A 114,124-nucleotide genomic window follows, 5' to 3' on the forward strand; every position below is an offset into this window, starting at 1 on the left:
GCGCGTCGTGGCGCGGGCGCCGCGATGGCAAGCGCGCCGCCCCCGCGTATCCTTGCGCGCGTGACCGCGCCCGTCTTCCCCATCGATTCCCTGCTGCCGCAGATCCGCGACAGCCTGGCCGCGCATCCGCGCCTGGTGCTGGAGGCGCCGCCGGGCGCCGGCAAGACCACCCAGGTGCCGCCGGCGTTGCTGGACGCGCCTTGGCTGCAGGGCCGCAAGATCGTGATGCTGGAGCCGCGCCGGGTCGCGGCGCGCGCGGCCGCGCAGTTCATGGCGCGCCAGCGCGGCGAGGCCGCCGGCGAGACCGTCGGCTACCGCATCCGCTTCGAGAACCAGATTTCCGCGCGCACCCGCATCGAGGTCGTCACCGAGGGCATCCTCACCCGCATGATCCAGGACGATCCGACCCTGGACGGCGTGGGCGCGCTGCTGTTCGACGAATTCCACGAACGTCATCTGGCCGCCGACCTCGGCCTGGCCCTGGCCCTGGACGTGCAGGCCGCGCTGCGCGAGGACCTGCGCATCGTGGTGATGTCGGCGACCCTGGACGGCGAACGCCTGGCCCAGTTCCTGGACGCGCCGCGCCTGAGCAGCGCCGGCCGCAGCTATCCGGTGAACATCGCCCACCATCCCGCGCGCCGCGACGAGAAACTCGAACACCAGACCCGGCGCGCGGTCGAGCAGGCCCTGGGCCAGCACCCCGGCGACGTGCTGGTGTTCCTGCCCGGCCAGCGCGAGATCGCGCGCGTCGACGCCGCGCTGCAGACCAGCGAGACGCTGCGCGGCGTCGATGTGCTGGCCCTGCACGGCGAACTGCCGGTCGAACAACAGTCGCGCGTGTTGCAGCCCGATCCCGCCGGCCGCCGCCGGGTGGTGCTGGCCACCAACGTCGCCGAATCCAGCGTGACCCTGCCCGGCGTGCGCGTGGTGATCGACGCCGGCCTGGCGCGTGAGCCGCGCTACGACCCCAACAGCGGTTTCGCGCGCCTGGACGTGGTCGCGATCGCGCAGGCCTCGGCCGACCAGCGCGCCGGTCGCGCCGGTCGCGTCGCCGAAGGCTGGGCCTATCGTCTGTGGCCGGAATCGCAGCGCCTGGAACCGCAGCGTCGGCCCGAGATCGCCCAGGTCGAACTGGCCGGACTGGCCTTGGAGCTGGCCGCGTGGGGCGATGCCTCGTTGCGTTTCCTCGACGCGCCGCCCAACGGCGCCCTGGCCGCCGCGCGCGAACTGCTGCAGCGCCTGGGCGCGCTCGACGGCGGCGCGATCACCGCGTTCGGACGGCGCGTGCTGGCGCTGGGCACGCATCCGCGTCTGGCCGCGATGTTGCTGGCGCCCAGCGATGCGAACGAACGCGCCCTGGCTTGCGACTTGGCCGCGCTGATCGAAGCGCGCGATCCGCTGCGCAGCGGCGGCGATGCGCTGGCCGCGCGCTGGCAGGCGCTGGCCGCGTTTCGCGCCGGGCGCGCGCCGCCCGAGGCCTCGCGTTCGGCCCTGGCCGCGCTGGATCAGGCCAGCAAGCAATGGCGCCGGCGCCTGCGTCTGGACCGCGCGCCGCCGTCGCAGGTGCCGTCGCACGCGCTCGGCGACCTGCTGCTGCACGCCTTCCCCGACCGTATCGCGCGTCAACACCCCAGCGATCCCTACCGCTATCAGCTCGCCAACGGCCGCAGCGCGCGCTTGTTCGACGACAGCGCGGTGTACGGCGAACGTTGGCTGGTGATCAGCGAACTGCGCGACGACCCGCGCGACGCGCGCGTCTTGCGCGCCGCGCCGCTGGATGAAGCGCGCCTGGAGCGCGAGTTCCCGCAGCGCTTCGTCAGCGAGGACCGGGTGGTCTGGGACGCCAACGCGCGCGCGATCGCGGCGGTGCGCGAGCGCCGCTACGACCGCATCGTGATCGATAGCCGCCCGCTCGCGCGGCCGGATCCGTCGCGCTACGCCGATGCGTTGGTCGATGCGGTGCGTCAGCTCGGCCTGGATGCCTTGCCCTGGACCGAATCGCTCAGCCAATGGCGCGCGCGCGTGCGCAGCTTGCGCGCCTGGCTGCCGGAACTGGCCGGCGAGCAGGGCCTGCCGGACCTGTCCGATGCCGCGCTCATGGACGATCTGGACGACTGGCTGAAGCCGGCCTTGTCCGGCAAGACCCGCTTGGACGCGCTCAGCGAAAGCGAACTCGGCGACGCCCTGCGCTCGCGCCTGGACTGGTCGTTGCGCCAGCGCATCGACGCGCTCGCGCCGACCCGCATCGTCGTGCCCTCGGGCATGGAACGCCGCATCGACTATGCCTACGAAGAGGAAGGCGGCGCCGCCGCGCCGGTGCTGGCGGTCAAGCTGCAGGAGCTGTTCGGCCTGGCCGACACGCCGCGCGTCGCCGACGGTCGGGTGCCGCTGACGCTGCATCTGCTGTCGCCCGCGGGCCGGCCTTTGCAGGTCACTCAGGACTTGAAGGGCTTCTGGGAGCGCACCTATCCGGAAGTGAAGAAGGAAATGAAGGGCCGCTATCCCAAGCACCCCTGGCCCGACGATCCCTGGACCGCGACGGCGACCCATCGCGCCAAGCCGCGCGGGACCTAGGGCGGTATGCGCACGCCGCCGCGCCGCGGCGGCTGCTAGGCCTCGGACGCATCGCCTACACTGCTCTGGTTCCCGCTACCGTCCTTCGCCGCGCATGAGCGCCAGCCCCGCCGACCTCCCCGAGTTCCTGCCGTTCAAGCTCGACCTGGTCGGTCGTCGCGTGCTGTGGCTGCGCTTGAACGCGCAACAACGCGCGCAGGCCGCCTTCCTCGACGATCGCGCCTTGCCGGCGAATGCCGAGGGCGGTTGGATGCCGCTGGACTCGTTGCCGCCCGCGCTCGCGCAGGGCGGTCCCCAGGCCGATGCGATCTTCCACATCGGCCATTGCGGCTCGACCCTGCTCAGTCGCGTACTCAGCGCCTGGCCGCAGGTGCAGGGCCTGCGCGAACCGCTGCCGTTGCGCACGCTGGCCGAAGCCTGGCCGCAACTCGGCCAACCCGATTCGCGCCTGTCCGACACTGAAGCGCCGCGGTTGCTGCGCGCGCTGTGGGGCAACTGGAGCCGCGCTCTGCCGCCGCAGACACGCAGCGTGATCAAGGCCACCAGCGGCTGCAACGGCCTGATCGCGCCGCTGTTGAACGCTTGCGGCGACGCGCGCGCGGTGCTCCTGGACATGCCCTTGCGCCCGTACCTGGCGACCTTGCTGAAATCGCCGGCCTCGGTGCTCGACGCCGCCAGCGCCGCCGGCGAACGCCTGCGCGATCTGCAGGCGCGCGGGCACGCCGCCGATGCGGCGCTGCATGCCTTGTCGTTGCCGCAGCAATGCGCGATGGGCTGGCTGGCCGAGCGCGTTCGCTTCGCCGCACATGCGGGCAGCGAACACGCTACGCGCGTGCTGCGTCTGGATTTCGAAACCTTGCTCACCCAGCCCGAAGCCAGCTTGCAGCGTCTGGCGACGCATCTGAGTCTGGACCCGCAAGGCGTGGCGCAAGCGCTGGCCTCACCGGCCTGGGGCCGTTACTCCAAAGCGCAGACCCACGATTACAGCGCGGACGACCGCGCCCACGACCTGACGTTGGCGATGCAACGCCACGCCGACGAAATCGCCGAAGGCGTGGCCTGGGTCGACACGCTCGTGCGCCGCGAACCGGCATTGGCGGCCGTCGCCGACTGATTCGCCGCGGCTGCATCGTCGCGAGCAAAGCAAATCCCCCTCAATCCCCCTTTTCCAAAGGGGGAGGAAAAGCACGGGAGGGGCGGGAAAAGCACGGGTCGTAGGATGCGGTGAGCCTTAGGCGAACCGCATCGTCGCGCTACTTTCGGTCTGCGTCGGCGTCCGCCTTGTCGCGCTTGGCGAGGACCACCACCAAGCATGCGGTCGCCGCGGCGAACAAGCCGTAGAAGAGCACGCCCAGGTCGGTATAGCGCGGGAATAGCGTGAGCGAATCGCGCAGCAGGATCAGGGCGACGATCGCCGCGAGCGCGAACACCACCGCGGCCACGCCGCGCCCGGCGCGTCCCAGCGGCCGCCACAAGGCCATGACGCCCAGCACCAGCAGCGCCGCCGCCATCACCGGCAGGCCGATCATGATCGTCATCAGACCCGACATGTCCGACGCGCAGGCGCTGGTAGGCGACAGCGCGCATGCCGTCGCCCAGGCCGCGCGCCGCCGCGCGCTCACGTATCGGCCCACATCCGGAACAGATTGGTGCGCAGCGATTCCAGCAGCACCTGCAGACGCGGGTCCGGTCCGCCGGGGAGGGCGGCGGCGATCGCGCGCGCTTCGTCCAGTTGCACCAGCAACTCGCGCTTGGACACGTCGGCGACCCAGCTCTGCAGCCAGGTGATCGCGGCCAGGCGCACGCCGCGCGTGACCGGGGTGACGCGGTGGATGGTGGTGGACGGGTAGAGGATGGCGCTGCCGGCGTCGAGCTTGTAGGTCAGGTGCTGGGCGCCGAGTTCGATCATGAGCTCGCCGCCGTCGTACTCGCCCGGCGGGTTGAGAAAGATGGTGCACGACAGGTCGCTGCGCAGCGGCGGCGTGGACGGGAACAAGGCCTCGTCCACGTGCCAGCCGTAGTTCATGCCCGGCTCGTAGCGCACCACCGTGGTCCGCGCCATTTGCTTGGGGTGGGCGTAGGTGCGCACATCGGGGTGGCGCATGAAGGCGTCGCGCGCGATCTGGGCGATGCGCGCGTTGGCCGGGTCCTCCTGCGGCGCCTGCAGGTTCTGCTTAACCGTGGAGTCGGGATTGGTGACGCGGCCGTCGCCGAAGCGCACCTGCGGCAGCAGCTCGCGCACCGCCTGCAGTTCGGCGGCGTTGAGCACGTTGGGCAGCACTCGGATCATGGCGGCTCGCGTCGGGTCGGTCCCGGATCGGGCGATCGGGTGCGGCCATGATCGGCATTCAGCCCCGAGCGGGCAATACGCGACCCCGATCACGCGATTTCAACGATCCGCGATGGAGACTGGCGCTCGCATTCCAGCCCCAGGATCGGATCCGATGAGCAAGCTCAATACGCTGCCCGAACGCGCCATGGAACTCGTCGCCACGGTCGGCGAGAGTCTCAAACAGGTCCCCGGCAGTGCCGGCAAGCTGCTCGAAGCGGGCGTCGTGCTGGGCGCGGTCAAGACCGGCGCGCGCGTGGCGGGCGGTTTCGTGCGCCGCAACCCGGCGATCGCGGTGGCCGCGGTGGCCGGCGCCGGCCTGCTGTGGCTGGCCGCCCGCCATCGCGCCAAGCAGAACCGCGCCGACGCGCCGATCGAAGGCAGCGCCAAGCGCATCGACGCGCGCCGCGCCGACGGCAGCACCCGCCGCCGCCGCGCTCGGACGACCGACGAAGGCACCGCCAGCGAGTAAGGCCCGGTCCGGATCGCCCGAGGCCGCCGCTACGGCGCCTCGGGCAGCTCCACCACGAAACGCGCGCCGCCTTGGCGGCGGTCCTCGTACCAGAGCTGGCCGCCGAAGTTGGCCACGATCTGGCGCGCCAGCGACAAACCCAGCCCGCTGGACAGGCCGTCGTCGACGCTGTCCTCGTGCAGGCGCACGAACGGCTTGAACAGTTCGCGCTGACGCCCGGGCGCGATGCCGGGGCCGCGGTCGGCCACGATCAACTGCCAGAACCCCGGCGCGCCCGGACGCGCGGCCAGCAGCAACTCGCTGCCGGGCGCGTACTTCATGGCGTTGGTGACCAGGTTTTCGCTAACCTGACGCAGCACGCGCGGGTCGATCGCGACCTCGGCCGTGCCCGGCGGCGGCGCCACCTCGATGCGGATGCCGCGCGCGTCCAACTGCATCTCGTAGCGGTGCACCAGCCATTCCAGGGTCTGGCCCAGGTCGGCGCGCTCGTCGCCGCTGGCCGCGCGCTTGCCGGCGCTGCTGCTTTCCAGGTAGTGACGGATGTAGCCCAGGGCATCGTCCGCGCTCTCGTGGATCATCTGCAGGTAGCGCGGCACGCGCTCGGGCTTGCAGCCGCCGCTGCGCAGCAGGTCGCTGGCGAACAACACGCTGGTGAGCGGATTCTTGAGGTCGTGCGCGACCAGGTTGACCAGCTCCTCGCGCTCGCGCGCGACCCGTTCCAGGCGGTCGCGGGTGAGCTTGAGGCCGACGTGGGCGTTGACCCGCGCCAGCAGTTCCTCGGGCAGGAAAGGCTTGGTGACGTAGTCGACCACGCCGGCGTCGAAGGCGCGCAGCAGCAGGTCGCGGTCGTGGGCCGCGGTCACGAACACCACCGGCACCTTCAACGGCGCCTGCGCGCGCAGCGCCTGCATGACCTCGAACCCGTCCATGCCCGGCATCATCACGTCGAGCAGGATCAGATCGGGTTCGGATTCGGCGTAACGCGCGAGCGCTTCGTCGCCGCTGGAGGCCGGGATCACTTCGTAGCCCTGGCGCTGCAGCAGGGTGCCGACCACGCGCAGATTGGCGGCCTGGTCGTCGACCACCAGAATCCGGCCCATGGACGTCGTGGCGATGGTCATTCGTCCGGTGTCGCTCCCCAAAGCCTGTGTGGCTGGCGCCAGGTCCGGCAAGAGGTGGGCATCGCGGTCCGGAACCGGCGAGCTTTGCGGCGAGTCCTGCCGCGCCTCTGACACGTCGTCTATGCGCATTTATGGTGGCAACTTAACAGAATATTTCGCGGCGTAGCGGCGCGTTTCCGGGGACAGTCTGAACCATTCACCGGCGTTCGCAACGTCGCCGTGGGGGGCGCTGCGGGCGGGTCCGGCGGGCGCCGTCGGCGCATCGATTTCCAGCCGCCGCCGTCCGGGTTCGCCGGCTCCGCGGCGGCGGCCGCCCCGGCCGGCCCCGGCGCGGCGGCTATCATGGCCGGGCTCCGTCTTCGCGAACCCGCCGTGACCCCCACCCACGACCCCGCCGCGCGGCGCCTCGGCCTGAGCCTGGCCGCGGCCGGCGCGATCCTGTTTTCGGCCAAGGCAATCCTGGCCAAGCTGCAGTACCGCTACGGCATCGACGCCTTGGACGTGATGGCGCTGCGGATGTCGCTGTCGCTGCCCTTGTTCGTCCTGCTGGGCCTGCGCGAGACCCGCCGCGCCCGCACCCGCGGCGACGGCTTGAGCCGGCGCGACCTGGGGATGATCGTGGTGCTGGGCGTGCTCGGCTACTACCTGTCCAGCCTGCTCGACTTCTGGGGCCTGGAGTACGTGCCGGTCTCGCTGGAACGCCTGATCCTGTTCCTCAATCCGACCTTCGTGCTGCTGATGGGCGTGTTCGCGTTCGGCCGCAAGGTCGCGCGCAAGGAATGGATCGCGATGGCGGTCAGCTATGCCGGCGTGGCCCTGGTGATGGTCGAGAACCTGCGCGTGGAAGGCGATCACGTGCTGCTGGGCAGCGCGCTCGTGCTGATGGCGGCGTTCTGCTACGCGCTGTACCTGGCGATGTCGGGGCAGCTGATCCAGCGCGTGGGCTCGCTGCGCCTGGTCGCCTACGCGATGGTGGTGTCGACCGCGGCCACCCTGATCCACTACATGATCGCGCGCGATCCCGCGCATCTGCTGCAGCTGCCCTGGCAGGTCTACGGCCTGGCCGCGGCGAACGCGCTGTTTTGCACCTTCCTGCCGGTGACCTTCACCATGGCCGCGGTCGCGCGCCTGGGCGCGGGCACGGCGGCGCAGCTGTCGGTGCTGGGTCCGGTGTCGCTGGTGTTCCTGGGCGGCTGGGTGCTGGGCGAGGCGATCACGCCGGTGCAGATCGTCGGCACCGCGGTGGTCTTGGGCGGGGTGTTGATCCTGACCCGGCCGGGCGCGAACTCGGTACCGGTGGCGCCGCCGATGGCGGAGCGGGAGTGAGGGGCACGCGGTAGCGACGCGCGCTTCGGTGGCGACGTCGCCGCATCGTCAGCGCGAATCGCGGCTTACGCCGCTCCCACAGAAAGCGCGTCGCCGCTTTGGGGTAGGAGCGGCGTAAGCCGCGACCGCGCCACCACAGACACCGCGCAAGCCCCATACCCCCTGTAGGAGCGGCGCAAGCCGCGACCGCGCCACCACAGACACCGCGCAAGCCCCACGCTTTCTGTGGGAGCGGCGTAAGCCGCGATCGCGACACCCCGAACGGCGGCGAGCTTCGATCGCGCTAGAGCTCCCGCCACGCGCCCGGCGCCAACCCGTCCAGGCGATGCTCGGCGATCGCCACCCGCACCAAGCGCAAGGTCGGCAGCCCCACCGCCGCGGTCATGCGCCGCACCTGGCGATTGCGGCCTTCGCCGATGGTCAACGCCAGCCACGCATCCGGCACGGTCTTGCGAAAGCGCACCGGAGGATCGCGCGGCCACAGCGTCGGCGTCTCGATGCGTGTCGCTTGAGCGGGGCGGGTGCGGCCGTCGTTGAGGTCCACGCCCTCGCGCAGCGCGCGCAGCTGCGCCTCGGAAGGATCGCCCTCGACCTGCACCCAATAAGTCTTGCTCTGCTTATGACGCGGATCGGTGAGCCGATGCGCGAGGCCGCCGTCGTCGGTGAGCAGCAGCAGGCCTTCGCTGTCGTGATCGAGCCGCCCGGCCGCGTATACCTCCGGCGGCAAACCGAAGCCGGCCAGGGTCGGCCGCGGTGGCTGGCTGCGGTCGGTGAACTGGCAGAGCACCCCGTAAGGCTTGTTGAACGCGATCAGCATGCGCGCATGATCGCCGAGGCGCGCCCGCGTCGCCAAACCGCATGCCTGCGGCGCCCCTCACTCCAGTCACGCCCCGGCCCCAGCGCACAGCGGTCGGACGTTCGGTGCGGCGCGAGCCCATCGCTCGCTGCACCTCACCCCGCAAGCGGGAGAGGGGCTAATGCGTCGGTTGTAGGATGCGGTGAGCCGCAGGCGAACCGCATCGTCGCGACCTCCCGCCGCCGGCGCTGCCGCGCATCGGCAAGCGCCAGCACGCGACTCGCGCGATCGCAGCACGCGCCCGCGATCCAGCCGCAAGCGCGCGCTGACCCGCAGTCCTCAGCCCGGCTTCTTGAAGCGCAGGGTCATGCGGTCGCTTTCGCCGATCGCTTTGTACTTGGCGTCGTCGGCGGCGTCGTGCTGGTTGCTGGGCGGCAGGGTCCACACGCCGTTGGGATGGTCGGCGGTGTCCTTGGGATTGGCGTTGACCTCGCTCTTCTCGTCGAGCACGAAGCCGGCGCCCTGGGCCAGTTCGATCACCAGCGCTTCGGTGAGGTAGCCGGACTTCTTCATCGCTTCCAGATCGGTGCCGGGCTTGGCGCGGTGATCGACCACGCCGAGCACGCCGCCGGGCTTGAGCGCATCGAAGAAGGCCTTGAAGTAGGCCGGCGCGTTGCCGTCGGAGACCCAGTTATGGGCGTTGCGGAAGGTCAGCACCACGTCGGCGCCGCCGGCCGGGCCGAAATTCGGCGCCTTGGGATCGAACACGCGCACGTCGGGCTTGCCGTAGATCGCGGGGCTGTCGGCGAACTTGGCGCGCAGCGCGGTGTTGAGGCTGTAGCGGTACTTGGGCTGGTCCGGAATCGCGTCGTCCCACACCGCGGCCACGTACTGGCCGTCGTCCTTGAGGTAGGGCGCCAGCACTTCGCTGTACCAGCCGCCGCCGGGGGTGATTTCGATGACGGTCTGGCCCGGCTTCACGCCGAAGAAGCTCAGAGTCTGGGCCGGGTGGCGGTAGACGTCGCGGGCGCGGTTCTTTTCGTTGCGCCAGTCGCCGGCGAGCACGCGCTCGAAGCTGGCGGCTTTCGTGGCCGCGGCGGCTTTCGCGGCGGGTGGCTTGGCTTCGACCGACGCGGCGCCCAGGCCGAGCGCGGCGGCGATCACGGCGACCAGCAAGGGACGGTGCAGGGAGAGTGCGGTCATGCGTCGGCCTCGGAGCGGAAAGGGCGATCAGCCTAACCGCTGCCGCGTTAGCGGCCAGTGCCGGTCGTCCCGGACCCGCTCAGGTCTGCGAGTGCTTGCGCACCGGTCGCGTCAGCGCTTCGTCGCTGGGCAGGGTCTCGTGCATGCGCTGCACATAGGCCTGGGCCTGTTCGTGCACCCAGCCGCGGAACGCGAGCAGGCCGGCGTGATCGGCCGAGCGCTGCGGGTAGACCAGGTAATGGGCGTAGTCGGTGCGCAGGCGTTCCGGGCGCAGCGACACCAGCTGGCCGTTCTCGATCAGCAGGCGCGTGCGCGCCATGCGTGCCAGCGCCACGCCCATGCCTTCGACGGCGGCGCGGTGCATGGTCTCGGAATCGTCGAAATGGGCGACGTAGCGGTTGGGTTCGCGGCCGCCGTAGTGCTCGAACCAGTCGCGCCAGTGATCGGCCGGATCGCCCAGCAGCGGCCAGCGCTGCAGATCCTCCAGTGCCGGCAGCCCGCCCATGCGTTCGACCAGCTTGGGGCTGGCCACCGGGGTCAGGGTTTCGTCGAACAGGTGCTCGATCACCACGCCCGGCCAGCCGCCGTAGCCGCCGCGCAGGGCGGCGTCGACATTGGTCTCGCGCTCGAAATCGACCAGGCGCGTGCTGGACTGCAGGTTGAGCTCCAGCTGCGGATGCAGGGCCAGGAAATCGCCCAGCCGCGGTACCAGCCAGGCCGAGGCCATCGAGGCCATCAGGCTCAGGGTGAGCACGTCGTCGCGGCAGGGCGCGTAGGGGCGCAGGGCGTGGTCCAGCGCCTCCAGGTGCGGCGCGATCCGGTTCATCAGGCGCTCGCCGTCGGCGGTCAGCTTGACCCCGCGCGGACCGCGATCGAACAGGCGCCGCCCGAGGCGCTCCTCAAGTGCACGGATCTGGTGGCTCAAGGCACTCACGGTGAGGTGCATCGAGCCCGCGGCGCGGGTCAGGTTGCCGCTGCGGGCGGCCGCGGCGAAGCCCAGCAGGGCGTGCAGAGGAGGGCGGCTCATCTTGAATTCTGCTCAAGGCTGACTTGCAGAATAGTCGCTTTTTCAAGGCCAAGCCTAAGCGTAACTTGCACCTTACTCAACTAGCCAGTCCATTCCGGACCGGCGCCCGTCCCGCCAGGAGCACGTCATGAGCGTCTTGAGCATCTACAAGGACCTGCTGTTCATGCAGGGATACCTGACCGATCACCGCTTCTTCGACCCGCCCGAGGCCGTGCCGGCCGCCGACACCAAGGCGGTGGTTCCCAAGCCGATCCTGGCCGGCGTCCCCCAGGCCGCCGCCAGCTGCGGCGTCCCAGGCGCGATCGGCGCGTGCTGCTGATAGCGACGGGCCGCCTGCGCGCCCTCCCCTAGAAGGCCCGGCCCGTCCGGGCCTTCGCTTTATGGGAGTCGCGCGGGCCTTGCTTGTGCAATATATAGGCGTACTATGGGCTCAAACCGAGCAGGAGCCCGCCGTGTCCGCCGCCGCCTTCGACACCTTCCTCGAAACCCTACGCGAGCCCTCGCGCCCGACCCTGTCGCCGGTGCGCATGGCCCAGGCCCTGCACATGGGCGTGAGCGACCTGGCCGGGCTGGCGCGCGTGCACCGCAATACCGTCACCGGCAATCCGGAGTCGGCGCAGCTGCAAGGCGCCTTGCGCGACATCGTCAAAGTGCTGGCCGCGGCCTACCGCGTGAACGACGACCGCGAGCGCACCCTGTTCTGGTTCATCAACCACCCGATCGCCGAGTTCGGTTACCAGACCGCGGCCGATCTGGTGCGCGACGGCAAGTCCGAAGCCGTGATCCGCTACCTGGCGACGCTGGAAGGCGGCGCCACCGGATGATCCTCGCGGGGCTGGGGCCGGAGCTCCCGGCGTATCGCATGCACACCCCGCGCTGGTCGTTCCAGCCGCTCAGCGGCGCCGGCGCGGCCGTGGCCGGCGGCCGCCTCAACCGCCCCGGCATCGACGCGCTGTATCTGGCGCTGGAGCCGGACACCGCGATCGAGGAATTCCGCCAGGACGATCCGCTGGTGCGCCCCGGCACCCTGGTCGCCTACCGCGTCAGCATCGCGCGCGTGGCCGATTTCCGCGCCGGCTACGACCCCGCGCAGTGGGCGCCGCTGTGGCAGGAGCTGTCCTGCAACTGGAAGCGCCTGGCCTTCCTGGACGGGATCGAACCGCCGAGTTGGGTAATCGCCGACGACGTGCGCGCCGCCGGCCTGGCCGCGATCGTGTTCCCGTCCACCCGCCGCATCGGCGGCCTGAACCTGGTGGTGTATCCCGACCTGCTCGGCGCCGACGACCGCCTGCTGGTGCACGACCCGCGCATGGACCTGCCGATCGATCCGTCCAGCTGGCGCTGAGCGCTAGGGCAGGCGCCGGTCCAACGGATACGGCGCGACATCGGTGTAGCGGCCGGCGACCAGCGCGGCCTGCACCTGTTGCCACCAGGCGACCTGGAAGATCTCCGGGTGCGCGTGCAGCAGCGCGCCCAGCAAGGGCGGCGCCAGGCCGAGGAAGCGCGGGAACTGCTCGGGGAACACGTCGTTGCCGGCCGCGTAGAACCAGGCCCCCGATTCCATCTCGTCTTCGTGATTGCGCGCCTCGGGCACCGCGCGGAAGCGGCAATCGGTGACCAGGCACAGCTCGTCGTAGTCGTAGAACACCGCGCGGCCGTGGCGCGAGACGCCGAAGTTCTTCAGCAGCAAGTCGCCGGGGAAGATGTTGGCCAGGGCCAGGTCCTTGATCGCCTGGCCGTAGTCGATCGCGGCGGCGCGCGCGGCCTCCAGCGGCTGCTCGCGCAGGTACAGGTTCAAGGGCCGCAGCCGGCGTTCGACGTAGCACAGGTGCAAGACCAGATCGTCGCCGTCCTGGGTGATGCTGCCGGCGCAGGTGCTCAGCAGTTCCTCCAGCAGGTCCGGCGCGAAGCGCGCGCGCGGAAAGCGCAGGAAGCGGAACGGCTGCGCATCGACCAGGCGGCCGACGCGGTCGTGGTGGAACACCAGCGCGTACTTGGCCTCGACTTCGGTGCGCGCGATGTCCTTGGGATAGGCGAAGCGGTCGCGGATCAGTTTGAACACCAGCGCATAGCTGGGCAGGGTGAACACCGCCATCACCATGCCGCGCTCGCCGTCGGCGCGCACCAGGCGTTCGCCGGCCTGAGCCGCGAACTGACGGAAGAAGGTGCGGTAGCGTTCGGTCTTGCCCTGCTTGGCGCGGCCGAGCACGGTGTAGAGCTCGTCGATCGGTTTGCCCGGCAGCAAGGTGCGCAGGAACACCACCGCGTCGCCGACCGTGGCGAGGTCGGCGTGGAAATAGCTGCGCGAGTAGCTGAACAACTGGACCACGTCGGCGCGCAAGGTCAGCACCGCATCCACGCGCAGGGCGCCGCCATCGTTGACCAGGGCGATCACGCAGGGCGAGAACGCGCGTTCGCCGAACACCCGCCCGATCAGGTAGGCGCGGCGCTCGCGATAGAACACCGCGTCCAGCAGCTCGATCGCGCGCACGGGACTCGGGCCCCAATGGTGCAGATCGTCCTGCAGGCGCACCGCGATCCCGGCCGCGCAGCGCGTGCGGTGCGCGTAGGGCACCGCGAACGGATAGTCGTCCAGCACCCGCATCAGGGTTTCGGTGAGCCGGTCCTCCGACACCGCGTAGCTGTGGCGCGCGACCGGGTGGGTGATGGCGTCGGTGGGCTCGATGTCCAGGGCCACGAACTCGATCGCCGCGTCCACGCCGCGGGTCTTGAAGAAGCGCCGGGTCAGGGTGTTGAAGAAGGTCTTGTAGAGCTCGCGATCCAGCAGCGGCTCGATCTGTTCGGCGTAGCGCGCGTGCACCGCCGACCACAGCGCGCGGTCGTGGGCCTGCGCGCCCAGGCGCGCGTCCAGCGCATCGCTGGCCTCGGCCACGCAGCGGTCGTACAGGGCGATGCGTTCGACCGCGTCGTCACGCGCGCCGTTCCAGTCGCAGGTTTCGAAACGGCCCTTGGCGCGTCGGGTGATCGCGGCGAAGCGCGCGTGGTAATCGGCGAAGGCCTCGCGGATCTGCGCGGCGACGGCGTCGGCTTCGACCAGGGCGACGGGATCGATGGGCATGCGGCCAGTGTACGGCCCACCCGGGCGGCGGCGCGCGCATCCGCGCGTGCGATTCGGAAATCTTGCAGGCGCAAACCTTACCGTCTTGAATCGCGCCGGCGTCAGCCGCCGAAGCGGGCCAGATCGAAGGCCGCCAGTTCGGGCGGTGCCTCGGCCTCGCTCATCGCTCGGGCTACGAGTTCGCCGCTGATCGCGGCCAGGGTCAGCCCCAGGTGCTGGTGGCCGAACGCGTAATGCAGGCGCGGATGACGCGCGCTGCGCCCCATCGCCGGCAGATAGTCGGGCAGGGTGGGGCGCGCGCCGAACCATTCGCTGGGCTCGCCGCGTACCGGCAGGCCGAGTTCGGCGACGTGACGGCGCAGGCGCCGCCACTTGCCAGGGTCGGGCGGCGAGTCCACGCATGCGTATTCGACGAAACCGGCGGCGCGCAGGCCGCCATCGAAACGGGTCACGATCATCGAGCGGTCCTCGAACACCACCGGCGGCCGATCCGGCCAGTCGTGGTCCGCCCACTGCAGGTGATAGCCGCGCTCGGCCACCAGCGGCGCATCGATGCCGACCGAGGCCATCAGGGCGCGCGAACGCGCGCCGGCGCAGACCAGCACGCGCTCGGCGCGCAGTTCCGCGCCGTCGCCGGTGCGCGCGAGCACGCCGTCGTCGTCGAAGCTCAAGGCCTCGATGCGGTCGTAGCGGCGCTCGCCGCCCATGGCCTGGTAGCGGTCGTGCAACGCCGCGGCCAAGCGGCGCGGGTCGGCGATCTGGGCGGTGCCGGAGAACGCGATGCCGGCTTCGATCGGCGCGCGCAACGAAGTACGCAGAGCGTCGAGGTCGCGCGCGATCAAGGCATCGAAACGGGTGTCGCCGATATCGCTGTGCTCCCAGCTCGCGCGGCCCTGCTGCGCGCTGCGCGCGGACTCCCAGCAGACCCAATGCCCGGTTTCGCGCAGCAAGTCCGGCTGCTCCAGGGTCTGCGCGAGTCTTTGCCAGGCCGGCAGCGCTTGCGCGAGCAGGCCGCGCAAGGCCAGCCGGCCGCGTTCGTAGGCGGCGGGCGAGCAGGCGCGCAGATAGCGCCAGACCCAGGGCGCGATGCTGAGCGGATCGCGCAGCGCCAGCGGCCCGCCGAAGGCGTACAGCCGCCGCGGCGCCGAGCGCAGGGTCGCGGGCGAGGCCAGCGGCTGCGCCTGTTCGGTGGCGATATGCCCGGCGTTGCCCCAGGACGCGGCCGCGCCTTCGCGATCGGGATCGGTCAGGAGCGTGCGCCAGCCGCGTTGCTGCAGGGCCAATGCGCAGGCATGGCCGATCACGCCGGCGCCGATCACGAGCACGGAAGACGAAGTTCGGCTCAAGCGCGCGGCCCGGGCGGACGAGGAGCCTCGATGCTAGGCGCGGCCGCGGCGGGCGACTACGCAAATATCCGCACGCCGGGCGCGGAAGCCAGACAAGCCGCGCGCGCCGGCGCGCACCGAACATGCCTCGGCACGCGTCCGCGTGCGCTGCGCAGGAGTCGGTCGATGGATCCCATCCGGGACGGCACCATCCTTTTGCTGTCGGCACTGACGCTGCTGGCCCTGGGCTATGTCGGGCGCTGGTGGATGATCGAACGCGCGCGCCGCGTGCCGACGGACGCGCCGCGTCGGCCGGATGCGCGCGATCTGGCGACCGGCTTCGTCGCCAACTTCTTCGACACCCTCGGCATCGGTTCCTTCGCCACCACCACCGCGATCTTCAAACTGCGCGGCCGCGTCGACGACGACCGCATTCCCGGCACCTTGAACGTCGGCAACGCGCTGCCGACCGTGGTCCAGGCGCTGATCTTCATCGCGGTGGTGGAAGTCGACCTGACCACCCTGCTGGGCATGATCGGCGCGGCCGTGGTCGGCGCCTGGCTGGGTGTGCGCGTGGTCGCCCGCCTGCCGCGGCGCGCGATCCAGATCGGCATGGGCGTGGCCCTGCTGATCGCGGCCGGGCTGTTCCTGGCCGCAAATCTGGATTGGCTGCCCGGCGGCGGCGTCGCGCTGGGATTGGAAGGCGGCAAGCTCGTGTTCGCGATCGCGGTGAGCCTGTTGCTGGGCGCGCTGATGATGCTGGGCATCGGCCTGTACGCGCCCTGCCTGATCCTGGTCGCGCTGCTGGGCATGAATCCGATCGCCGCGTTCCCGATCATGATGGGCGCCTGCGCCTTCCTGATGCCGGTCGGCGGCGGCGCCTTCGTGCGCTCGGGCCGCTACGACCTGCGCGCGGCGCTGGGCCTGGCGGTGGGCGGCATTCCGGGCGTGCTGATCGCCGCGTTCGCGGTCAAGTCGTTGCCGCTGGAATGGCTGCGCTGGCTGGTGCTGGTGGTGGTGCTGTACGCGGCTGCGCAGATGCTCATGTCCGCGCGCAAGGCGGCGCCGGCTTGAGCCGGCGATAGTCGCGCGGGGTCAGGCCGACGCTGGCCTTGAACTGGCGGCTGAAGGCGCTTTGATCGGTGAAGCCGCACTGGTGGCCGATCGCCGCGATGGTGTCCTCGCCGTGCAGGCGCTGCATCGCCGCTTCGATGCGCAGGCGCGTGAGCCATTGCTGCGGCGCGAGCTGGAACACGCGCCGGAACTGGCGTTCCAGTTGCGATAACGACAGGCCAGCCAATTCCGCCAGGGCCTGCATGCGCACGGGTTCGCCGTAATGCGCTTCCATGTGGTCGAGCACGCGGCGCAGGCGCGCGTAGCCGGGATGACGGCCGTCGGGCTGGGCGAGGTCGCGCGAGATGCCGATCAGGCCCAACACCTGGCCTTCGTGCCACAGCGGCTGCTTGCTGGTCAGGCACCAGCCCGCGGCGCGGTTCTGGAACATGTGCATTTCCAGCTGGTCGTCGATGCGCCCGCCGGCCAGCACGCGCCGGTCCTGCGCGGAGTAGCTGTCGCCCAGGCGCGCCGGAAACAACTCGCTCGCGCCGCGGCCGATCACCGCCTCGCGCCCGCCCAGGCCCAGGCGCTGGACCAGGGTCTGATTGGCGTGGGTGTAGCGGCCCTGGCGGTCCTTGATGAAGAACACCACGTCGGGCAGACGATCGAACAACTCCTGCAGGAGGTCCGGGTCCACCAGCGGCAGCGGCGCGGAAGGCATCGTCCGATTATGCGACGCGCGCGAAACTTTGTGCCGATTTCCGCATCCGCCGTGGCGCAAGCCCGCTAGACCCGCACGCGCCCTCGGCCGGACCATGGCGATCATGCGCAGCATCGACTACATCGACAGCCACACCGGCGGCGAGCCCACGCGGGTGGTGCTGTCCGGCCTGCCCGATCTGGGCACCGGCGATCTGGCCGAGCAGCGCGCGGCCTTCGCCGCCCGCCACGACCGCTGGCGCAGCGCGATCGCCTGCGAGCCGCGCGGCTCCGACGCCATGGTCGGCGCCTTGCTGCTGCCGCCGCAGCACGTGTTCTCGGTGGCCTCGACGATCTTCTTCAACAACGTCGGCACCCTGGGCATGTGCGGCCACGGCACCATCGGCCTGGTACGCACGCTCGCGCACCTGGGCCGGATCGGCCCGGGTCGGCATGCGATCGACACGCCGGTGGGCACGGTGGTGGCGCAGCTGCACACCGACGGTCTGGTCTCCATCGACAACGTCGAAAGCTATCGCCACGCCCAGGACGTGGTGCTGGACGTGCCCGGCTACGGCCGCGTGCGCGGCGACGTGGCCTGGGGCGGCAACTGGTTCTACATCACCCGCGACGGCACGATCCCGCTGGCGGTCGCGCATTGGCGCGCGCTGACCGCCTACACCGAGGCGATCCGGCACGCGCTGGAAGCCGCCGGCGTGCGTGGCGCGGGCGGCGCCGAAATCGACCACATCGAACTCAACGGCGCGGCCACCACGCCCGGCGTGGATGCGCGCAACTTCGTGCTGTGCCCGGGCCTGGCCTACGACCGCTCGCCCTGCGGCACCGGCTTCTCGGCCAAGCTGGCCTGCCTGGCCGCCGACGGCGCGCTCGCGCCCGGTGCGGTCACGCGCATGGAGAGCGTGCTGGGCAGCGTGTTCGAGGGCAGCTACGAACATGCCGCCGATGGCCGCATCCGTCCGCGCATCAGCGGCCGCGCGCATCTGATGGCGCAGGGCCGGCTGCTGGTCGAGGACGACGATCCCTTCGCCTGGGGCGTGCGTCCCGAGTAGACGCCGCGCGCCGCGAACCCTTTCAACACCGTATCGAACAGGATCCCTACATGAGCAACGCAAGCTTCTGGCGCGGCGTCGTGCCCGCCATCACCACGCCGTTCGCCGCCGACGGCTCGGTCGACCACGCCTTCCTCGCCCGCCACGCCAACCAGCTCATCGACGCCGGCTGCACGGGCATCGTGCCGCTGGGTTCGCTGGGCGAGGGCGCGACGCTGTCGTTCGAGGAGAAGCTGGCGATCATCGAAACCCTGGTCGCGGCGCTGGGCGATCGCGCGCCGGTGATCCCCGGCATCGCCGCCCTGTCCACCGCCGAGGCCGTGCGCCTGGCCCAGGCCGCCGAGCGTCTGGGCGCGCGCGGCCTGATGGCGCTGCCGCCCTACGTCTACTCCACCGACTGGCGCGAGATGGGCGCGCACATGCGCGCCATCCTCGAGGCCACCGACCTGCCGGTGCTGCTGTACAACAACCCGGTCGCCTACAAGACCGACTTCGTGCCCGAGCGCATCGCCGAGCTCGCCGCCGCCTATCCGAACCTGCAGGCGGTCAAGGAATCCTCCTGCGACATCCGCCGTTTCGCCGCGATCAAGGCCCTGCTGGGCGACCGCCTGGAACTCATGGTCGGCATGGACGATGCGATCGTGGAAGGCGTGTCGATGGGCGCGGTGGGCTGGATCGCCGGCGTGGTCAACGCCTTCCCGGCCGAATCGGTGCGCGTGTTCGAACAGGCCCGCGCCGGCGGCGCGCCGGCGGCGATGGCGCTCTACGCCTGGTTGCTGCCGCTGCTGCGCATGGACACCGTGCCCAAGTTCGTGCAGCTGATCAAACTGCAGCAGCAGCGCGTGGGCATGGGCGACGAGCGCGTGCGCGCGCCGCGTATGGTGGTGGAGGGCGCCGAACGCGCCGAGGCGCTGGCGGTGATCGAGCACGCCCTGGCTACGCGCCCCAAGCTTTGATCCAGGCCACCCCGCGAGGAATCAGCGCATGCAACCGATCCTGATCGCAGGCCAATGGCAGCAGAGCCGCGACGACGCCGGCGGCTTTCGCGCGTTGGATCCGGCCAGCGGCGAGCCCATCGGCGAGCTCTTTCCGCGCTCGGGCCCGCGCGATATCGAGGCGGCCGTGGCCGCGGCCAGCGCGGTCGCCGACGAACTGGCGGCGACCGCGCCCGCGCGCATCGCCGATTTTCTCGAACGCTACGCGGCCGGCATCGAGGCGGCCGCGGACGAGCTGGTCGCGATCGCGCATGCCGAAACCGCGCTGCCGCTGGCGCCGCGCCTGTCCGCGGTCGAACTGCCGCGCACCACCGGCCAACTGCGCCAGGCCGCGGCGGCGGTGCGCGCCTACGCCTGGACCCATCCGGTCATCGATACCCAGGCCGGCCTGCGCGCGCACTACGCGCCCCTGCACAAGCCGGTGCTGGTGTTCGGCCCCAACAATTTCCCGTTCGCCTTCAACGCGGTGGCCGGCAGCGACTTCGCCTCGGCCATCGCCGCGCGCAATCCGGTGATCGCCAAGGCCCATCCTTCGCATCCGGGCACCAGCCGCGTGCTCGCGCGCATCGCCCATGAGGCCGTGCACGCCAGTGGCCTGCCGGAAGCGACGGTGCAGCTGCTGTACGACCTCGACCCCGAACGTGGCCTGCAGCTGGCCGGCGACCGCCGCCTGGGCGCGATCGGTTTCACCGGTAGTCGCGGCGGCGGTCTGGGGCTGAAGGCCGCGGCGGACCGCGCCGGTATCCCGATCTACGCCGAGATGTCCAGCGTCAACCCGGTGTTCCTGCTGTCCGGCGCGCTGCGCGAACGCGGCGAGGCGCTGGCGCAGGAGTTCTACGCCTCCTGCACCCTGGGCAGCGGCCAGTTCTGCACCAACCCCGGCGTGGTGGCGCTGCCGCAGGGCGAGGACGGCGACGCCTTCGTCGCCGCCGCCGCCGCGCGCTTCGCCGCCGCGGCGCCCGCAGTGCTGTTCTCTTCCGGCGTGCAGCGCCAGCTGGAGCTGGCGGTGACGCGGCTGCGCGCGGCCGGCGCGCAGGTGGTGGCCGGCGCGGCGCAGGCGTCGGGTCCCGGCGCGCGCTATGCGCCGACCCTGCTGAGCGTGGACGGCGCGGACTTCCTAGCCGCCGCCGAAGCCCTGCAGCAGGAAGCCTTCGGACCGGTCTCGCTGCTGCTGCGTTATCGCGACGCCGACCAGGCCGTGGCGATCGCGCGCGCCTTCGACGGCAATCTCACCGGCAGCCTGCACAGCGCCGCCGACGGCAGCGACGAGGAAACGCGCACGCGCATCGCCGCGGCCTTGCGTCCGCGCGTGGGCCGTCTGATCGACGACAAGTGGCCGACCGGCGTGGCCGTGAGCGCGGCCATGCAGCACGGCGGGCCCTATCCCAGCACCAGCCACGCCGGCTTCACCTCGGTCGGCATGCCCGCGTCCATCCATCGCTATGCCGCATTGCACAGCTACGACAACGTGCGCCAGGACCGCCTGCCGCCCGAGCTGCGTGACGCCAACCCCGGCGGCGTGCAACGCTGTATCGACGGAGTCTGGACCACCGCCGACCTCGATTCGGGCGTTTGACGCGACCGGGTCGGATCGATGCGCGTCGGCGTGCTCGGCCCGCATCGAACCACTGGCCGAGTGACAGAACATGAGTCGTGAAAACAATCCGGACTACGATATTCGGCTGCCGCCATGGAATGCGCCCGATCCGCAGTTCGGATTGGCCGGGAAAAATCGCAAGAAGACCCTATTGGCGGGGAAAGCGCCTTGGCGCATCGCCCCGCGCGAAAAGCACGAGCCCGTGCATGGCAAGGCGAGCTCGTGCGATTCCCTGTTGAGCGTTCATCCCAACGCCATCGTGGTCGGCGCGCCGGCGGGCACGACCGAAATCGCATTCATGATGGGCTTGTATACGATACTCATTGGATTCGCCGCCTGCATGTTCGGATGGGGTGCCGTCGAATCCATCATGGATCTGGATCCGAGCAAGTCGGATCATGTCTTGAATGCATCGATTTCCATCATCTCGACGCTCGCGGCGCTGTTCTTTCTGGTTGCGGCGATCTTTTTCTTCCGGGTTGGATTTCTTACCCCCCGCGATCTGCCGGTCCTGTTCAACCGCCAGACCCGAGAGGTTTCATTCTTCGCCGTCATCCCGATGAAGTTCTGGAAATTCTGGCAACGTGCCGGCGTTGGCGAGGTAAAAACCTATCGCTGGGACGACGCCCATGCGCGCAGCTATCGACTCAACGAGATGACGGGCGAAGCGGCGCGCACTACGTATCTGCTGGCGTTGCTGTGGGACGACCCCAAGCAACCCGGGCAATGCCCGCAGATCGCGACCATCGGCTACAAGGGTTGGTGGGAGGATGAGTTGCTGTGGCGCCTGTACGAGCACATTCGACGCTACATGGAAGAGGGCGGCCCGCCGATTCAGCCGGGCGAGAGCCTGCGGCGTTCGGGAACGGGCGCGTTGCCGCAATTCCCAGCGCAGGTCATCGCCGCCGCCGGCGGGCCGGCCTTGAGCGAGGACGCCGTGCATCGGCTGGCGAGCGTTCGCGAATGACGCACCCTTGTCGTCTACCAGCGCCCACGACGCCGGCCTCGCCGCGGCCGGCATGCCCGCATCCGTCCATCGCCATGCCGCGCCGCGCCGCCGCGACAACGCGCGCCAGGACCGCTTGCCGCCCGCATCGCGTGACGCCAGCCGCGGCAGCATGCAAGGCTGTATCGACGCAATCTGGACCACACCCGCTCCGACTCGAGCGCCTGACGCCACCGGGTCGGATCGATGCGCGTCTCCCGTTCCGCCCGCATCCATCTTCGCCGAGAGCCCGCGCATGATCGTTCGCCTGCTGTGTCCGCCCTTGTTGCTCGCCGTGCTGTCTTTGACGGGCCCGACGCCGGCCAGCGCCGCCGAAGCCGGCGCCAGCGCCGCCACCGCTGCGCCCAACGAGACCACGCGCCAGTTGCGCGACCTTTACGACGCCGAGTGGCGCTGGCGCCAGCAGGAATTCGTGCGTGTGCGCGAGCCCGACGGCCGCTGGGAAGACGGCGACCGCATGCCCAGCGTCACCCCGCAGGCCTGGCAGCGCCGCGTCGCCTATTGGGAAAAGGCCCTGGCCCAGCTCGACGCGCTGCCGCAGGCGCAGCTGTCGGACGAGGAACGCATCAACGCCGCGGTGTTCCGTACCTCGGTGACGATCGAGCTCAACAACGCGCGCTACCGCACCTATGAGGCGCCGTTCAACAGCGATACCTTCTTCTGGGGTGGCCTCAACCCGCGTCGCCCCTACCAGAAGGCCGAGGAATACCGCCGCCTGCTCGGCCGCCTGCACGACCTGCCGCGCTACTTCGACGAGAACATCGCCAACATGCGCGCGGGCCTGGCGCGCGGCTACAGCGTGCCGCGCGTCGCCATCGAAGGCCGCGACCGCACCATCGAGGCCTATGCCAAGGGCGGCGCCGACAATCCGTTCACCGCCACCTTCGCCGCGATTCCCGCGCACCTGGGCGAACAGACGCGGCGCGCCCTGCAGGCCGAGGGCGAGCGCGCGATCCGCGACGAAGTGGCGCCGGCCTACGCCAAGCTGCTGCGCTTCATGCGCGAGGAATACCTGCCGCGCACGCGCACCAGTACCGCCGCGCGCGAGCTGCCCGACGGCGAGGCCTTCTATCGCAGCCAGATCCTCGAATACACCACCACCGACCTGACCCCGGCGCAGATCCACGAGATCGGCAAGCAGGAGGTCGCGCGCATCTCGGCCGAGATGCACGAGGTGATGCGCAAGGCCGGCTTCAAGGGCAGCTTCGCGGAGTTCCTGGCGTTCCTGCGCAGCGATCCGCAGTTCTACGCCAAGACCCCGCGCGAACTGCTGTCGTATTCGGCCTACGTGACCAAGAAGGTCGACGGCCGCCTCGAGGACCTGTTCACTCAGCTGCCGCGCAAGCGCTTCGCGATCCTGCCGGTGCCGGACGACATCGCGCCGATCTACACCTCCGGGCGCGGCGGCCTGGACTCGTGCCTGATGAACACTTACGACCTGCCGTCGCGGCCGCTGTACACCCTGGCCGCGCTGACCCTGCACGAATGCGTACCCGGCCACAGCCATCAGGCGGCGATGGCGCTGGAAGCGCCGGACCGTCCGGACTTCCGCCGCCAGACCTATTTCTCCGGCTACGGCGAAGGCTGGGGCCTGTACACCGAATGGCTGGGCATCGAGCTGGGCGTGTACGAAACGCCGTACGAGGACTTCGGCCGCCTGACCTTCGAAATGTGGCGCGCCGCGCGGCTGGTCATCGACACCGGCCTGCACGAGTACGGCTGGAGCCGCCAGCAGGCGATCGACTATCTGTCGCAGCACACCGCACTGGCGCCGCACGATATCCGCACCGAGGTCGATCGCTACATCAGCTGGCCCGGCCAGGCGCTGGCCTATTACCTGGGCTATCGCAGCATCCGGCAGCTGCGCAGCGAGGCGGAGACGACGCTGGGCACGCGTTTTAACGAGGCCAAGTTCCACGACACCCTGCTGAACCTGGGTTCGGTGCCGCTGCCGGTGCTGGAACGCGAGATGCGTCGCTTCGTCGCTACGAGCCAAGCCGAGGCGAGCACCGCGCCGGCCGCCGCCGCGCGCTGAGCGAGCGCCTAGGCCGCGCCGTCCCGGGAGCGGGGCGGCGTCTATGGCACCCTGCGCGCCATCGCGGCTTACGCCGCTCCCACAGAGAGCGTGAAGCTCGCATCGTCGGTGAAGCGACGCGGTGGCGACTTGCGCCGCTCCTGCATCGAAGAGGCGTGGCTTTCTGTGGGAGCGGCGTAAGCCGCGATCGCATCACCCACATCCGACGCAAGCCCGCCCACCCCTGTAGGAGCGGCGTAAGCCGCGACCGCGCCACTCGCATGCGACGCCAGCTTCGCGCTCTCTGTGGGAGCGGCGTAAGCCGCGATCGCATCACCCACATCCGACGCAAGCCCGCCCGCCCCTGTAGGAGCGGCGCAAGCCGCGACCGCGTCATCCACTTACGACGTAAGCCTCGCCCCACCAGCACAAGCGGCGCCCCACAGAGACTTCCCTCGGGCATAAGACGCGATCGATCAGCAGCGAACGCACCGCCATTCCCATCCGCCGGAACGACCGCGGCAACAAAACAAACCGCATCCAACAAACGCGCGTCGAGCACACAACGAATGTGCGCAACTCTGCTCTCAAGGCAGCCTGAAATCGCACGCGACCAAGGTCACATAGACGCGCGCGCGCTCACCCGCCAAGACTGATCGCGCATCCTGCAACACCTCAAGCCTGGACCGCCCAGTACCACACCGAACCGGCGCATACGACCCGCGCTCGCAATTCGATCCCGTGCGCGGTCGGTCCGACGCCGGGTCCGGCTGCGCGCGTATCCCGCGCATCGGCTGTCCTGGGCTGGGACGGTTCGGAGATGTTCCCGAGGTGAGCGCAGTTTGCCCTTGCCGCCGGCGACGTCGATCCGCTATCGGCGTCGGCGGAACCGTCGCTTACGACCAGTGAGTCTTGCCATGTCCATCATCGCCCGTTTCCTCGCCATCGCGACGCTGTGCCTATCGTTTGCCGGCGCCGCGAGCGCGCAGACCGCCATCGCGATCAACAATCCCAGTTTCGAGACCGACCCCATCGCCGGCGCACAGGCCCCGGTCTTCCAGATCCGAGTGCCCACAGGCTGGACGGCGGTGGGGCCTAGCCAGGGCTCCGGCCTGCTCGCACCCAACGCGACCTCCAACGATACGTTCTACCCCGGCGCCACCTACGGTTTCGACGGAAATCAGATCGCATTCCGCTACCAGGATGGCGGCGCGCTGGAGCAGGTGCTGAGCGAACGTCTGCAGGCGAACACCCGTTACACCCTCAGCGTCGCCAGCGGCACGCGCGCACCCGATGCCCAGGGCAGGGACCTGTTCGCCGGCTACGACATCCGCCTGGAAACCGAGAACGGCCATCTGGTCGGCGCCTGGAGCGGCATCGGCCGCAACCTCGCGCCCTCGGCGCAGTTCACCGATACCACGCGCCTGTTCGACAGCGGCCCGGCGCCGGCCGGCGTGGGCGAGCGCCTGCGCATCCGCCTGCGTCAGGTCGTGCCCAACTACGGCTACACCGATCTGGACAACGTGCGGTTGAGCAAGACGCCCTTGCCCGCACGCGCAACGCTGCCGATCGACGTGGTGATCGTGGCCGGGCAGTCCAACGCGCACGGCTGGACCGCGCGCTCCGATCAACTCGGCACCGCAAACGCGCCCTATGCTCTTTGGCCGGATTCGCGGGCCTTGCTGGGCTATCACCAGCGTTCGATATCCGACGCCGTCGCCAACATCGGTTCCATGGGGCAGCTCGACACCCAGGGCGCGGGCTTCTCAGGCAACTACGACGGCTTCGGCCCGGAGCTGTCGCTGGGCGGCGATCTGGCCGCGCTGAACAAGGCGCCGATCGCGGTGATCAAGTACGCCGTCGGCGGGGCGGGCCTGTACTACGGCTTCCAGAAGCGCAATCCGGCCGGCTACGAGGCGCTGTATCCGCCGATGATCCAGCACATCCAGACCATGCTCACCCAGTTGCGCGCGCAAGGCTACACGCCCAGGCTGCGCGCGATGTTCTGGCTGCAGGGCGAGACCGACGCGATCTACGGCGGTGCCGCGCAGTACGAGGCCAACATCAAGCAGTTCATCGCCGACGTGCGCACCGATATCGAGGCGCCTGAGCTGCAGTTCTATCTGACCCAGATCAATCCCTACATGCCCGCCTTCGCCTCCTATCAGGCCACGGTGCATCAGGTGAACATGGGCATGGTCAACGCCGCCGCCGCCGATCCGTCCCGGGTGTTCTTCGTCGCCACCGACGATATCCGCTGCGGCTTCGCACCCGACGGCATCCACTACACCGCCAACCAGACCATCGCCATCGGCCAGCGTTGGGCCAACCTCTACCTGCGCTTCAACCCCTGAGCAACAGCAGTGGCCGGTCCGCGGGGTCGTAGCCTCGGGCCGGCCCTGCACCTTCCGCCGCCGCCGCACCGACGCGGTGCGCCCGCTTGTCCGAACCGGCCAAGCGCATCCGGAACCGGACCGATTTCGCGTTCCCGAGCCATCATCTCCTCTACCGGCGTCGCTCTGCCGTAGCATGCTCGCCTGCGGCCGAGCATCGGCGCCGCGGCGACGGATCGCCCCGATCCCGATACGCCGCGTGCGGTCTATGATCGTCTTGCGCATGACTTGTGGCTGCGATGCGGAACCATTGCAACGCTAGCCCAGGTTTTTGCATCGATCCTGTGGATACCACCCCGGCGCCACGCGCCGACCACCGAGACTGCCCCATGCCGTACAGCCGAATTCCGCGCTCCCTGCTGCCGCTGCTGTTGCTGACCAGCCCGGCCGCGTTCGCCTCCAACGCCACCGACACCACCAGCTGCCACGCCGGCGCCTACCGCCTCGACGACGGCAGCATCGTCGACGTCGCCAACGCCGACAAAGGCGCGCTGCGCTGGCGCCTGATCGACGGCCGCACCGGCCGCCTGAGCGAGCGCGACGGCCAGTGGACCAGCACCCTGGGCTGGACCGAGCGCCCCGACAACGTGCGCGTGAGCTTCGGCGACTGCGGCCAGGGCAAGATCGCCTTCGAGGGCAAGAACGGGCGCAAGCTCAAGTTCGACATCACCGAGACCCGCTTCGAAGGCAACGACGTCAACCTGCGCGGCCGCCTGGTGCTCCCGCCCGGTGCCGGCCCGGTGCCGATCATCGTCACCGTGCACGGCTCGGAGGACTACTCCGGCGTCAACCGCTATCACATGCAGAACCTGTACCCGGCCAACGGCGTGGGCGTGTTCGTCTACGACAAGCGCGGCACCGGCGAATCCGGCGGCAAGTACACCCAGGATTTCTACCTGCTGTCCGACGACGCCAAGGCTGCGCTGCGCGAAGCCAAGCGTCTGGCCGGCAAGCGCGCCGGCCGGATCGGCTTTTCGGGCGGCAGCCAGGCCGGCTGGATCGCGCCGCTGGCCGCCAGCAAGACCCCGGAAGCGGCCTTCGTCGCGGTCGGCTACGGCATGGCGATCAGCCCGCTGGGCGAGGACGCCGGCCAGGTCGCGCTGGATCTGCGCAACGCCGGTTACGGCGACGACGTGGTGGCCAAGGCGCGCGAAGTCACCGACGCCACCGGCAAAATCGTCGCCTCGCACGGCAAGGACGGCTGGGACGCGCTGACCGTGGCGCGCAACAAATACGGCCAGGAAAAGTGGTGGGGCGCGATGAAGGGCGAGTACACCGGCCTGGTCGTCTCGCACACCCCGCAGCAGCTCAAGGCGATGGAGCCCGAGCTGGACAAGGGCACCAGCTGGGACTACGACCCGATGCCGGTGCTGCGCGAACTCAAGGTGCCGCAGCTGTGGATGCTGGCCGGCGCCGACCGCGAAGCGCCGCCGGAGGAAACCCGCCAGCGCCTGCAGTCGGTCGCCGCCGAAGGCCGCCCGCTGACCCTGGTGGTATTCCCCGACACCGACCACGGCATCCTCAAGTTCGAAACCGCCGCCAACGGCGAGCGCACCGAGACCCGCATCGCCGACGGTTACTTCCGCATGCAGCTGGACTGGATCAAGACCGGCAAGCTCGGCCGCGGCCCCTATGGCGACGCGCAGGTGCTGACCGGCGCCGCGCCCGCCGCACCGGCGACGCCGGCCGCCGCGCCCAAGGCCGCCAAGCCTTAAGCCGACGCGCATCGCCGGCAGCAACGAAGGGCGCCGCAGGGCGCCCTTCGCTTTTGCGGCCAACCGGTTCGGCGCAGCGGGGCGTAACCGCGTTGACACGATCCGACCGCGTTGCCGACCATGGCGCCCGCGCCAGGGGGCGCGTCGGCGCGTCGCGCCTACCGATACGCAGGGGCTCCATGAAACTGATGCAAGCATTGCGGTGCCTGACGATCCTGGCACTGGTCCTGGTGTTGTCCGCTTGCGCGACCTCGCGCAACCTCACCGACGGCAAGCGCATCGCGCCCGGCCAGGGCGTGCTGGTGTTCAAGGTCGAGAGCAACCTGACCTGGCTGCAATTGCAGTTCAAGAAATTCCGGGCCCAGGAGACCTTTGGTTCGGCCATGGCCGAGGCCTTCATCGGCCCCGACGAGGCCGTGTTCGTGAATCAACCGGAAAAATACTGGGTGATGCCGGTGACCGCGGGCGACTACATGTGGAGCAAGATCGTCGTCACCGGCCGCGAGGCGAGCTTCCACTCCTCGAACAAGTTCACTGTCGAAGCCGGCGCCATCACTTACGCCGGTCATATCCGCATCGACTCGCGCGGCAACATGGCGCGCATCCTGGCCACGGACGAGGAAGCCGACATGCGGGCCTTCCTCGAGCGCGACTATCCGCAGTACATGCGGACGATGGCGTTCAAGAAGCACATCACGGACATGAGTCTGTAAGCGTCCCGGCGCCCGCAATCGGCCCAAGACGAGGCCAGCCGCCTTCGGAAAGCGGGGCGGACCCACGCGCGCGGCGAGTAGCCGATGGCTCCAGGTGCAAGTGTTGCTAGGCGCATTACGAATGCGCCCTGGCTTTCGCCATCGCCGGCTTCGAACGTCTGGATGAAAGCCGATGCGCAAGACCGAGCACCACCAGGCTACGGCGCGGCCCGGACCCGCTTCGCGGCCCGATTCAATAGTGGACCTAAGGCGGCGATTCGAGCATATCGTATGGGTGTCGCTCTTCGCCTTCCATGAGCCCGTAAGGATCACGACCATGAATCGTCTGCTCGCCCTGACATTGGCCCTAGGACTCGCACCCACAGCGACTTTCGCAGCGGAACCGATCCGCAAATCGGAGCAATGCTGGCAGGGTTCGTTCACCGAGCAGCTGAGCGGACCCGTGCGCGAACTGAGCTCGTCGGGGCGGGGATCGGGCTATACGAGCAGCTACGACGGCGACTTCAAGTGGAAGGGAGAGCCGGCCCGGCAGGCGGTAACGTCGACGTATGTCTTCTGCTTCACCGATCGATTGGACGATGGCGGCGCGCTGATCGCCAATGGCAAGCGGATCGAGCTCGATCGGATCGGTTCGATCCGGCGCCCGCCGGTGGCGCAGGAGAGCGCCTTCCGCAGCTCGGTATCCATCCGGGATGTCCGTGAGTTCCCGAGGCTGTACGGTATCTTCAGCACACCCGGCAAGCCGAGCACCAGCTTGGAGATCCAACTGGAGCCGTTGCGCGAGAAGGTCTTGGTCGTGTCCAGTGCGCGCGACCAGGCCGGGCACCGCATCGTCAGCGTATTGGAGGGCCCGGCTACCCGGGTGGCTCCCTGAAGTCGCGCGACGCGTGAGGCGGAAACAGGCCCCGCTTGTGAGTTTTTTGGTGGCCGGAATAGATCGCGCGTCGCTAGCCATATCGTCGACGGCACGGACTGTCACCTCACTGGACCGCCAACCCCATCCTCGACCAACTCCATCTCATCCGAATCCAAGGCCAGATCGTGGCTGTGGATGCGTCCGGGCGAATGCGGGAACTCGGCTTCGATCCAGGCCGCGCCCCATTCGTCGATCTAGCTGATCGGCAGCACCTGGCCGACCAGCGACGACAGGCGCGCGAACTCGTCGGCGGGAATCTGGCGTTCCAGCCAGGCTGAAATCTTCAGCACACGTACGCGCGAGCCGACGTGGACGCGGCGGCCCCGGCAGTCCACGGGCGGCGGCGGGGCGTCGCTCACGCGTTCGCTCAGGGGTTATTGCCGTCCGGCATCATCAGCACCAGCGGCTCGCAGGCCTTCGCATCGCAGCCCCACTTGCGCACGTTGTCGCCGCGCGTCCAGGTCGCGGTGGCGGCGGCGTTGATCTCGAACTCCCAATCCTGGCCGCCCGCGCGCAGGCTGCCCTTGATCGAGCAGGGCAGCCAGTAATAGGCGTCGTGGGTGCCGTCGGGGTACTCGCGCGCGGCGGCGAAGTAATTCGCCACCTGTTTATCGCTCAGTGTCCATGCCTCGCAGCGGGGCTTAAGCGTGGGGTCCTTGCCCGAGGCGGCATCGAACACCGCGCGATCGACGCGCGTGACCGTGATCGCGGAGGCGGCGCCGGACTTAGCGGGTGGGCCCGGATGGCTGCACGATGGTAGGAGGGGGAGTGCGATTGCCAGGCACATACAGATCCGCGCCCTCGCCCAGGGTCTTGTACGAGATGGCATCGTGTTTGTAGACGTCTTTGTCATTGAGCCCGTATTCCTTTTGCAGCGTGCCCACCAGCTTGTTGATCGACGCGGTCTGCTCGGGCGTCGGCGCGTCCCAGGTCTTGGTCTTGCTGTTGTAGCTGCCGACCACCTCGATGCCGACGCTGTCGGAGTTCATCGGGAAACGGTCCGGATAGGGCTTGGCCTTCTCGTGATCGTGGATCGCCTTCGGGTTCCAGCCGGTCTTGTCGAAGAACGCCTTCTCTTCCTTCGAGCAATTGCCTTCCTCGACGCAGCGGCCGCGGATCTTGCCCACATGCTGGGTCTGCTGATTGAGGCTGGCGGTCTGGTAGATCGTGCCGTCCTTGTCGATCAGGAAGTGGGTGCCGGTGCCGGTCTTGAACGAGTTCAACGCGCCTTGCGCGGTCGAGCCCTCGGTGCGGTGCATGACCACCGCGTGGACGTCCTTGAGCGTTCCCTTCTCCAGCGCCGCGATCGGCTGCTTGGTGATGCCCGGATCGGTGAGGTAACCGTCCTTGCCGACCTGCGGCGTGTGCGCGTAGGCGCTCAGGGTCTGGTCGGCGCTGGTCTTGGCCATCGCGGTCGGCACGCTGACCCAAGGCTGCGCGTCGGGCGGCGTGCCGGCGCCCTTCATCGCGAACACCGAGGGCACGGCGGCATCGGGCTTGCCGACCACGATGCGGTCGAAGTCGCCCATTTGCGGGTTGCGCTTGAGCTGGTCGTACAGCCCGGCGGCGACGTTGCGGGATTCGGCGTCGTTCCACTGCCCGGTGGCTTTCACGCCATCGAAGACTTTCTGATAGCGGGCGTGATCGGGGTGGGACGCGTCGTAGGGGAGTACGGGGGTCGGGTCGGCCATCGGAAATCCTTTCCTGTGCGGGCGCGAGGCGGTGCTCGTCGCGAGGAAACTGCCAGCTTTCCGCGGGCCTATCAAGTGAGGGGGCGCCGCGGCGCGCGATTTCACTTGCCTGAACGCGCCAATCCATTCGGGACTCGGCCAAAACAAAGGGCGCCGTAGCGCCCTTTGTCATAATCCGATGCCAGCGTCGCCGCCTCAGAGATGCTTGATGATCTCGTCGGCGAACTCCGAGCACTTCACCTCGGTCGCGCCGTCCATCAGACGGGCGAAATCGTAGGTCACGCGCTTGCTGGCGATGGCCTGGTCCATCGCCGCGATGATCGCGTCGGCGGCTTCGGTCCAACCCAGGTAACGCAGCATCATTTCGCCCGACAGGATCACCGAACCCGGATTGACCTTGTCCAGATCGGCGTACTTCGGCGCGGTGCCGTGAGTGGCCTCGAACACGGCGTGGCCGGTCACGTAGTTGATGTTGGCGCCCGGCGCGATACCGATACCGCCGACCTGCGCGGCGAGCGCGTCGGAGAGGTAGTCGCCGTTGAGGTTCAACGTGGCCGAGACGTCGTACTCCTTCGGACGCAGCAGGATCTGCTGCAGGAAGGCGTCGGCGATCGCGTCCTTGATGACCAGGCCCGCGCCCGGCTTGCCTTCCGGAATCACGTGCCAGGGGCCGCCGTCCAGCTCGACCGCACCGAAGAAGTCGCGCGCCACCTGGTAGCCCCAATCACGGAAGCCACCTTCGGTGTACTTCATGATGTTGCCCTTGTGGACCAGGGTCACCGACTTGCGCTTGTTCTCGATGGCGTAGGCGATCGCGCTGTGGACCAGGCGCTCGGTGCCCAGGCGGCTGACCGGCTTGATGCCCAGGCCGACTTCGACCGGCAGCTCGCGCGCCGGCGCGCCGATGGCCTCAAGCTCCTTCAGCCAGGCGCCGTTCTTGTCGGCGGTGCCGAAACGGATCTTGTCGAAGGCCTGCGGGAATTCCTTCTGCAGGAAGTCCAGCACCTTCTGCGCGTCGGCGCTGCCACCGGCCCACTCGATGCCGGCGTAGATGTCCTCGGTGTTCTCGCGGAAGATCACCATGTCGACGTCGCCCGGCTTCTTGACCGGCGAGGGCACGCCCTCGAACCAGCGCACCGGGCGCAGGCAGACGTACAGGTCCAGCATCTGGCGCAGGGCGACGTTGAGCGAGCGGATGCCGCCGCCGACCGGCGTGGTCAGCGGGCCCTTGATGCTCACCAGGTAATCGCGGCAGGCCTGCACGGTGCCGTCGGGCAGCCAGGTGCCGTAGGTGTTGTTGGCTTTCTCGCCGGCATAGACCTCGAGCCACTCGATCTTCTTGGCGCCGCCGTAGGCCTTGGCCACGGCCGCATCGAGCACGCGCACGGACGCGCGCCAGATATCCGGGCCGGTGCCGTCGCCTTCGATGAACGGGATGATCGGACGATCCGGCACATTCAGGCCGGTCGGGGTCTTGGTGATCTTGGCGCCGCCTGCGGGCGGCGTCGCTACGAACTCGGTCATTACGATCTCCAGTGGGGCCGTCCCGTGCGCAAGCGCATGGGCGAAGCAGGGTTCTGGCGGGTCGCGATGGCGCTGCGATCCGGCCCGCCATTGTCGCGGTTCGGGCGGGGCGTGGCAAAGGCCGAGGCGGCATCGGGACCGTTCGATGTGGAATGATGCATTCCGTGCCTGGGGGCTGGTTCCCGGGCTCAGGTGTTGACGGCCCGGTGAGCGGCGTCAGGAGGTCCGATGAGCAGCGCGAAAGAGGCAGTCGAATCTGGCACGACCGGGATCGAGGCTGGCGAACGTTTTGCCGCGAAGTTGCTGTTTCAGTTTCGTGTGATGGTCGACGGCGACCCGGGTGTGATGCGCACCTGCGAGGAGCGGATCATCGTGTTTCGTGCCGCGACCGCGCGTAAGGCGCTGGCGTATGCCAAGCAGCGAGGCCGGTCGGCCAAGCGGCAGTCTCGCAATAGCGACGGAAACCCGATCCATTTCGAGTTCGTGGGTGTGCTCGACCTGATGCATTTGGGCGACGAATGCGATGCCGATGAGGTCTGGTACGACATCACCACGCGCAAGCTTCCCATGGAGCGCGCGGCGGACCTGATTCCGCCGGACCACAAGCTTTCCGCGATCCGCCTTGGAATCTGACATCGACGCGAATGCAAGTCGGAGCCAGCGAAGCATGAGTGTGATTCGGGTAGACAACGCGCGATGGCATGAAACGGTAGCCGCGATTCCTGTCTGCGTTCTGCCCTGGAGGGCGGATGAGTTCGCCGCGAAGTGGCAACTCACGCTGGAGGAATTCGAGGAGCCGGGCCTGGGACGGGTCCGTGGCGCCGTGCTCGCGCTAGGCAATTGCGTTTGTCTTGCGCAGGCCCATCCGCAAGGGCCTGACGCCGCGCAGCGGGTCAGTATTTCCGTAGCGGGTACATCGCCCGACACGCGTTTGGACCTGATCGAGATCCTGACAGCGATGGCGCTGTCGGAAGCCGACTTGCCTTGGGTCAGTCCGGTGCTGGGGCCGGGGCGGTGGTTGCTGTACCGTTTGGACGACAACGGAAACGAGTTCCTGATCGAGCGTTATCAACAGCCCGAAGTGGCCGAGAGGATACGCGCGCAGTACGAGGCCAAAGGGCACAAGCAGCTGTACTTCGTTCGGTCGGCTCGCTAGTTGCGATCGACTCGAGTCGTAGGGTTGGCGCCACTGCAAGCGCTAGCGGGCTTGCTGTTGCGACCATTGTTCCGGCGTCAGAGGAGCCAAGCCATAGGCGATGCGCGCTTTGTCGCATTGCGGGCTAGGTTCGCCGTACTCCCATGCTGCTTGCAGTTCGCGACAGGGCGACGGTCGCTGCGCGTAGACGCCGCAGTGTGCGGACACGCCGATATCGCCTTGCAGCGCGATACAGCGCAGGCTGCGACCGCCGTAGGTGCCGCGCATCGCGACGCGGTGGGCGTCCAACGTTTCGGTCAACTCGGCCGGTGTGCCCTTGGCATCGAAGGCGTCGGTTTCGCTCCAGTGCAGGGCGACGCGGAAGTGGGCGCAGCAGGCGCCGCAGCTGAGGCAGGGGTGGGAGGAGCTCTGCATGGTGGAAGCGCGGAGAGGGGTTACGAGGAGTGCGGTGGATCAAGCAAGCGTCGGAGTCGCTCGCGCGCTTGTTTGGCGCGTCATTCCCGCCTGAGCGGGAACGACGCCCGACGCTTGCCTGCCGCAGCGCGCAAACGGCGCTACCGGCTCAAGCCCCGCAGCACTTCTTGTACTTCTTCCCACTCCCGCAAGAACACGCGTCGTTGCGGTCCGGCGTGTCCGCGCGGCGCAGCGGTTCGCGCGGGGTCAGGGCTTCGATGCGGTGGTGGTGCAGGTCGGCCAGCATGCCGGGCAGGCTGGAGACGATCTCCAGGCGCTCGCGGTAGCTGATCGGCGTGCCCGGCGCTTCCGGGTCCTCGCCCAGCACTTCGCCGCTGGCCAGGCGGTCGAACAGGACGAAGATCTCGTCCATCCAGTCGTTCTCGTCCAGCCAGCCTTCCCACGCGGTTTCGCGCAGTTCGACGCCGCGGAAGAAGCCGAAGGCCCAGTCGCGGCCGACGTCGAGGTCGTCGCCCTGGTCGACTTCCACGTCCTCGGGCAGCCACAGCAGCGGCGCCAGGTGGTCGGGCAGGTCGTCGTCGCCGTGGCGCACGCGCGCGGAGGCCATGTTCCAGTGGCCCTGCAACAGCGCCTCGACCTGAGCCGCCTCGGCCTCGTCGCTCCAGCGCGGCGGGTTGCCGCCCCAGACCACGGGCTGCCACTCGTCCGCGGGCACGGTCTCGGGCGCGACCACCAGCGCCGACAGGAAGCCGTCCAGCGCCTCCAGATTGAAGCCCTTGAACGGGACGGCGCGTTGGTCGAGCAGGTCGGCGAGGCGTTCGATCTGGGCGTCGTCGAGGTAGGCGGGCGGTTTCATGGCAGGTCGCGCAGCGGGGTTCGGGACGCGCATGGTAGTCGCAGCGGCGTGCGCTCGCCGAGAATTCGCCTCCCGGCCGCGGTTTTCGCGGCCGACCGACCCGGAAAGCCCGCATGTCCGCCTGCCCCTGCGACCCCGCCCGCCCTTACGCCGCCTGCTGCGGGCCGCTGCACGCGGGCGCCGCGGCCGCCGACGCCCAGGCCCTGATGCGCTCGCGCTACAGCGCCTACGTGCTGGGCCTGCGCGACTACGTCCTGGCGACCTGGCACCCGAGCACGCGCCCGGCCGAACTGGCCTTGGACCCGGCCGCCACGCGCTGGCTGGGGTTGGAGGTGAAGCGGCACGGCGCCGACGGCGACCGCGCCACGGTCGAGTTCGTCGCCCGCTACCGGGTCGGCGGCGGCTCGGCGGTGCGCCTGCACGAAGTCAGCCGCTTCCTGCGCGAGGACGGCCGCTGGTACTACCTGGACGGCGAATTCCCGGGCGGCTGAGCGCAGGCAGCCGGAATCGCGGACAAAAAAAGGGCGCGGTCCTCGAGGAACCGCGCCCGGGCTTGCCCGCCCATCAGGCGGGGAGAGAGTTACTTGACCTCGAATTCCTTCGACTGGACCACGGCGCCGTCCAGCGACACGTCGACCTTGTACTTGCCGGTCGGGAAACCCTTCGGGCTGTTGATGCTGAAGTTGGTCACGCCGGGGCCCATCAGCTGAGCGTCGGCGCTGTCGTCCTTCACGGTCTGGCCGTCCTGGAAGGTCCACTTCGCGCCCAGCTTCGCCGGCACGGTCGCGGCCGGGTCGGAGGTGGACGTGGAGATGGCGACGTAGATCGTGTCCTTCGGCTTGAAGGTGGTCGCCGGCGCGGTGACCTTCTTGTCGGCGCCCACGGCGCTGCCCAGGTCGACGCTGGCGACGGCCGCGGTGGCGGCCATCGGCGCCGGCGCCGGGGTCGGCGCGACCGGCTCGGCGGCCGGCGGCGGGGTCACGGCTACGGGTTCTTCCTTCTTCTTGCAGCCGGCCAGGGCCAGCGAGGCCACCAGAGCGGCGGCCAGGGCGTAGTGCATGCGGTTACGGATCATCATGGTGTTTCTCCTGGAATAGGTGCGAACAGGCATTCGACCGCGCCCGGAACTCGTGCTCCCGGCGGATCTGTCGTAGGAATCAATCTTCGATCGCGGGGATCTTCAGCACCTGACCGGGCTTGATCTTGTCGGGATCGTCGAGCTGGTCGCGATTGGCCTCGAAGATCGCGTTCCACTTGTTCGCCTTGCCGTAGAACTGCTTGGCGATGTGCGACAGCGTGTCGCCCTTTTCCACCGTGTAGGTCTGATCCGTGGGCGCCGTCGACGACGTGATGTCTTCGGTGGAGCTAACCGAGGATTGGACGTCGCTGAAGTCGGCCCGCTGGGTTACCTGCTCGGTGCTGTCGACGCTGCTCTGCACGTCGGAGAAATCGGCTTTCTTGTCCGGGGTAGTCATGGGTTTACGTGCTCCTGCCGAATTGGCGAAAGCACGATGACATGCCGATTGTTAAAAAGGCATTGCGTCCGTGTGAACGTCAGGGGCCGGTCTTATTGACGTTCATCGCGGTGTGCCTGTGGGCGCAAAAAACCCGCCGTGGCCCGCCAGGGGTTGATGTCCAGGCCGCCGCGGCGGGTGTAGCGCGCCTCCACCGACAGGGCCTGCGGGGCGGCCAGGCGCAGCAGGTCGGCGAAGATCCGCTCCACGCATTGCTCGTGGAACTCGGCGTGGTCGCGGAACGAGACCAGGTAGCGCAGCAGCCCGGCCCGGTCCAGGCGCGGTCCGCGATAGGCGATGTCCACGCGCGCCCAGTCGGGCTGGCCGGTGACCGGGCAGTTGGACTTCAGCAGGCCGCTGCTCAGGGTCTCCTCGACGACCATGGCCGGGTCGGCGGCCAGATGGGCGGCGTTGGGCGGGCCGTAGTCGTCGATCGCCACGTCCAGGTCGTCCAGCGATACGGCCTGGGCTTCGCGTACCGGCGGCAGGCCGAAGACGACCTCGACCGGGGCGCCAGCCGATGCGCTCAGGTCGGCGACGATGCGCGCGCGCACCGCCTCGGCGCTGTCGAAGCGCGAGGCGTTGTAGGAGTTTAGGTAGAGCTTGAGCGACTTGGACTCGACCAGGTTGGGCGAATCGGCGGGCACCGTCAGGGTGGCGGTGGCCATGCAGGGCTTGCCGCGCGGGTCCAGCCAGCTCAGCTCGTAGGCATGCCAGCGGTCCAGGCCGACGAAGGGCAGGGCCTGATCGGACAGGCCGATGTGCGAGCGGCCGAGCGCGCGCGCGATCGGGAACAGCAGCGAGGGGTCGTACTCGCGCGGGTAGTCGACGTGGCGGCCGAGGGGGAGTTCTTGGGTCATGCGCGCATTTTACCCGCATGCCGCGCGCGGCCCTGTCGCCGTCGCAAGAATCGGATATCGCGCCCGTACGCGGCGGCCGAGACTGGCGCCATTGCCCTCGGAACCCGCGCCATGCTCACCCTGTACGACTACCTGCCTTCGCAAAACGCCTGGAAGATCCGCCAGCTGCTGCAGCACCTGCAGCGCCCCTACCGCACACGCATCGTCAGCATCTTCGAGGGCGAGGGCCGCCGCGACGACTACCGCCGCATCAACCCGACCGGCGCGGTGCCGGCGATCGAGCTCGAGGACGGGCGCGTGCTGGCCGAGTCCAACGCCATCCTCGACTACCTGGCGCAGGGTTCGGCCTACCTGCCCGACGACGCGTTCGCGCAGGCCAAGGTGCGGCAGTGGCTGTCGTTCGAGCAGCAGTACGTGGAGATGAGCATCGGCTCGCTGCGCTACTGGACCCTGACCGGCAAGCTGCCGCAGCGCGCGCCGGCCTTGATCGAAGCCAAGCGCGGCGCGGCCTTGCGCGCGCTGGGGATCCTGGAATCGGAGTTCGCGCAGCGCCCGTTCGCGGCCGGCGAGGATTACAGCATCGCGGATATCGCCCTGTATGCGTATGCGAGCCGGGCTGAGGACGCGGGTTTGGACCTGGGGCCATACCCGCAGTTCCGTGCCTGGGTCGCGCGCGTGCAGGCGCAGCCTGGCCACTTGGCGGAACGGTATGCGTACGACATCGACCCGTATTCGGGTGGTGAGCTGTGAGGCGCGGCGCGTCGGCGGCGAAGCTTCGCGGTTCCCTCTATTGCGGCTCCCTCTTTCGCTGCTCCCTTCTCCCGCCGCCGCTCCCTTCTCCCGCCACTGCTCCCTTCTCCCGCCACTGCTCCCTTCTCCCGCCACTGCTCCCTTCTCCCGCTTGCGGGAGAAGGTGCCCGCAGGGCGGATGAGGGCAGCGCCTGTGGTTGAAGCCCACGCCTCGCGTCAGCCTTCACCCCAACCCCCACCCCGGCCCGACCGCACAGCGGTCGGGCGTTCGGTGCAGCGCGAGACTATGGCTCGCAAACGCTGCCCCTCACCCCGCAAGCGGGAGAGGGCTACAAGCAGGAGACGGCCTAAACAGCGCGCGAACTCGGCGGCGTTCAACCCTTGGGCTGATGCAAATAATCCAGCGTCACCTGCAACAACGCGCGCAAACCCAAATCCAGAGACGACTCGTCCAGCTTGAACTGCGGCGAATGATTGCTGGGCGCGGTCACCGGGTCCACGCCCTTCTCGGTCGCGCCGACGAAGAAGAACATCGCCGGCACTTCCTTGGCGTAGTAGGAGAAATCCTCCGCACCCATCTGCAGCGACGGCTCCACCACGTTGGCGTCGCCGGCCACGGCCTTGAGGCTGGGCAGCATGCGCGCGGTCAGGGCCGGGTCGTTGTAGGTGACCGGGTTGCCCTCGCTGTCGGGCACCGCCGACACCGCGGTCGCGCCGTGCGCGGCGCTGACGTGGTCGGCGACGTTCTTCAAGTCGGCGAAGATCTTCGCGCGCATGCCTTCGTCGAAGGTGCGGATGGTGCCGACCATTTCGACTTCGTCGGGAATGATGTTGTAGCGGATGCCGCCCTTGATCGCGCCGAAGGTCACCACCGCCGGCAGCTTGGCGATGTCGGTGCGGCGGCTGACGATGGTCTGCGCGCTGCCGATCACGTCGGCCGCGGCGACGATGGGATCGATGCCGCCCCAGGGCCGCGAGCCGTGGGTCTGGCGGCCCTTGATCTTGATGCTGAAACGGTCCGAGGCCGCCATCAGCGGGCCCTGGCGCACGCCGATCTGGCCGACCTGCAGGGTCGAGAACACGTGCAGGCCGAACATGGCGTCGGGCTTGAAGTCCTTGAACAGGCCTTCCTTGAGCATCAGCGATGCGCCGCCTTCCTCGTTGCCGGGCGCGCCTTCCTCGGAGGGCTGGAACACCAGCATCACCTGCCCGGGCAGCTCGTCCTTCATCGCCACCAGCGCGTCGGCCACGCCGAGCAGGATGCCGGTATGGGCGTCGTGGCCGCAGGCGTGCATCACGCCGGTGGTCTGGCCGTTGAACTGGGTGGTGACTTTGGATGCGAACGGCAGGTCGACCTGTTCGGTCACCGGCAGCGCGTCCATGTCGGCGCGCAGCGCGAGCTTGGGCCCGGGCTTGCCGCCCTGGATGATCGCGACCACGCCGTGGCGGGCGATGCCGGTGCGCGGCTTCAGGCCCAGCGCGCGCAGGTGCTCGGCGACCTTGGCCGCGGTGCGTTCCTCGCGGTTGGACAGCTCGGGGTGCTGGTGGAAGTCGCGCCGCCAGGCGATCACCTGGTCCTTCACCTTGGCCGCCGCGGCCTGCACCTCCGGACGTTGCGCCGATTGCGCGCTGGCGGCCAGCGGCAGGGCGAGCAGGGCGCAGCTCAACGCGACGGACAGCGGACGCTTCATCGACGGACTCCGGAGGGAAAGTCCCGATCCTAGCCGATGCCCTGCCTGCGGAACTGCCCGACCTTGGTCGATTGGCGTTGGGGCCCTGCGGAGTCGATGGCGGTCCCGCTCGCGCACGCCCCTTTCCCTGTGGGAGCGGCGTAAGCCGCGATTACGCAAGCCCCGACCCTGACGCAGGCCAGTGAGGTCCGCGATCGCGGCTCACGCCGCTCCCACAGAAAGCCTCGGTAGAAGCGGCGTCCGATGGGGAATCCTTGGGTCACGAGTCACCMGCGAGCCGCGACCGCGCCACTACGCCTGCGTTGTGAGCTGCGCTGCCGATCGAAGTTTGGCGGTCGCGGCTCGCGCCGCTCCTACCCCGGGGCGGGATGCTCAACCCTGCGGCGCGCCGCCCAGGTAATCCAGCGCCAACTGCAGCATCGCCCGCGTGCCCACGTCCAAGGCGCCCTCGTCGAGCACGAACTGCGGCGAATGATTGATCGGGGCCTTGGCCGGATCGATGCCCGCCGCGGTCGAGCCGACGAAGAAATACACACCGGGCACGGTATTGGCGAACTGCGAGAAATCCTCGGCCACCGTCACCATCGGCATCTCGACCACCTTGTCCGCGCCGACCGCGCGTTGCAGCGAGGGCCGCACGCGCTGCGTCAACGCCGGGTTATTGATGGTGGCCGGCGCATTGTTGACCACCGTGAGTTCGGCGCTGGCCCCGCTGGCATGCGCCAGATCCTGCGCGGTGCGTCGGAAGCGCGCGATCACGTCCTCGCGCACGTCCGCATCGAAGGTGCGCAGGGTGCCGACCAGCTTGGCTTCGTCGGGGATGATGTTGAAGCGCACGCCGCTGTTGAACTGGCCGGCGGTCAGCACCACCGGCGTCGCGGCGATATTGACCTGACGCGCGATCATGCTCTGCGAGGCCAGCAGGATCTGCGCGCCGACGGTGATTGGGTCGACGCCGTCCCAGGGCCGCGAGCCGTGGGTCTGTTTGCCGCGCACGGTCAGGCTCCACTCGTCGGCGCTGGCCAGCGAGGGGCCGGCGCGCACGCCGATGCTGCCCACCGGCAGGCCCGCCCACACGTGCAGGCCGAACACCGCCTCGGGCTTGAAGTCGCGGAACACGCCCTGCTCCAGCATCAGCGCGGCGCCGAAGGGCTCGCCCGGCTTGGGCGGACCTTCCTCGGACGGCTGGAACACGAACATCACCTCGCCCGGCAGCGTCGCCTTCTGCGCCGCCAGCGCGGTCGCCACGCCCAGCAGGATCGCCACGTGCGCGTCGTGCCCGCAGGCGTGCATCACGCCCACCGGTTGGCCGCGATAGGTGGTGGTGACCTTGGACGCGAACGCCAGCCCGGCCGGCTCGGTCACCGGCAGCGCGTCCATGTCGGCGCGGATCGCGATGCGCGGGCCGGGACGGCCGCCCTTCAGCACCGCGACCACGCCGGTGTGGGCGATGCCGGTCTTGGGTTCCAGCCCGATCCGGCGTAGTTGATCGGCGATCAGCTTGGCGGTGCGCACTTCGTTGTTGCCCAGCTCCGGGTGCTGGTGCAGGTCGCGGCGCCAGCCGACCACGTCGGCCTGCACGGCGCGCGCGGCGCGGTCGAGCTCGGGCGTGGGCGCGGTCTGCGCGGCGGCGGTCGTCGCGAACAGGGTGCTGGCGATCAAAAGGGCGGGCAGGCGCATGCGGGGCAGGGGGTCCGTGGGCGAGGGCTCGATGCTAGACCAGACGCGAACGGCGCCGCAGCACGATCGGTGATGGCGACCCTACCATCGAACATGGGCCTGGGCGCCAGCGGGATGCCCGCGCCGGGCGCTGGAGTTCGCGATCGCGGCTTACGCCGCTCCCACAGAGAGCGACGTCGTCGCCCGATGCTCGCTGTGGCGCGGGAGTGGCCCACCGCGGGGGATTTTCTTCGGCCATAGACCGCGACCGCCTGCTCGCGATACGGGTTCCAGCAATGCGGGCGCTCGCCGCCGTCTGTGGGAGCGGCGTAAGCCGCGATCGCGCCGTTCCGGCTACGACGCAGGTCGCGGTTTGCGCCGCTCCTACCCCAAAGCCCCGCGCGTGCTTGGATGCAGGCGAATGCGAGCACTCGCCGCCCTCTGTGGGAGCGGCGTAAGCCGCGATCGCGCCGTTCCGGCTACGACGCAGGTCGCGATTTACGTCGCTCCTACCCCAAAGCCCCGCGCATGCTTGCATGCAGGCGAATGCGAGCACTCGCCGCCTTCTGTGGGAGCGGCGTAAGCCGCGATCGCGCCGCTCCGGCTACGACGCAGGTCGCGACTTACGTCGCTCCTACCCCAAGCTGCGCGTGCGCTTGGATGCAGGCGAACGCGAGCACTCGCCGCCTTCTGTGGGAGCGGCGTAAGCCGCGATCGCGCCGCTCCGGCTACGACGCCGGCCGCGGCTTGCGCCGCTCCTACCCCCATGCCGAGCTTGCCTACGAATCCACCGCCACTACGGGCGGCGGCGTCGCAACCGGCGAGGCCTCAATGGCCGACCATCGTCATGCCCACCGCCGAATAACGATCGCCCGCGATCGCATCCGGCGCGAACGCCGCATCCAGCGCGGCCAGATCGCCTGCGTCCAAGCGCACGTCCAGCGCGCCGACGTTGTCGTCCAGATACTTGCGCCGCTTGGTGCCGGGAATCGGCACGAGGTGCTCGCCCTGTGCCAGCACCCAGGCCAGCGCCAGCTGCGCGGGCGTGCAGCCCTTGCCGGTAGCCAGCGTCTTCACCGTCTCGGCGAGCACGAGGTTGCGCTGGAAGTTCTCGCCCTGGAAGCGCGGCGTCTGCAGGCGAAAATCGTCGCTCTGCAGATCGCCGGCCGACGCGATCTGACCGGTCAGAAAGCCGCGGCCCAGCGGGCTATAGGGTACGAAGCCGATGCCCAGCCGCGCGCAGGTTTCCAGCACGCCGTTGCGCTCGACATCGCGCGTCCACAGCGAGTATTCGCTCTGCAGCGCGGTGATGGGATGCACCGCATGCGCACGTTCCAAGGTGGCCGCCGATGCCTCGGACAAGCCGAGGTAACGCACCTTGCCTTGCGCGACCAGCTCGGCCATCGCGCCGACGGTGTCCTCGATCGGTACGTTCGGATCGACGCGATGCAGGTAGTACAAATCCAGATGATCGGTGCCCAGACGTTGCAGACTGCCTTCGATGCTGGCGCGTACGTACTCCGGACGGCCGTTCACGCCGCGCAGCTGCGGCTGCGCGGGATCCATCAGGATGCCGAACTTGCTAGCCAGGAACACCTGGTCGCGGCGTCCCTGCAGCGCGCGGTTGAGCAGTCGCTCGTTGGTGTGCGGGCCGTAGACGTCGGCGGTGTCGAGAAACGTAACGCCCAGGTCGAGCGCGCGATGCAGGGTGGCGACGGCCTCGTCCTGGTCGGCGGGGCCGTAGGCGAAGCTCATGCCCATGCAGCCCAGGCCTAGCGCGGAAACGCGCGGGCCCTGCGGGCCGAGAGTGCGGGTGTTCATGTCGTTGCTCCGGTGGGGGAAGGAGGAATCAGGCGGCCGGCAGCGCCGATGCGAAGTAGCGCAGGCGTACCGGTTCGGACAACAGCTGCGGCGTGCGCGCGAAGAAGTCGCGCAGATAAGGCATGGCCATGTGCGCCTCGAGCGCCGCGCGCGAACGCCAGTGTTCGTAGATCAGCAGCAAGTCGGTGTCGTCGCTGGAGCGGTGCAGGGTATATCCCTGGCAGCCGGGCTCGCTCAGGGTAGGCGCGATCAGCGCCTGCAGTTCGCGTTGCAGGGTATCGCCCAGGCCCGGCTGGGCCTGGAGTTCGGCGATGAGGGTGAAGGCGGATGCGTCCGGGTTCATGGCGGGGTCCTTGAACGATAGCGAGGCGGCGGCGATCACTGGGTGACGTAGCCGCCGTCCATGACCAGGCCCTGGCCGCTGAAGAAGCTGGCGTGCTCGGAGGCCAGGAACAGCGCCGCGCTCGCGACTTCTTGGGGCGTGCCGCTGCGGCCGGCGACGGTGGCGTCGGCGAAGGCCCGCTTGCTGGCTTCGTCGCCCCAGACGCGGTCCTGGAACGGGGTGTCGATGATGCCGGGCAGTACCGCGTTGATGCGGATGCCCTGCGGAAAGTACTCCAGCGCCGCGGTCTTGGTCAGGCCCATCACCGCGTGCTTGCTGGCCACGTACACGGCCGCATTCTGAAAGCCGATCAGCGCGCCCATCGAGGCGTTGTTGACGATCGCGCCGCCGCCGCTTTTCAGCATCGCCGCGATCTGGTGCTTCATGCTCCAGAACACGCTGCGCACGTTGGTGTTCATCACCTGCTCGTAGTTGGCGTTGTCCTGCTCGATGTAGGGCGAGAAGCGGCCGTCGGTGCCGGCGTTGTTGAAGGCCACGTCGAGCCGGCCGTAGTCGGCCACCGCGGTCTCGACCAGGCGGCGGATGTCGTCCTCGCGGGTCACGTCGGCCTGCAGGAAGCGGGCCTGGCCGCCGTCGGCGCGGATCGCCGCGGCCACCGCTTCGCCTTCGGCGGCGCGGCGGGCGGCGGCCAGCACGATCGCGCCCTCGCGGGCGAAGGCGGCCGCGCTGGCCGCGCCGATGCCGGAGGACGCGCCGGTGACCAGGACGACCTTATCGCGCAGTCCGAAACCAAGGGTGGGGGTGTGCATGAGTGCTCTCCTAGGTGGGGTGGAACCGTGGAAGCGACTCTAGGACTGGCCGACTGCGCGAAAAATGGGGATTATCCGAACGTGTTCTGAAGGGGTACTTCATAATGGCCGCGCACCCGCTCCCTGCCGTGATCGCCTTCGCGCGCGTCGCCCGGCTCGGCAGCTTCACCCGCGCTGCGGCCGAATTGGACGTATCGCCCTCCGCCCTGTCGCAGACCGTGCGTACCTTGGAAGAGCACCTGGGCGTGCGCCTGCTCAACCGCACCACCCGCCGGGTCGGCCTGACCGAACACGGCGCGCGCTTCCTGGCCCAGGTCGCGCCGGGCCTGGACCAGATCGACGCCGCCTTCGACGACCTCGACACGGTGCGCGACCGCCCGACCGGGCGCCTGCGCATCAACGCTGGCCGCATCGCGGCGCGCACGCTCATCGAGCCGCGCCTGCCCGAATTCCTGGCGCGCTACCCGGACGTGCAGGTGGAAGTGTTCGCCGACGACACCCTGGCCGACCTGGTCGCGGGCGGCTTCGACGCCGGCATCCGCCTGGGCGAGTGCCTGGCGCGCGACATGGTGGCCAGGCCGCTGGGCGGGGCGCAGCGCACCATCGTGGTCGGCTCGCCCGACTACTACGCCCGCCACGGCCGTCCCGACGTGCCCGAGGACCTGGTCCGGCACGACTGCATCCGCCAGCGCCTGCCCGGCAGCGGCCGCATGCAAGCCTGGGAGTTCTGCCGCGACGGCCAGGATTTCGAGGTGGACGTGGGCGGCCGCCTGATCTTCAACGACAGCTCGCTGTCGCGTGGCCCGGCCCTGGCCGGGCTGGGCCTGGCCCAGCTGTTCGAGACCCTGGTGGCCGACGACGTCGCCGCCGGCCGCTTGGTGCAGGTGCTGGACGCCTACACGCCGCCGTTCCCCGGTTTCTACATCTACTACACCGCGCGCCGGCAGCTGGCCCCCAAGCTGCGCGCCTTCGTCGAGTTCATGTGCCAGGACGTTTGATCGAAAACGCGAAAGCGATGCCGTTCGTCTGAGTGAAACCCCGGATTTATGTGCCGCGCGTACGGAGCTAGGGTGAGTGCGTCCCCCGCCCGCGCAGCCGCGGAGTAAGTCGCGATCCACGCCGTCACGCATCGCGCCGTGGCGATACCTGTCGAACGCGGATCGCGGCTTACTCCGCCGCTGCGGGGCCCGCGCGGCCTCGCCTTTGAGCCCGGGCCGTGCGAGGCTGCGACGCAGTCTCCCGGGGACCCGCCATGAGCACAGCCGCCACGCCCGCCGACGGGTCCGCACCTGCACCGTCGGCCGCGCTGCAGGGCGACGCCGCGCTGGTGCGCGCGCTGGGTCCATTCCAGCTCGGCGCCTCCATCATCAACATCATCGTCGGCGCCGGCATCTTCATGCTGCCCGCGCTGCTGTCCTCGCGCCTGGCCGGCGCCGCGCCGCTGGCCTTCATCGCCGGCGCGATCGCGATCGTGCCCATCGCGATGTGCTTCTCCGCCGTCGGCAGCCGCGCCGCCGCCACCGGCGGGCCCTACACCTATGTCGGCGCCGCCTACGGCGCGTTCGCCGGTTTCATCGCCGGCGCCCTGATGTGGATCTGCAACACCGCCTCCAGCGCCGGCGTCGCCGCCGCGCTCGCCGGCCAGGTCGCGCAGGCCTGGCCCGAATTCGCGCAACCGCTGCCGCGCGCGCTGCTGATCCTGGGCGTGTACGCGAGCTTGTTCGCGCTCAATGCGTTCGGCGTGAAGCTGGGCGCACGCATGATCGTGCTGCTGGCCACGCTCAAGCTCACCCCGCTGTTCCTGCTCGCCTCGCTCGGCCTGCTGTTCGTCGACTGGCAGTACGTGGCCTGGAGCGGCATCGGTTCCTGGAGCGCGATGGGCAGCGCGATGGTGCTGGTGGTGTTCGCCTATTCGGGCATGGAAACCGCGCTGGTGCCGACCGGCGAAGTGCGCGACCCCTCGCGCCACGTCCCGCGCGCGACGATGTCCGCGATCGCGATCGTGGTGCTGCTGTACATCGGCCTGCAGGTGGTCTGCCAAGGCACGTTGGGCGCCGCGCTGCCCGCCAGCGGCGCCCCCATCGCCGACGCCGCCGGCGCGATCTGGGCGCCGGGTCGCGCGCTGCTGCTGATCACCGCCTGCGTTTCGATGACCGGCTTCCTGATGGGCAATTTGTTCGCGTCTTCGCGCCTGCTGTTCGCGCTGGGCCGCGACGGCTACCTGCCGCACGCCTACGGCCGCGTCGACGCCAAGCACCGCGTGCCGCGCTTGGCCTTGTTCACCCACGCCGCCGTCGGCGCCGCGCTCGCACTGGGCGGCAGCTTCGAATCCCTGGCCCTGATCTCCGGCGGCGCGATCTGCCTGGTCTTCGCCGCTGTCTCCATCGCCGCTTGGCGCGCCCAGCGCATCGACCTGCGCGAACGCGGCGAGCCCTTCGTGCTACCGGGCGGCCCGATCGTGCCGCTGATCGCGGTGCTCACGATGGTGGCGATCCTAGCGACGATGACGCTGCGGGAGTGGACGGCGATCGGGGCGTCGCTGGCGGTGTTGGTGTTGGTCTACGCCGTGCTGCGGGCGTGGCGCGGGCGGCTGAGTTAAGGGTCGCGATCCTCGCCCGCGACATCGCGCCACGCATCTCCAACCGAAAGTTTGAACCGCCATCACGAATTGCGATGTCCGGCCGTTGACCGAAATTGGCGGTTCGACGCGCGTCATCGAATGTGCCCGACGCTGTCTTGAATCCTGAGACGGGACTTCGGGATGATGGCCGCTACAACCAGTCGCATGCGCCTAGGGAAGGTCATATGAGTACGAACGGAAAGAACATTGCCTTGTGGCTGGTGCTCGTGGTGTCCCTGGCGTTGCCGGGCATCTCGTCTGCGGCGGATCAGTACTGCGCCACGCGCTATATGCCGGGTCAGCAAACCGAATGCTTCAAGACGCTTGGCGAAGCGGAGGCGTACATCCGAACCGAACCGTCGCCGGCCATCGGAAACGCGATGCTGGTCAAGATGACCGAGCAGCCGGGTGGTCCGGGCATTCTGCTCACTTACGGCGTCAAGGACGCCGCGCCGACCTTCATCGATGACTATTACTTTGTCGGTATGAATCGTGGCTGTTGGGGGAACCCGCCCGACTATATAGGCCGTCGAGGCTGTGACAACGAGGAAATCCTGGCGGCGGAAATCTTGGCTGGCTATCCATACGGGCCCGGCTTCCAGGGATCTTACATTGGCAGCTACATTCTGGGCACGCCGTCTGGCTACGGAAGCTGGGGCACTCAAGGCCGTTTTCTGATCGTGGGGCGAAACGTCTTCAGGCCGTCGGGGATGAGGGAGTTTCGCGTTCAATACCCGAACTCAAGCACATACGAAGACATCGACATCGACCGTAATGACTGGTTCGAATGTCCAGATCTGTACTTGGCCAAGAGCTCTCTGAATTCGCCCACGCCCGCATGGTCTAGCGCTTGTTACAACTCTGCGCGAGGCGAGATTTCGGTTTACCGTCCTGCGCAATGCAGCAAGTGTCCCAAAGACGGAAATCCTCTGGTTGCAGCCACTGGTAACAAGGAATACGGAGAAGAGGATTTTTCCTGGGAAGGCTTGTCTTTCCGTCGTTCCTACAATTCGAACAGCGACTACTCGCTCCGCTCCGGCATGGGCGACAACTGGGCGCACTCATTCTCCGATAGGCTGGCAATCATTGGTGGAGAACCAGGAAATTGGCATCAGTCCGACGGCTACTTTGAGCCCCTCGTCAAGATCGACGCTTCGAACTTTGCCTCGCGTACGTCTACCGCAACGGCCGTCTTCCGAGAGCCCGATCCGGTCATGTATGCACGCTGGCGCGTCACCACCGGCCCCGGCCAAGTGAAGTGGTTCGACGAGGCTGGCCTGATGAAGTACAGCCGCATCGGCGACCGCGTGTTCTCCTACGAGTACTGCGAAGCCTCAGGCGTCGCGTCGGGCCAGTGTCTGGTGGAGGGCTTGTTGTTGAAAGTACGTAGCCCTTCGGGTCGCACGTTGAACTTCAACTACACAGCGACGCCGACCGGCGGCGCCGAGGGCTCGCCGCCGCGCATTACCGGCGTTTCCGCCGACGGCGTGGCCGTAGCCGCCTATACCTACGACAGCCTCGGCCGCATGAAGTACGCCAGTCATGGCGCCCCGACCGCCATGGACAGCCGAGAATATCTGTACGCGGAACCCACTAAGCTGTGTCGCGACGGAGCTGGCGCGGCCATATCGGGTTGCGACCCACAGTTCTTCTCGAACTATCTGACGGGTGTCCTGGACGAATACGGCACGCGCTACGCGACCTACACCTACGACGATCGCGGCCGCGCCACGCTCAGCGAGCATGCAGGCGGCACGGGCCGTGTGACCGTCGTTTACCAGACCGATGGCAAGTCCAAGGTGACGCTGCCCGAGGGCGCCACCAAGACTTATTCCTACCTGTCGCACAACACAGGTAAGGCGCCAAGCCATGCCACTCTCGAGACCACCGATGGTTCGATCGGGCATACCACTCACGCCGATTACTACAACGATCGTCTGAACTGGTTCATCAATGCCAACGGTTCGCGCACGACGTACGTGTACACAAACTGGCGCCAGACCAGCCGCAAAGAAGGCATGGATTTCTGGGGCACCGAGGTACCAACCACCCGCACGATCCAGACCGACTGGAGCGCGCCCTGGGCCGCGCCGACTGAGACACGTACTTACAACGTATCCAACGTGTTGGTCGCGAAATCGACTTGGACCTACAACAATCGTGGTCAGGCGTTGACGTCAACGGCGACCGATCCTGCGACACCAGCCAACACGCGCACGTCGGCGACCGCCTACTGCGAAGCCGCTGACGTCACTGCCGGCACCTGCCCGCTGCTGGGCGTGGTGACGTCGATCAACGGTCCGCGCACCGATGTGGCCGATACCACCCAGTTCACCTACTACGCCAGCGACGACGCCACCTGCGCCAGTGCCCCGGCCACCTGCCCGCATCGCAAAGGCGATTTGTGGAAGGTCACCAACGCCCTGGGCCAAGTCACGGAAACCCTGGCCTACGACGGCGCCGGTCGTCCGCTGTCGGTCAAAGACCCCAACGGCGTCGTCACCGATATGGAGTACTACCCGCGCGGCTGGATGACCGCGCGCAAGGTCCGTGGTCCCAACGCCGGCAGCGAAACCGACGACGCCATCACCCGCTACGAGTACACGCCCACCGGCCTGGTCAGCAAGATCACCCAGCCCGACGGCAGCTATACCGTGTTCGGCTACGACGCCGCGCACCGCCTGACCACGGTCACCGATAACGCCGGCAACCAGATCGTCTACACCCTGGACAACGCTGGCCAGCGCACCAAGGAAGACACCAAGGACAGCGGCGGCGTGCTGCTGCGCACCCTGTCGCGCGTCTACAACCAGCTCGGCCAGCTCCAGACCGGCAAGGACGCGTACAACCACGCCACCGGCTACGTGTACGACGTCGGCGGCAACCTGGACACCGTCACCGACGCCCTGGGCACGGTCACCGACAACAATTACGACCCGCTGGGTCGTCTGGTGAAGACCCTGCAGGACACCGCCGGGATCAACGCCCAGACCCAGTTCCAGTACGACGCGCTGGACCGCCTGACCCAGGTCACCGATCCCAAGGGCTTGAACACCCAGTACCAGTACAACGGCCTGGGTGACCTGACCCAGCTGACCAGCCCGGACACCGGCATCACCGGCTACACCTACGACAGCGCAGGCAACCGAGCCACCCAGACCGACGCCCGCAACGAGACGGCCACCTACAGCTACGACGCCCTGAACCGCGTCACGGGTATCGCCTACAGCGACACCGCGCTCAATGTCGGCTACACCTACGACACCACCCAGGCCGTCTGCCAGAGCGGTGAGACCTTCAGCGCCGGCCGCCTAACCCGCATGGACGACGGCAGCGGCAATACCCGCTACTGCTACGACCGCCGCGGCAACGTGGTGCGCAAGGTCCAGACCACCAATGGCCAGGTGTTCACCCTGGTCTACGGCTACACCCTGGCCAACCAGCTGTCCTCGGTCACCTATCCCAGCGGAATGCGGGTGGACTACACCCACAATGCCCTGGGCCAGCCCAGCGGCGTGACGGTGACCCAGCCGGGCCAAACCCCGCAGGTGCTGCTGACCAGCGTCACCTACTACCCCTTCGGCCCGGCGGCCGAGCTGGAATACGGCGACGGCCGCCGCCTCAAGCGCACCCACAACCAGAACTACCANCTGACCAGCGTCACCTACTACCCCTTCGGCCCGGCGGCCGAGCTGGAATACGGCGACGGCCGCCGCCTCAAGCGCACCCACAACCAGAACTACCAGCCAGGCGTGATCGAAGACGTGGGCCCGGACGGTCTGTCTCTGGGCTACGAGTTCGACGCGGTCGGCAACCTGATCAAGCTGCGCAAGGGCGACCAGTCCGAACCGCCGCTGCGGGCCTATGCCTACGACAAACTCGGTCGCCTTACCGAGACGCGCGACGGCACGACCAATGCCTTGCTGCAGGGCTACACCTACGACGCCACCGGCAACCGCACCAGTAAGACCGATGGCGGTGCGACGCAGGTCTACACCTACCCGAGCACCAATCACCGTCTGTCGCAGGTCGGCGCCACGGCCCGCACCTACGACGCGGTCGGTAACACCGCGGCCATCGGGGGCACCGCCCAGGAGTTCATCTACACCGCGGCCAACCGCATGGGCCAGGTAAAGCAGGGCGGCAATGCAGTGATGAACTACGCCTATAACGGCAAGGGCGAGCAGACGCGGCGTTACCCGACCACCACGTCAACGGCGCAGACCTATGCGAGCTATGACGAGGCGGGGCATACGGTCGGCGTGTACGACCACGCCGGCAACCGCATCCAGGAAGTCATCTGGCTGGATGACCTGCCGATCGGTGTGATCGATACGAGCAAGCTGCACTACGTCCAGGCCGACCATCTGGGCACGCCGCGCAATGTGATCGATCCGGTTGCAGAGAAATCGGTGTGGGCTTGGCAGCTAGGCAATGAGGCCTTCGGCGACAGCACCCCAAACCAAGACCCGGACAACAATGGCACCGCGTTCGCGTTCGATCTGCGGTTCCCAGGGCAGCGCTATGACAGCGCAAGCGGGCTCAATTACAACTATTTCCGAGACTATGAGCCGAATACGGGTCGCTATCGCACAAGTGATCCCATAGGCCTTAAAGACGGGCTCGCTACATATTCTTACGTCGATAGCTCACCTCTACTTGCAACCGACCCATATGGGCTTGCGAAGTGGACAGGGTTTATGGCGATAGGCTTTGTCACCATTCCAACGCCTGGCGCATCAAGACATCTAAATATGGGTTTGCATGCAGCGTCTCTTTCGCTGATTTCCGGTTGCGTCCGAGGGCAAAAATGGATGGTTCAAATCGCGGTGGTGGGTGCGGGTGCGGCACCAAGCAAAGGGATAACAAAACGTGGGTCATTCAGTGGCACGACGGTGTCTTTGGATGACGGGAATCCGAATGGCATAAGCCCTTACGCATTCAACGGCCCGTTTACCTATTATGGTGCCGGCATCAAGGTCTATAGCTTCATGGCTACGCTGGCGGTCGGAGACGCTTACGGAAGCGCTGAGGGCTGGGGTGCGACGACAGATTATTTTGGCGCGTGGCTGCTCACGGGCGAAGCAGTTGTCACGAACGCCAAGCCCTTGCCTTGCGACGTTTGTGAGGCGCCGTGAAAGCGGTACTTCTAGCTTGGATAATTGGAGTGAGCCTACTATTTCCTGCGCTGAACTACTGCTATTTCCAGGCAAGGACTGATCTATCTCCCCCAATAGGCTATTCGCACCTTGTGATGGGAGTTGCTGGGGAGCTTGTGCACATTGGACTGTGTTGGTGCATCTACACGTTAGGTGCAAAGCAGGGTAATTTTGTGGCTAAGAACCTCTTTTACGTGTTCCTTCTGGCTGCGATAGCCCTCACTAGTCCTCTTGCGGTAAGGCACGGGCTTTTAAGGGGCAACGAGGATAAGCCCATATTTGTCACCGATCCATGTTTGTCTTGTATAGGGCTATGAGGCGACATGTTCCTTATCGATAGGACGATGTAGGGCGCCAGTCCGCAGAAGTAGTATCGGCTTCCATGGTAAAGAACCCCGCGATCGCTCGCGGGGTTCTTTACATCTGAAGCTTCGATCGCACTGTCAGGCATCCGCCAAGCAGGTATCTGCGCCTCAGCCGCCGCAACTCTCGCGCAACGACAGTGCCTTGGCGATATCCCGCCAATCGAACGCGCCCACGCCCATGTCGTCGTGCACGGCGTAGAACACGCCCTGCGGGAAGCGCTTCGTCGCCCGCTGCTGCAGCCATACGCCGTCGGTGTTGCCTACGGTCTCGCCGGAGAACGCGCCCAGGTGGGCGAGGGTCTGGCGGTCGAAGACGTGGAACAGGCTGCGGTCTTTGAACTGGTCGGTGGCAATCCAGTAGCCGCTGCCGTCGGGGCAGGTCCATAGGGCGATGCCTTCGGCTTGCGCCTTGAACAGGCCCAAGCCTAGGGTGCGGCCGCGGTACTTGCCCGACAGGTCATACTCGCGCACGGCGGTGCCGGTCTTCAGGTCTTCCTCTGCTATCAGCAGGCGGTCGTGGGTGACGTCGCCCCACAGGGATTCGGGTACGCGGATGGCGCCGGCTTCGGTGGTGTCGCCGAAGGCGCCGAGGTAGCGCGCCTGGAACGCGCCGGCGCCGGTGCCGACCTGGTAGCGCTTGTAGCGCGCGTTCAACTCGGCCAGTGGCGGCGGGATTTCGTCGCCGTTGGCGTCTTCGCCGGCCATGTAGGCATCGCTGACCAGCACTTCGACGCCGCCGTTGCCGCTGTCGCGCACCCACAGGCCATAGGGCTGCTTGAGTTCTGCGCCGCCGAAGCTGCCCAGCGATTCCAGGCCCGGCAGCTGCAGCACCTGTACGCGGTGGTTGTCGCGCTCGACGACATAGACGCGGTCGCCGTGCACGGCGATGCCGTTGGGGCGCAGGAACTGGCCGGGCTTGGCGCCGGCGCTGCCGTAGCGGCGCAGTTCGGTGCCGGTGTCGCCGTCGTAGATCATCAGGCGGCTGGTCTTCTTCGAGGTCGCCAGCAGCAGCACGCGGCCGTCGGGCGCGATCCACGAGGCGGGCGAGTCCACGTTCTCTTTCGGCGTGCGCGCGGTGAGGAAGGCTTCGCGGATCACCTGGTGCGGCACATTCGCGGTCGCCAGCATGGGCTCGGCGCCGGTTTCGTCGGGCTCGCGTTCGACGCGGCCGCTGGCGCAGGCGGACAACAGCAACAAACCGATCAAAGACACGGTGACTGGCGGCGCGATACGCAGGCGCATGAGGGTCTCGTTGGATGGGAGCGGAGCGACGGCCCGCGGCGCGCGGAGCGTAGCCGGTGCAGATGACAGCTTGCGGACATCGGCCCGTCGGAGGCAAATGCGCGCGGTGTCATCGTCCCGCCATGCAGGTGACGTAAATAGTCGCGCTTCCCCGAAGCGGACACCCGCAATGACCAAGACCCTCCTGGCCATCGGCCTGGCGCGCGCGCTCGCCGGCACGGCTTTGCTCGCCGTCGCCGGTGGCGCGCTCGCGCAGACCGCCAGCACCGCCGCCGCCAGCGCCGCCGCCGATGCGCGCGATCTCGATGCCGTGGTGGTGCAGGGCGATATCGTCTATCGCAATCGCACCGAGGCGGTCGCGCCGACGCTGTCCTACGATCTGGAGTACTTCCAGCGCTTCGAGCCGCTGACTGTCGGCGACATGCTTAAGCGCGTGCCCAGCGTGACCTTCGTGTCCGACGTGCTGGAATACGACGGCGCGCGCCTGCGCGGCCTGGATTCGGCCTACACCCAGATCCTGATCAACGGCAAGAAAGTGCCGGGCGCGGGCGACGACCGTTCCTTCTTCGTCGACCGCATCCCGGCCGAACTGGTCGAGCGCATCGAGATCATCCGCAGCCCCAGCGCCAATCGTTCCGGCGACGCGGTCGCGGGCGCGCTCAATATCGTGCTGCGCGACGCCTACGAGTTCGACGGCGGTTACCTGCGCGCGGGCGCGCTGCGTTTCGACGACGGCGAGGTCAAGGGTACGGCTGGCGCGGTGATGGGCGGCCAGGTCGGCGAGGGCCGCTTGCTCGGCGGCTTCAACGTGCAGGGCCGCTACAACCCCAAGCTCAAGCGCAGCGACCGTTTCGAGGAGCCGGGCGGCGACTTCACCGATGCCGAGAACCAGACCGACACCCGCGACGGAACCGATTACTCGGCCAATCTGTCCTACACCCGCGACATCGGCAGCGGCCGCCTGTCGCTGAGCGGCCTGTACGTGCGCACGGACCGCAGCGAGCGCGAGCATTCGCTGGAGTACAACGACGCGCGCCTCAACGACCGCGCGCACCTGCTGTCGGACAACGACCAGGTCGTGGACATCGACCAGAACAACCTGGCGCTGTCGGGCAGCTACCGTTTCGACATGCTCGGCGGCCGCACCACCCTGGACCTGGGTTACTCCCGCTTCGAGGACGAGCGCACCGACACCGAAGAGGAAAGCAAATTCGACGACGACGACAGCCCGCCCTCGTTCGACGAGCGCGAGGGCACGCGCATCCTCACCGATCAGGTCGACAGCGAGCGCACCGCGTCGCTGTCGCACCAGCGCGACCTCAGCGGCGGCGTGCGGCTGGAGTTCGGCGTCGACACCACCGCCAAGAACCGCGAGACCACCCTGCGCACCAGCGAGGTCGACAGCGACGACGAGGGCGCTCCGCTGCCGCCCTACGCCGATTTCGAGCGCAGCCGCAGCACCATCGAGGAACGCCGGGTCGATCCCTACCTGATGTTCTCCGGCAAGGGCGGCGTCTTCGACTGGGAGGCGGGCCTGCGCTACGAGACCACCGAGGTGGACGTGCGCAACGACGACGAGCGCGCCTCCAACGACTACGCGACCTTGCTGCCGTCGGCGCACCTGCGCTGGAACGTCAGCGAAAACGACCGTATCACCCTGTCGCTGGCGCGCACGGTGCGCCGTCCGAACTTCAACTACATCCTGCCGCTGACCCTGGAAGAGGAGTACGGCGACAACGACTTCGTCGGCAATCCGCAGCTGGACCCGGAGACCGCCTGGGGCCTGGACCTGGGCTTCGAGCGTCGCCTGGGCCGGCACGGCATCGTCGGCGTCAATCTGTTCTACCGCGACGTCAAGGATCTGATCGAGATCGCCAACACCGGCGAGCCCAGCGCGACCGCGCGCGACGATTACGAGGACGAGTTGGAGGAGTTCCTGGACGACCATCCGGGCGCGACCCCGGCCACGCCCGGCTATCCGCAGTTCGACCCGGACAGCTTCGTCTACACCGCCGCCAATGTCGGCGACGGCTACGTCTACGGCATCGAGTTCGACCTATCCACACCGCTGACCGCGTTGGGCCTGCCCAACACCGGCGTGTTCGCCAACTATTCCTGGCTGGACAGCTCGGTGGACGACGAGTTAGGCGAGCGCCGTTTCAACAACCAGTCGCGCTACGTCTACAACGTCGGCTTCATCCACGATATCGCCGACTACGGCATCGCCTTCGGCGCCAGCTACCGCCGCCAGGGCGATGTGCGCTCGCGCGTGTTGGCCGAGGAAGTGACCACGCGCTACGGCGCCGATCTGGAAGTGTTCGTGGAGAAGCGCTTCGGCGAGAACTTCTCGCTGCGCCTGACCGGATCGAACCTGCTGGACGCCAAGAAGCAGGAGTACTTCAACAAGTTCGACACCCTGGCCGACCAGATCGATCGCGATTACGACGAGTACGAACGCGAGAGCGAGCAGGCTGGGCCGGTGTATCAGCTGATCGCGCGTTATCGGTTCTGAGCAAACCGTCCGAATTGGGGCTGGGTGCGGCGGGCGATGGTCGCCGCGCCCGGAGTTCGGCCTGCGTAGGATGCGGTGAGCGCAAGCGAACCGCATCGTCGTGGCCTGCGTGACTGGCGGAGTTTGGCCATGGCTGCGCATGTTTGAGGTGCGCGACCGTGCCGAAGTTGCGCTGGTGCGGTTCGCTTGCGCTCACCACACCCTACGGCCATTGCACGGCGTGGGCACGACGGTCAGCGGTCGTCGCACGCGGGGTTCGCTCTATCGTAGGATGCGGTGAGCGCAGCGAACCGCATCGTCGTTACCTCCGGAGCACGTCCGGATTGGCAAAATTTACGCCGCCATAGGTTGCGCACGCATACCGATGCGACGTTAGTGCGGTTCGCTTGCGCTCACCGCACCCTACGGGTTGAGGCGCCACAACGAGGGCCTTGGCGCCGCGCACGGTCAGTTATCGCGGCGCATGCGCAACAAGGCGATGATCAGGATCACCACCAAGGCGAAGCAGCCGCCCAAGCCAAGAACGATGATCCAGTGCCACAGACTTAATCCTCCCATTCCCCCTCCTACCGCGGTTGCTCCATCCAGCGGCAGGGTAACGGAGTCGGTTGTTGCGGGAGTGTGTGCGTGATGGATGCGTAAGGTGATGATCGAGGCGGTGTGCCGTGAAGGATGGTGGCTTTATGGCACGGATAGTCCGCAGGTTTGCATAGGTTCTCCGAGGCCGCGCCGCCGCGTCGTTAGAAGCTGATGGGGCCACCAAAATTGGCATGTGGAGCGGCGTCGACCTGCGGTCACCCGCTTCGAAGAGTGCAAAACCGACCCGGATTTTCGAGAGAATCAAAGGCGAAGACGAATCCGGGCTTCTAAGCAATCGAAGAGAAGACGAACCCGGCAATCGAAGGATTCGAAACCGGCCGCGACTTCATCCACCTCGTAGCGGACGGTTCGCGCCGTTGAAAAAGGGGGGGCTGGGGGGATTTGCTTTACCCCCGATGCTCCAACGCCAAATACTCCGCCGACTGCATTTCGATCAAGCGCGAGGCCGTGCGTTCGAAGGCGCCGCCCAGTTTGTGGCCGCGGTACAGCTCGGTGGGCGCGGCGGCGGCGGTGCAGACCAGGTTGACGTGGCGGTCGTACAGCTCGTCGATCAGGGTGACGAAGCGGCGCGCGGGGTCTTCGTTGCGGCTATCGAACAACGGGATGTCGCCCAGCAGCACGGTGTGGTGCTCGGTGGCGATCTCGATGTAGTCGCTGGCCGCGCGCGGGCCTTCGCACAGGGCGGCGAAGTCGAACCAGGCGTGGCCTTCGGCGAGGCCGCGCACCGGGATGTCGCGACCGTCGATGTGCAGCGGGCCCTGTTCCTTGGGGCAGGCCATCGACAGTTCTTTCCAGCGCGCACTCAGCCAGGCGTCGGACTCGGCGTCCAGCGGGGTGCGGTACACCGGCGAGCGCGTCAGCGCGCGCAGGCGGTAGTCGTGCGCGCTGTCCAGCAACAGCACTTCGCAGTGTTGTTCGATCTGCGCGATCGCGGGCTTGAAGCGGTCGCGCTGCAGGCCTTCGGCGTAGAGATTGGGTGGCGCGGTATTGGACGTGGTCACCAGCGCCACGCCTTCGGCGAACAGGCGTTCGAGCAGGCGGCCCAGCAGCATCGCGTCGCCGATGTCGATGACGAAGAATTCGTCCAGCACCAGCACGCGCAGTTCGCGCCGCCATTGGCGCGCGATCTTGGCCAGGGGGTCGCTCTCGCCCGCGTGCGCGCGCAATTGCGTGTGCACTTCGCGCATGAAGCGGTGGAAGTGGGTGCGGCGCTTCTCGCGGATCGGCAGCCCATCGAAGAACAGATCGATCAGGAAGGTCTTGCCGCGACCGACGCCGCCCCACAGATACAAGCCCTTCGGCGTCTCGGCCTTCTTGCCGAGCAGCCCGTCGAACAGGCCGCGCTTGGGCGGCTCGCTGAGCAGCGCATGGAGACGGTCGAGTTCGCGCAGCGCGGGGTGCTGGGCGGGGTCGTCGTTCCAGTCGCCGCGGGCGACGCCGGCGGCATAGGCGGCGGACGGCAGCGCCGCCGCGGTGGCTTCACTCATGCGCAGGCAGGTAGGGCTTGATGCCGTTCTTGATCGCGCCGCGCAGGTCGATCAGGCGGCGGTGGAAGAAATGGCTGGTGTCGGGCATGCGCACCAGGTCCGGCGGCTGCTTGAGGCTGTCGATCCAGGCGTAGACCGCCTGCGGGTCGACGATCTCGTCGGCCTCGCCCTGGATCACCAGCCAGGGGCAGTCGGGCGCGACGATGCCGGCGAAGTCCCAGCGCCCGGCCGGCGGCGCGATCGAGATCAGCATGCCGGGCTTGAGTTCGTCGGCCAGCTTCAGCGAGACATAGGCGCCGAAGCTGAAGCCGGCCAGCCACAGCTGGGCGTCGGGGCGGGTCGCGCGCACCCAGGCGGCGACCGCGCGCAGGTCGTCGGCTTCGCCGCGGCCTTGGTCGAACTCGCCTTCGGACTGGCCGACGCCGCGGTAGTTGAAGCGCACCGTGGCCGCGCCGGACTCGCGCAGGGCGCGCGCGGTCATGGTCACGACCTTGTTGTGCATGGTCCCGCCCTCGGTGGGCAGCGGGTGGCAGACGATCGCGACCAGCGGCCGCGGCTGGTCTTCGGCGGCTTCTACGATGGCCTCGAGGGTGCCGGCCGGGCCGGTCAGGCTCAGCGCGGTGGAGGCTTCGCTGGGGAAGGCGGGGGTGGTCATGCGCGCATCATACCGAGGGGGCGTGAGCGGGCCGGCCCTCAGCGGGCCGTCACCAGGCGGAACGCCAGCAGCAGCGGGTCGTGGTCGGAACTGCGCCAGGGGCCGTCGGCACCGGCGCGATAACCGGCCGACAGTGGCTCGTCGGCATTGATGTGCCATTCCACCGCGCCGCGCAGACGCGTGGCCAGGCTGGGGCTGAGCAGGGCGTGGTCGAGGCGGCCGAGCTCGCCCTTGTACACGTAGCTATAGGGGCGTGCGACCTTGGCCACGACGAAGGCGTCGCGCCAGCCCGCGTCTTTCAGGGTGCGCACCGGCTCTTCTTCGGCGTAGGCATTCAGATCGCCGAGGATGACCGCAAGATCGCTGCCGGAATGGGCGGGGTCGGTCTTCAGCCAGGCATCCAGGCGGCGCGCCGATTCGGTGCGCAGGGCGTTCCAGCAGGCGGCGCCGTCGCCGGCGTCGCGGTCCGCGCCCTGGGCCTGCTGGCCGCAGCCCTTGGACTTGAAGTGGTTGGCCGCGACCGTGAAGGCCGGGCCGGCCGGGCGGCCGCGCCGCAGGGCGACGAAGGCCTGGGCCAGCGGCACCCGGCTGCCGCTGTCGAAGGGGCCGCCGGGCAGGGTGACGGCGGCGCCGCGCGGGGCGACGCGGTCGGCGCGGTAGATCAGGCCGACCCGGATCTGGTCGTTGCCGGGGCCGCGCGCATCGGCCGCGCAGGGCAGCTGGCAGGTGGCGACGTAGCGCCAGTCGCCGCCGTCGCGGCGCAGGCCTTCGACCAGCTGGGCCAGGGTCGAGTCCGGGCCGTAGCCGTCGTTCTCCAGCTCCATCAGCGCGGCGATGTCGGGCTTCAGGCCCTGGATGGTCGCGATCAGCTTGGCCTGTTGGCGCTGGTACTCGACCGCGTCGCGGGCGCCGCGCGGGGTCGGGAAGCCAGCGCCGCGGCCGTCGCCGTTGAACAGGTTTTCCAGGTTGAACGCGGCGATGCGCAGGTCGCTGGCGTCGCCGGCCTGCGGCGCCGGTTCGCGTGTCGCGGCGTGCAGGGTCGGGGTGGCGGTCAACTGCAGGCGCCAGCCGCCGTCGCGCGCGTCGAGCACGCCTTCCACGCCTTCCAGGGTGCTGCCGCTGCGCGCCTGCGCGTAGCCGGACGGGAGCACGCCGGCGTCCAGCGCGGGCGCGCCGACGATGCGGCCGTCGTCCAGCCACAGGCGGCGGCGGGCGTTGTCGGCGGCGATCGCGCGCGCCGCTTCGCTGCCGGGCGCGGCGCGTTCGCCGGGCTGCCACAGCGGCCCGTCGAAGGCGACCAGGGCGCGGCCGTCCTGGGCGATGTCGTCGGTGTCGGCCAGGGTCAGGGCGCGGCCGATGCCGATGCGCATGCCTTCGTAGCGCGACCAATCGGCGGGCGGCGCGTCCAGCACCAGGGTTTCGGTGCGGCCGGGGCCGAGCACGCGCGCGGCTTCGGGGTCCAGCGCGGTGAGGTGGCTGCCGCGGCCGGTGTCGAGTTCGAGCACGCGCCCGATCACGCGCACGCGGTCGCCCGTATGCAGCGACACGTCCGCCGCGGCGGGCACGAACAGCGCGTCGGAGCTGGCCTCGTCGTCGTCGCCGCCGTCCTGCACGAACCAACCCACGAAGCGGTCGTTCTCGCCGATCAGCGCCGCGGTCACCGTGCCTTCGACGACCAGCCGTTGCCCGATCAGGGGGCTGGCCGCGCCGTGCCCCTGCACGCTGCCGATCGGCGTCGACGGCGTGCCGTCGGCGCGCAGCGGATCGCGTTGCAGGCTGGCGCAGGCGGCCAGCAGCAGGCAGGGCAACAGCAGGGCGGCGGAACGGGGACGGAAGGCAGGCATCGCGTGGGCGCCACGGAGAGGTCGCGCATTATCGAACGGATCGGGCGACTCCGTATTACGCCGCCGTAATGCGCGCGGCGGCGGGGCCCGGAAACGACGACGCCGCCCGAAGGCGGCGTCGTGGCGCGGCGCGATGCGGCGGCGCTTACTTCAGGTTGGCCAGCATCCAGTCGACGGTCGCGGAGACCTGCTCGTTGGTCAGGGCCGGGTTGCCGCCCTTGGGCGGCATGATGCCGGCGGTGCCGGTGAAGCCTTCGATGGCGTGCTTGTGCAGGGTGTCCTTGCCCTTGGCCAGGCGCGGGCCCCAATGGGCCTGATCCAGAGTCGGTGCGCCGCCGGCGCCGGACTTGTGGCAGCCCGCGCAGAGGTTGTCGAAGATCACCGCGCCGTCGGTGGTGCCGCCGTAGGCGACCTGCGAGGCGGCCTTGGCGGCAGCGGCGGCCTTGGCCGCGGCTTGGGCCGAGGCGCCGGTGCTGCCGGCGTAGACCGCGCCGACCGGAGCGATGCGCTGCTCGGTGCGCTTGACCACGGCCGGGTCGATCTCCGGCGGGATCTGCTGGTGCACGAAGTAGGCGGCGATCATCAGCCCGAGGGTGACCAGCATCAGGAAGCCGATCACCATCGAGAATTTCTTCAGGAATTCGAGGTCGTAATTGCGCACGATCCACCTATTGCGCACACCCGGCCGGGCATGCGGAGCCATCAACAAGAACCGCACCAAGGTGCGGCCGCACGCCAGTATAAAGCCGGCACCCATGCCCGTAGACATAGGAATGGCGCGCCCGGAGGGATTCGAACCCCCGACCAATGGCTTCGGAAGCCACTACTCTATCCGGCTGAGCTACGGGCGCCTGGCTGAGATCCCGGCGCTCCGACCGGTCAAAGTCGGGGCCACGCGGGACCGGCATTCTAGCCGCAAACGCACGCGGACGTGGCGTGGCGGCGGCGAACGGCCGGCATCGCGGCGCGCTTGCGGGGCTTGGTACTCTGATCGGATGAGTTACGAGCGCTACGAAACCCCCGAATCGGTGCCGCCGCCGGCCTGGAAAGTCCGCCTGGGGCTGTACTGGAAGCTGGTGCGCGGCGACCGCCCGATCGGCTGGCTGCTGCTGCTGTGGCCGACCTGGTGGGGCCTGTGGATCGCCGCGCGCGGGGTGCCCTCGCTGTGGACCCTGTTCGTGTTCAGCGCCGGGGTCTGGCTGACCCGTTCGGCCGGCTGCGTAATCAACGACTATGCCGACCGCTGGCTGGACCCGCATGTCGAGCGCACCAAGCACCGCCCGCTGGCGACCGGCGAGGTGCGCGGGCGCGAGGCCCTGATGGTGTTCGCCGCGCTGATGCTGGCCGCGTTCGCGCTGGTGCTGACCCTGAACCGCCTGACCGTGCTGATGAGCGTGGTCGGCGTGGTCCTGGCCGCCAGCTATCCCTACCTCAAGCGCTACACCTATCTGCCGCAGGTCTACCTGGGCATGGCCTTCGGCTGGGGCATCCCGATGGCGTTCGCGGCGGTGCGCGGCGAGGTGCCGGCGGTGGCCTGGCTGCTGTACGCGGCCAACATCCTGTGGGCGACCGCCTACGACACCTGGTATGCGATGGTCGACCGCGAGGACGACCTCAAGATGGGCGCGAAGTCGACCGCGATCCTGTTCGGCGAGATGGACCTGATCGCCCAGGGCGTGTTGTACGCCCTGTTCCTGGCCGCGTTGGCGCTGGCCGGGCAGCGCGCCGATCTGGGCGTCTGGTATTTCGGCGGCCTGGGCCTGGCGAGTTTGCTGGTGGCCTACGAATTCGCGATCGCGCGCGGCCGCGACCGCGCGGCCTGCTTCAAGGCCTTCCTGCACAACCACTGGGTCGGGCTGACGGTGTTCGCCGGGCTGGCGCTGGACTACGCCCTGGGCGGCGGCGCGACGGCGGCCTGAAGGGTCGGGCCCGGCGCAGTCCTGGCGCCGGCCCCGTGCCTACAATGGCGGCACCGTCCGTCACCGGAGTGCTGCGATGCCGCGTCTGCCTGTCGTGCTGGTGCTGTCCGTGCTGTGCGCCGTGGCCACCGCCGCGGGCGCCGAAACCCCGAGCGCCGCCGCGCCCACGCGCGAGCATTTCGCGCCGGCCGGCTGGCAAAGCTCCTATCACGACATCCACTACACGCCGGTGCTGCGCGTCGGCGACCGGGTGATCGTGTCGGGTATTCCGTCGCGTTCGGGCCCCGACGAGGAGGCCAATATTCGCTGGGCTTTCCAGCAGCTCGAGGTCCACCTCAAGCAGGCGGGCGCGAGCCTGGAGGACGTGGTCGAGCTCAACAGCTTCCACGTGGCCCAGAACCACGAGGAGTTCCGCCGCGTGGTCGAGCCGGTGCTGAAAGTGCACCACGAATTCTTCAAGGACCACTACCCGGCCTGGACCGCGGTCGGCACCACGGCGCTGTTCTCGAAAGGCGCGTCGATGGAACTCAGCGCCGAAGCGGTGATCGGCTCCGGCCGCCGCCCGCGCGCCGACATCCCGAAGCCGAGCCCGCCACCCGCGCCCTGATTCGGCGTCGGGGCGGCACGCCGCGGGTGCCGCTAGGCGAATGGCGTGAAGACCAATTCAGGCATCTCTCCTGATTTTTTGTGACACTGGTCACGTAACAGGGGGATACATGACTCGACGCCGTTTGTTTCGCGGCCTGGCCGCGCTCGCCATCGCCTGCCTCGCCTTGCCTGCCGCTGCGCAGGTCCAACGCAGCTTCATCAATATCGGTTTCGAAGCGCCTGTGCTCGGCAACGGCACCACGGCCTGCTACGCGCTGATCCCGGAAGGCGCGATTCCCGGCTGGACCACCACCCATCCGATCGGCACCGCCGGCGGTACGTGCGTGCCGCCGGCCTCGGTCGGCACCAGCGGCCGGCTGATGGAGCTGTGGGCCAATAACTTCAGCAGCGTGCCCGCCCGCGAAGGCAAACAGTTCGCCGAACTCAACGCCGCTGCGACCTCGCGCATGTACCAGAACGTGTGCATGATCAACGGCGAGCGCATCGATTGGGTGTTCAGCCACCGCGGCCGCAGCAGCAACACCGTGCGCGACGTGGCCGAGATGAAGGTCGGCGCGTCCTCCACCGTGATCCGCGTGGGCACCACCGCCAACGGCAGCTTCGATACGCCCACGGTCTCGCAGGGCACCGCCAACGCGCCGGTCGCCGGCGGCAACGGCTGGGTCGACTACCGCGGCAACTTCACCTACGCCGGCGCCACCGGCACCAACAGCCTGGGCTTCGAGTCGATCAGCACCGCCGGCGGCGATCTCACGGTCGGCAATTTTCTCGATGCGATCCAGCTGGTACTGCGGCCCTTCGTCGAATTCGATCAGCCCAGCAGTTCCTCGCCCGAATCCACCGGCGGCAATCTGCCGGCCTTGCGCATCAACGGCACGGTGCCGGCCGGCGGGCTGACGGTGCAGGTGCAGGTCACCGGCGGCACCGCGACCCTGGGCGTGGACTACACCACGCCGGGCAACGCGGCGACCTTCAACGTGACCGTGCCCGCGGGCACCTACGACGGCGGCACCGGCAGCCTGATCGCGCTGCCGATCGCGATCACCAACGACATCCTGCCGGAAGGCAACGAGACCATTGCGCTGCGGATCTCGCCGCCCACCGGCTCGCCGCTGCCGTTCCTGCTGACCTCCATCACCACCTGCGGCGGTGCCGCCCAGGACACGCGCAGCTACACCATCACCGACGACGATGCGAGCCTGGCCGTCAACAAGAACGCCGACGCGCCGGTGGCGGTGGCGGGCAGCGCCGATCTGTCCGACGTGCGCTACACGGTGACGGTGAACAACCCCAGCCTGGTCGCGGCCAGCTACAGCCTCACCGACACGCCCGGCCTGGACCCGGACACCAGCATCGTCTCGGCCAGCTACACCTTCAACGGCGGCGCCGCGAGCGCGTTGAGCGGGAGCGGCCCGTGGCTGTTGCAAGGCCAATGGCGCAACCTCACGGCGGGGCAGACCGATACCTATGTGATCAGCGTGCGGGTGCGCGTGAATCGCGGCGGCAGCACCGGCAACGATGCCTGCGCCGTGCCCAGCGCCGCCGGCAGCGGCCTGCACAACGGCGTGCGCGCGGTGCTGCGCGGCCTGATCGGCAACACCAACTTCGACGCCAGCGCCTGCCGGCCGACGCCGACCCCGGTCTGGGTCAACCTGAGCAAGCAATTGCAGGCGCGCGTCGGCGCCAGCGACCAGGCCACGGTGCGGATCTACTCCGGCGGCATCCTCGCCGCCAGCGCCGCCACCAGCGGCGGCGCCGCGCCGACCAGCGCGAGCACGGGCGTAACCATCCTGCCCGCCGGCAGCACCATGCAGTTCGAAGAGGCGATCAAGGCCACGCCGGCCGGCGCGGATCAGGCGCCCAGCGCGTACCGCGTGTCCTTGAGTTGCAGCAATGCGACCGCAGGCTCGGCCACGGCACTGCCCTCGGGCGGCGGCAACAACCTCGGCAACCGCCAGCAATGGGCCGAGTTCTCGCCCAGCGCCGGCGACGATCTGAACTGCACCATCACCAACGCGCTGCGACAGGCCGACCTGAGCATCGTCAAGAGCGACGGCGCGTCGACCTACACGCCGGGCGGCACCGCCAGCTACACCCTGACGGTGACCAACAACGGCCCGGACGCGGCCAACGCTGCCCAGATCAGCGACAACCTGCCCACCGGCGTAAGCCTGAGCGGGCCCTGGACCTGCACCGCCAGCAACGGCAGCTGCCCGGCCTCGGGCGGCGCGACCGGCGACACCGCGGTGAGCTTGAACCTCAGCCTCAACAACGGCGGCAGCGCGACGATCACGGTACCGGTGCGGTTCGCGGCGGAGAGCAGTGGGTATTGAGGGTGGGTGTGCGATGCAACCTGTGCGGAGCAGGATGCACGCACGGCTTGGAGTCGTGAGAGCCCTGCTGCAGGTGGTTCGAAAAACTCACCATGAACCATGTCCGGCGAGAGTTCGCTCCAAGCTGAGCTCACAAAGCTTGGTCCCCTCTCCCGCTTGCGGGAGAGGGCTAGGGTGAGGGGTGCTTTTGTTGCTGCTCTGCTGGAGCAGCAGCAGTAGAGGCTTGCGCCCACGGCGCTCGCTGCCCTCACCCCAACCCACACCCCGGCCCGACCGCACAGCGGTCGGGCGTTCGGCCCAGCGCGAGCCAGTGGCTCGCGCCACGCCTCACCCCGCAAGCGGGAGAGGGGCTTATGTGTTGCCCGCACCGGCCCATACCTCGGCCCGAGCGCACAGCGGTCGGGCGTTCGGTGCAGCGTGAACCAGTAGCTCGCAAGCGCTGCCCCTCACCTCGCAAGCGGGAGAGGTCTTCTATCGCTGAGGAGCCAATTTCGGACTCCCATCGCAAACCGCGCCCTCGCTGCGACTAAAGTGCTAACGGCGCTCGCTGCAGGGCCGCGCAGAATCTTCGTGTCCATCGCCGCCGGAAACCTCGACCATGACCCCGACCGCCGCGTCCGCTCCCGCCAACGACGGCGCGCTCGCGCGTTTCGCCCTGCGCAGCGCGGCCTGGGCCGAGCGTTGGTTTCCGGATGCCTATGTGTTCGCGGCCCTGGCGGTGATCGTGGTCGCGATAGCCGCGCTGGGCTTCGGCGCCACGCCCAAGGCCACGGCGAGCGCATTCGGCGAGGGCTACTGGAGCCTGATCCCCTTCACCATGCAGATGGCCTTCGTGGTGATCGGCGGTTACGTGGTGGCGACCGCGCCGGCGGTGGCGCGCTTGATCGATGCCTTGGCACGGGTCCCGCGCAGCGGTCGCGGCGCGATCTGCTACGTCGGCCTGCTGAGCATGCTGACCTCGTTGCTGAGCTGGGGCTTCTCGCTGGTGTTCGGCGGCCTGCTGGTGCGCGCGCTGGCGCGGCGCGAGGACCTGGACATGGATTACCGCGCCGCCGGTGCCGCCGCTTATCTGGGCCTGGGCGCGGTCTGGGCGATGGGCTTGAGCTCCTCGGCGGCGCAGCTGCAGGCCAACCCGGCCAGCATGCCGCCGGCGCTGCTGGCGATCACCGGTGTGATCCCCTTCAGCCAGACCATCTTCCTGTGGCAGTCGATCGCGCTGACCGCCGCCCTGATCGGGGTGTCGCTGCTGGTGTGCTACGTGACCGCACCGCGCGGCGCCTCGGTGCGCCGCGCCAGCGAGTTCGGCGCCGACCCGCGCCAGGCCACGCCGGCGCTGCCGCCGCGCACGCGCCCAGGCGAATGGCTGGAGTACAGCCCGCTGATCACCATCGCGCTGTCGGCGCTGGGCTTGGGCTGGCTGGTCTACGAATTCGCGAGCAAGCCGGCGGTGAGCGCGATCGCCAGCCTCAATACCTACAACTTTCTGTTCCTGACCCTGGGCCTGCTGCTGCACTGGCGCCCGCGCAGCTTCCTCGACGCGGTCGCGCGCGCGGTGCCCAGCACCACCGGCGTGCTGATCCAGTTCCCGCTGTACGGCGGCATCGCCGCGCTGCTGACCTCGGCGCCCGGCCACGGCGGCGAGACCCTCGCCCATCATCTGTCCAGCGTGTTCGTGCATATCGCCAGCGCGGACACCTTCGCCCTGGTGATGGGCGCCTATTCGGCGGTGCTGGGTTTCTTCGTGCCGTCCGGCGGCGGCAAGTGGATCATCGAGGCGCCCTACGTGATGCAGGCGGCGATCGACCTGAAGGTGCATTTGGGCTGGGCGGTGCAGATCTATAACGCGGCCGAAGCGCTGCCCAACCTGATCAACCCGTTCTGGATGCTGCCGCTGCTGGGCGTGCTGGGCCTGAAGGCGCGCGACATCGTCGGCTTCACCTTCGTGCAGCTGCTGGTGCACATCCCGCTGGTGCTGGGCTTGCTGTGGGCGCTGGGGCTGACCCTGAGCTACCAGCCGCCGGTGATGCCGTAGGACGCGCGCGAGCGCAGCGATCGCCGCCGCGCCCAGCGCGCGGCAACGCTTCGTCACGACGCTCACGGCACCCGCGCGCACACCCAGGCCTCCACCCGCGCCACGCCCGCGCGGCGCAGGGCGCCGGCGGCCGCTAGCAGGGTCGCGCCGGTGGTCATGACGTCGTCGATCAACACTACCCGCGTTGGCGCCGCGCCGCGGAAGCCGGCCGCGAAGGCGCCACGCAGATTGCGCCGCCGCGCCAGCGCGCCGAGGCTGGACTGCGGCGGGGTGTCGCGCGTGCGCCGCAGGGCGCCCTCGATCAGCGGCACGCCCAGGGCCCGCGCCAAGGGCCGCGCGAGTTCGCGGGCCTGGTCGTAGCCGCGTTCGCGCAGGCGGGCATGCGCCAATGGCACCGCGATCAGGGCCGCCGGGGCGGGGCGCTGGAGATCGTCCAGCATCAGGGCGGCGAGCAGGCGGCCGGCGGCGAGGTCGTCGTGGAACTTCAGCCGCGGCAGCAGGCGGTCCAGCGGTGTGCCGTAGACGAAGGCGGCGCGGACCGCGTCGAGCGCGGGCGGGCGTTTCAGGCAGCGTCCGCAGGCAAGCGCGGGTACCGCCAACGGCAGTGCGCAACGCGGGCAGGCGCAGCGGTTCCAGGGCAGGGCGCGCGCGCAGGCCCGGCACAGATCGCGGCCGTCCGCGCCGCGCTCGCCGCAGACCAGGCAGCGCGCCGGCCACAGCCCGCACCCGAGCCGGGCCAGGCGGCCGTCAACCGTTGCGGGGTGGGTTTGGTTGACAGCGTCGTCCATGCTTTCCAGACTGCCGCCTCTGCCCCGTGTCGTCTGCCGGAAAACCTCCATGTCCGTCGTCAGTAAAGTCCCCGTCGCCGAGTCGGCCGTTTCGCCCCCGCGGGCCCTGCGCCACGACTGGTCGCGCAGCGAAGTGCGCGACCTGTTCGATTTGCCGTTCCCGGAGCTGCTGCACCGCGCCGCCAGCGCCCACCGCGAGAATTTCGACGCCACCGAGGTCCAGGTCAGCACCCTGCTGTCGGTCAAGACCGGCGGCTGCCCGGAGGACTGCAGCTACTGCCCGCAGGCCGCGCGCTACCACACCGGCGTCGACGCCACCAAGCTGATGAGCACCGAGGCGGTGCTGGAGAAGGCCAAGCAGGCCAAGGCCGCCGGCGCCTCGCGCTTCTGCATGGGCGCGGCCTGGCGCTCGCCCAAGGACCGCGATATCCCGAAGGTCGCGGCGATGATCCGCGAGGTGAAGGCGCTGGGTCTGGAGACCTGCGCCACCCTGGGCATGCTCTCGGGCGACCAGGCCCAGGCCCTGAAGTCGGCCGGTCTGGACTACTACAACCACAACCTGGACACCGCGCCGGAGTTCTACAACGAGATCATCCACACCCGCGAGTTCCAGGACCGCCTGGACACGCTGGCGCACGTGCGCGATGTGGGCATGAAGACCTGCTGCGGCGGCATCGTCGGCATGGGCGAGTCGCGCAGCCAGCGCGCCGGCCTGCTGCAGACCCTGGCCAACCTGCCGGCGCACCCGGATTCGGTGCCGATCAATCGCCTGGTCCAGGTCGAGGGCACCCCCCTGGCCGGCACCGCCGAGCTGGACCCGTTCGAGTTCGTACGCACCATCGCGGTCGCCCGCCTGCTGATGCCGCGCTCGATGGTGCGCCTGTCGGCCGGCCGCGAGAGCATGTCCGACGAGCTCCAGGCCCTGTGCTTCCTGGCCGGCGCCAATTCGATCTTCTATGGTGAGAAGCTATTGACCACGGGCAACCCGGACACCGAGCGCGATATGGCGCTGTTCGAGCGCCTGGGCCTGCGGCCGATGCAGATCATGGAAGAATCGGCCACCGTACACGCCGACATCGTCGAAACCGACGCGGCGCCCTCCCACTCCTGCGCAGCCTGACCACCATGCACCGAGCGCAATGGCCCGAACGCATCGCCGCCGCGCGCGAACAGCGCGAGGCGACCTCGCGCACCCGCGTCATGCGCACGGTCACCCACCGCGACGGCGCGCGCTGCGAAGTCGACGGCCGCAAGCTGCTCAACTTCTGCGGTAACGACTACCTCGGCCTGTCGCAGCATTTCGGCGTGGTCGGCGCACTGCAGGACGCGGCCTCGCGCGAGGGCGCCGGCGGCGTCGCCTCGCATCTGGTCTGCGGCCACCACGCCATCCACGAAGCGTTGGAGCGCGAGATCGCCGACTGGCTGGGCTCGCCGCGCGCGTTGCTGTTCGGCAGCGGTTTCATGGCCAACCTGGCCGCGGTGCAGGGGCTGCTCGGCGAAGACGACGTCTGCGTGCAGGACCGGCTCAACCACGCCAGCCTGATCGACGCCGCGCGCCTGGCCAACTGCCGCCTGCGCCGCTATCCGCACGCCGACGCCGAAGGCGCGATCCGCCAGCTGCGCAGCGTGCCCGAGGGCATGGCCATGCTGGCCAGCGATGGCGTCTTCAGCATGGACGGCGACGTCGCGCCGCTGCGCGACCTGGCCTTGATCGCGCGCGCGCAGAAGGCCCTGCTGTACGTCGACGACGCCCACGGCGTGGGCGTGATCGGCCCCGAGGGCCGCGGCTCGGTCGCCTCGGTGAAGCTGTCGGTGCGCGAAGTACCGCTGCAGTTGGCGACCTTCGGCAAAGCCCTGGGCAGCTACGGCGCCGCGCTGCACGGCGACGCCGACCTGATCGGCCACCTGGCCGAAACCGCGCGCAGTCACATCTACACCACCGCGCTGCCGCCGGCCCAGGCCGCGGCCACGCTGGCCGCGGTCAAGCTGGCGCGCAACGAACATTGGCGGCGCGACAAGCTGGTAGAGCTGACCCAGCGCTTCCGCGACGGCGCGCGCAAGCTGGGCCTGGAACTGCAGCCCTCGAGCACGCCGATCCAACCGGTGATCTGCGGCGACGACGCGCGCGCGATCGCGATGGCGCGTTCGCTGGAAGAAAGCGGCTACTGGGTCGCGGCGATCCGCCCGCCGACCGTGGCCGAAGGCCGCGCCCGCTTGCGGGTGACGCTGTCGGCGCTGCACACGCCGGCCGACGTCGACGGCCTGATCGAAGCCTTCGCGCGCGCCGCCGAGCGCGCCGGCCTGGGCCGCGCCCCGGTCGTCGCCGCAGCCGAGCTGCGCGCCACCCCCGCACCATGACCGCGGCGCCCGTCGCCGCGCGCCCGGTCGCCGAACGCGACCTCGCGCCGATGCTGGCCAGCCTGGACGTGCATCGGCGCGCGGGCGAATACGTTTACGTCGCCAGCGCGCGGCACGATCCCGAGCTGGCCGCGCTCGCCCACGCCAGCGTGCGCGAGGACGAGGGCGCGAGCTATGTGCTCTCGCGCGCCGATGCCGACGCGCGCGGGCTGGGCTACGACTTCGTCGCCGCCTGGCTGAGCCTGAGCGTGCATTCGGCGCTGGACGCGGTTGGACTGACCGCCGCGGTGTCGACCGCACTGAGCCAGCGCGGCATCGCCTGCAACGTACTCGCCGGCCTGCATCACGATCATCTGCTGGTGCCGGCCGAACGTGCCGCCGACGCGGCCGCGGCGCTCGCCGCGCTGCGGCGACCGGCCGACGCGCACTGAGGGCCGCGCATGTACGTGCAGACCCTCGGCAGCGGACCTTCGCTGGCGCTGATCCACGGCTGGGCCATGCACGGCGGCCTGTTCGCGCCGCTGGTCGAGCGCCTGGCCGACGACCACACCCTGCATCTGATCGACCTGCCCGGGCACGGCCACGCGCGCGACGACCGTACCGCGCTGGAGCCCGCGCCGCTGGCCGCCGAACTGGTCGCGCGCATTCCCGATGCGGTCTGGCTGGGCTGGTCGCTGGGTGGGCAGTTCGCGCTGCGCGCCGCGCTCGACCATCCGCAGCAGGTGCGCGGCCTGGTGATGATCGCGTCCTCGCCGCGCTTCGTGACCGGCGCCGATTGGCCGCACGGCGTGTCGCCGAACCTGTTCCGCGATTTCGGCGACGCGCTCAAGCGCGATTTCCGCGGCACGCTCGAGGGCTTTCTGGCCCTGGAGGCCTTGGGCTCGGCCAGCGCCCAGGACGAACTGCGCAAGCTGCGCAGCCAGGCCTTCGAGCGCGGCGAGCCGGCCGAGCACGCCCTGCAGGAAGGCCTGCGCCTGCTCGACGCGATCGACGTGCGCGATCAGCTGCCGAACCTGCGCGTGCCCAGCCTGTGGATCTCCGGCCGACGCGACCGCCTGGTACCGGCGGGCGCGATGCCGGCCGCGGCCGCGCTGGCGCCCGGCGGCCGCAGCGTGGTGCTGGACCGCGCCGGCCACGCACCCTTCCTGAGCGCGGCCGAACAGGTCGCGCAGCTGGTCGACGAATTCGCCGCATCTTTGCCGCCGGCGAACGCCGCCGGCGCATCGCCCTGAACCCCCAGTGCGGACGTCGCGCCCACGACGCACGCGCGCTACTGAAATCGCCTTACCGATGACCGATCTGTTCGACCACCGCCAAGTCCGCCGCGCCTTCTCCCGCGCCGCGCATGGCTACGACGGCGCCGCCGCGCTGCAACGCGAAGTCGGCGCGCGCCTGTCGGAAACCCTGGACTATCTGGTAGACCGCACGCCCGAGCTGGTGGTCGATGTCGGCTGCGGCCCCGGCCATGCCGCGATCGCGATGCAGAAGCGCTGGCCGCGCGCGCAGGTCGTCGCGCTGGATCTGGCCCTGCCGATGCTGCAGGAAACCCGCCACAACGCCGGCGGCGGCCTGCCGCGTTTCCTCGGCGGCGCGCGCCGGCCCGACGCCATTTGCGCCGATGCGCGCGCGCTGCCGCTGCGCGACGCCAGCGTCGATGTGCTGTATTCCAATCTGTGCCTGCAGTGGGTCGAGGACCTGCCGACGGTGTTCGCCGGCTTCCGCCGCGTGCTCAAGCCCGGTGGCCTGCTGTTGGTGTCGACCTTCGGCCCCGACACCCTGTTTGAGCTGCGCGGCGCCTTCGCCGAAGCCGACAACACCCCGCACGTGAGCCTGTTCCCGTCGATCGCGCAGTTCGGCGATGCCTTGATCGCGGCCGGCTTCAAGGACCCGGTGCTGGACCGCGACGAGTTCGTGCTGAGCCACGACGACCTGGGCGGCCTGATGCGCGAACTGCGCACCCTGGGCGCGACCAACGCCATGCGCGAGCGCCGCCGCAGCCTTACCGGCCGCACGCGTTTCGCGCGCGCGGCGCAGGCCTACGAGGCGCTGCGTACTCCCGACGGCCGCCTGCCGGCGACCTGGGAAGTGGTCTATGCCCACGCCTGGGGCCCGCAGCCGGGCACGCCGATCCGCGTCGGCGGCGTCGACGAAGTGCAGGTGCCGGTGGCGAGGATTCCGATCCGGAGACGATCGTGAGCGCACGCCGCTTGCACGCCGTTTGGCTATCCCTGTTGAAGCAGGTTCGTTTTGAACGCGGCCACCCGGACGCTGCTTGGAGCAGCTTCATCGCCGGTAGTAACGATGACTGGCGCGTAAGCGGTTTAGGCGTCAACTGGTGGTATACGCCAGCAGGACTACGCAAAGCGAAGCAACTAGCCCTGATGTACCTAGATCTGCGTCCGGATTGCGGGCACTACGAATTGCGTACAATCACGGCTTTAATATTCAACACGCTGCAGCAGCGCTGTCTGGACAGAAGTGGCGTCTTTTCCGGCGTATTCGCTGCAAGCGAAGGTAGTTTATTCGATCGCTTGTTAGTGAACCCCGCGCAGGCTGCCTTGTCGTTGGACGATTGGATGCGCGAAAAGATCAATAACGATATCGGCGACTCCATCGCGGTCTACCCCTTATTCCGAGTGATCGCGAGTTCCGAGGATCTTGGATTCGAACGCTTGGAGATCGTTCGACCTGATGATGCCAAGCGCTGGGCGGCGTTGGATCCGCGCGGCGGGTTCGAACGAGACTGGAGCCCCTTGACTGGCCAATTCGTGGGCGGCAGCGGCGGTGGATTCCAGCAGCCTTTCGATTCTTGGTTGGTTGGGCGCTACCGGGGCAGCTGTGAAGGAATTAAGCAGGCCTTCCGACGCGATGCGCAGGAAGCGATGGCTTGTCTTTACGCTTTCTGGAGCCGCGACGCCGAGCGCGAACGTGTAATGACTTCTCCGGAGGAGTATTTCCTGGCTTTGCATCGACCCGAAACAGGAGGGGCGCGCTTGCACCTGCTACCGCTGGGGCCGATGTTTCCACGTTACGGCGACGAGTTGGATCTACATTCGCTGCAGCCGCAAGTACGCGATTGGAATGAGAAGCGCCGCGGATTACCCGCAGAATACGCTAAGCGTCTAAGTACTGGGCTGTGCTTCGCCAATCTTGCGATGGCCTCGTACGACGTTTCGATCTTCATCAACTACTTTATCGTGCTGGATGCTCTGTTCGGTGAAAGGGGTCAAGTCGAGAGCTCATTGGTTTCAGGTGTGTCCGATGTCTCGGGTACGGAGCGAGCCGGAGAGATGCTCCCCTGGCTATGGAGCCTGCGCAACGATCTCATGCATGGCGGATCACGCAACATCCACGAATGGTCGAGTTACCTGCGTTACCTGAAGCATTTCGGTACCGAACCACTGTCTGACTTGCGCGCCATCGCACTGAATTGCCTTTGTCGCTATCCGATGGTTATGTCCTCCAAATCGATGCCGCCATGACCCCACGTCGTCTCGCCCTGGCTGCGGTCGCGATCGCGCTCGCCTCGGCGTTGTTCTTCACTTGCACCTACGTGCTCAACCGCGCCGCCGCGGTCGGCGGCGGGCATTGGGCATGGACGGCGTCGCTGCGCTACCTGATCACCCTGCCGCTGCTGTTGCTGGTGATGCCGGTGCAGGGCGGCGCGGCGCCGGTGTGGCGTGCGATCCGCGCGCATCCGTGGCCGTGGTTGCTGTGGAGCGGCATCGGCTTCGTGCTGTTCTACGTGTGCCTGAGCTGGGCCGCGGCAAGCGGGCCCTCGTGGCTGGTCGCGGGCACCTTTCAGCTCACCGTGATCGCCGGCATGTTGTGCGCGCCGTTCCTGTACCGCGATGCGCGCGCGCGGATTCCGTTACCGGCGCTGTTGGCCGGTGCGGTGGTGGTGGCCGGCGTGTTGCTGCTGCAGCTCGGACACGGCGGCGGCCAGCTGGATCGCGAAGGCTGGATCGCGCTGATCTGCGTGGCGGTATCGGCCTTCGCCTATCCGCTGGGCAACCGCGGCCTGCTGCTGCATCTGGAGCGCAGCGGGACCGAATTGAACGCGACCCAGCGCGTGTTCGGCATGACTCTGGCCAGCCAGCCGCTGTGGATCGCGGTCGCGGTGTACGCCTTCGCGCAGGCCGGCGTGCCTTCGGCCGGGCAACTGTGGCTGGCCGGCGGCGTGGCGCTGGGCGCTGGCGTGATCGCGACCGTGCTGTTCTTCCAGGCCACCGGCATGGTCCGCAACGACCCGACCGCATTGGCCGCGGCCGAGGCGATGCAGGCGGCGGAGATTTTGTTCGCGACCCTGATCGGCGCGCTCTGGCTGGGCGAAGCCTGGCCGCAGGGGCGCAGCCTGCTCGGCGCGGCCATCGTGGTGGTCGGCATCGTCGCTTTCAGCCTGGTCGCGGCGCGCGCGGCGGCCGGCGACGATCACCGCACCAAGGAAATGCGCAGCGACCGCGGCGCCTGAGCCGGGTCAGCGCATCGCGTCGCCCGGCCGCGCCAGACGCGGCGCGAACTCGACCTGGAAGATCACCCGGCGCTCGAAGGGCGCGCCCAGCGCGCTCGCGCGATAGCCGAGCGTGGCCACGCGCGCGCGCAACCGCGGCCACATCGTTTGTTTGCAGACCCAGACCGTACCGGGCTCGTGCTCGGCCAGCTCCTGCGCCAGCGATTCGTCGAACTCGGGATTGAAGCGTGCGCCCGGCGCCGGCTCCAGCGAGACCTTCTCGATCTCGGCATCCAGATGCAGGTGCAGGCCGTAGCGCGCCATGTCTTCGACGAACACCACCTCGCGCACCGGACCGGGCGCGCGCGTGCGGATCGCCTCGGCCCAGGCCGACGCGTCCTTGTGGGTGGGCCAATAGACCGTGGCCAGCTTGAGCGCCAGCAGCACCGCGACCAGTGCCGCCAGCCATGGCCAGGTCGGCAGGCCGCGGCCTTCGTCCTGGCGCTGCCGCGCCGCGATCACCGCCAACGGCAGGAACAGCGGCAGCAGGTACAGCGGCATGCGCGACTGCGCCAGGCAGAACACCAGCAGCGGCAGCCACAGCCACAAGGCCAGCAGCAGCGCCGGCGCCTCGCTCAGGCGCGCGGCGCGATCGCGCCAACGCCCGGCCCGCGCGGGCAGCGCGCGCGCCCAGCGCCACAGCGCCGGCGTCCACGGCAGGGTGCCCAGCAGCAGCGTGGGCAGGTAGATCTCCAGCCAGCCGTACCACTCGCCGTGGCGGCCGAATTCGTTGGTGGTGACGCGGTTCACCACCTCGTCGCCGATGAAGTACTTGAACAGGCCCGGATGATTGGCGATCACCGCCGCGTACCAGGGCAGCGCCAGCAGCACGAACAGCGCCAGGCCCGACCACTGCAGGATCCGATACCCGCCCGGCGCGAGCAGATTGAAAGCCAGGATCGGCAGCAGCAGGAGCAGCGCCGGCGGGCCCTTGCACAGGAAGCCCAGCGCGAAGCCGATCCACATCAAGGCGATCCAGCCGCGCGCGCGCAGGCGTTCGCGCGCGGCTTCGGCCTGCGCCGGCCCGAAGCGCGCCTCCACATAGGCCCACATCGCCAACCCGGTGCAGGCCGACAACAGGTAATCGGTGGTGATCAGCTGCGAGGCGCCGACGGTGAACGGCAGGGTCGCGTAGATCGTCGCGGCCTGCGCCTGCGCGCCCGGCGCGAGCCGGCGCGCGACGCGCCAGGCCAGCCACACGCTGAGCAGATAGGCCAGCGCCGCCGGCAGCCGCGCCGCCCAGGTGTGATGGCCGAACACGGCCACGCTGGACGCGATCGCCCAATAGGTCAGCGGCGGCTTGGTCCAGTGCGCGACTTCATGACTGCGGCGCGGATTGATCCAGTCGCCGGTGTCGAGCATGTTCAGGGCGACGTTGGTGTAGCGGCCTTCGTCGGGGTCCCAGATGCCGCGGCTGCCCAGAAAGCACAGCGCCAGCGCCAAGGCCAGCGCGGCGATCCAGTAGGCGGGCGTACGCGGGAGTCTGAGCATCGGGGCCGTGCGGCGGTCGGGCGCCGCGACAGCCTAGCGGAGCGGATGTTACGCGTCGGTCGCGTCGCCGCGCCGATGCGCGGCGGTTGCGCCGCGGCCGCGCTCAGCTGACCTGGGCGATCCAGTCCTGCAGGTTGTAGTAGTTGCTCACGCGCTGGATGCGACCGTCGCGCAGCTCGAAGAACGCACCGCCGGGCAGCACGTATTTCTGCCCGCGCGCTTCCGGCAGGCCGGCGTCGCTGGCCAGGTACTGGCCGTGGACCACGTACTCGGCCGCCGCGCGGCTGCCGTCGGGCGAGACCAGCACCACGATGTCGTGCAGCTGCTCGCGGTAGCTGGCCTGCATGCGCTGCAGGAACTGAGCGAATGCGACGCGCCCGTTTTCGCGCGGGCCCTGGTTGAGGTCGTGGGCGACATCGTCGGACAGCAGGACGAGCATGCCGTCCCAATCGCCGCGGTTGAAGGCGGCGTAATAGGCCAACACCACCTCGGTGGCACGGTCGTGGCTGCGGGTACCGTCTATCTTCATCGGGGGCCTGGCTGCATCGGTATGCGGGACGCGGCGATGATACCGGCGTCGCGCTCAGGCCGCGTGAGCGCGGTCGAAGAACGCGCGCGCGCCCGCGCCGCATGCGCCAAAACGAAGGGCCCGCATCGGCGGGCCCTTCGCGCTACCGGGTTACGGAAGGCGCGGTCAGATCTGCACCATCGCGCGCTGACGCTGGCGCAGCATGCTCAGGGTCAGCACCGTGGCCAGCAGCAGGGTGGTCACCGCGAAGATGCCCATGCCCAGATTGGCGCCGCTGATGCCGCCGGCCAGCGCGGCCGCGCCGGCCTGATTGGGCGCGAAGCTGGCCGCGAGCATGCCGGTGTAGTGCATGCCGCACACCGCCACGCCCATCACCAGCGCGCTGCCCAGCATCTGCAGCCAGCCGCGCAGGTTGAAGGCCAGCCACAGGGCCACGATCGAAGCCACGATCGCGATCGCCGCCGAGGCCGACACCAGGGTGCCGTCGTAGTGGATGTCGGCCGGCATGCGCATCGCCGCCATGCCGCTGTAGTGCATGCCGGTCACGCCCAGGCCCATGAACACGCCGGCGATCACCAGCTTGCCCCAGCCGAACACGCCCGCGCTGGCGATCGCCAGGCCAGCCATGCACGAGAGGATCGCGATCACCGCCGAGGCGATGGTGATGGTGAGGTCGTACGTCACCGGGATCTGCATCTGGCAGGCCAGCATGGCGATGAAGTGCATCGCCCAGATCGCGCCGCCGCCCATCGCCGCGCCGGCGGCGAAGATCGCGCGCCAGCGCGCCGCGCCGCGCGCGGCCGGGATCGCGATCGCGAGCTGCAGGGCGGTGAACGAGCCCAGCACCGAAACCAGGTAAGAAAGCACGACCAGCAGCGGGTCGTGGATGCATTGAATGGCGTGATCGTGCGGCATTGGTAGTCCCCCGTGGTGGTTGGCCTGACTCAGGCGTGGAACTCGAAGCAGCAAGTCTCCGCGCCGGTGTTGCGACAATGGCTTTCGACGACGCGCACCCCTTCGGTGCCGTGGGGTCCGCCGAGCAGGCCGCCGAGCATGCCGCGCAGGAAATGGCAGGAAGCGCCGTGTTCGCCGCGATGGCAGAAGGGACTGTTCTTGACCCGCAGGGTGTCCTCGTGGAGTTCGGCCTGAACCAGCTGGCGCATCGCCGGCAGGGCGATGTGGCGCACCGCGTCGGCCAGGGCGAGGTGGCCGCCCAGGGAGTAGTCGCGCTTGTAGACCCAGGTGCCCACGCGCTGGCCGATGTAACGCAGCGTCGCCTCGCGCTGCGACGGCGGCAGGTCGTGTTCCAGCGCCAACAGCTGGATGAAGATGTTGGGGTAGTCGCGCGCCAGCTGCGGCAGCAGGGATTCGACCCGGCGCGTGTCCATCGCGGTGGCGGCCTCGTCGGACGCGGTCGCGGGCTTGAGCGTCGCTCCGCCGTTGGCCTTGGGCGCGGCCGGTGCGGGCGCAGGCGCGCTGACGGTATTGGCGACGCTGGCGTCGACCGGCGAGGCTTCGAAACTATTGACCAGGTGATGGGTGCCCAGACGCTCTTCGAGCATCAGCAGCCCGTTCTCCGGGCCGCGCACCACCATGGTCAGCACCACGCCTTCCTCGCTGTTGACCATGCGCTGACGCAACAGGGTGAACCCCGCCGCGATCACGGTCTGGCCCAGGGCCAGCAACAGCCCGTCGCGGCGGTCTGCGACCACCCGAAACTCGACATCCACCATCAGCCACCCCTTCGGCTAAACGTTGTTCAGTGCTTGAACGAAATGGTCGGATCTCGTCGCGCACCGGCGTAAGTGAATCAACGCCGTGGGGTGCGCTGCGTAGCTCAGCGTGCCAGTGGCATGCGCAAAAAAATGATAGAGGTGTCACAAATAAAACACGTCGCATCGCCGTCGATGCGGCGGCTTCCACCGCCGATGTATTCAGCGCGCGAACAAAGTCGCCAACGCATCCGCATCGACGTTGCCGCCGGACAGGATCACGCCGACTTTTTTTCCGGCGAAAAGCGAACGATTAGCGAATACCGCGGCTATTGCGACCGCAGCGGAGGGTTCCAGCACTTGTTTTGCGCGTTGCAGGAACAGGCGCATCGCGGCCACGGTGTCGGCGTCGTCGACCACCAGGGCCTCGACAGCATAGCGCTGCAAAAGCGCGAAATTAGGCGCGCCCAACGTGCCTCTCAATCCGTCGCAAATCGTGTCCGGTACGAACTGCGTAATACGTTTACCCGCTTGCAGCGAAGCGTGGGTCTCGGCGGCGCCGGCCGGTTCGGCCACGAACAGACGCGTGGCAGGCGATACCGCCGCGCTCGCGATCGCGGTGCCGCTGGCCAGGCCGCCGCCGCCAACCGGCGCGATCAAGGCGTCCAGCGCGGGCGTCGCCGCCAACAATTCCAAAGCGGCCGTGCCTTGGCCGGCGATCACGCGCGCGTCGGTGTAGGGATGGACCAGCTCGGCGCCGGTCTCGGCCTGCACCTGCGCGCACTTGGCCTCGCGCGCGTCGATGCTCGGCGCGCAGCGATGCAGGGTGGCGCCGTAGGCTTCGATCGCGGCCAGCTTGGCCGCCACCGCGCCCTCGGGCACGACCACGTGGCAGGCGATGCCGCGGGTGCGCGCGGCCAGCGCCAGCGCGGCGCCATGATTGCCGGAGGAATGGGTGACCACGCCGTGCGCGGCTTCGGCCTCGGACAAGGACCACACCGCATTGCAGGCGCCGCGGAACTTGAAGGCGCCGATGCGCTGCAGGTGCTCGGCCTTGAAGTAGAGCTCGCAGCCGGCCAAGGCGTCGATCGAACGCGAGCGCAGCACCGGCGTGGTGTGCGCATGCGGGGCGATGCGCGCGGCCGCGGCCAGCACGTCGCGGAAACCGGGCAGGTCGGTGGCGGGCGCGGAGGGGTCGTTCGGGGGAAGTTCGCTCATCGTCGCGAGACTAGCGCACCCGCGCCGCCGCGCTCCATGCCGGCGCAGCGGCGTTCATGCGTTTTCGCTGGCGGGCGCGCGCCGCCCGAGCAGGCTGACCGCGGCCGAACCGGCCACCACCAAGGCCGCGCCGACCCAGCCCAGGCTCGAGATCCGTTCCGGCGCCAGCATCTGCGGCCAGAACGCGTGCACCACCGTCACCGCCACGATGCACAGCAAGGGCGTGGTCGCCAGGATCGCCGACACCCGCGAGGCTTCCCAGTGCGCCAGCGCCTCGGCGAAGGCGCCGTAAGCGCCGACGGTGTTGAGCGCGCAGTAGGCCAGCATCGCCCAGTGGAAACCGTCCAGCGCCAACAGCGCGGACGGACGCGCGAACGGCAGCAGCAGCACGCTGGCGGCGACATAGATGAAGAGCAGGATCTGCATCGATCCCAACTTCATCAGCAACTGCTTCTGCAGCAGCGCGTAGGCCGCCCACACCACCGCGCCGGCGATCACGAAGGCCGAGCCCAGCAGGTAGTCGCCGCTGTGCGCCGCGCTTGCGCTGGCCGCTTCCTGGGCCCAGGCGTGGACCAGCTGGTCGCGGAAGAACAGGCTCAGCCCGATTAACAGCAGGGCCAGGCCCAGCCATTGCGCGGCGCGGAAGCGTTCGCCGAACACCCAGATACCGCCCAGGGTCATCAGCAGCGGCGCCAGCTGGATCAGCAGTTGGGCGTTGGCCGGCGAGGTGTACTGCACGCCCAACAGGTACAGCACGTAGTTGCCGACCAGCATCAGCGCGGCCACCGCCAGCAGGGTCCAGCCGCGCCGGCCCAGGGCGCGGTAACCTCCCAGGCGCCCGCGCAGGCCCAGCCAGGCGCCGGTCACGCCGGCCGCGACCAGGAACCGGAACCAGGTCAGGGTGATCGGGTCCAGCGCCTCCAGCACGATCTTCAGCGCGATCGGCAGGGTCGCCCAGCAGGCCGCGGTGAGCAGGGTCAGCAACAGGCCCAGCCGCCAATGGCCGGAGGTGCGGTGCAGGGTCATGGGGGCTCGCGAACGGGGGAGCGGGGCGCCTGCGCGCGGCCGCGGACCGGCATGCTGGCACCGGTGCGGCGGCGCGGCAATTGCGCAAGCGGTCGGTTAGGGCGGCGACACTGGTAGCGCGGACCTGAACCGGTCAGGATGGGGTTTCCGGCCACCCGCCGAGTTAAGCCCGAGTTCAATGCCCCGGGCCGAAGCTGGCGGCACACCCTGGGGGGTTCCAGCCATGATTCGCAAACTGATCCTGCCCGTCGTAGCCGCCGTCCTGCTGGCCGGTTGCTATCCCGATTACGTGTATCGCGACGGCGCGCGCGGCGACTATTACTACGGTCAGCCGAGCACCGAGTACCGCTATTACGGTTCTTACGGCGGCTCCTACGGCGGCTATTACCCGTACGGCGAGGCCTACCGCTTCGGCTACCGCTACGGTGGCTATCCGTATCCTTATAGCTACGGCTACCGACCGGGCTACGGTTACGGCTACCCGGGCTATTACCCCGGTTACCCGGGCTACGGCTACCCGGGCTATCACCGTCCGCACCGCCCGCGTCCGCCGGTGGTGGTCAATCCGGGCCAGCCGCCGACCAACCCGCCGCCGCCGGGCCGTCCGGACAACGACCGCTCGCCCTGGCGCAACCTGGACGGCATCCGCCGCCAGCACGCCGATGGCGGCCGTCCGCCGACCCACGTGCCCTCGCAGCCGATGCCGCGGGTCTACAACAACCCGCCGCCGCGCCGCGACGGCGGCTCGCCGATGCAGCAGACCATCCGCCGCGCGGTCGAAAGCCGCGACAGCCGTCCGGCCACGCACGAGCAGTGAGACCGGGCCAGGGGCGGCGCTGAACGCAGCGCCGCTCCCGCACCGCCGCTTTCCACGGGCGCGGCTTCCGCAAGCGCGGCTTTCCACAAGCGAGTTTCCGGTCACACCCCAGGGTCTTGCATCGGGACCGGACTGACCGCAATCTACGGGTATTGACCGGCTGCGTCGCATTTGGACGTAGTCGGTAAGACAGCCTGACTATGTCGGCGCCCGGCGAGGAATCACGGATCCCCCCTGTTCCGTCCCCGTCGGGCGTCGGCGCCTTCTACGAGGCGACGCGCAAGACGCGACGTCCCGCGCGCAAACCGCGCCAGACCGGCCTCAGATCGATGGATCGCGCGTATCGCGCAGCGGAATCGGGAAAAAAATAAGGGGCCGAATGTCCCCCGACATTCGGCCCCCTGCTTCCCCCGCGAGCGCTTGGCCAGCCCCTGTTCCAATTCCGACCGGCGTCTAGCGCCTGCCCCGCTGGGTGCAAGAGTAATGACGCAGGAACCGTGCCAAGTTTCCGTGCCCGGGCGCCCCGCGCCGGCATGCCCTAAAATTCCGCCCGCCGCCCCGCGGCGCCGGACCCTGCGATGACCGACTCTTTCTACCAATACGATGTGATCGTGGTCGGCGGCGGCCACGCCGGCACCGAAGCCGCGCTGGCTTCGGCGCGTGCCGGTGCGCGCACCCTGCTGCTCACCCATTCGGTCGAGACCGTCGGCGCGATGAGCTGCAACCCCGCCATCGGCGGCATCGGCAAGGGCCACCTGGTCAAGGAGATCGATGCGCTGGGCGGGATCATGGCGCGCGCGGCCGATGCCGCCGGCATCCAGTGGCGACGCCTCAACGCCAGCAAGGGCCCGGCCGTGCGGGCGACGCGCTGCCAGGCCGATCGCGGTCTGTATCGCAGCTTCATCCGGCGCGCGGTCGAAGCGCAGCCGAACCTGACCCTGTTCCAGGCCGCGGTCGACGACATCGAATTCGCCGACGGCCGCGTCAGCGGCGTGCTCACCCAGACCGGGCTGCGCTTCCAGGCGCGCGCGGTGGTGCTGACCGCCGGCACCTTCCTGGCCGGCAAAGTCCATGTCGGCCAGACCACTTACGCCGCCGGCCGCGCCGGCGACCCGCCCGCGACCGCGCTGGCCGCGCGTCTGCGCGAAGGCCCGTTCGTGGTCGACCGGCTCAAGACCGGCACGCCGCCGCGCATCGACGGGCGCACGCTCGACTACTCGGTGATGGAGGAGCAGCCCGGCGACGATCCGCGCCCGGTGATGTCCTTCCTCGGCAGCCGCGACGACCATCCGCGTCAGGTCTCGTGCTGGATCACCCACACCTCCGAGCAGACCCACGACCTCATCCGCGGCGCGCTCGACCGCTCGCCGCTGTACACCGGCCAGATCGAAGGCACCGGCCCGCGCTACTGCCCGTCGATCGAGGACAAGGTGGTGCGCTTCGCCGAGAAGGCCAGCCACCAGATCTTCGTCGAGCCCGAAGGCCTGGACGTGGCCGAGATCTATCCCAACGGCATCTCGACCTCGCTGCCGTTCGACGTGCAGCTGGCGCTGGTGCGCTCGATCCGCGGCTTCGAGCGCGCCCACATCACCCGCGCCGGCTACGCGATCGAGTACGACTACTTCGACCCGCGCGGCCTCAAGACCACGCTGGAGACCAAAGCCGTGGCCGGCCTGTACTTCGCCGGCCAGATCAACGGCACCACCGGTTACGAAGAGGCCGCCGCGCAGGGCCTGCTGGCCGGCGCCAACGCCGCGCGCCACGCGCACGGCCTGGACGGCTGGAGCCCGCGCCGCGACCAGGCCTACCTGGGCGTGCTGGTCGACGACCTGATCACCCACGGCACCAGCGAGCCCTATCGCATGTTCACCTCGCGCGCCGAGTACCGGCTGCAACTGCGCGAGGACAATGCCGACCTGCGCCTGACCGAAACCGGCCGCGAACTGGGCCTGGTCGACGACGCGCGCTGGGCCGCGTTCGCGCGCAAGCGCGAGGCGATCGAGCGCGAGAGCGCGCGCCTGGCCGCGGTCTGGGCCGCGCCCGGCAACGCCCTGGGCCGCGAGGTGGCGCAGACGTTGGGCATCGAGCTCAGCCGCGAGACCAACGCGCTGGACCTGATCAAGCGCCCCGAGCTGGACTACGCGCTGCTGACGAGCGTGCCCTCGCTGGGCCCGGCGGTGGCCGATGCCGCGGTGGCCGAGCAGGTCGAGATCGGCGTCAAGTACGCCGGCTACCTGGAACGCCAGCGCGAAGAGATCGCGCGCCAGCAGCGCAACGAAGACACCGCGATTCCCGACGGTTTCGATTACGCCGGCGTGCACGGCCTGTCGGCCGAGGTCCAGCAGAAACTGGAGCGCGTGCGTCCGCAAACCGTCGGTCAGGCCCAGCGCATTCCGGGCATGACCCCGGCGGCGATCTCGCTGCTGTTGGTGCACCTGACCCGCGCGCGCCGCGCGCGCGTGGCCTGAGACGCGGCGCGCTCGCCGCGTACCCGCCTGCCCGCTCGCCCGTAGGATGCGGTGAGCCATAGGCGAACCGCATCGCCGCGTAACACCACGGCCGCCCTCGCGGCCTCGGGCTGGATTACCCTTCCGCCATGAAGCCCCGCCCGATTCTCGCGATCGCACTGATCCTGGCCGGCAGCGCCTGCGGGCGCGGTGACGCGCCGCCCCCCGTTGCAGCCGAGGCCCCCGCATCGGCGCCGGCCCCGCGCCTGAGCGCCAGCGCCTGGGCGCTGCCCGTGGACACCGCTGCCGCGCAACCCGATCTGGTCGCGAGCGCGGACGGCCGCTTGCTGCTGTCGTGGATCGAGTCGTATGACGGCGAACATCGCCTGCGGCTGGCGCAATCGAGCGACACCGGCCACGCGGCCTGGTCGGCGCCGGTGCAGGTCGCCGCCGGCCGCGACTGGTTCGTCAACTGGGCCGACACCCCGCACGTCATGGCCACCGCCGACGGCGCGTTATGGGCGCATTGGCTGCGCAAGTCCGCGAGCGCGCCCTATGCCTACGACGTCGCACTGGCGCGTTCGGCCGACGATGGCGCGACCTGGTCCGCGCCCGTGCTGGTCAACAACGACGGCACTTCGACCGAGCACGGCTTCGTGTCGCTGTGGCCGGCCGCGGAGGATCGCCTCGGCATCGCCTGGCTGGACGGCCGCCACAATGCGGCCGCGTCCACCGACGCGCATGCCGGCCACGAGGACCATGGCGGCACGATGAGCCTGCGCAGCGCGATCGTCGATGCCGAGCTGCGGCGCAGCGACGAGGTCGAGTTGGACCGCAGGACCTGCGACTGCTGCCAGACCGATGTCGCGCTGACCGAGCGCGGCGCCTTGCTGGTTTATCGCGATCGCTCGGTCGAAGAGCTGCGCGACATCGCGGCAGTACGGCGCGGGCCGGGCGGCTGGGGCGCGGCGCGCATGGTGCACCCGGATCGTTGGACCATGCCGGCCTGCCCGGTCAACGGCCCGGCGGTGGCCGCGCGCGGATCGCGCGCGGTGGTGGCCTGGTACACCGCGGCCGGCGACACGCCCACGCTCAAGCTCGCGCGCAGCGAGGACGCCGGCGACTCCTACGCCGCGCCGCGCGTGCTCGATCAGGGCGCGCAGGTGCAGGGCCGCGTCGATGTCGCCATAGCCGCGGACGCGGTGTGGGTGCTGTGGCTGCGCGAAGACGCGCAGGGCCAATCGCTGCAGCTCGCGCGCTACGCCGCCGACCTGTCCGGCGAACCGCAACGTCTGGAGCTCGCGCGCCTGCAAGGACGCGGCCGCGCCACCGGTTTTCCGCAGCTGGCCCTGTCCGGTGCCGCGGCCTACGCGGTGTGGACCGACGTGGCCGACGGCCGCCCGGGTCTGCATGGCGCGCGCATCGTCGCGCGCTGAGCGCTCAGGCCTCGGTGGAGTACAGCAGCAGTTCTTCGGCGTCTTCGCTCAGCCGCATCCGGCGCTGGTAGCGCAGGCCGATCTTCTCCAGCACGCGGGTGGAGGCTTCGTTGCCGGGCGAGACGATGGCCAGCACGCGCGGCAGTCGCAAAGGTTCGCGCGCATGCGCGATCACCGCCGTGCAGGCCTCGACCGCGTAACCCTGGCCGCGGTACTGCGGCAGGAAGGCGTAGCCGATGTCCGCATCGGGCAGGGTGTCGCGCTGCAACAGCCCGCTCAAGCCTAGACGTTCGCCGCTGGCCTTGTCGCGCACCAGCCACAAACCGAAGCCGTGCTTGGCGTAGCTGGCGGCCGGGCCGTTGGCGATGTAGCGCAAGGCGTCGGCGTGATCGCGTACGCCGCGATCGCCGATGTTGGCCAGGAAGGCCGGGTCGTTGAGCAGTTCGACGATGAAGTCCGCATCCGGCGGCGCCAGTTCGTCCAGCGTCAGGCGTTGCGTTTCGATCACGGTGGTCACGCGTTGCGGTCCTCGAAGTATTTGGCCGATGCCGGCAGTGTCGCCGCTGGGCTAAGCTTGATGCCAGTGCAGGCGGCCCGCAATTCGATGACCGACGTCCCCGATTCCGACATCCATCCGATCGCGCCGGAGCAACGCGCGGCGGTGCTGGCCGCCCTGGACGGAATCGAGCGAGATCACGATGTGCGCATCGTGTTCGCCTGCGAGTCCGGCAGCCGCGGCTGGGGCTTCTCTTCGCCCGACAGCGACTACGACGCGCGCTTCGTCTATGTGCACCGGCGCGACTGGTACCTCAGCGTCAACGAGCGCACCGGGCCGGGCGAGCCGCAGCGCGACGTGATCGAACTGCCGATCGACGACGAGCTTGACGTCAGCGGCTGGGACCTGCGCAAGGCGCTGCGCTTGCTGTCGAAGTCGAATCCGACCTTGCTGGAGTGGCTGCGCTCGCCTGTCGTCTATCGGCAGGACGAACGCTTGGTCGCCGGACTGCGCGAACTGGTGGACCGCAACTATTCGCCCATTGCCACCTGGCACCACTACCACCGCATGGCGCGCGGCAACTTCCGTGGCTACCTGCGTGGCGAGCGAGTACGGACCAAGAAGTACTTGTATGTGCTGCGGCCGATATTGGCCTGCCTGTGGATCGAACAAGCTTCCGGTCCGCCGCCGATGGCCTTCGAGCGGCTACTCGACCGCCTGTTGCCCGATGGACCGCTGCGCATCGCGATCGATGCTTTGCTGGTTAAGAAGCGCAGCGCCAAGGAAGTCGAGGATGGACCGCGCGTGCCCGAGATCAGCGAATTCATCGAAGCCCAGTTGCGGCGTATGGAACAGTCGCCGCCGACGCTGACGCCCGGCCGCGGCCATGGCGAGCAACTCGACGAATTCTTCAGGCGCGCCATAGCGCCCGCCTGACCGCGCGCCAGTCGTGAGCCTTTAGCAGCCGAGTTTCATCGCGCCCAACCGGGCGCCGGCTCTGCCATCGATTCGAGCAGGCTTCGATGAGCGAAGACGCCACCGCCACGCCGCGCGAGATCAGCGCCGCAGCATGCGAGGCAGGGTCTGGCGCATATCGAACCGAGGCGGCTGCGGCGGAGCGGCCCCGTCCGGCCGCGCGCTGGCGCACAGCGGCGCCGGCAATGCCGAACGCGGTGCGGCGATCGTCGCCAGTTCGGTGCATACGCCTTCGGCGCCGCGCACGCCTGCGGTTTGCGCGCGCATCGCGACGGGCACACCTGGCGCGGCCGGTACGCCGCCGGTGGCGTGCGGCGTGTCGCCCAATTCGATGTGCTCGCGGGTGGCAAGTACGGCCGGGTTGGCCGGCAGGCCTTCCCAGGCGCGCGGCGTATCCAGCAGCTCGATCTTGCGCAGCATCACCTCGCCGGGAACATTGATCGCCCAGGTGCGGAAGCTCGCGCCGTTTTTGGGATCGCTCGCGTTCGCGGGCGGCGCTGTCATCGGACCCCACCAGGAGCGAAAGCCGCCTTGCAGCAATACGTGACGCACGCTGCCGTCGACGTAAGTCAGACGCAGGCTGTAGTCGCAGCCGCTGGCGTGGCAATACCAGGGCACCGGCCCGGTGTTGGGCACGATGCTGGCGCGTTGCGCCGCATCGGTGGGGTCGATCGTACGCAGCAGGTTGCCGCGGTGGCTCAGCACCGGATAGATCTGCGAGACCTGGGGCGTGCCGGCCAGGCTGTAGGAGATCGCGATGGCGTGCACTGGCACGTCGCGCCGCAGAGGCAGCCCGCCGTCCAGGCCGTACAGACCCTTGTCGGTGGTGGTCCGGTCGACGTTGACCCAACGCCGGTCCAGGCTATCCCAACGCTTGTAACCGCCGGGGAAGGCGGCATCGGCGACGATGCTGCCGCCGTCGTACACGCGCCGGCCCTGGTCGTCGTTGCGGGCGACGCCTTCGAAATGCCGTTGCATCATGGCGGTGCTGTAGTCGGAGAAGGTGGCGAAGCGATAGCCGGCCGCCTCGTCTCCGGAGCCGCTCTGCATCGGGTCTTGCTTGATGCAGCGCCCCTGGGCGTCGAGCTGGCGCGGCGTGCCGGCGAAGGTATCGCCGCGGCAGGTGCTGTAGCGCGACGCGGTGGTCGGCACGAACGGCGCCAGGAACTGCTTGCGCGTGCTGTCGTAACCCCAGACCGATCCGTTGAGGCTGCCGGCCAGATACGGATAGCGGCCGCCCTTGTAGCCGTCGTCCTGATGCGGCAGGCCCATGGCGTGGCCCTGCTCGTGCACGAAGATCCCGCGGTAGTTGTGATCACCGACGCCGGTATCGCCGCCGACCGTGCCCAGGCCGCCGCCGGGGCTGCGGTACACGCGGTTGGCGTCGAACATGATCAAGGGCGCGTAGTACTGCACCGGACCATTGCCTTCGCCGTTGGCGTCGAGCAGGCCGCCCAGCACGTCGAGCACCGCGCCCATCAACTCGTAACCGGCTTGTTCCTCGTTGGTGTTGTGGGCGACGTAGGCCGGCCGGCCGCCGGCGGGCCCGACCACCAGGATCGGCCATTGCGCGAGCCGCGCGGGATGGTTCTGCGCGACCACGCTGGCGACCGGCCACTTGGCGTAGAGCTCGTCGACCGTGGCCGCATTGGGCACCGCGGTGGTGCTGAGCGGGATCGAATTGAGTTCGTTGGCGCCGAACAGGTAGAAGGGCAGCACGCGCAGGGTGACCGGGCTGTCGGCGCCGATCGACGGCGAGCGGAACCCGCCGGCGCTGTAATTGTCGGCGCTCGCGCGCAATTGCAGGCCCGGCGCCAGCCAGGACGCCGGCAGCGTGGCGCTAAGCGCGCCGTAGGGGTGGGCGGGGCCCGCGGCTTCGGTCGGCGGCGTCGCGCCGCTCAGCGCGATCGAGCCCAGCTGCTGGCCGCCGCGCCAGGCTTCGATCCTCGGATTGACGGCGTTGTCCGCCGCCAGCTTGACCAGCACCAGCGCTTCGCGATTGCCGATCGCATGCAGTTCTTCCTTGGCGTTGGCCAGACTCCATTGCAGGCCCGCCTCGGGCATGACGTGGGTCTGCGCCAGATGCAGCTGCACGATCTCCAGGGGCGTGGCGAAGGCCACCGCTTGCGGCGCGTTGGGCGTCGCCATCGACATGCCTGTGGCCGCAGCGGCGCCCGTCGCGGCCGTTTCCCCTGAGCTAGCACCCTCCTGTTGCGCCCCGGGCGTGCAGGCGATCAGGCATAGCGTGGCCGTCAAAGCGGCGGCGAGTCGATGAGTGCGCATGGGGTCCCGGATCGGCTGAAGGGCGGCCGTTGCGCCGCGCGCAAATCTTGGGCCCTGCGGGCATGCAAAGCGATGGCAGCGGCGGTCGCTGCCACTGTTTGGCTGTGATGCAGTTCGCGAATCGAGCGCAAGCAGGTTCGGCGCGAAGCGCGACGAATCCTTCGTCGCGCCGAAACGAAAGTTTCCTGGCGTGCGGCTTACTTTTCCTTGCGCCAGTTGATCGAAGCGCGGTTCTCGATCGTGCTGGATTCGATCTCGATATCGAAGCCCTTGCGCAGCAGGTATTTCAGCGTGAGCACCTGGCCGGTGCCGAGCAGGGACACGCCGTAGCCCACGTACAAGCGCGGCGACAAATACTTGCCCACGCCCAGCACCGAACCACCGAGCGCGCGGCTTTCCATCACGCCGGCGTCGTCCAGGCCGATCTTGGCGCCCAGCTGCGAGGCCAGCAAGCTGCCGCCGGCCGAGAGCGCGGCGCTGGCGGCGTTGAGCTGGCGGCTCTCGTCGCCGCTGGCGCTGGACAGCGGGCGGCCCAGCGCGAGGTAGGCCAGCGCTTCGGACTGCGAGCTGGCCGGGTTGGACCACACGTTGACCTGCGGCGCGCTGGCGCGGCCGGAGATGTCGACGCCTGCGGTGACTTCGCCGACTTCGCGTTCGGCGCGCACGTCGAGGATGGGATCGGATACCGGGCCGTTCGACCAGGCCAGATGGCCGCGGGTGATCTGCAGCTTCTGTCCATAAGCGCTGTAGCGTCCATCGACATCCAGGCGCCCGCTCGCGGTCATCTCGCGGCCGGGCCGCGCGCGCACGCGCATCTGGCCTTGCAGGCTGCCGTCCAGGCCGAAGCCGTTGAGCTTGACGTCGTCGCCCAGCGCCAGGGTCAGGTCCAGATCCAGCGGCGAGTCGCCGGTGTCTTCGGGGTCCACGGGATCGAGCACGACCACGTCGGGGGAGGCCGACACGCCCTGATCCAGGCGCTCCAGGTCGATGCGCGCCGACGGAATCGCAACCGTGCCGGTCACCTGCAGCGGTTGCTTGGCGGCATAGCGCACGGTCAGGTTGGGGTCGGCCACCGCGCGCAGATCGCGCGTGTCCGACATCAGCACGTTCTTGCCGCGCAGGTTCAGCACCAGCGGTGTGTCGTCGCCCTGCCAGCCCAGGCTGCCGTCGATGTTGAGCGTGCCTTCGCCCGAACGCACGTTGCCGACGATGCGCGCAGTGCCGTCGGGCTGCGCGTCCAGGCGCACGTCGCCGTCCTGCAACGCGATCGCCAGCGCCGGCAACTCGGTGCTGAACTCGCTCAGGCGCGCCTGTCCGCTCAGGCGCGGCGCATCGCGGGTGCCGCTCAGGCCGATGCGGCCGTCGAGCTTGCCCTTGGGCTCGACGATGTCGGGCGAGAACAGTTCCACCCAGGTCAGCTCGTCGGTGTTGAGCGCGATGTCGCCTTCCAGCGGCGAGTACGCGTCCCAACCGGTGGCGATGCGCGCGTCGAGACGACCGTCGTCGTTGACCACCGCGTCCAGGTCGGCTTCGATGCGGCGCGGGTCGAAGCTCGCGCGCAGGCTGAGGTTGCTGTAGCGCACCGGCTCGCGGCGCGCGCGTTCGCTGAACTTCATGCCGCCGCCGGCCGAGGTCACCGTGGCCTGGCCGCGCCAGGCGTTGCCGACCGGGCGCAGTTCGCCGTCGATCGCGATCTCGCCGCGCAGCACCCACGGCCGCTTGTCGGCGCGCTCGGGCAGATAGGGCTGGGCCAGCGTCAGCGGCAGGCCCTGACCTTTGACGTCCAGCCCGCGCCGCGGCCAGTCGGCGTTGGCGCACAGCGAACCGCCGCCGCTGGAGGCCAGGCAGGCGTTGCTGAGCGCGCCGTTCTTGCCGTCCCAGCGGAATTGCGCGGCCTGCTGCAAGCGCCAGGACGCGCCCTTGCTGGGCGCCAGTTGCAGGGTCGCCAGCGCGCCCTGCCAGGTCGCGCCGCGCTTGTCGGCGTGGCCGGACAGTTCGAGCGTGCCGATCTCGCCGCGCGCGTTGCCCTGCAACTGCAGCGATTCGACCGCGCCGCGCGCGTCGATCGCGACGCTGTCCATCGGCAGGCCCACGTCCAAGCCGCTGGCGCGCACTTCGATCGCGCCGCCGCGACCGGTCCAGGGCAGCCTGCCCTTGGCCAGCAGGGTCTCGGCGCGGTAGTCGCCGTACTTCAGGCCGCTGCCGCTGAGGTCGGCGTCGATATTGGGCGCGGTGCGCGCGCCGCTGAGCTTGAGCGTGCCGCGCAGGCTGCCGGCGGTGTCGGGCAGCAGGTCGTTGAGTTGCAGCGGCGAGAACTTGGCGTCCACGTCCAGGGTTTGCGCGAGCTTGCCCTTGGCGTCGATGCGGCTGCCGCCCAGCGACAGCGCGACCTCGCCTTCAAAGGCGTCGTCGCTCTTGCCGGTGGCGGCGCCGTGCATGAGGAAACGGCCGCGGCCCTGCAGCGGGCGATCGCGCAGGCGGCCGCCGAGTTGGCTGGCGTCGACCGCGATCTCCAGCCCGCCGTCGGCGCGGGTGTCGCCGCGCGTGACCAGCTTGCCGTTGACCGCGCCCTTCCACTCGGGCGCGAAATAACCCGGATCGAAGCCGGCCAGGGTGGCGTCGAAGTTCCAGCCCAGCTTGGGCGCCCAGGCCACGTCGCCCTTGCCGTCGAGGCGGCCGGTCGGCATCTGCGCCTGCAAGGCGTTGAGCGTCATGCGCTGGTCGTTGCCGCGGCCGTCGAAGCGCACCGTCGCGACCTGCTTGTCGCGTTCGATGCGCGCGTTGCCGATCGCGGCCCAGGCCTGAACCGTGCCGGCGAAACCCAGGTCGGCGTCGGCGACGATCGCCGGCGTGGCCGCGGCGGCGGGCGTGACCGGCGTCTTCGCGCTGGGCGCGGGTGCGTTGCCGCCCCAGCGCAGGCCGCGCGCGTTGACCGCGAACTTGAAGCGGCCGTTCTCGGCATCGGTGAAGTCGGCATGGCCGCGCAGGGTCGCGGTGCCGTCGAAGATACGCAGCGCCAGCGGCTGCACGTCCAGCACCTGTTCTTCCAGCTTGACCTTGGACGGCAGGATCTCGGCGCGCAGATCGCCTTGCGCGAAGCGGCCGCTGAGCTCGGCCGTGCCGCCGACGCCGTGCATGTCGAACTGCGCCGCCAGCGGCGTGTCGCTGGGTTCGGCATCCGGCGACAGCAGCAAGCCGATATCGAGCGCGTCGGCCTTGGCGCGCAGCTGCCAGCGCGGATCGTCCTTGCCGCGCAGGGTCGCGGTGGCGCGCACCGGGCCGGGCGCGTAACCGGAGATGGCGACGTTCATGCGCGACAGATCGCCCTTGGCGACCAGGCCCAGGCGCGGCGGCGTGCGCCCGGCGCGCGCCGGCAGCACCGCGGTGGCGACCAGGTCCGTGCGGTAGTCGTTGCGCGGTGAGTACTCGCCGTGCAGGGTGATGCGCGCGCGGTCGCTGTCGATCGCGAGTTTCTCGACCTTGAGCTGGCCGCTCTGCGCATCCAGGCCGCCGCGCAGGCGGCGGACGTCGATGATGGGCTCGCCGGCCTGACTGACCTTCATGCGGTCCACGCGCACGTCGTCGGCCTGCAGCGACAAGGGCGGCGCGATGTCGGGCAGCACGTCGGGCCAGCTCGGGAACTTGAAGGGCTCCTTGCTCTTGGGCAGGTCCAAGCTGGCGTCCTCGACCTGCAGCGCATCCAGCCGCAACTTGCGGCCCAGCAGCGGACGGATCGCGGTATCGACGTAGACGCGCTCGGCGCGGAAGTCGATGCCTTCGTAGCTGAAATGCACGCCGCGCAAGGTCAGCGGGCCGGAGGCCGGGCCGTCGGCATCGCGCCAGGTGAAGGTGGCGTTGGCGGGCAGGCGCGTCTTGATCTGGTTCAACAGCACATCGCGGCCGCCGACCGTGGCCAGCAGCCAATACGCGGCGAACGCGATCAGCAGGGTCAGCGCGCCGGCGACGAAGCTGCTGCGCCAGGCCCAACGGCGCGCGGCCGCGCGTCGGCGCTGACGGCGCTCGGCGAGCAGTTCTGCGGCGGTCTTAGGCGTGTCGCTCATGTCCGTGTGCGGTCTGTCCTGGGGCGTGGATCGCGCGGCGCGTCAGAGATCGGCGCCGATGTTGAGGTAGAGCTGGAAACCCGAATCCGGATCGTTGATGCCGCGCGCGATGTCCACGCGCAGCGGCCCCACCGGCGAACGCCAGCGCAGGCCGACGCCGACGCCGGTGCGCCAGTCGGGCGTGCCGTCGAACGCGCTGCCGCTGTCCACGAACACCGCCGCGCCCCAGCTGTCGTTGAAGTACTGCTCGAACTCCAGGCTGCCGGTGGCGACGTTCTTCGCGCCCAGGGCGTACTGCTTGCCGTCGTTGCCCGGAATGCGCGGGCCGACTTCGCGCCAGGCATAGCCGCGGATGCTGCGATCGCCGCCGGCGAAGAAACGCAGGCTGGGCGGCATGTCGATCAGGGCGTCGGTGAAGGTGTGGCCGAGCTCGCCGCGCGCGATCAGACGGCTGCGCGCGCCCATGCCGCGGTACCAGCGCGCGCTGGCATGGGCCTGGGCGAAGCTGGCGTCGGAACCGGCGCCCTCGACGCCGCCGCGCAGCATCACGGTCGCACCGAAGGCATTGCGCGGATAGATGCGGTCGTCGGCGTTGACGTATTCGGCGCGCAGCGAGGGATAGGTGAAAGTGGCGCTGCGATAGTCGACCGGGGTGCTGGCGTCGTCGTCGTCGTCGATCGCGTAGGCCCAGCGCTCGCGCAGCACGTGCACGGACGCGGTCGCGTTCCAGTGGCGGTCGATCTGGCCGCTGCGGCTGGCGACGATCTCGATGCGGCGCGAGTCGATGTAGTCGGTCTGTTCGTCGGCGAGCTGGGCGCTGAAGGTGTACCAGCCGTCCAGCCAGGTGAACGCCGGAATGCGGTACTGCAGAGTCGCGGTCTTGCGCTTCTCGGCCCAGTCGACCTGAGCCAGCGCCTTGTGGCCGCGATCGTTGACGTAGCGGCGCTCCACGCCCATGCGCACGCCGGCGCCGCTGTCGGTGCCGAAGCTCAGGCCGGCGGTGTAGATGCTGCGCTTGGCCGGGGTCAGGGTGACCTTGACCGGCACTTCGCCGTCGACGGCGTTTTCCGGCTGCGGCTCGATGTCGATGCTGGCGAAATAATCCAGCCGCGCCAGCGATTCGCGGAAGCGATCGAGCTTGCCCTGGTGGTAGTAGCTGCCCTGTTCCCAGTACACCAGCTTGTCGAGCAGGCTGTCGCGGATGATGCGCTTGGGCGTCTGCTCGAACGTGATCGGGCCCATGTCGTAGCGATCGCCGCTGCTCCAGACCAGGTCGACATCGGCGGCGCGCTCGGCGCGCGTGACCTCGACCCGGCGCGAGGTGAAGTCGGCATCGAAATAACCGCGCTCGGCCAGGCGGCGGGTGATCTTGGTCTTGGCCGCCTCGTAGATCGCGTGATTGAACACCTCGCCGACGTCGGGCTTGAACGCGGCCAGGTCTTCCTTGAGGTAACGGTCCTCGCTGCCGGCGCCGAGGATGGCCACGTCGGAGCGGCGCACGCGTACCGGTTCGCCCTTGTCCACCGTGATAACCACGACGACCTTGGCGTTGGAGCGCGGCGCCGGCGCGTTGGGATCGTTGGGGTCGGGCGTGGCCGGCCTGTTCGCGTTGGCACGCTCAGCGCGCGCGATAGCTTCACTGGGCGTGGCGACGGCGGAGTCGGCGGGGCTCGGTTCGGCGTTGGCGGCGGCCTCGGCATTCGTGGGCGCGTCGGCGCCGGTGGCGGGCGTCGCGCCCGGACCGCGTGCGCTGCCGCCGCTGCGGGTGTCCTCGACCTGGATGGTGGGCGAGTAATAGCCGAACGGCTCCAGCGCTTCGCGGGTCTCGTTCTCGGCCTCGCGCAACAGATAGCCCAGACGCCGGCCCGACAGGTCCTTGCCGATCGCGTCCACCAGCGACAACGAGGTGCGCACGTTGATCGTCATGGGCTCGTCCAGCCCGCGTATTTCCACCGACGTCACGGTGGCGGCCTGGGCCACGCCGGCGGCACCAAGGGTCAGGGCGGCGGCGAGGGCGAGGCGGGGGAACGGGGGCATGCGGGCAGGATAACCAACGAAGACGGGCATTGCTTGCGCGCGCGTGGCGGCCGAGCATCGTGTTAAGCGCGCGTGATGCAATGTGCAGGCGCATCGAATGCACGCCCACACCCCTTTGCATTTGCTTCCCCTCTTTGGAAAAGGGGGGCTAGGGGGGATTTGCTTCTAAGCGTGAGAGCAACAGCAACAGCGAATCCCCCGCGTGCGCTGCGCGCCCGCCGCCCCCTTTTTCCAAGGGGGCAGCAGATTCACTTGCCCTTTTATCAAAGGGCTCGCATCAAGAGCGCGACTCGGACGAGTCGCGGATCAGATCGACAAATGCTCGATCGCCGCGACGCTGCCAAGGCGGTCCGACAAACGCTTGAGCAGGGCCAGGCGGTTGTTGCGCACGGCCGGGTCGTCGACGTTGACCATCACGCCATCGAAGAACGCGTCCACTTGCGGGCGCAGGCGCGCGAGGCGGCCGAGCACGGCGACGTAGTCGCGCTGCGCGAGCAGCGGATCGGTGTCGGCGACGGCGGCATCCACCGCCTCGGCCAGCTCGCGCTCGGCGTTCTCGGCGAACAGCGCCGGATCGATCGCGGTCGGCAGTTCGCCTTCGACCTTCTTGAGGATGTTGCGGATGCGCTTGTTGGCCGCGGCCAGGGCTTCGGCCTCGGGCAGCTTGGCGAACTCGGCGATGGCCTTGAGGCGACGGTCGAGATCGACCAGCGACCCCAGACGCAGCGCCGACACCGCTTCGAACTGCTGCGCGGGCACGCCCTTGTCGGCGTAGTAGCCGCGCAGGCGGTCGTAGACGAAGTCCTGCAGCTCGGCGATCTGCTCGGCGGCGCTGCGGGCGTCGCTCTTGGGCGCCCCGCTACGCTTGCCATCGTCCTTGCTCAGCAGTTCGTTGCGCGCGATCGCCTCGGTGGCGCCGTTGTGGCCGCTGTCCAGCGAGCGCAGCAGGTCCAGATCGAGGACGCCCTCGATCAGGGTGCGCGCCAGCGCCAAGGCATTACGCCGCAGCGCGAACGGGTCCTTGTTGCCGGTCGGTTTCAGGCCCGCGGCGAAGCCGCCGGCCAGGGTGTCCAGACGCTCGGCGATCGCCAGCACCTGGCCCAGCTTGGACGGCGCGATCGCGTCGCCGGCGAAGCGCGGCATGTAGGCTTCGTCGAGCGCGGCGGCCAGTTCCAGCGGCTCGTTCTCGACCGCGGCGTAGTAGCGGCCGGCGATGCCCTGCAGTTCCGGGAACTCGTTGACCAGGCGCGACTGCAGGTCGGCCTTGGACAGTTCCGCCGCGCGGCGCGCGAGCGCGGGATCGACGCCCGCGGCCTCGGCCACCGCTTCGGCCAGCGCGGCCACGCGCGCGACCTTGTCGGCGACGGTGCCCAGCTTGTCCTGGTACTTGACCGTTTTCAGGCCCTCGTTCATCGAGCCCAGGCCTTGCTTCATGTCCTCGACGAAGAAGAACTTGGCGTCGGCGAAGCGTGGACGGATCACCCGCTCGTAGCCCTTGCGCACTTCCGACTCGTCGCGGCTTTCGATGTTGGCGATGCCGACGAAGCGCTCGCTGAGCTTGCCGCCGGCATCCAGCACCGGGAAGAACTTCTGGTTCGCTTCCATGGTCGCGATCAGCGCTTCCTGCGGCACCGCCAGGAACTCGGCCTCGAAGCCGCAGGCGATCGCCTTGGGCCATTCGGTCAGGCCGTTGACCTCCTCCAGGATGCCATCGTCGATGCGCGCGCTGCCGCCGCCGACGCGGGCGGCGTTCTGGACTTCCAGCACGATGCGCTCGCGGCGCTCGTCCGGATCGACCAATACCTTGGCGCCGCGCAAGGACTCGACGTAATCGGTCGCGGTGCTGAACCACACCGGCTTGTCGTGCATGAAGCGGTGGCCGCGGCTCATGCGGTCGCTGCGCACGCCCAGCACTTCGGCCTCGACCACGTCCTTACCCAGCAGCACCACCAGCCAATGGGCGGGGCGCGCGAAACCGTAGTCGTGATCGCCCCAGCGCATCGGCTTGGGAATCGGCATGGCCGCGAGCGCATCGCGGATCACGTCCTGCAGCAGGTCGCGGGTCTGCGCGCCGGGCTTGATCGCGCGGTGGACGAAACGCTCGCCCTTGTTGTCGCTGGTCTTCTCCAGCTGGGTCCAGTCGATGCCGGCCTTGGCGGCGAAGCCCTGCAGGGCCTTGGTCGGCTGGCCGTCGGCGTCGAGCGCGATGTTGAGATACGGGCCCAGTACTTCCGACTTCTGCTCGGGCTGCTCGACGGCGACGCCGGGCAGCAGCACGGCCAGGCGACGCGGCGTGTACAGCGGCTTGGCGCCGTTGCGGTCGAAGGCGATGCCGCGCTTGGCCAGGCCGTCGATCACGCCGTCGAAGAAGGCTTGGGCCAGGCCGGGCAGGGCCTTGACCGGCAGTTCCTCGGTGCCCAGTTCGATCAGCAGCGGCTGCAGGGAGGTGGCGTTGGACATCACGCGGCCTCCTGCGCATCGCCGCGCTTCAAGCCGGGGAAACCCAGCTTTTCGCGTTGCGCGTGATAGGCCTCGGCCACGCCCTGGGCGATGCGGCGCACGCGCAGGATGTAGCGCTGGCGCTCGGTCACGCTGATCGCGCGGCGCGCATCGAGCAGGTTGAAGGAATGGCTGGCTTTGCAGACCTGGTCGTAGGCCGGCAGCGGCAGGCCGAGTTCGATCAGCTTGATCGCTTCGCGCTCGCAGGCGTCGAAGCGGTGGAACAGCTCCTCCACATCGGCATGCTCGAAGTTGTAGGCGCTCTGCTCGACTTCGTTCTGGTGGTAGACGTCGCGGTAGGTCACCGGCGTGCCATCCGGGCCATAGGTCCAGACTAGGTCGAACACGTTGTCGACGTTCTGCAGGTACATGCACAGGCGCTCGAGACCGTAGGTGATCTCGCCCAGCACCGGGCGGCACTCCAGGCCGCCGGCCTGCTGGAAATACGTGAACTGGGTCACTTCCATACCGTTGAGCCAGACTTCCCAGCCCAGGCCCCAGGCGCCCAGCGTCGGCGATTCCCAGTTATCCTCGACCAGGCGCAGGTCGTGCACCAGCGGATCCACGCCCAACGCCTTGAGCGAATCGAAGTACAGCTCGACGATGTTGTCGGGGCTGGGCTTCATCGCCACCTGGTACTGGTAGTAGCGCTGCAGGCGGTTGGGGTTTTCGCCGTAGCGGCCGTCGGTGGGACGGCGGCAGGGCTGCACGTAGGCCGCATTCCACGGCTCCGGGCCCAGCGCGCGCAGGAACGTGGCCGGATGGAAGGTGCCGGCACCGACTTCCAGGTCGAGAGGCTGGATCAGCACGCAGCCCCGATCGGCCCAATAGGCATTCAGGCGCTGGATGAGCTGCTGGAACGTGGGTGCGTTCGTCCCTGTCGCTGGCGATTTCGCAGACATGTTCAAAGAGTGCCCTGCACGGGGCGCGCTAGTATAGCGGCCGCCCCCATGATGTCTGAGCAGGCAGGAGCGGTACCCGGTGGAATATCGGCAAGGTTCCGAATCCACGGCCGCGCCCGGTCGCGGCGCGCCGCGTCTGCCGCCGGGCCGGTTGAGCCTGGAGCGGGTGGCCGCGGCCCTGGCCGAGGACGGCCTGATCGGCCCGGACGACGTCAAGCGCGTGCAACTGCCGGCCGGCGCCCGCCACGCCAGCGACGTGCACCCGCTGGTGCTGATCGCCAACCTCAAACTCGCCTCCGGCCAGACCCCGGGCACCGATCTGGGCCTGGAGCGCTTGAGCGAGTGGCTGGCCCAGGTCACCGGCCTGCGCTACCTGCGCATCGACCCGACCCGCGTGGACGTGCCGGCCGCGACCGCGGTGGTCTCGCACGCCTATGCGCGCCGGCACCGGATTCTGCCGCTGGCGGTGAGCGCCGACCGCGTGCTGATCGCGACCAGCGAGCCCAACGACCTGGACTGGCTGCCCGACGTGCGCCACCTGACCCGGCGCGAGATCGAGCTGGCGGTGGTCAATCCGCTGGACCTGCATCGCTACACCATGGAGTTCTTCGGGGTGACGCGCTCGGTGCGCGGCGCCCGCGACGGCAATCGCGAACAAAGCACCGGCATGCCCAGCTTCGAGCAGCTGGTCGAGCTGGGCCGGGTCGGCGAGGTCGGCGCCGACGACCACCACATCGTCCATATCGTCGACTGGCTGCTGCAGTACGCCAACGAGCAGCGCGCGTCCGACATCCATCTGGAACCGCGCCGCGACATCGGCCGGGTGCGTTTCCGCATCGACGGCGTGATGCACAAGGTGTTCGAGATGCCGCCGCCGGTGATGAACGCGGTGGTCAGCCGCATCAAGGTGCTGGGGCGCATGGACCTGGCCGAGCGCCGGCGCCCGCAGGACGGCCGCATCAAGACGCGTTCGCCGGGCGGGCGCGAGGTCGAAATGCGTTTGTCGACCATGCCCACCGCGTTCGGCGAGAAGTGCGTGGCGCGTTTGTTCGATCCCGACACCGCGCTCAAGTCGATCGATCAACTGGGTTTCAGCGCCCAGGAATCGGCCGGCTGGAACGACTTGGTGCAGCGCCCGCACGGCATCGTGCTGGTCACCGGGCCGACCGGCTCGGGCAAGACCACCACCCTGTACTCCACGCTCAAGCAGCTGGCGACGCCGGACGTGAACGTGTGCAGCGTCGAGGACCCGATCGAAATGATCGCGCCCGAGTTCAACCAGATGCAGGTCCAGCCGTCGATCGACCTGGACTTCGCCAGCGGCGTGCGCACCCTGCTGCGCCAGGATCCCGACATCATCATGATCGGCGAGATCCGCGACCTGGAGACCGCGCAGATGGCGGTGCAGGCCGCGCTGACCGGCCACCTGGTGCTGTCGACCCTGCACACCAACGACGCCGCCTCGGCGATCACCCGCCTGCTCGACCTGGGCGTGCCGCATTACCTGGTCGCGTCCACGCTCAACGGCGTGCTCGCGCAGCGCCTGGTGCGCACCCTGTGCCCGCACTGCAAGCGCCCCAGCCCCCTGGGCGAGGCCGAATGGCAGACCCTGCTGGGCATCGGCCAGGCGCCGCCCTCCGGCGCCGGCGCCCAGGGCCCGGTCGGCTGCCTGGAATGCCGCCGCACCGGCTATCTGGGCCGGGTCGGCCTGTACGAACTGCTGCCGATCACGCCCGCCCTGCGCCGGATGATCCGGCCCGACCTGGACCTGGCCGCCTTCAACCGCGCCGCCGCCGCCGAGGGCGTGCGCTCGCTGCGAGTGGCCGCGGCCGAAAAGGTGGCCTTGGGATTGACTACAATTCCCGAAGTCGTATCGGTATTGCCCCCGCAGGAATGAACAGCGCCCCCTTCTTGATCCTCGAGACCGGTCAGCCGGTCGCCACGATGCGCCGCCACCGCGGCTTTCCGCATTGGATCCGCGTGGCCGCGGGTCTGGAGCGCGACCAGGCGGTGACGGTCAACGTCGAGGCCGGCGAGCCGCTGCCCACGCGCGAGGGCTTCGCCGGCACCATCGTCACCGGCTCCGGCGCCATGGTCACCGACCGCGCCGAGTGGAGCGAACGCAGCGCGGCCTGGCTGCGCGAGGCCGCGCACGCGGGCATGCCGTTGCTGGGCATCTGCTACGGCCACCAGCTGCTCGCGCATGCGCTGGGCGGCGAGGTCGGCGATCACCCGCAGGGCCGCGAGATGGGCACGATCGCGCTGGAGCTGCATGCGCAGGCCAGCGAGGATCCGCTGTTCGGCGGCCTGCCCGCGCGTTTCGAGGCCCAGGCCACGCATCTGCAGACCGTGCTGCGCGCGCCCGACGGCGCGACCGTACTGGCGCGCTCGCCGCACGACGCCTGCCACGCCTTCCGCTGGGGCGATCGCGCCTGGGGCGTGCAGTTCCATCCCGAATTCAGCGCCACCCACATGCGCGGCTATGTGCAGGCGCGCAAAGTCGCGCTGCAGCGCGAAGGGCATTGCCCGAAGACCATCGCCGGCAACATCACCGCCACGCCGCACGCGCGCCGCGTGCTGCGCCGGTTCGTGCATCACGCGCGCGGCTTGCACGGCCGCTGAAGCGGTCCCGGCGATACGAACGCATGCGGTAACTACAGGCCCTAGGGCCGGGGAACAGATCGGAATGACGCAGATTCGCAAGGTACCGCTCTCGGCCGGAGCGGAATGGGTGCTCGGCGGTTTCGCCCTGCTGCGCAAGGCGCCAGTGGCACTGAGCATACTCGGCCTGATTTGGGGCGGGCTGTCGGCGCTAGCCTCGTTCACCGGCCAGGTCTGGATGAGCCTGGTGCTGGCGGTGCTGGGCCCGATCCTGTTCGGCGGCGTGATCTACGCTGCGCGCGAGGTCGACCAGGGCCGCAGCGCCGCGCCGGGTCACCTGCTGCAAGGTCTGCGCGAAGGCCGTGGCGGCCGTCTGCTGGCGATGCTGCTGCCGCAGCTGATCGCGCTGGCCGTGCTGGTGGTGCTGCTGGTGGTGATGATCGGTCCGGCGCAGCTGGAACACATCGCGCAAGTGATGGAGCAGATGAAGACCAACCCCGACCCCGAGCTCGCCCAGAAGCTGCCGGCGGGCCGGATGATGGGCTGGCTGTTGGTCGCGCTGGTGGTCGGCCTGGTCGCGGGCTTGTTCACTTTCCTCGCGATCCCCGACGTGATGTTCACCGAGCGCGGCGCGTTCGCAGCGATGGCGGTCAGCTTCCGCGCCTGCATGCGCAACCTCGGCGCGCTGCTGATGATGACCCTGCTGCTGTTCATCGCTGTGTTCGCGATGAGCCTGGCCTGCAATCTGCTGATGTACGTGCTGGCGCTGGCGATCGGACAGATGCCGGCGATGTTCGTCGCTCAGCTGCTGCTGATGTCGGTGATGCTGCCGCTGATGGGCGGTGTGGTGTATTACGCCTGGCGCGGTCTGCTCGGCGAAGCGCCGCTGCCGGCGGCGTCGGCCGGCACCGGCAGCGACGGCCATATCGAAGCCTGAGGCCGGGCCGCCAACGCCCCGATCCTGGCATCCGAGGCGCGGCTAAGCGGCCGCGTCGCGACCGAATATCAACACGCCGGCGACTCCAACGGCGCCGCGCGCCGCAGATCGCGGCGCGCCCACAGATAGATCAGCAGGCCCGCCACCGCGGTCGCGGCGCCGATGTAGCCGGTCGAGGTCCAACCGTAGCCGGCCGTGATCGCCATGCCGCCCAGCCACGGGCCGAGCGCGTTGGCGGCGTTGAAGGCGGAGTGGTTGGATGCCGCGGCCAGGGTCTGGGCGTCGGCCGCCACGTCCATCAGATGGGCCTGCAGCACCGGTGCCAGCGCGCCCATGGTGCCGACCGCGATCACCGCCGGCAGGATGGTCCACATCGATTGCGAAGCGATCGGGAACAGCAGCAACACCAGCGTCGACCACAGCAGCACCGCCGCCGCGGCGCGGAACTGCAGGCGGTCGAACAGCCAGCCGCCGGCGAGATTGCCCAGGATGCCGCCGATGCCGAACGCGATCAGCGCGAACGGCGTCCACGACTCGGGCACGCCGGTGACGTGGATCAGGGTCGGGGCCAAGTAACCGAACACGCAGAACATGCCGGCGAAACCGATCGCGCCTATGCCCAGGGTCAGCCACACCGGCGCGCGATTGAAGTCGCGCAGTTCGCGGATCGGGTCCTGGCGCGGCTCGGCCGGATCCGGCGGCAGCAGGCGCGCGACCAGCACCACGGTCAGCACCGCGATCGCGGTGACCAGACCGAAGGCGTAGCGCCAATCCAGCGCCTGGCCCAGCCAGGTCGCGAAGGGGTTGCCGATCAGCAGCGCGATCGCCAGACCCAGCAACGGCCGGCTGACCGCGACGCCGCGCTGCTCGGGCGGGCTGATCGCCGCGGCCACCAGCGCCGCGACGCCGAAATAGGCGCCGTGCGGCAGGCCGGCGATGAAACGGAACAGCAGCATGGTCGGATAGTTCGGCGCCAACGCGCTGGCGACGTTGCCCAGCGCGTAGAACGCCATCAGCGCCAGCAGCAGCGAACGTCTGCGCAGGCGCGCGCCCAGGATCGCCAGCAGCGGCGCGCCCACCACCACGCCCAGCGCATAGGCGCTGATCACATGGCCGACCTGCGGCTCGGTCACCGCCAGGCCGCGCGCGATGTCGGGCATCAGGCCCATCACCACGAACTCGCTGGTGCCGATGGCGAAGCCGCCCATCGCCAGGGCGAACAGGATCAGTCCGATCTGGCGCGGCGACAGCGTGGGCGACGTCGGGATGCCGGAGTCGGGCATGACGGGTCCAAGGGAGTGATGGGTATCGCATTATTGTGCATTGCAGCAATCGCGTCAGCGGCGTGCCTGCATCGCAGCGTCTCGCCGGTGACGCGGGAAGGCCGTACGGGCGCGCGGCTTTGCCGAGTGTGGCGATTGCGGGCGGGTGGTGGTGGCGCGGTCGCGGCTCACGCCGCTCCTACCCCAAAGCCTTACGGCGGGATCAACTCTCGGCGGCTTCGCGCGGTTTGATCCAGCTGGCGGCGACGATGCCCAGCTCGTAGAGCACGCACATCGGGATCGCCAGCATCAGCTGCGAGACCACGTCCGGCGGGGTGATCACGGCGGCGATCACGAAGATGCCGACCACCGCGTAGCCGCGCGCCTCGCGCAACTGCTGCGGCGTGACCCAGCCCAGCAGGACTAGGATCACCAGCGCCACCGGCAGCTCGAAGCTGGCGCCGAAGGCCAGGAAGATCACCAGCACGAAGTCCAGGTACTTGCCGATGTCCGGCGTCATCGCGACCACGGACGGGGTGAACTTGACCAGGAAGCCGAACACCGCCGGCAGCACCAGGAAATAGGCGAAGGCGCAGCCGGCGTAGAACAGCGTCACCGCCGAGGCCAGCAAGGGCAGGGCCAGGCGCTTCTCGCGCTTGTACAGGCCGGGCGCGACGAAGGCCCAGGCCTGGTAGAGCAGCCAGGGCACGGTCGCGAACAGCGCGGTGAAGAACGCCAGCTTGACCGGGACGAAGAAGCCGCCGGCCGGATCGGCGGCGATCAGCTTGCCCGACGCCGGCAGCTTGCCCAGCAGCGGGCCGGCCAGCGCGGAGAAGATCTCCGAGGCGAACGGCATCAGCGCCAGGAACACGATCAGCAGGCCGACCACCGCGCGCAGCAGGCGCGCGCGCAGTTCGATCAGATGATCGAGCAGGCGCGGTTCGGCGGCGGCCTCGTCCTCGGCCGACGCGGCGGCGCGCGGGTCAGCGTCGCTCATCGTCTTGGACCGATGCGGTGGAGGCGGCGGGGAGCGCGGTCGGCTCGGCGGTCGGCGTGGAGGCCGGGGCGTCGTTCAAGGCGTCGACGCTGCGTTCGGCGTCACGCAATTCGCGCTGGACGGTGTCGCGGCTGTCGTGGATCTGGTTGCGCAGGCTTTCCTGGGCCTCGCGCAGATCGGCCTGGGTCTGGCGCAGGCTGCGGCGCAGTTCCTCGTCGGCCAACTCGTTTTCCAGCTCGGACTTCACCGAATACCACTGCGCGCGCGCGCGCCGCACCCACAGACCGGCGAAGCGCGCGGCCTTGGGCAGTCGCTCGGGGCCGAGCACCAGCAGGGCCACGACCGCGATGACGAAGATTTCGGAAAAGCCGATGTCGAACATGACCGCGCGCCGGGAACGCCCTTGAGACCGCCGTGGGGAACGCTAAAGGCGTATCAGCGCGGGGTTTGTTCGTCGTTGCGCGTCTGCGCGTTGGCGTCGTCGCGCCGGGTTTCGTCGGGGAGCTGTGCGGCCGGCTTGTCTTCGTCCTGCACGCCCTTCTTGAAGCCCTTCACCGCTTCGCCGAGGTCCTGGCCCACGTTCTTCAGGCGCTTGGTGCCGAACACCAGCACCACGATCACCAGCACGATCAGCCAGTGCCAAAGACTCAAACCGCCCATGTGTGATTCCGCCAGAGTTGGGACGCTGAGGATACCGCAAGCCTTGTTACGGAACCCGTGACCGCAGGCATGGTGGGCCTGAATGGGCCGCCGCGGCGCTTAGGGCAGCGGCTCGACCTTGGGCTGGTTGGGATCGTTGACCGGTTCGGTCGGCGCAGCGGGCTGGGCCACGGGCGCAGCCGGTGCGGCGGCGGCCGGGGTCGAGGGATAGACGGTGGCGCCGGTGGCCGGGCGCGGTTCTTCCTGACGGTTGGCGCGCGCGGTCGCGCTGGCTTCCTCCAGGCGGTCGCGGAAATCGACCACCGCCTCCGACGGCGCCTGCGCCGAACGGCCTTCGAAGATCATGCGCGGGGTGGTGCCGTTGCCGTACACGACCTGATTGGCCTGGTCGTCGATCTGCAGCACCGCGCCGTCCAGCGCCACGCCCGCGAACAGGCCGCGCGCGCGCGACCAGGACCAGATTTCGGCCTTGAGCTGGCCGTCGGTGGCGGCCGCGGCGCTGCGCCCGACCGGGCCGGCGGCGACGCCGGCATCGGCGCCCAGGGTGACCTTGCCGTTGACGATCGAATCCAGGCCGCGCTCGCCGCGGAACACCAGCACGATGTCGGAGGACTGCACGCCGGCCTGGAAGCCGACGCTGCCGCCGGTGAGCTTGACGAAGCTGGGGTTGGACCAGGTGCCGTCGGGATTCTTGACCGAGACCAGACCATGGCCGCGGCGGCCGCCCACCACCAGGCCGATCTTGAGCGTGTCGGGCACTACGACTATCGCGCGCGCCTCGTCGAACAGCTTGTCGGGAATCGCCGACTCCGGAATCTGCTGGATGTCGCCGAGCACGCGTACCGCGTTGCGCGCACGGGCGTCCTCATCGGGGCCGGCGACGGCGGATGCGGCGAAGCTCAGGCTGAGCACGAGGACGGCGAGACGCGACGGACGGGACATGGACGGACTCCGGCGGGGGAATGCGGGGAAGGCGGACGGACGCAGCGTTCGACCGCGCGAGCGCGCCAGGGTTCAGGCTAGTGACGCGGCGATGAATCGCCACGGAACCGTCGCCAGCGGGCGACGCGACCCGCGCATGCTGCCCGGCCGCGCCGGTGCTGTCATCCTATAGGCATGCCCGCCGACGCCAGCATCGCCCCCGCGACCTCCGACACCCACGCCGACTCCGTTTCCGGAGCCGCGCCCGACACCGCCGTGCTGCTGGTCAATCTCGGTACGCCGCAGGCGCCGACCGCGGCCGCGGTGCGCCGTTATCTGGCCGAGTTCCTGCACGACCGCCGCGTGGTCAGCCTGACTCGCTGGCTGTGGTGCCCCTTGCTGCACTTCGCGATCCTGCCGCTGCGCTCGTCGCGGGTCGCGCACAAGTACGCCAGCATCTGGATCCCCGGCGAGGACGGCGGTTCGCCGCTGGCCGTGTACACCCGCCGCCTGGCGCGCGCGCTGCAGCGCGAACTGCCGCAAGCGCGCGTGCTCGATGCGATGCGCTACGGCGAGCCCTCGCTGCGCCGCAGCCTGCAGCAGCTGCGCGCCGACGGCGTGCGCCGGCTGCTGGTGCTGCCGCTGTATCCGCAGTACTCGACTTCGACCTCGGCCTCGGTAGCCGACGTGATCGCGCGCGGCGAAGGCCCGACCACGCGCATGGTCGAGGACTACTACCGCAGCCCCGATTGGGTCGCCGCGGTGGCCGACTCGGTGCGCGCCCACCGCGAGGCCAAAGGCGCCGGCGAGCACCTGCTGTTCTCCTTCCACGGCCTGCCCCAGCGTCTGGCCGACCAGGGCGATCCCTATCCGCAGCAATGCGAGGCCAGCGCGCGCGCGATCGCGCAGGCGCTGGGCCTGGCCGACGACGCCTGGACCCTGAGCTACCAGTCGCGCTTCGGGCGCGAGCGCTGGCTGGAGCCGGCCACCACCACCACATTGGAAGCGCTGGCCGCGCGCGGCGTGCGCCGCGTCGACGTGGTCGCGCCGGGTTTCGCGGTGGACTGCCTGGAGACGCTGGAAGAGGTGGCGATGATGCTGGCCGAGGAGTTCGCCCGTCGCGGCGGCGAGCTGCGCTACATCCCCTGCCTCAACGACAGCCCCGCGCATGCGGCCGCGCTGGCGACGATCGCGCGCGAGCAGTTGGAGCGCTGGACGTGAGCGGCGACGGCAATCCGGCCGCGCCGGCGCTGCGCGAGTTCGTCGTCGACACGCCGTTCGGCCGCCTCGGCGGCTTGCGCAACAACGTGCACGGTGCGCCGCGCCTGCTCGCCCTGCACGGTTGGCTCGACAATGCGGCCAGTTTCGTGCCGCTGGCGCCGCATCTGGCCGGTTTCGACCTGGTCGCGCCGGATCTGCCCGGGCACGGCGTCAGCGCGCACCTGCCGCCGGCCGCCGAATACACCCTGATCGCCGCCGCGCGTGCCGCGTTCGCGGTCGCCGACGCGCTGGGCTGGGACCGTTTCGCCCTGCTCGGTCATTCGATGGGCGGCGCGACCGCCAGCCTGATGGCCGCCGCGGCGCCGCGACGGATCGAGCGCCTGCAACTGATCGAGGCCCTGGGCGGCTTGTCCGAAGCCGAAACCCGCACCGCCGCGCGTCTGCGCGAGGCTTTCGCCGATCAGGCCGCGCTGTCGGGCAAGCAGCTGCGGGTATTCGGCGACATCGCCACCGCGGTGCGCGCGCGCATGCAGGCCAACGGCCTCAGCGAACCGGTGGCGCGGCTGCTGGTGGAGCGCGGCATCGCGCCGGTGCCGGCCGGCCGCTACGCCGACGATGCGGCCGGCGGCTACGTCTGGCGCAGCGATCCGCGCCTGACCCTGGCCACCGCGGTGCGCATGACCGAAGCCCAGGTCGGCGACGTGATCGCGTCCATCGCGTGCCCGACGCGGGTGATCTACGTCGAGCCCGCGTTCCAGTACTTCAATGCCGAGCTGCGCAACGCGCGCATCGCGCTGCTGCGTCACGGCGAAAGCGTGGCCGTGCCCGGCGGGCATCATCTGCACATGGAAGACCCCGCCGCGGTCGCCGCCGCGATCGGCGATTTCCTGACCCGGCCGCTTTAAGGCGCGGCCTGCTTCCTGTGGGAGCGGCGTGAGCCGCGATTTCGGCCGCCCGCGACCCAGTTCGAAGCGACGCAAGCTACCGATCGCGGCTTACGCCGCTCCCACAGAGAGCGAGGCTTCGCGATATGGAATGGGCGCAGCGCGAGCCGCGACCTGCGTCGTGGCCGCAGCTGCGCGGTCGCGGCTTACGCCGCTCCTACCCCCAGAGCACGGCGCTTCAGCCTTGCCGCACAGCGCGCTTCTAAGGCGCGACCTGCTTCCTGTGGGAGCGGCGTGAGCCGCGATTTCGGCGGCCCGCGATCCGGTCCGAAGCTACGCGAGCTTCCGATCGCGGCTTACGCCGCTCCTACCCCAGCGCCGGGGCGGTCAGGTCTTGCCGCACAGCGCGTTCAACGCCGCTTTCAGGGGACGGCCCTCGGCGCGAAAATACTCGCGCTGGTCGCGCCAGCGCGGACAGCGCGCTTCGACTTCGCGCCAGAATGCGCGCGAGTGGTCGGCATGGATCAGGTGGCACAGCTCGTGCACCAGCACGTATTCGAACGCGGCCGGCGGCGCCAGCACCAGCGCCAGGTCCAGCGACAACGCGCCGTCGGGCGACAGCGAGCCCCATTGCGAGGACATCACCCGCAGGCGGATGCGCGCGGGCGCGCGCGGCAGGCCCTGCAGGTATTTCGGCAGCCAGCGGCCGATGTCGGCGCGGGCCTGGGCTTCGTAGAAATCGCGTAGCGCGCGGCGCAGCGCGGCCGGTGCGACCGCCTCGGGCGCGACGATGGCGATGGCGCCGTCGGCGTCCTCGGCGATGCGCAGGTAGCGGCCGACGCTCCAGCGCAGCGGCCGCAGCTCGCCGCGCAGCGGCAGTTGCGCATCCACATGCGGCTGCAGCGCGGCGTGCTCGCTGCGGGTGCTGTCCAACTGCGCGGCCAGCCAGGCGCCGTGCTCGCGCACGAAGCGCTCGCCGGCGCGATCGCTGGCCCGCATCGGCAAGGTCAGGCGCGCGCCGCGTTCGTCGACGCTGAGCTTGAGTCGGCGCGCGCGCGGATCGCGCACGCGCAACAGTTCGACGCTGCGGCCGTCGTCGAGCACGACGGTGATCGTTTCGCGCTCGACGCTGCGCGCGACCGGACGCGACTGGCCGGTGAGCAGGCGCAGCAGGCTGGTCATGGGTGGAAGTCCGCCATGCGAAGAGGATAGCGCGCGGGGATGACGGTTGCGGGGCGGGGTGCGGCCCTCACCCCAACCCCTCTCCCGCGAGCGGGAGAGGGGCTAAMGCGTAGGCRCGATGGAAGGCGTGAGCGTGCTGGAAKGCGTAAGCGCGATGSGAGGTTTGCAGTCCCTTCTCCCGCTGGCGGGAGAAGGTGCCCGTAGGGCGGATGAGGGCMGCGCMTGCGGTGGAGGTTCAATGCGCGAGCCGGCCCTCACCCCAACCCCTCTCCCGCGAGCGGGAGAGGGGCTAAMGCGTAGCGCGATGGAAGGCGTAAGCGTGCTGGAAGGCGCAAGCGCGATGGGAGGTTGCACTCCCTTCTCCCGCTGGCGGGAGAAGGTGCCCGTAGGGCGGATGAGGGCAGCGCATGCGGCGGAAGTCCAGCGCGCGGGCCGGCCTCCCCACAGGCTCAACCCATCAAGCCTCGGCCTTGCTCAACTTCAGCGCCGGCTCCAGCACATTGAACAAGCGCTTGACCTCGCCGCTCATCAGCGCGAAGCGCGCGTCGAGTTCGGCGCGCAGGTCGTCGCGCTCGGTGTTCTCCAGGGTGTCCACCGCGCCGTCGAGCAGCTTGAACTTGCGGATCACCAGGTCTTCGCCGAGCACGAAGGACACGTGGTCGTCCAGGTTCAGCGCCAAGCGCGTGACCTGCTTGCCGGTTTCCAGGTGCTTGTTGATCTCGTCGCCCTGCAGCTCCATGCGTTGGCATTTGACCACCGCGCCCTGTTCCATCGGGTCGCGCAGCTCGCATTCCTCGCCCAGGGTCAGGCCTTCGGGCAGCGGTTCGCCGGCGAGCCAGCCGGTCAGGATCGAGCGCGGCGCGACTTCGGCGTTCAAGGGCAGGGCCGGGAAACTGCCGAGCGCGCGCCGGATCTCGCTGACCACGTTCTCGCCGCTCTTGCGGCTGGAGGTGTCGACCACGACGATGCCGTGCTCCAGATCGAGCAGGGCGTCAGTGCGGCTGGGCTTGATGAAGGCGCGCGGCAGCAGGTCGACGATCAACTCGTCCTTGAGCCGCTTGCGGGTGCGGCTGCCGGGCTTGCGGCCTTCCTTCTGTTCGATCTCGGCCAGCTTCTTGGCCAGCATGTCGTTGACCACCGAGCCCGGCAACAGCCGGTCCTCGCCGCCGACGCTGACCCAGATCGCGTCCTGGATGCGGTTGGACATGGCCTCGGCGTCGCGCCCGAACGGCGAGATGAAGCCGCGCGAGGACAACTCTAGCGGGCCGACCGGCTTGAGTTTGCACTCCTCCAGGCCGGCTTCGAGTTCGTCGAGTTTGGTGGTGGTCGGGAAGCGGAACAGCGTCAGATTGCGAAAGAACATCGAAGTCCCGAAAAGTGAGGAAGGGGAACGGGGCGGAGCCGCGGCCGGGTCTTACATGGCCGCAGGCTCGGTGCCCGTTTCCTGTTCGTGCGGTTCGCCGGCCAGCCATGCATGCGCGTCCGGCAGCGGCAACTGGCCCAGGCGGCCCAGGGCGAGAAAATCGAACAGCTTGGGATCGGACAGTTGCGAAGGGCGGATATCGCCCAGGGCGCGGGCGATGGTCTCGATCCGGCCCGGGGTGTCGCGCTCCCAGGCGTCCATCATCTTCTTGACCTGCTTGCGTTGCAGGTTCTCCTGCGAGCCGCACAGATTGCAAGGGATGATCGGAAATTCGCGCGCCGCGGCGTATTGCGCGATGTCGTCCTCGCGCACGTAAGCCAGCGGACGGATCACCACGTGCTTGCCGTCGTCGGACAGCAGCTTGGGCGGCATGCCGCTGAGCTTGGCGTGGAAGAACAGGTTGAGGAAGAAGGTCGCGACCAGGTCGTCGCGGTGGTGGCCCAGCGCGATCTTGGTGAAGCCTTCCTGCTCGGCGTAGGTGTACAGGGCGCCGCGACGCAGGCGCGAGCACAGCGAGCACATGGTCTTGCCTTCGGGCACCACCCGGGTCACCACCGAGTAGGTGTCCTGCTCGAGGATCTTGTAAGGCACGCCCACCGATTCCAGGTAGGCCGGCAGCACGTGCTCGGGGAAATCGGGCTGCTTCTGGTCCAGGTTCACCGCCACCAGTTCGAACCGGACCGGCGCCTTCTTCTGCAACTGCAGCAGGATGTCCAGCAGGGTGTAGCTGTCCTTGCCGCCGGACAGGCAGACCATGACCTTGTCGCCGTCCTCGATCATGCCGAAATCGGCGATCGCGCGGCCGACCTGGTGGCGCAGGCGTTTGCCCAGGCGCTGATGTTCGTGGCCGCGGCGCTGGTCGGCGCGGACGTGGCGCTGGGGTTCGGCTAGGGGCAGGATCGTGCTCATCAGACCGTCCATTCTACGGGCAGCCATGGGGCGGCTGCGATCCGAGCCTGGGCCGCGACCGGTCCGCGCCCAAACGAACGGCGCGGTGGACCGCGCCGTCGTGGCGGCAAAACCGACGCCTGCCGCCGAAAGCCGCCGCCCGTTCTGCGGGGCGGTCGGCGGGAGCGATCATTTGCGCGCGGGTACTTCCTTGCCGCTAACCGGGGCCGGGCTCTCCTCCGCCACCGGCTTCAGCGTCAGCTCGTGGCTGTCGCGCACGGGCGCCTGGGTCGGGGTGATGCTGGGGTCGGGGGCGATCACGATATTGAGCTTGCAGTCGGCGCCCAGCGGAACGCCGGCCGGGAATTGCTTGCAGTCCGGGCCCTTCTTGCCGTCCGGACAACACCAGCGGGTGCCGCGTTCGCCCTGGATGACCACGTTCTTGGCCAGGGCCAGCGGCGAGGCGCAGGCGAGCAACGCGAAAGCGGATATCAGAACCAAGCGATTCGAAAACCGATCCATCGACCTCTCCTTAGGTGTGCGGGCGATCCGCGGCTGCAGGATAGGCAAACGATCCTCTAACAAAATATGAACGAAATTTTTACTATTCAGTCAACGGACAGGCGTCAGCCGCGTGCCGCCCGGGTGCTACGGGTGTGGCGCTTTTACGCATCCGATGCGGCGCGCGGAGGGCGGCGCGTAAGGCGATGAGCGACGGACATATGGCGACGCCATCGCCGCGCGTTAAGCTCAGCGCATGATCGAAAGCGACGATCCCGCCGAAATAGCACGCAAGCTGGCCGAGCTACGGCTGGAACATCGCGACCTGGACGCAGCCATCGATCGCCTGGCCCAGGACACCGATGCCGACGAACTCACGGTCAAGCGTTTGAAGAAGCGCAAGCTGTGGTTGAAGGACTGCATCGCGCGTCTGGAAAGCGCCTTGATTCCCGACGAACCGGCCTAGGCGCCGCTCGCGAAAGCCGCCGCCGGCGCCGTGCGCGCATGGCGGCCGTCGTGCGCATTTGGTGACGTGCGTGGCTGCAGCCGGTCGCTAGCCCTGTGCTACGGTGCGTGCACTCGCAACGGGCTATTGCATGGCGAACAAGGACGAACTGATCGGCGCGGCGCGCAACCCGTGGTGGCAAGCCGCCGCCGCCCTCGCCGCGGTGGCGCTGGTCGTCACTTTCGCACTGGGCGGATTCAAGCGGGCCAAGAGCCAGACCAAGCCCCTGCCGCAGTACTCGGCTGGCCAGCGCGTGCAATCCGGCGCGATGGCGGTGACGCCGCTGCGCGCCTGGGTGGCGCGCTACCGTCCGGGTGGGCAGGTCGAACCGAACCAGCTTTACCTGGTGCTGCAAACCGATATCGAGAACCGCACCGGGCGCAGCTTCGGCGGCTTCGGCTATCCGCACAAGGACCTGGTCCTGGTATCGGCCCAGCGCGAGCTGGTGCAGGCCGACAATCTGCTGATGGCCGACGACCACAGCGTGATCGCCGATCTGCATCCGCGCATGACTCAGCGCGTGGATCTGGTCTGGAAGCTGCCGCCGGATTACGTCTACGCGTCGCGCCAGACCTTCGGCCTGTTCGCGCGCGACTACAAGGCCAAGGCCCATCTCAACGACGAGGGCGCCTGGGTGCAGGGCGAGCCCTTGGCCAAACTCGATCT

The 114,124-nt window shown here is 69.2% G+C and carries 95 protein-coding genes, 1 tRNA gene and 2 pseudogenes (1 of these 98 cut by a window edge); 48 read left to right on the plus strand and 50 right to left on the minus strand.

The genetic code is table 11. From position 1 onward, the window contains the following. The first annotated feature begins 60 nt into the window (after window positions 1-60). Together hrpB and ASD69_RS10190 are read left to right on the plus strand one after the other, a co-directional pair. Window positions 61-2,574 carry an ATP-dependent helicase HrpB gene (gene hrpB / locus ASD69_RS10185; RefSeq protein ID WP_056177481.1) on the plus strand — a complete coding sequence of 838 codons (2,514 nt, stop codon included), beginning with the start codon at window positions 61-63 and terminating at the stop codon, window positions 2,572-2,574. A gap of 94 nt (window positions 2,575-2,668) precedes the next feature. Next, a complete protein-coding gene (locus ASD69_RS10190; protein WP_056177483.1) occupies window positions 2,669-3,688 on the plus strand; it encodes a hypothetical protein in 1,020 nt (339 codons plus the stop codon). Window positions 3,689-3,827: 139 nt separating this feature from the next. On the opposite strand, the gene ASD69_RS10195 is transcribed toward ASD69_RS10190, so the two are convergent. After that, entirely contained in the window at window positions 3,828-4,124 is a 297-nt protein-coding gene (locus tag ASD69_RS10195) for a hypothetical protein (protein ID WP_157499141.1), read from the minus strand. Window positions 4,125-4,192: 68 nt separating this feature from the next. Then, window positions 4,193-4,864 (minus strand): Fe2+-dependent dioxygenase, encoded by a 672-nt coding sequence (locus tag ASD69_RS10200; protein ID WP_056177488.1) that lies wholly within the window; start codon window positions 4,862-4,864, stop codon window positions 4,193-4,195. Between the two features lie 154 nt (window positions 4,865-5,018). Here ASD69_RS10200 and ASD69_RS10205 point away from each other — a divergent pair, with 154 nt between their 5' ends. Continuing rightward, entirely contained in the window at window positions 5,019-5,375 is a 357-nt protein-coding gene (locus tag ASD69_RS10205) for a hypothetical protein (RefSeq protein WP_056177490.1), read from the plus strand. A gap of 29 nt (window positions 5,376-5,404) precedes the next feature. On the opposite strand, the gene ASD69_RS10210 is transcribed toward ASD69_RS10205, so the two are convergent. Beyond that, the gene (locus ASD69_RS10210) at window positions 5,405-6,496 is read right to left on the minus strand and encodes a hybrid sensor histidine kinase/response regulator (protein ID WP_057161794.1); all 1,092 of its coding nucleotides are present in this window, start codon (window positions 6,494-6,496) and stop codon (window positions 5,405-5,407) included. Between the two features lie 372 nt (window positions 6,497-6,868). On the opposite strand from ASD69_RS10210, the gene ASD69_RS10215 reads away from it, so the two are divergent. After that, on the plus strand, window positions 6,869-7,822 hold the full coding sequence (locus tag ASD69_RS10215) for a DMT family transporter (protein WP_056177495.1): 954 nt from the start codon (window positions 6,869-6,871) through the stop codon (window positions 7,820-7,822). Window positions 7,823-8,105: 283 nt separating this feature from the next. Here ASD69_RS10215 and ASD69_RS10220 read toward each other — a convergent pair whose 3' ends face one another. The 3 genes from ASD69_RS10220 to ASD69_RS10230 all read right to left on the minus strand — a co-directional run bounded on the left by ASD69_RS10220 (window position 8,106) and on the right by ASD69_RS10230 (window position 10,848). After that, the gene (locus tag ASD69_RS10220) at window positions 8,106-8,639 is read right to left on the minus strand and encodes a pseudouridine synthase (RefSeq protein ID WP_056179770.1); all 534 of its coding nucleotides are present in this window, start codon (window positions 8,637-8,639) and stop codon (window positions 8,106-8,108) included. 318 nt (window positions 8,640-8,957) lie between these two features. Next, window positions 8,958-9,821: a class I SAM-dependent methyltransferase gene (locus ASD69_RS10225; protein WP_056177497.1), complete on the minus strand. Its 864-nt coding sequence runs from the start codon at window positions 9,819-9,821 to the stop codon at window positions 8,958-8,960. Between the two features lie 79 nt (window positions 9,822-9,900). Then, window positions 9,901-10,848 (minus strand): LysR substrate-binding domain-containing protein, encoded by a 948-nt coding sequence (locus ASD69_RS10230; RefSeq protein WP_056177499.1) that lies wholly within the window; start codon window positions 10,846-10,848, stop codon window positions 9,901-9,903. A gap of 127 nt (window positions 10,849-10,975) precedes the next feature. On the opposite strand from ASD69_RS10230, the gene ASD69_RS10235 reads away from it, so the two are divergent. The 3 genes from ASD69_RS10235 to ASD69_RS10245 all read left to right on the plus strand — a co-directional run bounded on the left by ASD69_RS10235 (window position 10,976) and on the right by ASD69_RS10245 (window position 12,193). Then, on the plus strand, window positions 10,976-11,167 hold the full coding sequence (locus ASD69_RS10235; RefSeq protein WP_056177501.1) for a hypothetical protein: 192 nt from the start codon (window positions 10,976-10,978) through the stop codon (window positions 11,165-11,167). Window positions 11,168-11,300: 133 nt separating this feature from the next. Then, window positions 11,301-11,672 (plus strand): DUF2384 domain-containing protein, encoded by a 372-nt coding sequence (locus ASD69_RS10240; protein ID WP_091637461.1) that lies wholly within the window; start codon window positions 11,301-11,303, stop codon window positions 11,670-11,672. Window positions 11,673-11,710: 38 nt separating this feature from the next. Next, window positions 11,711-12,193: an RES family NAD+ phosphorylase gene (locus ASD69_RS10245; RefSeq protein ID WP_200943978.1), complete on the plus strand. Its 483-nt coding sequence runs from the start codon at window positions 11,711-11,713 to the stop codon at window positions 12,191-12,193. A gap of 3 nt (window positions 12,194-12,196) precedes the next feature. Here the strand turns inward: ASD69_RS10245 and aceK are convergent, their stop codons facing one another. Both aceK and ASD69_RS10255 read right to left on the minus strand, forming a co-directional pair. After that, entirely contained in the window at window positions 12,197-13,927 is a 1,731-nt protein-coding gene (gene aceK, locus ASD69_RS10250; RefSeq protein WP_056177505.1) for a bifunctional isocitrate dehydrogenase kinase/phosphatase, read from the minus strand. Between the two features lie 101 nt (window positions 13,928-14,028). Continuing rightward, window positions 14,029-15,252, minus strand: a complete 1,224-nt coding sequence (locus ASD69_RS10255) for an FAD-binding oxidoreductase (protein WP_235567198.1) — start codon at window positions 15,250-15,252, stop codon at window positions 14,029-14,031. A gap of 186 nt (window positions 15,253-15,438) precedes the next feature. On the opposite strand from ASD69_RS10255, the gene ASD69_RS10260 reads away from it, so the two are divergent. Next, window positions 15,439-16,326, plus strand: coding sequence for a sulfite exporter TauE/SafE family protein (locus tag ASD69_RS10260; protein ID WP_082576418.1), 888 nt, complete (start codon window positions 15,439-15,441; stop codon window positions 16,324-16,326). Here ASD69_RS10260 and ASD69_RS10265 read toward each other — a convergent pair. Beyond that, on the minus strand, window positions 16,295-17,029 hold the full coding sequence (locus ASD69_RS10265; protein ID WP_056177510.1) for an AraC family transcriptional regulator: 735 nt from the start codon (window positions 17,027-17,029) through the stop codon (window positions 16,295-16,297). The genes ASD69_RS10260 and ASD69_RS10265 overlap by 32 nt on opposite strands. Window positions 17,030-17,132: 103 nt before the next feature. Here ASD69_RS10265 and ASD69_RS10270 point away from each other — a divergent pair, with 103 nt between their 5' ends. The 9 genes from ASD69_RS10270 (at window position 17,133) to ASD69_RS10310 (ending at window position 29,384) form a co-directional block, all read left to right on the plus strand. Beyond that, complete coding sequence (locus tag ASD69_RS10270; protein ID WP_056179776.1) at window positions 17,133-18,077, plus strand: proline racemase family protein; 945 nt, start codon at window positions 17,133-17,135, stop codon at window positions 18,075-18,077. A 50-nt stretch (window positions 18,078-18,127) separates the two neighbouring features. Further along, complete coding sequence (locus tag ASD69_RS10275) at window positions 18,128-19,033, plus strand: dihydrodipicolinate synthase family protein (protein ID WP_056177512.1); 906 nt, start codon at window positions 18,128-18,130, stop codon at window positions 19,031-19,033. A gap of 28 nt (window positions 19,034-19,061) precedes the next feature. Beyond that, complete coding sequence (locus ASD69_RS10280; protein WP_056177514.1) at window positions 19,062-20,648, plus strand: aldehyde dehydrogenase family protein; 1,587 nt, start codon at window positions 19,062-19,064, stop codon at window positions 20,646-20,648. 70 nt (window positions 20,649-20,718) lie between these two features. Beyond that, a complete protein-coding gene (locus ASD69_RS22465; protein WP_200943979.1) occupies window positions 20,719-21,636 on the plus strand; it encodes a DUF6708 domain-containing protein in 918 nt (305 codons plus the stop codon). Between the two features lie 274 nt (window positions 21,637-21,910). Next, window positions 21,911-23,710, plus strand: a complete 1,800-nt coding sequence (locus ASD69_RS10290; protein ID WP_056177516.1) for a DUF885 family protein — start codon at window positions 21,911-21,913, stop codon at window positions 23,708-23,710. An 896-nt stretch (window positions 23,711-24,606) separates the two neighbouring features. After that, window positions 24,607-26,043: a sialate O-acetylesterase gene (locus ASD69_RS10295; RefSeq protein WP_056177518.1), complete on the plus strand. Its 1,437-nt coding sequence runs from the start codon at window positions 24,607-24,609 to the stop codon at window positions 26,041-26,043. Between the two features lie 368 nt (window positions 26,044-26,411). Continuing rightward, window positions 26,412-27,797, plus strand: coding sequence for an alpha/beta hydrolase (locus ASD69_RS10300; protein WP_056177520.1), 1,386 nt, complete (start codon window positions 26,412-26,414; stop codon window positions 27,795-27,797). 179 nt (window positions 27,798-27,976) lie between these two features. Continuing rightward, the gene (locus ASD69_RS10305; RefSeq protein ID WP_056177522.1) at window positions 27,977-28,510 is read left to right on the plus strand and encodes a hypothetical protein; all 534 of its coding nucleotides are present in this window, start codon (window positions 27,977-27,979) and stop codon (window positions 28,508-28,510) included. 316 nt (window positions 28,511-28,826) lie between these two features. Beyond that, window positions 28,827-29,384: a hypothetical protein gene (locus tag ASD69_RS10310; protein WP_157499142.1), complete on the plus strand. Its 558-nt coding sequence runs from the start codon at window positions 28,827-28,829 to the stop codon at window positions 29,382-29,384. 409 nt (window positions 29,385-29,793) lie between these two features. Here ASD69_RS10310 and ASD69_RS10315 read toward each other — a convergent pair whose 3' ends face one another. The 3 genes from ASD69_RS10315 to icd form a co-directional block, all read right to left on the minus strand. After that, a complete protein-coding gene (locus ASD69_RS10315; protein ID WP_157499143.1) occupies window positions 29,794-30,030 on the minus strand; it encodes a hypothetical protein in 237 nt (78 codons plus the stop codon). Between the two features lie 121 nt (window positions 30,031-30,151). After that, the gene (locus ASD69_RS10320; RefSeq protein WP_056177528.1) at window positions 30,152-31,117 is read right to left on the minus strand and encodes a peptidoglycan recognition family protein; all 966 of its coding nucleotides are present in this window, start codon (window positions 31,115-31,117) and stop codon (window positions 30,152-30,154) included. A gap of 195 nt (window positions 31,118-31,312) precedes the next feature. Continuing rightward, complete coding sequence (gene icd, locus ASD69_RS10325; protein ID WP_056177530.1) at window positions 31,313-32,641, minus strand: NADP-dependent isocitrate dehydrogenase; 1,329 nt, start codon at window positions 32,639-32,641, stop codon at window positions 31,313-31,315. 228 nt (window positions 32,642-32,869) lie between these two features. Between icd and ASD69_RS10330 the strand changes: the two genes are divergently transcribed. Next, window positions 32,870-33,274: a DUF4288 domain-containing protein gene (locus ASD69_RS10330; protein WP_056177532.1), complete on the plus strand. Its 405-nt coding sequence runs from the start codon at window positions 32,870-32,872 to the stop codon at window positions 33,272-33,274. A 34-nt stretch (window positions 33,275-33,308) separates the two neighbouring features. Then, complete coding sequence (locus ASD69_RS22470; RefSeq protein WP_200943980.1) at window positions 33,309-33,797, plus strand: hypothetical protein; 489 nt, start codon at window positions 33,309-33,311, stop codon at window positions 33,795-33,797. A 42-nt stretch (window positions 33,798-33,839) separates the two neighbouring features. Here ASD69_RS22470 and ASD69_RS10340 read toward each other — a convergent pair whose 3' ends face one another. Both ASD69_RS10340 and ASD69_RS10345 read right to left on the minus strand, forming a co-directional pair. Beyond that, window positions 33,840-34,211: a YkgJ family cysteine cluster protein gene (locus ASD69_RS10340; RefSeq protein WP_056177534.1), complete on the minus strand. Its 372-nt coding sequence runs from the start codon at window positions 34,209-34,211 to the stop codon at window positions 33,840-33,842. A gap of 148 nt (window positions 34,212-34,359) precedes the next feature. Further along, window positions 34,360-35,067, minus strand: coding sequence for a UPF0149 family protein (locus tag ASD69_RS10345; protein WP_056177536.1), 708 nt, complete (start codon window positions 35,065-35,067; stop codon window positions 34,360-34,362). 113 nt (window positions 35,068-35,180) lie between these two features. Between ASD69_RS10345 and ASD69_RS10350 the strand changes: the two genes are divergently transcribed. After that, entirely contained in the window at window positions 35,181-35,558 is a 378-nt protein-coding gene (locus ASD69_RS10350; protein WP_056177538.1) for a YchJ family metal-binding protein, read from the plus strand. A gap of 89 nt (window positions 35,559-35,647) precedes the next feature. Here ASD69_RS10350 and ASD69_RS10355 read toward each other — a convergent pair whose 3' ends face one another. The 3 genes from ASD69_RS10355 to queF all read right to left on the minus strand — a co-directional run bounded on the left by ASD69_RS10355 (window position 35,648) and on the right by queF (window position 37,441). Then, the gene (locus tag ASD69_RS10355; RefSeq protein ID WP_056177540.1) at window positions 35,648-36,145 is read right to left on the minus strand and encodes a hypothetical protein; all 498 of its coding nucleotides are present in this window, start codon (window positions 36,143-36,145) and stop codon (window positions 35,648-35,650) included. Window positions 36,146-36,224: 79 nt separating this feature from the next. Beyond that, window positions 36,225-36,542 (minus strand): LysM peptidoglycan-binding domain-containing protein, encoded by a 318-nt coding sequence (locus ASD69_RS10360; protein ID WP_056177542.1) that lies wholly within the window; start codon window positions 36,540-36,542, stop codon window positions 36,225-36,227. Window positions 36,543-36,634: 92 nt separating this feature from the next. Beyond that, window positions 36,635-37,441 carry an NADPH-dependent 7-cyano-7-deazaguanine reductase QueF gene (queF, locus tag ASD69_RS10365; protein ID WP_056177544.1) on the minus strand — a complete coding sequence of 269 codons (807 nt, stop codon included), beginning with the start codon at window positions 37,439-37,441 and terminating at the stop codon, window positions 36,635-36,637. A gap of 111 nt (window positions 37,442-37,552) precedes the next feature. Between queF and ASD69_RS10370 the strand changes: the two genes are divergently transcribed. Next, window positions 37,553-38,191 (plus strand): glutathione S-transferase family protein, encoded by a 639-nt coding sequence (locus ASD69_RS10370; RefSeq protein WP_056177546.1) that lies wholly within the window; start codon window positions 37,553-37,555, stop codon window positions 38,189-38,191. 374 nt (window positions 38,192-38,565) lie between these two features. Here the strand turns inward: ASD69_RS10370 and ASD69_RS10375 are convergent, their stop codons facing one another. From ASD69_RS10375 to ASD69_RS10395, 5 genes are all read right to left on the minus strand, one after another. Continuing rightward, entirely contained in the window at window positions 38,566-39,882 is a 1,317-nt protein-coding gene (locus tag ASD69_RS10375) for a M20 family metallopeptidase (protein WP_056177548.1), read from the minus strand. A gap of 372 nt (window positions 39,883-40,254) precedes the next feature. After that, window positions 40,255-41,562, minus strand: coding sequence for an amidohydrolase (locus tag ASD69_RS10380; protein WP_056177550.1), 1,308 nt, complete (start codon window positions 41,560-41,562; stop codon window positions 40,255-40,257). Between the two features lie 807 nt (window positions 41,563-42,369). Continuing rightward, on the minus strand, window positions 42,370-43,362 hold the full coding sequence (locus ASD69_RS10385) for an aldo/keto reductase (protein ID WP_056177552.1): 993 nt from the start codon (window positions 43,360-43,362) through the stop codon (window positions 42,370-42,372). 28 nt (window positions 43,363-43,390) lie between these two features. Next, entirely contained in the window at window positions 43,391-43,705 is a 315-nt protein-coding gene (locus tag ASD69_RS10390) for a putative quinol monooxygenase (RefSeq protein WP_056179785.1), read from the minus strand. Window positions 43,706-43,740: 35 nt separating this feature from the next. Beyond that, window positions 43,741-44,514, minus strand: coding sequence for a glucose 1-dehydrogenase (locus tag ASD69_RS10395; RefSeq protein ID WP_056177554.1), 774 nt, complete (start codon window positions 44,512-44,514; stop codon window positions 43,741-43,743). A 104-nt stretch (window positions 44,515-44,618) separates the two neighbouring features. Here ASD69_RS10395 and ASD69_RS10400 point away from each other — a divergent pair, with 104 nt between their 5' ends. The 4 genes and pseudogenes from ASD69_RS10400 (at window position 44,619) to ASD69_RS22690 (ending at window position 52,272) form a co-directional block, all read left to right on the plus strand. Continuing rightward, entirely contained in the window at window positions 44,619-45,512 is an 894-nt protein-coding gene (locus ASD69_RS10400) for a LysR family transcriptional regulator (RefSeq protein ID WP_082576420.1), read from the plus strand. 254 nt (window positions 45,513-45,766) lie between these two features. Continuing rightward, window positions 45,767-47,113 (plus strand): APC family permease, encoded by a 1,347-nt coding sequence (locus ASD69_RS10405; RefSeq protein ID WP_056177556.1) that lies wholly within the window; start codon window positions 45,767-45,769, stop codon window positions 47,111-47,113. Window positions 47,114-49,152: 2,039 nt separating this feature from the next. Further along, window positions 49,153-50,783, plus strand: a pseudogene (locus ASD69_RS22685) (RHS repeat protein); the annotation flags it as partial. A 505-nt stretch (window positions 50,784-51,288) separates the two neighbouring features. After that, on the plus strand, window positions 51,289-52,272 hold the full coding sequence (locus tag ASD69_RS22690) for an RHS repeat-associated core domain-containing protein (RefSeq protein ID WP_235567226.1): 984 nt from the start codon (window positions 51,289-51,291) through the stop codon (window positions 52,270-52,272). Window positions 52,273-52,766: 494 nt separating this feature from the next. Here the strand turns inward: ASD69_RS22690 and ASD69_RS10415 are convergent, their stop codons facing one another. Beyond that, window positions 52,767-53,900 (minus strand): phytase, encoded by a 1,134-nt coding sequence (locus tag ASD69_RS10415; protein ID WP_056177560.1) that lies wholly within the window; start codon window positions 53,898-53,900, stop codon window positions 52,767-52,769. 169 nt (window positions 53,901-54,069) lie between these two features. Here ASD69_RS10415 and ASD69_RS10420 point away from each other — a divergent pair, with 169 nt between their 5' ends. Beyond that, the gene (locus ASD69_RS10420) at window positions 54,070-56,412 is read left to right on the plus strand and encodes a TonB-dependent receptor (protein ID WP_056177562.1); all 2,343 of its coding nucleotides are present in this window, start codon (window positions 54,070-54,072) and stop codon (window positions 56,410-56,412) included. Between the two features lie 986 nt (window positions 56,413-57,398). On the opposite strand, the gene zapE is transcribed toward ASD69_RS10420, so the two are convergent. From zapE to ASD69_RS10445, 5 genes are all read right to left on the minus strand, one after another. Further along, window positions 57,399-58,499, minus strand: coding sequence for a cell division protein ZapE (zapE, locus tag ASD69_RS10425; RefSeq protein ID WP_056177564.1), 1,101 nt, complete (start codon window positions 58,497-58,499; stop codon window positions 57,399-57,401). After that, window positions 58,492-59,154: an alpha/beta hydrolase gene (locus tag ASD69_RS10430; protein ID WP_056177565.1), complete on the minus strand. Its 663-nt coding sequence runs from the start codon at window positions 59,152-59,154 to the stop codon at window positions 58,492-58,494. Before ASD69_RS10430 ends, zapE begins: the two co-directional genes overlap by 8 nt. Before the next feature lie 38 nt (window positions 59,155-59,192). After that, window positions 59,193-60,998 (minus strand): ExeM/NucH family extracellular endonuclease, encoded by a 1,806-nt coding sequence (locus ASD69_RS10435; RefSeq protein WP_082576421.1) that lies wholly within the window; start codon window positions 60,996-60,998, stop codon window positions 59,193-59,195. A gap of 145 nt (window positions 60,999-61,143) precedes the next feature. Next, window positions 61,144-61,659, minus strand: coding sequence for a c-type cytochrome (locus ASD69_RS10440; RefSeq protein WP_056179792.1), 516 nt, complete (start codon window positions 61,657-61,659; stop codon window positions 61,144-61,146). A 113-nt stretch (window positions 61,660-61,772) separates the two neighbouring features. Then, window positions 61,773-61,849: transfer RNA gene (locus ASD69_RS10445), tRNA-Arg, on the minus strand. 144 nt (window positions 61,850-61,993) lie between these two features. Between ASD69_RS10445 and ubiA the strand changes: the two genes are divergently transcribed. The 4 genes from ubiA (at window position 61,994) to ASD69_RS10465 (ending at window position 67,891) form a co-directional block, all read left to right on the plus strand. Continuing rightward, window positions 61,994-62,917 carry a 4-hydroxybenzoate octaprenyltransferase gene (gene ubiA, locus ASD69_RS10450; RefSeq protein ID WP_056177567.1) on the plus strand — a complete coding sequence of 308 codons (924 nt, stop codon included), beginning with the start codon at window positions 61,994-61,996 and terminating at the stop codon, window positions 62,915-62,917. Between the two features lie 76 nt (window positions 62,918-62,993). Beyond that, on the plus strand, window positions 62,994-63,524 hold the full coding sequence (locus ASD69_RS10455; protein WP_056177570.1) for a Rid family hydrolase: 531 nt from the start codon (window positions 62,994-62,996) through the stop codon (window positions 63,522-63,524). Window positions 63,525-63,633: 109 nt separating this feature from the next. After that, window positions 63,634-65,859, plus strand: coding sequence for a DUF11 domain-containing protein (locus ASD69_RS10460; protein ID WP_157499144.1), 2,226 nt, complete (start codon window positions 63,634-63,636; stop codon window positions 65,857-65,859). Between the two features lie 598 nt (window positions 65,860-66,457). After that, window positions 66,458-67,891: a TIGR00366 family protein gene (locus tag ASD69_RS10465; protein ID WP_056177573.1), complete on the plus strand. Its 1,434-nt coding sequence runs from the start codon at window positions 66,458-66,460 to the stop codon at window positions 67,889-67,891. A 62-nt stretch (window positions 67,892-67,953) separates the two neighbouring features. Here the strand turns inward: ASD69_RS10465 and ASD69_RS10470 are convergent, their stop codons facing one another. Further along, window positions 67,954-68,679 (minus strand): double zinc ribbon domain-containing protein, encoded by a 726-nt coding sequence (locus ASD69_RS10470; RefSeq protein ID WP_056177576.1) that lies wholly within the window; start codon window positions 68,677-68,679, stop codon window positions 67,954-67,956. A 49-nt stretch (window positions 68,680-68,728) separates the two neighbouring features. Between ASD69_RS10470 and bioB the strand changes: the two genes are divergently transcribed. From bioB to ASD69_RS10505, 7 genes are read left to right on the plus strand one after another with little or no spacing between them, the layout of a single operon-like run. Beyond that, window positions 68,729-69,799 carry a biotin synthase BioB gene (bioB, locus tag ASD69_RS10475; protein ID WP_056177578.1) on the plus strand — a complete coding sequence of 357 codons (1,071 nt, stop codon included), beginning with the start codon at window positions 68,729-68,731 and terminating at the stop codon, window positions 69,797-69,799. A 5-nt stretch (window positions 69,800-69,804) separates the two neighbouring features. After that, window positions 69,805-71,037 carry an 8-amino-7-oxononanoate synthase gene (bioF, locus tag ASD69_RS10480; RefSeq protein WP_056177580.1) on the plus strand — a complete coding sequence of 411 codons (1,233 nt, stop codon included), beginning with the start codon at window positions 69,805-69,807 and terminating at the stop codon, window positions 71,035-71,037. Continuing rightward, on the plus strand, window positions 71,034-71,468 hold the full coding sequence (locus ASD69_RS10485) for an ACT domain-containing protein (protein WP_056177581.1): 435 nt from the start codon (window positions 71,034-71,036) through the stop codon (window positions 71,466-71,468). Before bioF ends, ASD69_RS10485 begins: the two co-directional genes overlap by 4 nt. Window positions 71,469-71,477: 9 nt before the next feature. Then, entirely contained in the window at window positions 71,478-72,269 is a 792-nt protein-coding gene (gene bioH / locus ASD69_RS10490; RefSeq protein WP_056177583.1) for a pimeloyl-ACP methyl ester esterase BioH, read from the plus strand. Window positions 72,270-72,327: 58 nt separating this feature from the next. Next, on the plus strand, window positions 72,328-73,233 hold the full coding sequence (bioC, locus tag ASD69_RS10495; RefSeq protein ID WP_056177585.1) for a malonyl-ACP O-methyltransferase BioC: 906 nt from the start codon (window positions 72,328-72,330) through the stop codon (window positions 73,231-73,233). Next, window positions 73,230-74,519 (plus strand): hypothetical protein, encoded by a 1,290-nt coding sequence (locus ASD69_RS10500; protein WP_157499145.1) that lies wholly within the window; start codon window positions 73,230-73,232, stop codon window positions 74,517-74,519. Before bioC ends, ASD69_RS10500 begins: the two co-directional genes overlap by 4 nt. Continuing rightward, window positions 74,516-75,508, plus strand: coding sequence for a multidrug resistance efflux transporter family protein (locus ASD69_RS10505; RefSeq protein WP_056177589.1), 993 nt, complete (start codon window positions 74,516-74,518; stop codon window positions 75,506-75,508). The genes ASD69_RS10500 and ASD69_RS10505 overlap by 4 nt, the downstream gene beginning before the upstream one ends. 6 nt (window positions 75,509-75,514) lie before the next feature. On the opposite strand, the gene ASD69_RS10510 is transcribed toward ASD69_RS10505, so the two are convergent. The 6 genes from ASD69_RS10510 to ASD69_RS10535 all read right to left on the minus strand — a co-directional run bounded on the left by ASD69_RS10510 (window position 75,515) and on the right by ASD69_RS10535 (window position 81,523). Then, the gene (locus tag ASD69_RS10510; protein WP_056177592.1) at window positions 75,515-77,038 is read right to left on the minus strand and encodes a glycosyltransferase family 39 protein; all 1,524 of its coding nucleotides are present in this window, start codon (window positions 77,036-77,038) and stop codon (window positions 75,515-75,517) included. 103 nt (window positions 77,039-77,141) lie between these two features. Next, window positions 77,142-77,567: a ketosteroid isomerase-related protein gene (locus ASD69_RS10515; protein ID WP_056177594.1), complete on the minus strand. Its 426-nt coding sequence runs from the start codon at window positions 77,565-77,567 to the stop codon at window positions 77,142-77,144. A gap of 165 nt (window positions 77,568-77,732) precedes the next feature. After that, entirely contained in the window at window positions 77,733-78,482 is a 750-nt protein-coding gene (locus tag ASD69_RS10520; RefSeq protein WP_056177596.1) for an MHYT domain-containing protein, read from the minus strand. A 29-nt stretch (window positions 78,483-78,511) separates the two neighbouring features. Continuing rightward, the gene (locus tag ASD69_RS10525) at window positions 78,512-79,300 is read right to left on the minus strand and encodes a hypothetical protein (protein WP_056177598.1); all 789 of its coding nucleotides are present in this window, start codon (window positions 79,298-79,300) and stop codon (window positions 78,512-78,514) included. A 201-nt stretch (window positions 79,301-79,501) separates the two neighbouring features. Next, entirely contained in the window at window positions 79,502-80,497 is a 996-nt protein-coding gene (locus tag ASD69_RS10530) for a pyridoxal-phosphate dependent enzyme (protein ID WP_056177600.1), read from the minus strand. 54 nt (window positions 80,498-80,551) lie between these two features. Beyond that, window positions 80,552-81,523, minus strand: coding sequence for a DMT family transporter (locus tag ASD69_RS10535; RefSeq protein ID WP_056177601.1), 972 nt, complete (start codon window positions 81,521-81,523; stop codon window positions 80,552-80,554). A 223-nt stretch (window positions 81,524-81,746) separates the two neighbouring features. Here ASD69_RS10535 and ASD69_RS10540 point away from each other — a divergent pair, with 223 nt between their 5' ends. The 3 genes from ASD69_RS10540 (at window position 81,747) to ASD69_RS10550 (ending at window position 86,223) form a co-directional block, all read left to right on the plus strand. Then, window positions 81,747-82,340 (plus strand): hypothetical protein, encoded by a 594-nt coding sequence (locus ASD69_RS10540; RefSeq protein ID WP_056177603.1) that lies wholly within the window; start codon window positions 81,747-81,749, stop codon window positions 82,338-82,340. A 578-nt stretch (window positions 82,341-82,918) separates the two neighbouring features. After that, the gene (gene mnmG / locus ASD69_RS10545) at window positions 82,919-84,808 is read left to right on the plus strand and encodes a tRNA uridine-5-carboxymethylaminomethyl(34) synthesis enzyme MnmG (protein WP_056177606.1); all 1,890 of its coding nucleotides are present in this window, start codon (window positions 82,919-82,921) and stop codon (window positions 84,806-84,808) included. A 128-nt stretch (window positions 84,809-84,936) separates the two neighbouring features. Further along, window positions 84,937-86,223 (plus strand): sialidase family protein, encoded by a 1,287-nt coding sequence (locus ASD69_RS10550; protein WP_056177608.1) that lies wholly within the window; start codon window positions 84,937-84,939, stop codon window positions 86,221-86,223. Between the two features lie 4 nt (window positions 86,224-86,227). Here the strand turns inward: ASD69_RS10550 and ASD69_RS10555 are convergent, their stop codons facing one another. Beyond that, window positions 86,228-86,740, minus strand: coding sequence for a GNAT family N-acetyltransferase (locus ASD69_RS10555; RefSeq protein ID WP_200943981.1), 513 nt, complete (start codon window positions 86,738-86,740; stop codon window positions 86,228-86,230). 87 nt (window positions 86,741-86,827) lie between these two features. Here ASD69_RS10555 and ASD69_RS10560 point away from each other — a divergent pair, with 87 nt between their 5' ends. Next, complete coding sequence (locus tag ASD69_RS10560; RefSeq protein ID WP_056179799.1) at window positions 86,828-87,655, plus strand: nucleotidyltransferase domain-containing protein; 828 nt, start codon at window positions 86,828-86,830, stop codon at window positions 87,653-87,655. Between the two features lie 120 nt (window positions 87,656-87,775). Here the strand turns inward: ASD69_RS10560 and ASD69_RS10565 are convergent, their stop codons facing one another. The 5 genes from ASD69_RS10565 to glyQ form a co-directional block, all read right to left on the minus strand. Further along, on the minus strand, window positions 87,776-89,842 hold the full coding sequence (locus ASD69_RS10565) for a M66 family metalloprotease (protein ID WP_082576518.1): 2,067 nt from the start codon (window positions 89,840-89,842) through the stop codon (window positions 87,776-87,778). Window positions 89,843-90,174: 332 nt separating this feature from the next. Beyond that, the gene (locus ASD69_RS10570) at window positions 90,175-94,038 is read right to left on the minus strand and encodes a translocation/assembly module TamB domain-containing protein (RefSeq protein WP_056177612.1); all 3,864 of its coding nucleotides are present in this window, start codon (window positions 94,036-94,038) and stop codon (window positions 90,175-90,177) included. Window positions 94,039-94,080: 42 nt separating this feature from the next. Next, window positions 94,081-96,075 carry an outer membrane protein assembly factor gene (locus tag ASD69_RS10575; RefSeq protein WP_056177614.1) on the minus strand — a complete coding sequence of 665 codons (1,995 nt, stop codon included), beginning with the start codon at window positions 96,073-96,075 and terminating at the stop codon, window positions 94,081-94,083. A gap of 306 nt (window positions 96,076-96,381) precedes the next feature. Next, entirely contained in the window at window positions 96,382-98,535 is a 2,154-nt protein-coding gene (gene glyS / locus ASD69_RS10580; protein ID WP_056177615.1) for a glycine--tRNA ligase subunit beta, read from the minus strand. Next, window positions 98,535-99,476: a glycine--tRNA ligase subunit alpha gene (gene glyQ, locus ASD69_RS10585; protein WP_056177617.1), complete on the minus strand. Its 942-nt coding sequence runs from the start codon at window positions 99,474-99,476 to the stop codon at window positions 98,535-98,537. The genes glyS and glyQ overlap by 1 nt, the downstream gene beginning before the upstream one ends. Before the next feature lie 79 nt (window positions 99,477-99,555). On the opposite strand from glyQ, the gene ASD69_RS10590 reads away from it, so the two are divergent. The 3 genes from ASD69_RS10590 to ASD69_RS10600 all read left to right on the plus strand — a co-directional run bounded on the left by ASD69_RS10590 (window position 99,556) and on the right by ASD69_RS10600 (window position 103,014). Further along, complete coding sequence (locus tag ASD69_RS10590) at window positions 99,556-101,373, plus strand: GspE/PulE family protein (protein WP_056177619.1); 1,818 nt, start codon at window positions 99,556-99,558, stop codon at window positions 101,371-101,373. Further along, entirely contained in the window at window positions 101,370-102,098 is a 729-nt protein-coding gene (locus ASD69_RS10595; RefSeq protein WP_056177620.1) for a glutamine amidotransferase, read from the plus strand. Before ASD69_RS10590 ends, ASD69_RS10595 begins: the two co-directional genes overlap by 4 nt. Before the next feature lie 64 nt (window positions 102,099-102,162). Continuing rightward, window positions 102,163-103,014 (plus strand): BPSS1780 family membrane protein, encoded by an 852-nt coding sequence (locus tag ASD69_RS10600; RefSeq protein ID WP_056177622.1) that lies wholly within the window; start codon window positions 102,163-102,165, stop codon window positions 103,012-103,014. Between the two features lie 68 nt (window positions 103,015-103,082). On the opposite strand, the gene ASD69_RS10605 is transcribed toward ASD69_RS10600, so the two are convergent. From ASD69_RS10605 to ASD69_RS10625, 5 genes and pseudogenes are all read right to left on the minus strand, one after another. After that, entirely contained in the window at window positions 103,083-104,297 is a 1,215-nt protein-coding gene (locus ASD69_RS10605; RefSeq protein ID WP_056177624.1) for an MFS transporter, read from the minus strand. 202 nt (window positions 104,298-104,499) lie between these two features. Continuing rightward, entirely contained in the window at window positions 104,500-105,273 is a 774-nt protein-coding gene (gene tatC, locus ASD69_RS10610; protein WP_056177626.1) for a twin-arginine translocase subunit TatC, read from the minus strand. A gap of 145 nt (window positions 105,274-105,418) precedes the next feature. Continuing rightward, a pseudogene (tatB, locus tag ASD69_RS22695) lies at window positions 105,419-105,655 on the minus strand (Sec-independent protein translocase protein TatB); the annotation flags it as partial. A 53-nt stretch (window positions 105,656-105,708) separates the two neighbouring features. Then, window positions 105,709-105,933 (minus strand): Sec-independent protein translocase subunit TatA, encoded by a 225-nt coding sequence (gene tatA, locus ASD69_RS10620; RefSeq protein ID WP_056177630.1) that lies wholly within the window; start codon window positions 105,931-105,933, stop codon window positions 105,709-105,711. A gap of 99 nt (window positions 105,934-106,032) precedes the next feature. Continuing rightward, window positions 106,033-106,875, minus strand: coding sequence for a lipid-binding SYLF domain-containing protein (locus ASD69_RS10625; RefSeq protein ID WP_082576422.1), 843 nt, complete (start codon window positions 106,873-106,875; stop codon window positions 106,033-106,035). A 174-nt stretch (window positions 106,876-107,049) separates the two neighbouring features. Here ASD69_RS10625 and hemH point away from each other — a divergent pair, with 174 nt between their 5' ends. Both hemH and ASD69_RS10635 read left to right on the plus strand, forming a co-directional pair. Next, window positions 107,050-108,075 (plus strand): ferrochelatase, encoded by a 1,026-nt coding sequence (gene hemH, locus ASD69_RS10630; protein ID WP_082576423.1) that lies wholly within the window; start codon window positions 107,050-107,052, stop codon window positions 108,073-108,075. A gap of 29 nt (window positions 108,076-108,104) precedes the next feature. Further along, window positions 108,105-108,980 carry an alpha/beta hydrolase gene (locus ASD69_RS10635; RefSeq protein ID WP_056179805.1) on the plus strand — a complete coding sequence of 292 codons (876 nt, stop codon included), beginning with the start codon at window positions 108,105-108,107 and terminating at the stop codon, window positions 108,978-108,980. A 366-nt stretch (window positions 108,981-109,346) separates the two neighbouring features. Here the strand turns inward: ASD69_RS10635 and ASD69_RS10640 are convergent, their stop codons facing one another. The 4 genes from ASD69_RS10640 to ASD69_RS10655 form a co-directional block, all read right to left on the minus strand. After that, window positions 109,347-110,141, minus strand: a complete 795-nt coding sequence (locus ASD69_RS10640; RefSeq protein WP_056177632.1) for a SprT family zinc-dependent metalloprotease — start codon at window positions 110,139-110,141, stop codon at window positions 109,347-109,349. A gap of 457 nt (window positions 110,142-110,598) precedes the next feature. Beyond that, window positions 110,599-111,504 carry a recombination-associated protein RdgC gene (locus ASD69_RS10645; RefSeq protein ID WP_056177633.1) on the minus strand — a complete coding sequence of 302 codons (906 nt, stop codon included), beginning with the start codon at window positions 111,502-111,504 and terminating at the stop codon, window positions 110,599-110,601. Between the two features lie 51 nt (window positions 111,505-111,555). Beyond that, entirely contained in the window at window positions 111,556-112,485 is a 930-nt protein-coding gene (ttcA, locus tag ASD69_RS10650) for a tRNA 2-thiocytidine(32) synthetase TtcA (protein WP_056177635.1), read from the minus strand. Between the two features lie 156 nt (window positions 112,486-112,641). Continuing rightward, window positions 112,642-112,974, minus strand: coding sequence for a hypothetical protein (locus ASD69_RS10655; protein WP_056177637.1), 333 nt, complete (start codon window positions 112,972-112,974; stop codon window positions 112,642-112,644). Window positions 112,975-113,212: 238 nt separating this feature from the next. Here ASD69_RS10655 and ASD69_RS10660 point away from each other — a divergent pair, with 238 nt between their 5' ends. Both ASD69_RS10660 and ASD69_RS10665 read left to right on the plus strand, forming a co-directional pair. Beyond that, on the plus strand, window positions 113,213-113,419 hold the full coding sequence (locus ASD69_RS10660; RefSeq protein WP_056179808.1) for a DUF465 domain-containing protein: 207 nt from the start codon (window positions 113,213-113,215) through the stop codon (window positions 113,417-113,419). 130 nt (window positions 113,420-113,549) lie between these two features. After that, a protein-coding gene (locus ASD69_RS10665) for a hypothetical protein (RefSeq protein ID WP_056177639.1) crosses the window boundary here: on the plus strand, window positions 113,550-114,124 show its 5' portion. The gene runs 40 nt beyond the window's last position; only the first 575 of its 615 coding nucleotides appear in the window; the start codon lies at window positions 113,550-113,552; the stop codon falls past the right edge of the window.

It is taken from the genome of Lysobacter sp. Root604 (assembly GCF_001427505.1).
Classification (GTDB): domain Bacteria; phylum Pseudomonadota; class Gammaproteobacteria; order Xanthomonadales; family Xanthomonadaceae; genus Lysobacter.

Bases quoted from the DNA above. Each gene is read 5' to 3' on its own strand.
- ASD69_RS10640 (WP_056177632.1), bottom strand. From the start codon at position 110,141: ATGACCAGCCTGCTGCGCCTGCTCACCGGCCAGTCGCGTCCGGTCGCG.
- ASD69_RS10320 (WP_056177528.1), bottom strand. From the start codon at position 31,117: ATGGCCGACCCGACCCCCGTACTCCCCTACGACGCGTCCCACCCCGAT.
- ASD69_RS10265 (WP_056177510.1), bottom strand. From the start codon at position 17,029: ATGCCTTCCGCGCCGCTGCCGCTGGTGGACCCGGACCTCCTGCAGGAG.
- ASD69_RS22465 (WP_200943979.1), top strand. From the start codon at position 20,719: ATGAGTCGTGAAAACAATCCGGACTACGATATTCGGCTGCCGCCATGG.
- ASD69_RS10405 (WP_056177556.1), top strand. From the start codon at position 45,767: ATGAGCACAGCCGCCACGCCCGCCGACGGGTCCGCACCTGCACCGTCG.
- ASD69_RS10530 (WP_056177600.1), bottom strand. From the start codon at position 80,497: ATGAGCGAACTTCCCCCGAACGACCCCTCCGCGCCCGCCACCGACCTG.
- ASD69_RS10190 (WP_056177483.1), top strand. From the start codon at position 2,669: ATGAGCGCCAGCCCCGCCGACCTCCCCGAGTTCCTGCCGTTCAAGCTC.
- tatA (WP_056177630.1), bottom strand. From the start codon at position 105,933: ATGGGCGGTTTGAGTCTTTGGCACTGGCTGATCGTGCTGGTGATCGTG.
- ASD69_RS10540 (WP_056177603.1), top strand. From the start codon at position 81,747: ATGATTCGCAAACTGATCCTGCCCGTCGTAGCCGCCGTCCTGCTGGCC.
- queF (WP_056177544.1), bottom strand. From the start codon at position 37,441: ATGACCCAAGAACTCCCCCTCGGCCGCCACGTCGACTACCCGCGCGAG.
- ASD69_RS10455 (WP_056177570.1), top strand. From the start codon at position 62,994: ATGCCGCGTCTGCCTGTCGTGCTGGTGCTGTCCGTGCTGTGCGCCGTG.
- ASD69_RS10225 (WP_056177497.1), bottom strand. From the start codon at position 9,821: ATGACCGCACTCTCCCTGCACCGTCCCTTGCTGGTCGCCGTGATCGCC.
- ASD69_RS10390 (WP_056179785.1), bottom strand. From the start codon at position 43,705: ATGAACCCGGACGCATCCGCCTTCACCCTCATCGCCGAACTCCAGGCC.
- ASD69_RS10535 (WP_056177601.1), bottom strand. From the start codon at position 81,523: ATGACCCTGCACCGCACCTCCGGCCATTGGCGGCTGGGCCTGTTGCTG.
- ASD69_RS10330 (WP_056177532.1), top strand. From the start codon at position 32,870: ATGAGCAGCGCGAAAGAGGCAGTCGAATCTGGCACGACCGGGATCGAG.
- ASD69_RS10290 (WP_056177516.1), top strand. From the start codon at position 21,911: ATGATCGTTCGCCTGCTGTGTCCGCCCTTGTTGCTCGCCGTGCTGTCT.
- ASD69_RS10505 (WP_056177589.1), top strand. From the start codon at position 74,516: ATGACCCCACGTCGTCTCGCCCTGGCTGCGGTCGCGATCGCGCTCGCC.
- ASD69_RS10415 (WP_056177560.1), bottom strand. From the start codon at position 53,900: ATGCGCCTGCGTATCGCGCCGCCAGTCACCGTGTCTTTGATCGGTTTG.
- ASD69_RS10605 (WP_056177624.1), bottom strand. From the start codon at position 104,297: ATGCCCGACTCCGGCATCCCGACGTCGCCCACGCTGTCGCCGCGCCAG.
- ASD69_RS10400 (WP_082576420.1), top strand. From the start codon at position 44,619: ATGGCCGCGCACCCGCTCCCTGCCGTGATCGCCTTCGCGCGCGTCGCC.
- ASD69_RS10310 (WP_157499142.1), top strand. From the start codon at position 28,827: ATGAATCGTCTGCTCGCCCTGACATTGGCCCTAGGACTCGCACCCACA.
- zapE (WP_056177564.1), bottom strand. From the start codon at position 58,499: ATGAGTGAAGCCACCGCGGCGGCGCTGCCGTCCGCCGCCTATGCCGCC.
- ASD69_RS10645 (WP_056177633.1), bottom strand. From the start codon at position 111,504: ATGTTCTTTCGCAATCTGACGCTGTTCCGCTTCCCGACCACCACCAAA.
- aceK (WP_056177505.1), bottom strand. From the start codon at position 13,927: ATGCCCATCGATCCCGTCGCCCTGGTCGAAGCCGACGCCGTCGCCGCG.
- ASD69_RS10385 (WP_056177552.1), bottom strand. From the start codon at position 43,362: ATGAACACCCGCACTCTCGGCCCGCAGGGCCCGCGCGTTTCCGCGCTA.
- bioB (WP_056177578.1), top strand. From the start codon at position 68,729: ATGTCCGTCGTCAGTAAAGTCCCCGTCGCCGAGTCGGCCGTTTCGCCC.
- mnmG (WP_056177606.1), top strand. From the start codon at position 82,919: ATGACCGACTCTTTCTACCAATACGATGTGATCGTGGTCGGCGGCGGC.
- ASD69_RS10465 (WP_056177573.1), top strand. From the start codon at position 66,458: ATGACCCCGACCGCCGCGTCCGCTCCCGCCAACGACGGCGCGCTCGCG.
- glyQ (WP_056177617.1), bottom strand. From the start codon at position 99,476: ATGTCTGCGAAATCGCCAGCGACAGGGACGAACGCACCCACGTTCCAG.
- ASD69_RS10345 (WP_056177536.1), bottom strand. From the start codon at position 35,067: ATGAAACCGCCCGCCTACCTCGACGACGCCCAGATCGAACGCCTCGCC.
- ASD69_RS10510 (WP_056177592.1), bottom strand. From the start codon at position 77,038: ATGCTCAGACTCCCGCGTACGCCCGCCTACTGGATCGCCGCGCTGGCC.
- icd (WP_056177530.1), bottom strand. From the start codon at position 32,641: ATGACCGAGTTCGTAGCGACGCCGCCCGCAGGCGGCGCCAAGATCACC.
- ASD69_RS10280 (WP_056177514.1), top strand. From the start codon at position 19,062: ATGCAACCGATCCTGATCGCAGGCCAATGGCAGCAGAGCCGCGACGAC.
- ASD69_RS10245 (WP_200943978.1), top strand. From the start codon at position 11,711: ATGCACACCCCGCGCTGGTCGTTCCAGCCGCTCAGCGGCGCCGGCGCG.
- ttcA (WP_056177635.1), bottom strand. From the start codon at position 112,485: ATGGACGGTCTGATGAGCACGATCCTGCCCCTAGCCGAACCCCAGCGC.
- ASD69_RS10295 (WP_056177518.1), top strand. From the start codon at position 24,607: ATGTCCATCATCGCCCGTTTCCTCGCCATCGCGACGCTGTGCCTATCG.
- ASD69_RS10520 (WP_056177596.1), bottom strand. From the start codon at position 78,482: ATGCCGCACGATCACGCCATTCAATGCATCCACGACCCGCTGCTGGTC.
- ASD69_RS10485 (WP_056177581.1), top strand. From the start codon at position 71,034: ATGACCGCGGCGCCCGTCGCCGCGCGCCCGGTCGCCGAACGCGACCTC.
- ASD69_RS10515 (WP_056177594.1), bottom strand. From the start codon at position 77,567: ATGAAGATAGACGGTACCCGCAGCCACGACCGTGCCACCGAGGTGGTG.
- ASD69_RS10260 (WP_082576418.1), top strand. From the start codon at position 15,439: ATGGATCCCATCCGGGACGGCACCATCCTTTTGCTGTCGGCACTGACG.
- ASD69_RS10200 (WP_056177488.1), bottom strand. From the start codon at position 4,864: ATGATCCGAGTGCTGCCCAACGTGCTCAACGCCGCCGAACTGCAGGCG.
- ASD69_RS10420 (WP_056177562.1), top strand. From the start codon at position 54,070: ATGACCAAGACCCTCCTGGCCATCGGCCTGGCGCGCGCGCTCGCCGGC.
- ASD69_RS10655 (WP_056177637.1), bottom strand. From the start codon at position 112,974: ATGGATCGGTTTTCGAATCGCTTGGTTCTGATATCCGCTTTCGCGTTG.
- ASD69_RS10375 (WP_056177548.1), bottom strand. From the start codon at position 39,882: ATGAAGCGTCCGCTGTCCGTCGCGTTGAGCTGCGCCCTGCTCGCCCTG.
- ASD69_RS22470 (WP_200943980.1), top strand. From the start codon at position 33,309: ATGAGTGTGATTCGGGTAGACAACGCGCGATGGCATGAAACGGTAGCC.
- ASD69_RS22690 (WP_235567226.1), top strand. From the start codon at position 51,289: ATGAACTACGCCTATAACGGCAAGGGCGAGCAGACGCGGCGTTACCCG.
- ASD69_RS10395 (WP_056177554.1), bottom strand. From the start codon at position 44,514: ATGCACACCCCCACCCTTGGTTTCGGACTGCGCGATAAGGTCGTCCTG.
- ASD69_RS10600 (WP_056177622.1), top strand. From the start codon at position 102,163: ATGACGCAGATTCGCAAGGTACCGCTCTCGGCCGGAGCGGAATGGGTG.
- ASD69_RS10350 (WP_056177538.1), top strand. From the start codon at position 35,181: ATGTCCGCCTGCCCCTGCGACCCCGCCCGCCCTTACGCCGCCTGCTGC.
- ASD69_RS10435 (WP_082576421.1), bottom strand. From the start codon at position 60,998: ATGCCTGCCTTCCGTCCCCGTTCCGCCGCCCTGCTGTTGCCCTGCCTG.
- ASD69_RS10270 (WP_056179776.1), top strand. From the start codon at position 17,133: ATGCGCAGCATCGACTACATCGACAGCCACACCGGCGGCGAGCCCACG.
- hemH (WP_082576423.1), top strand. From the start codon at position 107,050: ATGCCCGCCGACGCCAGCATCGCCCCCGCGACCTCCGACACCCACGCC.
- bioC (WP_056177585.1), top strand. From the start codon at position 72,328: ATGACCGATCTGTTCGACCACCGCCAAGTCCGCCGCGCCTTCTCCCGC.
- ASD69_RS10220 (WP_056179770.1), bottom strand. From the start codon at position 8,639: ATGCTGATCGCGTTCAACAAGCCTTACGGGGTGCTCTGCCAGTTCACC.
- ASD69_RS10560 (WP_056179799.1), top strand. From the start codon at position 86,828: ATGACCGACGTCCCCGATTCCGACATCCATCCGATCGCGCCGGAGCAA.
- ASD69_RS10340 (WP_056177534.1), bottom strand. From the start codon at position 34,211: ATGCAGAGCTCCTCCCACCCCTGCCTCAGCTGCGGCGCCTGCTGCGCC.
- ASD69_RS10210 (WP_057161794.1), bottom strand. From the start codon at position 6,496: ATGACCATCGCCACGACGTCCATGGGCCGGATTCTGGTGGTCGACGAC.
- ASD69_RS10205 (WP_056177490.1), top strand. From the start codon at position 5,019: ATGAGCAAGCTCAATACGCTGCCCGAACGCGCCATGGAACTCGTCGCC.
- ASD69_RS10230 (WP_056177499.1), bottom strand. From the start codon at position 10,848: ATGAGCCGCCCTCCTCTGCACGCCCTGCTGGGCTTCGCCGCGGCCGCC.
- ASD69_RS10575 (WP_056177614.1), bottom strand. From the start codon at position 96,075: ATGCCCCCGTTCCCCCGCCTCGCCCTCGCCGCCGCCCTGACCCTTGGT.
- bioF (WP_056177580.1), top strand. From the start codon at position 69,805: ATGCACCGAGCGCAATGGCCCGAACGCATCGCCGCCGCGCGCGAACAG.
- ASD69_RS10595 (WP_056177620.1), top strand. From the start codon at position 101,370: ATGAACAGCGCCCCCTTCTTGATCCTCGAGACCGGTCAGCCGGTCGCC.
- ASD69_RS10305 (WP_056177522.1), top strand. From the start codon at position 27,977: ATGAAACTGATGCAAGCATTGCGGTGCCTGACGATCCTGGCACTGGTC.
- bioH (WP_056177583.1), top strand. From the start codon at position 71,478: ATGTACGTGCAGACCCTCGGCAGCGGACCTTCGCTGGCGCTGATCCAC.
- ASD69_RS10570 (WP_056177612.1), bottom strand. From the start codon at position 94,038: ATGAGCGACACGCCTAAGACCGCCGCAGAACTGCTCGCCGAGCGCCGT.
- ASD69_RS10565 (WP_082576518.1), bottom strand. From the start codon at position 89,842: ATGGCGACGCCCAACGCGCCGCAAGCGGTGGCCTTCGCCACGCCCCTG.
- ASD69_RS10360 (WP_056177542.1), bottom strand. From the start codon at position 36,542: ATGACTACCCCGGACAAGAAAGCCGATTTCTCCGACGTGCAGAGCAGC.
- ASD69_RS10300 (WP_056177520.1), top strand. From the start codon at position 26,412: ATGCCGTACAGCCGAATTCCGCGCTCCCTGCTGCCGCTGCTGTTGCTG.
- ASD69_RS10355 (WP_056177540.1), bottom strand. From the start codon at position 36,145: ATGATGATCCGTAACCGCATGCACTACGCCCTGGCCGCCGCTCTGGTG.
- glyS (WP_056177615.1), bottom strand. From the start codon at position 98,535: ATGTCCAACGCCACCTCCCTGCAGCCGCTGCTGATCGAACTGGGCACC.
- ASD69_RS10470 (WP_056177576.1), bottom strand. From the start codon at position 68,679: ATGGACGACGCTGTCAACCAAACCCACCCCGCAACGGTTGACGGCCGC.
- ubiA (WP_056177567.1), top strand. From the start codon at position 61,994: ATGAGTTACGAGCGCTACGAAACCCCCGAATCGGTGCCGCCGCCGGCC.
- ASD69_RS10195 (WP_157499141.1), bottom strand. From the start codon at position 4,124: ATGTCGGGTCTGATGACGATCATGATCGGCCTGCCGGTGATGGCGGCG.
- ASD69_RS10525 (WP_056177598.1), bottom strand. From the start codon at position 79,300: ATGGTGGATGTCGAGTTTCGGGTGGTCGCAGACCGCCGCGACGGGCTG.
- tatC (WP_056177626.1), bottom strand. From the start codon at position 105,273: ATGAGCGACGCTGACCCGCGCGCCGCCGCGTCGGCCGAGGACGAGGCC.
- ASD69_RS10235 (WP_056177501.1), top strand. From the start codon at position 10,976: ATGAGCGTCTTGAGCATCTACAAGGACCTGCTGTTCATGCAGGGATAC.
- ASD69_RS10380 (WP_056177550.1), bottom strand. From the start codon at position 41,562: ATGCGCCTGCCCGCCCTTTTGATCGCCAGCACCCTGTTCGCGACGACC.
- ASD69_RS10460 (WP_157499144.1), top strand. From the start codon at position 63,634: ATGACTCGACGCCGTTTGTTTCGCGGCCTGGCCGCGCTCGCCATCGCC.
- ASD69_RS10625 (WP_082576422.1), bottom strand. From the start codon at position 106,875: ATGTCCCGTCCGTCGCGTCTCGCCGTCCTCGTGCTCAGCCTGAGCTTC.
- ASD69_RS10370 (WP_056177546.1), top strand. From the start codon at position 37,553: ATGCTCACCCTGTACGACTACCTGCCTTCGCAAAACGCCTGGAAGATC.
- ASD69_RS10275 (WP_056177512.1), top strand. From the start codon at position 18,128: ATGAGCAACGCAAGCTTCTGGCGCGGCGTCGTGCCCGCCATCACCACG.
- ASD69_RS10430 (WP_056177565.1), bottom strand. From the start codon at position 59,154: ATGACCACCCCCGCCTTCCCCAGCGAAGCCTCCACCGCGCTGAGCCTG.
- ASD69_RS10550 (WP_056177608.1), top strand. From the start codon at position 84,937: ATGAAGCCCCGCCCGATTCTCGCGATCGCACTGATCCTGGCCGGCAGC.